Genomic DNA, 102422 nt, shown 5'->3' on the forward strand with positions numbered 1-102422 from the left:
TAGTGAAGAAGCCCATCCTGACGGATGGGCTTTTTTGCGTCTGCGGGAAATGAAAATGCGGTGAACATCCCGGGGTCGCTGCGCTCGCCCGGGCTACAACTACCCTTCTATTTCTAACCACGCCACAATAAACGCCACAATCTCCTGCAAATTATTTAGATCCAGCACCGGCACATCAACGTTCAGCGTAATATCGCTGGCCACTGCAATCGTATGTTCATCGATCGTCAACTCGCTCACTGGGTGCCCGGCATCCTGACGAAATAACAGGATCTTAGCGACAGCTTCATGCTTAAATCCTTCAACCAGCACCAGGTCCAGCTTTGAAGCGTCCATCCTACTGACCAGAAACGGCAGGTCTAACTCATCTTCATCCGGCGTTTCCGTCATCAGCGCCCAACGTTGCCGGCTGGCAACCAGCGTCTGTGCCGCTCCTGCTTTGCGAAGCTCGTAGCTATCCTTTCCTGGCTTATCTACATCCATATTGTGATGGGTATGTTTGATAAGCCCAGGGCGGATACCCTTTGCACAAAGTTCGGGGATGAGTTTTTTCAGTAGCGTCGTTTTTCCCGTACCGCTCCAGGCGGCAATCGCTAACAAAGGGATCATATTCTTTCCTGATTAAGCGTGAGATCTTCCGGGGTATTTATGTTGCGAAATGCTTCTTTCTTGTCGCTAAAATCGACGGAATGGCCGCCAACCTGACGCATAAATACCATCACGCGACGTTCGCCGCTGGCAAGATAATCCACAATTTGTGGAGCCAGACTGCGGTGAGCAAGGGCGACCGCAGGGTGGTCGCGATCGCCATCATGAACCCACACCACTGGGGCATTTTGGCGCTGTTCTACGAGGCGTTCGACAAGATTGTCGGGGATAAACGGCGTATCGCAGGGGCAAAATAGAAACCACTCGCCGGATGTCTGCTGCATAACCGATAACAGTCCGGCAAGCGGCCCAGGGAAGTCCGACAGCGTATCGGCAATCACCGGAAAGCCGCTCTGTCGGTAGATACCCAGATTACGATTCGCACTAATGACGACCTCGCTTACCTGTGGAAGGAGACCGTCCGCAACGTGCTGCCACAGCGGCTTGCCGTTAAGCAGCATTAATCCTTTATCCTGCCCACCCATTCTTGAGGCTTTGCCGCCTGCTAACACCACGCCGGTTATCTGGCTCTCTGCTTTCACCGCTATCGCCTCTTTTATTGTGGGGTTTACCCTGCTAACGTGTCTCTATCAAGCGTAAGGAGCACGACCATGAAATGTAAACGTCTGAATGAAGTTATTGAACTCCTCCAGCCAGCCTGGCAGAAAGAGCCGGAGCTAAATTTACTGCAATTTTTGCAGAAACTGGCGAAGGAGTCAGGCTATGACGGCGAATTGGCCGATTTAACGGATGATATTCTGATCTACCATCTGAAAATGCGCGACTCCGCCAAAGACGCGGTTATTCCTGGCATTCAGAAAGATTATGAAGAAGACTTCAAAACCGCGCTGCTGCGCGCTCGCGGCGTAATAAAAGAGTAAAAGGTTGTAAGCAGAGCCACTCAAGGCACCGCGAAATGATATCCTGAATCATTCGTATCGTTATCGGATGTCAGGATGAACGACAAGGCTTTCACTTTCCAGACTCTCCACCCGGATACCATCATCGATGCCTTATTCGATCAGGGTATCCGGGTTGATTCTGGACTCACCCCTCTTAACAGCTACGAGAATCGGGTCTATCAGTTTCAGGATGAAGATCGTCGCCGCATGGTGGTGAAATTCTATCGTCCGGAACGCTGGTCGGCGGCGCAGATTCTTGAAGAGCACCAGTTTGCACTGGAGCTGGTTGAGGATGAGGTTCCGGTTGCTGCACCTATCCTATTTAATGACCAGACTCTGCTCACGCATGAGGGGTTCTATTTTGCCGTCTTCCCGAGCATGGGTGGCCGACAGTTCGAATCAGATAACCTGGATCAAATGGAGTGGGTTGGGCGCTATCTTGGACGTATGCACCAGACTGGTCGCAAATCGCGCTTTGTCGCGCGTCCTTCTATCGGCGTAAAAGAGTATCTGATTGAGCCGCGTGCTCTTTTTGAGCATTCGGCGCTGATTCCTGCCGGTTTAAAAGACCGTTTTCTGAAAGCTACCGATGACCTGATTGATGCGGTCATGGGGCTATGGCATGGGCGTTTCGATGCTTTACGCTTACACGGCGACTGCCATGCGGGGAATATCCTCTGGCGCGATGGTCCGCTGTTTGTTGATCTTGACGATGCGCGCAATGGCCCTGCGGTTCAGGATCTCTGGATGTTGCTTAACGGCTCTCCTGCTGAGAGACGTATGCAGCTTGAAACTATCGTTGAGGCTTACGAAGAATTCAGCAGCTTTAATTCAGACGAATTGGCGCTGATTGAGCCTTTACGTGCAATGCGGTTGGTTTATTATCTTGCCTGGATTATCAGGCGTTGGGATGACCCTGCATTTCCGAAAAATTTTCCCTGGTTAACCGGGGAAGATTTCTGGCATCAGCAGATCGCGACTTTTATTGAGCAGGTGAAGGTTCTGCAGGAACCCCCTCTTCAGTTAACGCCAATGTATTAATTCGACACAGTCAGGAGAGAGTGAGTTATGAAAAAGGTTTGGCTTGCGCTGGCAGGTATGATTCTGGCATTCAGCGCATCCGCTGCTCAGATTACCGACGGCAAACAATACGTTACGATCGATAAGCCGGTTGCAGGTGAGCCGCAGGTGCTGGAGTTCTTCTCCTTCTACTGCCCGCATTGCTATCAGTTTGAGGAAGTTCTGCACGTTTCTGACAACGTGAAGAAAAAGCTGCCGGAAGGCACCAAAATGACCAAGTACCACGTTGAGTTCCTGGGCCCGTTGGGCAAAGACCTGACTCAGGCGTGGGCGGTAGCGATGGCGCTGGGCGTAGAAGATCAGATCACCGCACCGATGTTTGAAGCGGTACAGAAAACCCAGACCGTGCAGACCGTTGCGGATATCCGCAAAGTCTTCACCGACGCTGGCGTGAAGGGCGAAGATTATGATGCCGCCTGGAATAGCTTCGTGGTGAAATCTCTGGTCGCGCAGCAGGAAAAAGCGGCGGCCGATCTGCAGCTGCAGGGCGTTCCTGCGATGTTTGTTAACGGTAAATACCAGCTGAACCCGCAGGGCATGGACACCAGTAACATGGACGTCTTTGTCGCTCAGTATGCTGATACCGTAAAACAGCTTGTTGAGAAGAAATAAAAAAGAAAACGCCGGTCAATGACCGGCGTTTTTGTATTCTTCTTTCATGTCTGTAATCTGATGGTCTTTCTCTTCCCACAGCGCATTTAGCCAGAGCTGGAAACGTCGCTTAAAGCTCTTATCCCCCACGTAATCACCGTGCATCTCCGGATCAATCGGGCGTAGATTCACGCGAACCACAATACGCGTCAGCTTACCGCTGAGCATATCGTAGAACGGTGTCTTATCATTTTCCGGATAGCAGAGCGTCACGTCGAGCAGCTTATCAAACTGAGCACCTAACACATTCAGCGCCATGGCAATACCGGCAGCTTTTGGCGGCAGCAGGTTTTGATAAGGCGAACGGGTTTGCAGGCGCTTTTCAGGGGTAAAGCGCGAGCCTTCGACAAAGTTGACGATGGTGGTGGGATGCGCGCGAAATTTCTCGCACGAGCGGCGCGTCGTTTCCACATCTTTACCGCGACGTTCCGGGTGACGAATCAGATAACTGCGGGAATAGCGACGCATAAAGGGCATATCCAGAGCCCAGCATGCCAGCCCCATGAACGGTACCCAGGCCAGCTGCTGCTTCAGGAAATACTTATTCATCGGGATATGCTTGCGGAAAATCACACATAGCACCACGATGTCTGCCCAGCTGTGGTGGTTACAAATGAGCAGATACCAATTCTTCTTATTGAGCGTCTCAAGCCCTTCAATATCCCACTTGAGCCAGGGATTGAGATGCAGCAGCGTCGCTAGCCCTTCACACCAGCAGTACATCATAAAGTTGCAGAATATCGAGACGGAGCGCCAGATTACCGGCACCGGTAAAATCAGTTTAATCATGCCGGCGAGAATAATCGGTATGGAGCACAATATGGTCAATAATATGGTGAGTGCGATACTGATGGGCAGCGTTATCGCAGCGAGTAATCTCGACATAGTTCGTTTATTCAGATAGTTAGTTATTTAACGTGCCCATACAAAAAGGCACAAGGCGCTGATTTTACCAGAAAACGTGCTAAATGACGGTTCTTACCTGAATAGAAAAATTGCCGCTATGTCTATCCACACTGTGTGAATTACCACCAGATCGCTGCCATTAGCCACGATCCACATATAACACAATGAAAATATTGAATTATTTTGTAGTTAACTATCTATTACATATCATTTGTTATCAGTAAAATAAAACTATTCACAAACTTATCCACAATTTGTTTTGCGTGCGATCGCGAGGATCTGCAAATCTTTTCTCGTTATTTTGGCGAAAAACTCATGTTTTCATGCCGTCTGTGGCATCCTTTACCCATAATCTGATAAACAGGCACGGAAATTATGGTTCAGATCCCTGAAAACCCTCTCATCCTCGTTGATGGATCTTCTTATCTCTATCGGGCATATCACGCATTCCCACCGCTGACGAACCGTGCGGGAGAGCCGACGGGCGCGATGTACGGCGTGCTGAACATGCTGCGCAGCCTGATCCTACAGTATCAGCCAACCCACGCTGCCGTGGTGTTTGATGCGAAGGGAAAAACCTTCCGTGACGAATTGTTTGAAGACTACAAATCACATCGCCCGCCAATGCCGGACGATCTGCGTGCGCAGATTGAACCGCTGCACATCATGGTCAAAGCAATGGGCCTTCCGCTGTTGGCTGTCTCCGGTGTTGAAGCGGATGACGTGATCGGTACGCTGGCGCGTGAAGCGGAAAAAGCGGGCCGTCCGGTGCTTATCAGCACCGGGGATAAAGATATGGCGCAGCTTGTCACCCCGGGCATTACGCTTATCAATACCATGACCAATACCATTCTCGGCCCGGACGAAGTGGTGACCAAGTACGGCGTGCCGCCAGAGTTGATTATTGATTTCCTCGCGCTGATGGGCGACTCCTCGGATAACATTCCGGGCGTGCCGGGCGTGGGCGAAAAGACCGCGCAGGCGCTGCTGCAAGGGCTAGGTGGCCTTGATACGCTCTATGGTGAACCGGAAAAAATCGCCGGGCTGACTTTCCGTGGCGCAAAAACCATGGCGGCGAAGCTTGAGCAGAATAAAGATCTGGCGTACCTCTCCTATAAGCTGGCGACCATTAAAACAGACGTTGAGCTGGAGCTGGGCTGCGAGCAGCTAATTGTTGCGGAGCCTGCGGCCGATGAGCTGCTAACGCTATTCAAGAAATATGAATTTAAGCGCTGGATCACCGACGTTGAGTCCGGCACCTGGATGCAGGCTAAAGGGACGAAACCCGCCGCTAAGCCGGCCAGCAAAGCCGCTGACGTAGAAGTTGAGGCTGAAGTCGAAGAGACCGCAGCCACGCTGTCGTCCGAAAACTATGTCACTATACTTGATGAAGCTACGCTGGTCAGCTGGATTGAGAAGCTGAAGAAAGCGCCTCTGTTTGCTTTCGATACTGAAACCGACAGCCTTGATAACATCTCTGCCAATATGGTGGGCCTGTCGTTTGCGACTGAACCCGGCATTGCTGCCTATGTTCCAGTCGCTCATGACTATCTCGATGCCCCTGACCAAATTTCCCGTGAGCGTGCTTTAGAACTTCTCAAGCCGCTGCTGGAAGATGAAACGCTGCTGAAGGTGGGTCAGAACCTGAAATATGACCGCGGTATTCTTGCTAACTACGGTATCGAACTGCGCGGTATCGCCTATGACACCATGCTGGAGTCCTACACGCTCGATAGCGTTGCCGGCCGCCATGATATGGACAGCCTCTCCGATCGCTGGTTAAAACACAAAACCATCACGTTCGAAGAGATTGCAGGTAAAGGTAAAAATCAGCTGACCTTCAACCAGATTGCGCTGGAAGAAGCAGGTCGCTATGCGGCAGAAGATGCTGATGTAACGCTCCAGCTGCATCTGAAGATGTGGCCGAAGCTACAGAAGCACGAAGGGCCGCTGCGCATCTTCAACGAGATTGAAATGCCGCTGGTGCCGGTGCTGTCACGTGTTGAACGTAACGGCGTGAAGATTGATCCTGCCGTGCTGCACGCGCATTCGCAGGAGATTGCCAAGCGCCTGGTAGAGCTGGAGCAGAAAGCCTACGAGATTGCCGGGGAAGAATTTAACCTCTCCTCGCCGAAGCAGCTGCAGACCATCCTGTTTGAAAAACAGGGCATCAAGCCGCTGAAGAAAACGCCGGGTGGCGCGCCGTCTACGTCGGAAGAGGTGCTGGAAGAGCTGGCGCTCGACTACCCGCTGCCGAAGGTGATTCTGGAGTACCGTGGTCTGGCGAAGCTGAAATCGACCTACACCGATAAGCTGCCGTTGATGATCAACCCGAAAACCGGCCGCGTTCATACCTCCTATCACCAGGCGGTAACCGCAACCGGGCGACTCTCTTCGACCGATCCGAACTTGCAGAACATCCCGGTGCGTAACGAGGAAGGGCGTCGTATTCGTCAGGCGTTTATTGCGCCGGAAGATTACCTCATCGTCTCTGCCGACTACTCGCAAATTGAGCTGCGCATTATGGCGCACCTGTCCCGCGACGAAGGCCTGCTGAACGCGTTTGCCGAAGGCAAGGATATCCACCGCGCTACCGCGGCTGAGGTATTTGGCCTGCCCCTGGAGAGCGTGAGTAGTGAACAGCGTCGTAGCGCTAAGGCGATTAACTTTGGCCTGATTTACGGCATGAGCGCCTTTGGCCTGGCTCGCCAGCTTAATATCCCGCGCAAAGAAGCCCAGAAATATATGGACCTCTACTTCGAGCGTTACCCTGGCGTGCTGGACTATATGGAGCGCACCCGTCAGCAGGCTAAAGAGCAGGGCTATGTTGCTACGCTCGACGGTCGTCGCCTCTATCTGCCGGACATCAAATCCAGCAACGGCGCTCGCCGTGCGGGTGCTGAGCGTGCGGCGATTAACGCCCCGATGCAGGGAACCGCTGCCGACATCATCAAACGCGCGATGATTGCGGTAGATGAGTGGTTAGAAAGCGAGAAGCCACGCGTTCGCATGATCATGCAAGTACACGATGAACTGGTCTTTGAGGTGCATAAAGATGACCTCGAGGCAGTATCGAAGAAAGTGCATGAGTTAATGGAAAACAGCACGACGCTGGATGTGCCGTTGCTGGTGGAAGTGGGCAGTGGTGAAAACTGGGATCAAGCTCATTAAGTATCCGATGAATAACGCTCTTTTTTGTAAGTAAGCAACATAACTTATCTAGTTTTGTGATGAACATTAGAATTCGTTATGTAACAAATGAAAAAAAACTACAAAAAATGCTTTCTGAACGGGGTAAAAAAGAGTAGAGTTAATCTCGTAGGGTACAGAGGTAAGATGTTCTATCTTTCAGACCTTTTACTTCACGTAATCGGATTTGGCTGAATATTTTAGCCGCCCCAGTCAGTAATGACTGGGGCGTTTTTTATTGGGCGAAAGAAAAGTTTTCGGTGCGATAAAATTGAAAGGTATTGAGTTAAATCAGTGGGATAGAGCGAGCCCGGAACAGGGCGCTGCGCGCCGCTATCCGGGATAAATGCGGGGGGTTTATTCTTCTGCAGCTTCGACTTCTTCTTGCGGCGGAATATCGTTAAACCAGCTATCCAGCTTCTGACGCAGCTTATCGACACCCAGCTTTTTCAGTGAAGAAAAGGCTTCAACCTGCACGTCGCCGTTAAAGGCCAGCGCCGCTTCACGAACCTGGTTCAGCTGTGCCTTACGCGCGCCGCTCGCCAGCTTATCCGCTTTCGTCAGCAGCACCAGTACCGGGATTTCGCTGGCGACGGCCCACTCGATCATCTGCTGGTCGAGATCCTTCAGCGGATGGCGAATATCCATCAGCACCACTAATCCTTTCAAACACAGACGTTTCTCCAGGTATTCACCCAGCGCACGCTGCCATTTGATCTTCATCTCTTCCGGAACCTGCGCATAGCCATAACCCGGCAGGTCGACCAGGCGTTTGCCATCGGCGACTTCAAACAGGTTAATCAGCTGAGTACGGCCCGGCGTTTTTGAAGTACGCGCCAGACTTTTCTGGTTGGTGAGCGTATTCAGGGCGCTGGATTTCCCCGCGTTGGAGCGGCCAGCAAAGGCCACTTCGATTCCGGTATCGGAAGGTAAGTGGCGGATATCAGGCGCACTGGTCACAAAGTGCGTCTGTTGATAGTTCCAGTTAGTCAAAACGGTCTTCTCCGTTAAATCAGGCAATGTGGGCGATTATACCCGATCGGCAAAAAAAGACTGGTTTTCCTCTTCGCGTATTGACTGTAAGACGTTGCCCTTTCGTTTGTAAGACATTTGCCATTGTCTCTATGCGAAATTTAGGAAAAAACGGAGGTGATATAATATTCAAATCATTTTAAATCATATAGTTAATATTGGGCAATATTCTGATTTGTTCATTTTTCGCCGTTTCGTTGCTTGTTAGTTTAGCCCAACGCTGTAAAGTAGCACCCATCGGCAAGGGCGCCGGAAGGAATGTAGACTCAGGATGAGCGGTCAGGAGCGCCAGGAGGCGAAGACCGAAGGAATCAGCCAGGAAGGCGAGCGTCTGGAGACGTTAAACACGGATAGGGACCATAACAGGGACTGTTATTGAGCTAACGGATAAACAGGGCGCGTTGAAAGCCAACATGGAATGTAGAACCCGTAAAGGGTTGTGAGTCAGGAAAAAAGGCGACAGATTACTCTGTCGCCTTTTTTCTTTGTTTGCTTTCTGCTAGATTCCGGCTCAATTCTATACTGAATAAAACGGCTTAAAGACAGACATCATGAAAAAACCAACCTCTGCACCGCGCGGTAAAACCCCAGGTAAACAGCGCCGTAAAACGCGTGAAGAACTGAACCTGGAAGCTCGCGAGCGTAAAAACGATAAAAAACACCGTGGTAACGCGGCGGGTAGCCGTGCGACCGGCTCTGACGGTGCATCCGGCTCCAATAAGCAAAAGCAGCAAAAAGATCCTCGTATTGGCAGTAAAAAACCAATTGCGCTGGGCGTTACTGACGCACCGGTCGTGAAACAGCCCAAACCGAAGAGCGAGAAACCTATGCTTTCACCGCAGGCCGAGCTGGATATGCTGGAGAGAGATGAGCGCCTGGACGCGCTGCTGGAACGTCTGGAAAATGACGAAACCCTGACCGCTGAAGAGCAGAAATGGGTAGACGCTAAACTGGATCGCATCGATGAACTGATGCAGCAACTCGGCCTCTCTTACGATGATGACGAAGAAGAAGAGGAAGAAGAGGGCAAGGAAGACATGATGCGTCTGCTGAGAGGCGGAAACTAACGTTTGCACCCGATTGGCTTGCCAGTCCTGCTTATAACCCTTTTGGTTGTATGTTATCTGGTGTGGTTATTCGTTAAACTACGACGGTTGTCGCGGCGTCAAAAGTGGCTGCGCAACCGGCTGTTGCTTCGTAACGGAGCAGCACCGGCACGCCGTCGTCGTTCGCGACACCATCGGAAGGAGTAAGCATGTCTGAGCAGTTAATCGACTGGGATCTGGCCCTGATCCAGAAATATAACTATTCCGGGCCGCGCTATACCTCGTATCCCACCGCACTGGAATTTTCCGACGCCTTTGGTGAGCCTGAGTTTCAAAACGCCGTTGCGCGTTATCCTGAACGTCCGCTATCGCTGTACGTGCATATTCCGTTCTGCCACAAGCTCTGCTATTTCTGTGGCTGCAATAAAATTGTTACCCGCCAGCAGCATAAAGCTGACCAATATCTCGACGTGCTGGAACAGGAAATTCGCCAGCGCGCGCCGCTGTTTACCGGCCGTCACGTCAGCCAGCTTCACTGGGGCGGCGGTACGCCAACCTATCTGAATAAGGCGCAAATTAGCCGCCTGATGACGCTGCTACGCGCGCATTTTCACTTTGATGCCGACGCGGAAATTTCTATTGAAGTCGACCCGCGCGAAATTGAACTGGACGTTATCGACCACCTGCGCGCCGAGGGTTTTAACCGCCTGAGCATGGGCGTACAGGACTTCAACAAAGAAGTGCAGCGGCTGGTGAACCGTGAGCAGGACGAAGACTTTATCTTCGCGCTGCTCAACCACGCGCGCGAAATTGGCTTCACCTCGACCAATATCGACCTTATCTACGGCCTGCCGAAGCAAACGCCGGAGAGCTTTGCCTTTACCCTGCAGCGCGTTGCCGAGCTGAACCCTGACCGTCTGAGCGTGTTTAACTACGCGCACTTGCCGACATTGTTTGCTGCTCAGCGCAAGATTAAAGACGCGGACCTGCCGTCGGCGCAGCAGAAGCTGGATATCTTGCAGGAAACCATCGGCTCGCTGACTCAGGCAGGCTACCAGTTTATTGGTATGGATCACTTTGCTCGCCCGGATAACGAACTGGCCGTTGCCCAGCGCGAAGGCGTGCTGCATCGCAACTTCCAGGGCTACACCACCCAGGGCGATACCGACCTGCTGGGTATGGGCGTATCTGCGATCAGCATGATTGGCGACTGCTACGCGCAGAACCAAAAAGAGCTGAAGCTCTATTATCAGCAGGTTGCAGAGCAGGGTAATGCGCTGTGGCGCGGCATTGCCTTGACTCGTGATGACTGTATCCGTCGCGATGTTATCAAAGCGCTTATTTGCAACTTCAGCCTCGATTTCACGGCGATAGAGCAGCAGTGGGCGCTGAAGTTTAGCGACTATTTTGCCGAAGACCTGAAGCTGCTGGCACCATTGGCGCAGGATGGGCTGGTGGATGTGAGTGAGAAGGGGATTAAGGTGACGGCGAAGGGTCGTCTGCTCATTCGCAATATCTGCATGTGCTTTGATGCCTATCTGCGACAGAAGGCGCGGATGCAGCAGTTTTCGCGAGTGATTTAGCGATGATATTGCCCGGTGGCGCTACGCTTACCGGGCCAACAAGCCAGATAAGCGCAAGCGCCATCTGGCTTAGCTAAACAGCCCGACCAGCGCAGCACACAGTACGGCAGCAACGGCCGTCTGTGGTGAATGACCGGCGGCGCCGCTTGAAGCCAAATTAATCAATGATTCAAACATTATCGTCCCCTCGAATTTGCGGGCTGAATAATACTGAACTCATCGAAACAGTAAAGTATAAAATTGCAGCAACTTGCGCGAATCGAGCAATATTTACACTTCACGCTGGCCTTACTCCATTCCCAGTTCTTTCAGCTTACGCGTCAGAGTATTGCGACCCCAACCAAGCAGGCGAGCCGCCTCCTGTTTGTGCCCCTGCGTGTAGCGCAGCGCGGTGGTTAGCAGCGTACGCTCCATCTCCGGCTGGGCTTCAGAAAGCAGGTTTTGATGACCGGAACGCAGCGCTCTGTCCGCCCACTGTGCCAACAGTGTTGCCCAGCTATCCGGCAGTGACATTGCCGTGGTGCTGTCCGGCATACTGGCTTCAAACAGCTCGCTCGGCAGATCCTGAATCAGCACTTCTTGCCCGGCCGCCATCACGGTGAGCCAGCGGCAGGTGTTTTCCAGCTGACGCACGTTACCCGGCCAGGCCAGGCGCGTTAATGCCGCTTCGGTTTCGGGGTGCAGCAGCTTGGCTTCCACGCCCAGTTCTCGTGCGGCGACCTGTAAAAAGTGGTGCGCCAGGCGCGGAATATCTTCCCGACGCTCGCGCAGCGGCGGCAGATGGACACGAATCACGTTCAGACGGTGGAATAAGTCCTCGCGGAATTTACCTTCCTGAACGCGCTGTTCGAGGTTCTGGTGGGTTGCCGCGATGATACGCACATCCACTTTCACCGGGGCATAGCCACCGACACGGTAGAACTGACCGTCGGCCAGTACGCGCAGCAGACGGGTCTGAACGTCCATCGGCATATCGCCAATTTCATCAAGGAACAGCGTGCCGCCGTCGGCCTGTTCAAATCGACCCTGACGAACGGTATTCGCGCCGGTAAACGCCCCTTTCTCGTGGCCAAACAGCTCGGACTCAATCAGGTCTTTTGGAATTGCCGCCATGTTGAGCGCGATAAACGGTGCTTTAACGCGAGGGCTATGGCGATGCAGCGCATGGGCAACCAACTCCTTACCGGTACCGGACTCGCCGTTAATCAGCACGCTGATAGACGAGCGCGAGAGCCGACCGATAATGCGGAAGACGTCCTGCATAGCGGGTGCTTCACCGATGATATCGGTGGTTGGATCATTGACCTGTACGTTGCGCGGCTGCTGCTGCTCCTGGTAGTGGCTAATGGCCCGCTCTACCAGCGCGACCGCTTCATCGATATCAAACGGTTTTGGCAGGTAGTCAAATGCCCCCTGCTGGTAGGCGCTAACGGCGGCATCCAGATCGGAGTGCGCGGTCATTATGATGACCGGAAGCATCGGATGGCGCTGCTTAATTTGCGTTAACAGCGCCAGACCGTCCATTCCGGGCATGCGGATATCGGACATCAGCACGTCAGGCGTTTTGGTGGCCAGCGCATCCAGCACCTCTTTTCCGCCTTCAAACGTGGTGCAGGTTAACCCCGCGCCGGTGAGCGCGCGTTCAAGCACCCAACGGATGGAGCTATCGTCATCAACGACCCAGACTATCCCTCGTTGCATAAACACACCTTATTTCTTGATTGGCAGGAAAACCGAGAACTCGGTGTGGCCTGGCCAACTGGTAAATTCAATTTTGCCGGAGTGCTGATCGATAAGGCTGCGCGCTATCGACAGACCCAGCCCGGTGCCGCCTTCGCGGCCGCTGACCATCGGGTAAAACAGCGTATCCTGCAAATGCGATGGGATACCGGGGCCGTTATCTTCGACATCAATTCTGGCAGCTAACCGGTAGCGCACGCCGTGCAGCGTTAACTGAAATGCGGTGCGGGTGCGCAGGACAATTTCGCCCCCTTCCGGGCCAAGCGCCTGCAGCGCGTTGCGCACAATATTCAGCAAAACTTGTTCAATCTGGTCTGGATCGTGCGGAAGTTCTGGCAAACTTGGATCGTAATCGCGTACCAGCGTGACGTTCTCCGGCAGCTCCATCGACACCAGTTTGACGACGCGCTCCGCCACTTTATGAATACTCTCGGTGATATGCGTACCGGGATGCTGTGGGCCAAGCAGACGGTCGACCAGGTTACGCAGGCGGTCGGCCTGCTCAATGATGACGTTGGTGTACTCGGTCAGGGCCGGGTCAGGCAGCGCCTTACTGAGTAGCTGTGCAGCGCCGCGTAAGCCACCCAGCGGGTTTTTAATCTCGTGGGCGAGCCCTCGTACAAGGTCGCGCGCTGCGATTTGCTGAGCGTGCTGGAGCTGCTCCTGGCTGAGGCGGCGTTGATTATCCATCGGCGCCATTTCCAGCAGGATGAAACCGTCTGGCAGACGCTGTGCGGTCAGCGAAAGAATATGCGAGCGCCCGTCAATCACCAGCGTCACTTCGTTATCGGTAAACCCCTGGCCCGTTTGTAGGCTCTCCTGCATCAAGCCAATGTTCAGCGAGAAATAGCTCAGAAGCTCGGGTAAGGGCGTACCAAAGAGTTTGCGCGCGCTCTGCGCCAGCAGTTGCTGTGCGGCAGGGTTCGCATAGTGAACGGCCAGGTCATCATCGACCAGTAAAATGCTGTTGATTAACGAGTTAAGGATCTGCCCAGCATCGGGCAGTGCGCCTGTTGCCATTTAGCAGTCTCCTGAAAAGGCTTGCACTGTTTTAGTGCAGTATAGCTTTTTACGGATAAAAAGCGCGAGATATCAGGTTGTTGGTGGAGAAAAAAGCCCATCCTGAGATGGGCTGAAAGTTTCCACGGCAACTTAATTCCAGGGAGTGCGCCAGAACCAAGGGCAATGGCGCGCTACAGCTGGAAAGTACAACTCAAAATGCGATTAGACGCTGTAGTACAGCTCGAACTCAACCGGGTGCGGAGTCATACGTACGCGGTCGTTTTCTTCGGTGCGCAGCGTGATGTAAGCGTCGATAGCTTCATCAGTGAACACGCCACCTGCAGTCAGGAACTCACGGTCTGCATCGAGAGCCTGCAGCGCTTCTTCCAGAGAGCCAGCAACCTGTGGGATCTCTTTCGCTTCTTCTGGCGGCAGGTCGTACAGGTTTTTGTCCATGGCTTCGCCAGGGTGGATTTTGTTTTTGATGCCGTCCAGGCCAGCCATCAGCAGTGCTGCGAAGCACAGGTATGGGTTAGCCGCTGGGTCCGGGAAGCGCACTTCGATACGACGCGCTTTCGGAGAAGCAACAACCGGAATACGGATGGATGCAGAACGGTTACGAGCAGAGTAAGCCAGCATAACCGGTGCTTCGTAACCCGGGACCAGACGCTTGTAGGAGTTGGTGGTCGGGTTAGCCAGGGCGTTGATAGCTTTAGCGTGTTTGATAACACCGCCGATGTAGTGCAGCGCTTGCTCGGACAGGCCAGCATATTTGTCGCCGGAGAACAGGTTTACGCCGTTCTTGGACAGGGACATGTGGCAGTGCATGCCGGAACCGTTATCGCCAAACATTGGTTTTGGCATAAAGGTCGCGGTTTTACCGAAGCGGTGAGCGACGTTGTGCACAACATATTTGTAGATCTGAATTTCGTCCGCTTTCTTGGTCATGGTGTTGAAGCGGGTGGCGATTTCGTTCTGGCCAGCAGTCGCCACTTCGTGGTGATGCGCTTCAACAACCAGGCCCATCTCTTCCATGATCAGACACATGGTAGAACGGATGTCCTGAGAGGAATCAACCGGAGGAACCGGGAAGTAACCGCCTTTAACGCCTGGACGGTGACCTTTGTTACCACCTTCGTATTTGGTGGAGGAGTTCCATGCGCCTTCGATGTCATCGATAGCAACGTGAGAACCGGAGATAGATGCGCCGAAGCGGATGTCATCAAACAGGAAGAATTCTGGCTCTGGCCCAAACAGAACGGTGTCCGCGATGCCGGTAGCGCGCAGGTATTCTTCAGCACGTTTGGCGATGGAGCGCGGGTCACGGTCGTAGCCCTGCAGTGTACCTGGTTCCAGGATGTCGCAACGAATGATCAGGGTAGACTCTTCAAAGAACGGGTCGATGAGAGCGGTAGATGCATCTGGCATCAGAACCATGTCGGATTCGTTAATGCCTTTCCAGCCACCGATAGAGGAGCCGTCAAACATTTTGCCTTCTTCGAAGAATTCGGCATTTACCTGATGCGCAGGAATAGTGACGTGCTGTTCTTTACCTTTGGTATCGGTGAAGCGCAGATCGACAAACTTCACTTCGTGCTCATTCAGCATCGTCAAAACGTGTTCAGCGGACATACTTAACATCTCCCGGATTTATCATTGTCGTCGTGGTAACGAGGTCTTCAATCACTGCTTAAAGTGGCGTTGTTGCCCTGAAATATACAAAGCGAAATCTGTGCCAACTTTTAAATCACCCCCAAAAGGCGTTATCATGCGCACCATAGTGCAAAAGGGCTGCACCACGATAGCGTCTTTGCACCATTATAGTGCTTATCCTGAAGCGATGAGCACCATATTGGTGCAAATTGTGATTAGGTGCCCTTTTTATGCTCCGTGAAAGCGATCACAAAGGAACTCTGCAATACTTGTTTGCGGAGGATCTCTGTGATCCTGTTTTGTAGTGCGATTAATCCGTGTACAATAACGCGCTATTTCTAATGCCCGAGGCAAAGTTGTGATCGAAAATTTGCGTAACATCGCCATCATCGCGCACGTTGACCATGGTAAAACTACCCTGGTTGATAAGCTGCTGCAGCAATCCGGTACGTTTGATGCACGTGCTGAAACTCAAGAACGTGTGATGGACTCCAACGATTTGGAGAAAGAGCGTGGGATTACCATCCTCGCGAAAAACACCGCAATCAAATGGAATGATTACCGTATCAACATCGTTGATACCCCAGGGCACGCCGACTTCGGTGGTGAAGTTGAGCGCGTCATGTCCATGGTTGACTCTGTGCTGCTGGTAGTTGATGCAATGGATGGCCCGATGCCGCAGACGCGCTTCGTGACCAAAAAAGCATTTGCTCATGGTTTGAAGCCAATTGTTGTTATCAACAAAGTTGACCGTCCAGGCGCGCGTCCTGATTGGGTTGTTGACCAGGTCTTCGACCTGTTCGTTAACCTCGACGCGACCGACGAACAGCTGGACTTCCCTATCGTTTACGCTTCCGCGCTGAACGGTATCGCAGGTCTGGATCACGAAAATATGGCGGAAGACATGACCCCGCTGTATCAGACCATCGTTGATCGTGTACCGGCTCCAGACGTAGACCTGGATGGCCCGCTGCAGATGCAAATCTCCCAGCTGGACTACAACAACTACGTTGGTGTTATCGGTATCGGCCGTATCAAACGCGGTAAAGTGAAGCCAAACCAGCAGATCACTATCATCGATAGCGAAGGCAAAACCCGTAACGGTAAAGTTGGTAAAGTACTGACTCACCTGGGTCTGGAGCGTATCGATAGCGACCTGGCTGAAGCTGGCGACATCATCGCGATCACCGGTCTGGGCGAGCTGAACATCTCCGACACCATCTGCGACCCGCAGAACGTTGAAGCGCTGCCAGCACTGTCCGTTGATGAACCGACTGTAACCATGTTCTTCAACGTCAACACCTCTCCATTCTGTGGTAAAGAAGGTAAGTACGTTACCTCTCGCCAGATTCTGGACCGTCTGAAGAAAGAACTGGTACACAACGTGGCACTGCGCGTTGAAGAAACTCCGGATGCAGACGCATTCCGCGTTTCTGGCCGTGGTGAACTGCACCTGTCCGTTCTGATTGAAAACATGCGTCGTGAAGGTTTCGAAATGGCGGTTTCCCGTCCGAAAGTAATCTTCCGCGAAATCGATGGCCGTAAACAAGAGCCATTCGAAAACGTAACGCTGGACGTCGAAGAGCAGCACCAGGGTTCTGTCATGCAGGCACTGGGTGAGCGTAAAGGCGACCTGAAAAACATGAATCCAGACGGAAAAGGCCGCGTACGTCTCGACTACGTGATCCCAAGCCGTGGTCTGATCGGCTTCCGTTCAGAATTCATGACCATGACCTCCGGTACCGGTCTGCTGTACTCCACCTTCAGCCACTACGACGACGTTCGTCCGGGTGAAGTTGGCCAGCGTCAGAACGGCGTACTGATCTCCAACGGTCAGGGTAAAGCGGTTGCGTTCGCACTGTTCAGCCTGCAGGACCGCGGTAAGCTGTTCCTGGGCCACGGCGCAGAAGTTTACGAAGGCCAGATCATCGGTATTCACAGCCGTTCTAACGACCTGACTGTAAACTGCCTGACCGGTAAAAAACTGACCAACATGCGTGCTTCCGGTACTGATGAAGCAACCACGCTGGTCCCAGCTCAGAAAATGACTCTGGAACAAGCTCTGGAGTTCATCGATGACGACGAACTGGTAGAAGTTACTCCAACTTCTATCCGTATCCGTAAACGTCACCTGACTGAAAACGACCGTAAACGCGCGATGCGCGGTCCAAAAGAAGATTAATTTCTCTCTTTTGTCGTGACCTGAAACCCCGCCTATATGGCGGGGTTTTTCTTTTTGAAATAGAGAGCGTTTGTTCATGGTCAAAGTTCTCCTTTCCCGCTAGAGTGAAATTTCCACGGCGTGAACGGAGGCAAAAATGCTCTATATCTTTGATTTAGGTAATGTGATTGTCGACATTGATTTCAACCGTGTTCTGGGTACGTGGAGCGATCTCGCCCGCGTTCCGCTGGCTCGGCTAAAGCAGAGTTTCACTATGGGAGAGGTATTTCATCAGCATGAACGCGGTGAAATATCGGATGAAGAGTTTGCAAAAGCCATGTGCCACGATATGGAGCTACCGCTCAGCTACGAGCAGTTTGCCCACGGCTGGCAGGCGGTTTTTGTGTCGCTGCGCCCTGAAGTTATCGACATAATGAAAACGCTGCGCGAGCAGGGGCATCGTGTAGTCGTCCTGTCTAATACCAACGCACTGCACACCACTTTCTGGCCGGATGAATACCCGGAAATCTATGCTGCTGCCGACCACGTCTATCTCTCCCAGGAGATGGGAATGCGCAAACCGGAAGCACGGATTTACCAGCGCGTACTCGAGTCGGAAGGTTTTTCCGCTGCCGATGCGGTCTTTTTTGACGATAACGCCGATAATATAGAGGGCGCTAACCAGTTGGGGATCACCAGCGTGCTGGTGACCGGGAGAGAAACCCTACCCGACTATTTTATGAAGTCGTTATGCTAAAAACCGTTCATCAAAAACTGATTCATCATACCCGGCCGCTGGTGGCGTGGAGCAAATTCCTCTGGCGGCGCATCGAAGAAGACAATATGACGACGCTGGCGGGCAACCTGGCCTATGTGTCGCTGCTTTCCATTGTGCCGCTGGTGGCGGTAATTTTTGCCCTGTTCGCGGCATTTCCCATGTTTTCGGAAGTTAGCCTGCAGATTCGCCATTTTGTGTTTGCTAACTTCCTGCCCGCAACCGGCGACGTTATTCAGCGCTATATCGAGCAGTTTGTCGCCAACTCCAACAGGATGACCGCGTTTGGTGCCTGCGGCCTGATTATTACCGCGCTGCTGTTGATGTACTCCATCGATAGTGCCTTGAACACTATCTGGCGGAGCAAACGCACTCGCCCAAAGGTTTACTCGTTTGCCGTCTACTGGATGATCCTGACCCTGGGGCCGTTGCTGGCCGGGGTGAGCCTGGCAATCAGTTCCTATTTGCTGTCGTTGCGCTGGGCCAGTGAACTGAACGGCGTGATTGATAACCTGCTGCGGGTTTTCCCGCTGCTGCTCTCCTGGTTGTCGTTCTGGCTGCTCTATAGCGTGGTGCCGACCACGCAGGTGCCAAATCGTGATGCGATTATTGGGGCGCTGATAGCGGCGTTACTGCACGAACTGGGTAAGAAGGTGTTCTCGCTCTATATCACCGCGTTTCCATCCTATCAGCTGATTTACGGCGTGTTGGCGGTGATCCCCATTTTGTTTGTCTGGGTCTACTGGACCTGGTGTATCGTCTTGCTAGGTGCCGAAATAACTGTCACTCTCGGTGAATACCGAAAATTGAAAACAGAACAACAAGAAGCCGAAGAATCATGATTGCATTAATTCAGCGAGTCACCCGTGCTAGCGTCAGCGTGGCGGACGAAGTGACGGGAGAGATTGGCCTGGGGCTGTTGGTGCTGCTGGGAGTAGAGAAGGACGATGACGAGCAGAAGGCAAACCGTCTATGCGAGCGCGTGCTGGGCTACCGTATCTTCAGCGATGCTGACGGTAAGATGAACCTTAACGTGCAGCAGGCTGGCGGTAGCGTGCTGGTGGTGTCGCAGTTTACGCTGGCGGCCGATACCGAACGTGGTATGCGCCCGGGCTTTTCAAAAGGCGCCGCGCCGGATCGCGCCGAAGCGCTCTATGACTATTTTGTACAACGCTGCCGCCAACAGGATATGAACACGCAAACAGGGCGATTCGCAGCGGATATGCAGGTGTCGCTGGTCAATGACGGCCCCGTGACGTTCTGGTTACAAGTATGACCACGCTTCCCGTTAGGACGTGGGCGACAAAAGAGAGTGCCATTATGTACCATCTCCGAGTACCGCAGACTGAAGAAGAGTTAGAGCAGTATTACCAGTTCCGCTGGGAAATGCTGCGTAAACCCCTGCATCAGCCCAAAGGTTCCGAACGTGATGCCTGGGATGCCATGGCGCACCATCAGATGGTGGTTGATGAACAGGGAAAGCTGGTCGCCGTAGGGCGGCTGTATATCAACGCGGATAACGAAGCCTCCATCCGTTTTATGGCGGTACATCCTGAGGTTCAGGATAAAGGGCTGGGGACGCTTATCGCGATGACGCTGGAGTCCGTCGCGCGCCAGGAAGGGGTGAAACGCGTCACCTGTAGCGCACGCGAAGACGCTGTGCCGTTCTTTTCCAAACTAGGATTCAAGAACGAAGGGGAGATAACGACCCCGCAGACAACCCCCGTTCGCCACTTCCTGATGATTAAACCTGTTGCCTCGCTGGACGATATTCTGCACCGCGGCGACTGGTGCGCACAGTTGCAGCAGGCCTGGTACGATCATATTCCGCTCAGTGAGAAAATGGGCGTGCGCATCCAGCAGTACACCGGGCAGAAATTCATTACCACCATGCCGGAAACCGGCAACCAGAACCCGCACCATACGCTGTTTGCCGGTAGCCTCTTTTCGCTGGCGACGCTCACCGGCTGGGGCCTTATCTGGCTGATGCTGCGTGAACGCCACCTGGGCGGCACTATTATTCTGGCCGATGCCCATATCCGCTATCGAAAACCTATCACCGGTAAACCGACTGCCATCGCCGACCTCGGCTCGCTAAGCGGCGACCTGGACCGACTGGCCCGAGGGCGTAAAGCGCGCGTGCAGATGCAGGTTGAACTGTTCGGCGATGACACCCCTGGCGTGGTGTTTGAGGGAACCTATATCGTGCTGCCTGCAAAACCATTCGGTTCGTATGTCGAGGGCGGGAACGAAGAGGAGTAGGGTATCTCTCTTCGCCCAACATATTCAGTGGCCCGCCACCCGTCGGGCCACGTCCTGCATTGCCTCCCGCGCCGTTTGGCTTATGCCACCTAGCTGAAAAAAGCCGTGAATAACGCCGAGATGGCGTTGGCTGGTGCATGGCACACCTTGCCGGGTGAGCCGTTCAAACAGCGCTTCTCCTTCATCCCGCAGCGGATCGTACTCGGCGGTGATGATATGCACCGGCGGCAGGCCGTTAAAATCATCGCGCCAAAGCGGGCTGGCTTCCGGGTGCAGTGGGTCGTGTTCCTGAAGATACATTTCAAAGCCGGAGAGCAGCGTGTCGCGGGTAATGATGTAGTCCTGGCCATTGCTGACATAGCTTGCAAAGCTGGCTGTTGCGTCAAGCATAGGGTAAATCAGCACGAGTTTCGCGGGAGCCCACACGGCGGAAGCTTTCAGGCGCAGCGCGGTTACCAGCGCCAGATGCGCGCCCGCGCTGTCCCCCATCAGTGTTACCCGCTGGCGGTCAATACCCAACTGCTGCGCGTATTTGTGGATGAGATTTGCGCCTTGCTCGGCGTCATCGTGGGCGGTGGGGAAAGCGTGTTCTGGCGCCAGCCGATACTGCACCGCAATGACCCGACACCCGCTATGCCAGGCTAATTGTCGCAGCTGATTATCATGGGTGATAAACCCACCGCTGACAAAACAGCCGCCATGAAAGTAGATAATGCAGGGGAGTGAAGAGGCTGCATTTAGCGGCGAAATGACGCGAAATGTCATCTCTTCCAGCACAATATCTTCTGATTTGACGCGAATCTCTTTTTCGCCTGCCAGCGCTGTGCTGGCAATATAACCCTTTCTCCGGTCATCAATATTCTGCTTGCGTGAAGAGGGGCGACCCGCTGCAATAAACTCAGCAACTAACTGCGCAATGCCGTTTTCCAATGCCATGATGATGTCCTTTTCGCTGTATAAACATACAGCTTTATAGCCTGGTTTATCGCGAATGAAAACGGGGAAATTGGGTAGGGTGGTGATTGTGGATAGCGGCTCGCAAAAATGAACGATTTCTCCATTGCAGCCTATAACCTTATTTAAATCATGTGTATTTTGTTCGCTTATTGAGCACGAGTGATATACTGGAGGTATATATGAGCGTGATGGTTGAAAGGGATATGGGCAGAATACTTCTCGATTTGTCGGACGAGGTGATTAAGCGCCTCGACATCCTTAAACAGCAGCGAAATCTTCCCCGTGCGGAACTGTTGCGTGAAGCCGTTGAGCAATATCTGGAAAAGCAAAGCCAGGCTGAGCTTATGATCTCGGGTGCGCTTGGGATCTGGCAAGAGTGTGAAGAGGATGGCGTTGAGTATGAACGAAAACTGCGGGAAGAGTGGCTGCGATGAACAGGCCTGTGCTTTTTGATACCAACATCTTAATCGATCTCTTCAGTGGGAGGATGGAGGCGAAGCGGGCGATGGACTCTTATCCTCCGCAACATGCTATAAGCCTGATTACCTGGATGGAGGTCATGATAGGGGCAAAGCGCTTTCATCAAGAGCAGCGAACGCGAATTGCCTTGAGCGCATTTGAAATTATTGGTGTGACAGAAGAGATTGCGGAGCAGAGTGTGAATCTACGGCAGGAGTACGGCATGAAGCTGCCCGATGCCATTATTCTGGCTACTGCGCATGTTCATCGCCGGGAGCTGGTGACGCGCAATACCAAGGATTTTGCGGGGCTTCCGGGTGTGATTCTACCCTATGCGCTGTAAACCGGGCCGAAAATGCAGCCCGGTTTAGCGCGGGAATTTACTCCCCTTCCCCCGGGAACAAGAACGGGTTAATCGAGCTGCGGGCGAACCCTTCCTGCTCCATTCGTGCGTCCAATACCAGTGAGGCAAGGTCGTCGGCAACCGCTTCGACTTTCGGGTCTTTTTCCTGATACAGAATCTTCAGGTAAGTGCCGCAGTCACCGCAGCTTTCGGCTTTGATGGCAGCCTGCTCGTTGTCCAATGACCAGTAATGCAGGTCGCGGCTCTGTTCGCAGTTACTGCACTTCACGCGCACCACGTGCCACTCGGTTTCACACAGGTTGCAGTGCAGATAGCGCAGCCCCTGAGTGGTACCGATTTGTACCATGCTGGAGACCGGCATTGAGCCGCAAACCGGACAGAACTGGCGCTGTTCGCCGTATTCGGCGCGGGCTTTGCCCGGAATCAGACTGGCCATTTGCGCCCAGTAAAGCGACAGCGCAGCCCAGATAAACGGCGCTTTATCACTGCTTACGGAAGCAAAGTCAGAGGCAAACAGCGCGCTCGCCATCTGCTCCAGCTCTTGCTCGGAGGCTTTCTCCAGGTTCTCGATGACCGCCAGCGCTGGGCCACTCATCTCTGGCTTCAGCTCGGCAATCATTGATTGCAGCAGCGTGTGCCAGTGCTTGTCGCGGGGCAGAACGTGAATGTCCAGCGGCGGTTTGCCCTGGTCATTCGCTTCTTTGATGCGCGCGGTGAGATCCATTTTCAGCGGGTGGTCGTACAGCACCACTTCCTGTGCGTGGGCGATCAGCGCGGCAAAGCGCAGGTAATCACCCAGCGGATTATTTTCTGCCAGCTCGCGCAGACGTTCGGCGCGGCGGTTGTAGAGGTTCTTGAGTCTGGGGAACAACAACGGCGGAATGACTTCCGCCGTACGTTTCTCGCTCGAACCCAGCTCATCTTGCGGGATTATGCGAATACTCATTCAGATGACTTTTCCTGTTTCTGGCGGACTTCACGGTACCAGCGCGGGTGGTGTTTCTTCGCCCACGTTTTGGTAACCCATCCCTCCACCATCGCGGTAATGGTGCCTTTCACCCAAAGGGCGGCGTAGATATGCACCATGATAACCACAATTAACGCCACTGCGGCAAATGAATGCAGCATTAGCGCAAATCGGATCACCGGGATTGAGAAAGCAGGCGCAAAGTACGGACGCCAGATAACCACACCGCTCACCAACAGCAGCACCAGGAAGATAATCGCCGCCCAGAATACGCATTTCTGGCCGAAGTTATAACGCCCGGTGTCACCTACTTCCTCGTTGACGACGATCTTACGAATATTCTTCGCCCAAAAGATATCATCCCGATTGATTAGATTGTGGTGCCAGTAGCGGAAAAACATGATGATAAACGAGGCAAACATGATGACCCCGACAAACGGGTGCAGAATTCGCGCCAGCTGCGGAGTCCCCATGATTTGCATCAGCCAGTTGAAGGAAGGGAAGAAAAATCCCAGCCCGCTTATCGCCGCCAGCATGAAGCAGAAGGCGGTGACCCAGTGGTTGATGCGTTCCGGCGCCGTGTAGCGCACGATGGTGTCACGTTTTTTCATTTGCGCACCTCATCGTCTTTCTCATCCAGATTGTCTTCTTCCTCTTCCGCACGGTTCGGACCGACCCCGACGTAGTGGAAGATGCTCGCGGCGAACGTAGCGGCAAAGCCGATGGCGGCCAGCGGTTTCCAGACGCCTTTCCAGAACTTCACGGTAGCGCTGATTTCCGGGTTCTCCGGCAGACCGTGGTACAGATTCGGTTTATCGGCATGGTGCAGCACGTACATCACGTGCGTACCGCCAACGCCAGCCGGATCGTACAGGCCCGCATTGTCGTAACCACGGGTTTTCAGTTCGGCCACACGCTCGCCCGCCAGCACTTTCATATCCTCTTTGGAACCAAAGTGGATTGCGCCGGTTGGGCAGGTTTTCACGCATGCCGGTTCTTGCCCAACGTTCACGCGGTCAACGCACAGCGTACATTTGTAGACGCGGTTGTCTTCCGGGTTCAGTCGCGGCACGTTGAACGGGCAGCCAGCAATACAGTAGCCGCAGCCAATGCACTGCTCTGACTGGAAGTCGACGATGCCGTTGGCATACTGAATGATAGCCCCTTCTGACGGGCATGCCTTCAGGCAGCCCGGGTCGGCACAGTGCATACAGCCATCCTTACGGATGAGCCACTCTAATTTGTCGTTCTGCTCTACTTCCGAGAAACGCATTACCGTCCAGGATTTGGCGGTTAAATCCGCCGGGTTGTCATACACCCCGACGTTGCTGCCAATCTCGTCACGGATATCGTTCCACTCCGAACAGGCCACCTGACAGGCTTTGCAGCCGATACAAGTGGTCACGTCGATAAGCTTCGCCACCTCTTCCTGGTGATCCCGCGCACGAGGCGCGGGGGTGAAACCATTAGTGGCGGAACGACGGATGATGTCCTGCGATTGATAAGCCATAGGTCGTCTCCGTTACACCTTTTCCACGTTCACCAGGAAGGACTTAAATTCCGGCGTCTGCGAGTTCGCATCGCCGACGGACGGTGTCAGGGTATTCGCAATAAACCCTTTCTTCGCCACGCCTTCATAGCCCCAGTGGATTGGAATACCGATGGTATCGATATCCTTACCGTCAACTTTCAGCGTGCGGATACGCTTGGTCACCACCGCCTTGGCTTTGATATAGCCGCGGTTAGAGGAGACCTTCACGGTATCGCCGTGGCCGATGCCGAGCTTATCGGCCAGCTTCTCACCAATCTCCACAAACTGTTCCGGCTGTGCGATGGCGTTAAGCAGCGCATGCTTGGTCCAGTAGTGGAAGTGCTCGGTCAGACGGTAGGTGGTACCGACGTACGGGAACTTATCCGCTTTACCCAGCGCTTCCCTATCGCCTTTAAAGATACGGGCGGCAGGGTTTGAGATGACGTTCGGGTGCAGCGGGTTGGTGCCCAGCGGCGTTTCAAACGGCTCGTAGTGTTCCGGGAACGGACCTTCTGCCATCTTATCGAGGGCGAACAGGCGACCCATCCCTTCAGGCTGCATGATAAACGGCCCGACGTTGCTGCCCGGTGCCGCGGCGCTGTAGTCCGGAATATCCACGCCGCCCCATTTCGCGCCGTCCCACTTGAGGAGCTGGCGCTTCGGATCCCACGGGTTACCCTGCGGGTCTGCGGAGGCACGGTTATACAGGATGCGACGGTTCAGCGGCCATGCCCAGGCCCAGCCCAGCGTGTTGCCAAGGCCGGATGGATCGGCGTTATCGCGACGCGCCATCTGGTTGCCGTCCGGCGTCCAGCTACCGGCGAAGATCCAGCAGCCGCTGGCGGTGGTACCGTCATCGCGCAGTTGGGCGAACGAGCTCAGCTGTTGGCCTTTCTTCACGATAACCGCGCCGGTGGCCGGGTCGATAATATCGGCCAGCGCCTTACCGTTGTTCTCCATCGCCACTTCCTCAGACGCAGGCTCATCCGGCGTTGAGTAGTTCCAGCTCATGTTCAGTACCTGTTCAGGTACCGGGCCGCCCTCTTCGGCGTACATCTTACGCAGGCGTAAGAAGATGCCGGCCAGGATCTCACCGTCGGTGACGGCATCCCCCGGGGCGTCCGCGCCTTTCCAGTGCCACTGCAGCCAGCGGCCGGAGTTCACGATAGAACCGTTCTCTTCGGCGAAGCAGGTGGACGGCAGGCGGAACACTTCGGTCTGGATTTTCGATGGATCAACATCGTTCGACTCACCGTGGTTTTGCCAGAAGGTCGCCGTTTCGGTGTTGAGCGGGTCAATGGTGACGAGGAACTTCAGTTTAGAAAGCGCCGCGACCGTTTTGTTTTTGTTCGGGAATGAAGCCACCGGGTTAAAGCCCTGGCAAAGATAGCCGTTGACCTTACCCTCGTTCATCATCTCGAAGTACTGCAGGACGTCGTACCCTTTGTCCCACTTCGGCAGCCAGTCAAAGCCCCAGCTATTTTCCGCCGTCGCTTTATCGCCGTAGAAGGTCTTCATCATCGAGACGAAGAATTTCGGGTAGTTGCCCCAGTAGTTCACCTGGCCATCCAACAGCGGTTTAGGCGTGTTGGCGGTGAGGTAGGTTTGCAGGTCAGTCTGCTTCTCGTTTGGCAACGTCATGTAGCCCGGCAGGCTTGTCGACAGCAGGCCGAGGTCGGTCAGACCCTGGATGTTGGAGTGGCCGCGCAGGGCGTTCACGCCGCCGCCTGCCATACCCATGTTGCCGAGCAGCAGCTGAATCATCGCCATGGTACGGATGTTCTGCGAACCGATGGAGTGCTGCGTCCAGCCCAGTGCATACAGGAACGAGGCGGTTTTATCGTGCGCGCTGGTCTCTGCGATGTACTCGCAGACTTTCAGGAAGTCGGCTTTTGGCGTACCGCAGATTTTCTCGACCATTTCCGGCGTGTAGCGGGAAATATGCTGTTTCAGCAGATTCCAGACGCAACGCGGATGGGTGAGGGTGGTATCGCGTTTCGCGTGGCCGTTCTCATCCAGTTCGTAGTTCCAGGAGGTCTTATCGTATTTACGCGCTTCGGCGTCATAGCCGCTGAACAGGCCGTCGTTGAAGCTAAAGTCTTCACGCACGATAAGGCTGGCGTTGGTATAGGCTTCGGTGTACTCACGGTTGAATTTTTCGTTATTCAACAGGTACAGCATCACGCCCGACAGGAAGGTAATGTCGGTGCCGGAGCGAATTGGGGCGTAGAAATCCGCCACTGACGCGGTTCGCGTAAAGCGGGGGTCGATAACAATCAGCTTCGCGCCATTATGGATCTTGGCTTCCATCGCCCAGCGGAACCCCACCGGATGCGCTTCTGCCGCGTTCCCACCCATCACGACGATGAGGTTGGCGTTCTTCATGTCAACCCAGTGGTTGGTCATCGCACCGCGACCAAATGTTGGAGCAAGACTTGCTACCGTTGGTCCGTGTCAGACACGCGCTTGGTTGTCGACCGCGAGCATGCCGAGCGCGCGGGTGAATTTCTGTGTTAAGAAGCCGGTTTCGTTACTGGAAGCAGAGGCGCACAGCATACCGGTGGTCAACCAACGGTTAACGGTAGTGCCAGCTTCGTTTTTCTCGATAAAGTTGGCGTCGCGGTCGGCCTTCATCAGCTTAGCGATGCGGTCGAACGCTTCATCCCAGCTGATTTGCTGCCATTTATTGGAGCCAGGTGCGCGGTATTCAGGATATTTCAGACGGCTTTCAGAGTGGATAAAGTCCACCAGTCCTGCGCCTTTCGGGCACAGCGCGCCGCGGTTGACCGGGTGATCCGGATCCCCTTCGATGTGGAAAATTGAGGCTTTTGCGTTTTTTGCGCCGTCGCCGAGGCTATACATTAAAAGCCCACAACCGACAGAGCAGTAAGTGCAGGTGTTACGGGTCTCACGGGTGCGCAGCAATTTATACTGCCGTGTTTCCGCGAGTGCGATGCCTGGGGCAAAGCCCAGTGCGGCTGCCGTGGTTCCTGCCATACCGCCAGCGCAGATCTTAAAGAACTGCCTTCTGCTGACCTGCATGGTTCGCTCCTTGTTTCGACATTGTCATTGCTTGTAGTTGTTCTCCGTCGTAGTCAGACGAAGATTCTGAATACTAAGATGCCCTCAGTTCCTGGAGGGCTTTGGTTCAGAATACCACAATATCGGTAGGCTTGTTCCAATGCGGTTAATGATAGGTGAATGGATTTTGCGCGGATTAACATTGAATCGTGAGATTTATCACATTTAACCCTGTTTATCGCGCTAATTTGGCGGGTGATTAACGAAGATAACCACAAGGTAGTACCTATAGTTTAAACAGCCATTTTGTAGCAGAATGCCACTAAAAAATGCGCACTGTGCGTTATTGCACCACAAAGTTGATCCATAATAAGCCTCAATTCCCTCCTGTTGTGATGGAATAGACGCCCCTTATTGTTGATGTCGTTCAGAGTACTTGCCGTGTTTAATGTTAAAGATGAAGTCGAACCCTCGTTGCAGTTGATTGGTGCGGTCGAGCGTTCCGTCTTCAGAAGGCCAAAAATTATGCAACCGACACAGGATATTCTTGCTGAAGAAGTTCCCGTTGCGCTGGTCTACAACGGCATTTCCCACGTCGTGATGATGGCGACGCCGAAAGACCTCGAAGCATTTGCGATTGGCTTTTCTCTGTCTGAGGGCATCATCGAACACCCGCGTGAAATTTTCGGCATGGACGTGGTGCCGGCCTGTAACGGCGTGGAAGTCAGAATCGAACTCTCCAGCCGTCGCTTTATGGGGCTCAAAGAGCGCCGTCGTGCGCTCGCCGGGCGTACCGGGTGCGGCGTCTGCGGCGTTGAACAGCTCAACGATATCGGTAAGCCTATTCAGCCGCTACCTTTCAGCCAGACCTTCGACCTGGCCCACCTTGACCATGCGCTCAGACATTTAAACGACGTGCAACCGGTTGGTCGTGAAACGGGCTGCACTCATGCGGCGGCCTGGGTGATGCCGTCGGGCGAACTGGCGGGCGGGCATGAAGACGTGGGCCGCCACGTGGCGCTGGATAAACTGCTGGGCCACCGTGCGCAGGAAGGCATGCGCTGGCAGCGGGGCGCTGCGCTGGTTTCCAGCCGCGCCAGCTATGAAATGGTGCAGAAGTCAGCCATGTGTGGCGTTGAGATTTTGTTTGCGGTCTCTGCAGCCACCACGCTGGCGGTGGAAGTTGCCGAGCGCTGCAACCTGACGCTGGTGGGTTTTTGCAAGCCGGGCAGAGCGACGATTTATACCCACCCAGAGCGCTTATTGACGGAGTAATGACGCCAGGCAGCCAGTAAAATGCTGCCTGAAAACGCCATCTCCATGATGATAGCCATCGGCGAACCGACAATCACATTGTTTAGCACCCAGCATAAACTGCCTCCCAGCGTGTATCCTCGCAGTTTATTGGTCTTATCCTGAAAAGAGGCGAAGGTCATCAGCAGGCTGCCGGCCAACGGCAACAGGTTCGTCATTCCCTGCCAGAAACAGGCGCTACAGATTACCGACGCCGCCATAAATACCCACATTGCCCATAGACGCTGCGTCAGGATCGCTGCCGTAAAGCGGCAAGCCGCAATCGCCATCAACCCGGATGCCACAGGCTGCTCCAGCAGATAAAAATGGAGCGCCAGCAGGCTGGTTGAGCCGGCAAGAAGGGTGAGCGTCATGGTTCGGTGACGAAAGTGAAAGGCTGAAATATCCAGCCCAAAGCTGATGCCAGCAAGAATCTGGGAAACAAGAAATGTGTTCATAACGGACGCCATTGCACAAATGAATGGCGGAACAATAAGTGACGCCATCGGCGATGGCGTTAACCTTTGTTAAGGCGTTGGCGAATGCGCGAAAGGCTGACCGGCGTAATCCCGATATAGCTGGCGAGATCCCGTTGCGTAAGCTGTGACTCCCAGTCCGGGAACTGGTTCTGAATATACCGATAGCGTTGCTCAGGGGTATTGAGCAGCAGCATCTGCTCCTTTTTTTCTTTGTAGATAAGTTGCTGAATGAGAAGCTGCATTTTGCAGTTCTGATTTTCGGCGGCATCCAGAAAAGAGAGGGGAACTTCACTGACCTCTCCCGCCGCGAGCGCCTGCAGGCTGTAATCAGCAGGGGTAGCCGTTAACCAGTTGAGATATAAAAAGCAGCACTCCCCCGAAAAATAGAACTCTTTTACCCGCTCCACGCCCTGGTCTGAGTGATAAACCGCGCGAACAACACCATGATGCAAATAGTAAAAATAGCTTTGCATCTCCCCCTGATGGAGGAGCCAGTCGCCCGCCGACAGCGGTTTTCTTCGACTCTCCAGTAAACCTTTTAGATCCTGACTTAATAACATTTTCTATCTCAAAAAAATTGAAAGATAAATGCAAATCATTCCGCTATTAGTTGATGAGAATGTGGCCTACTATTTATCACATCAAGGCAACGCGCCTTATCCAAACAACCAAGTGAAAGGGTTTACATCATGAAAAGCATCAAAACTTTTGTCGCAGTTATCGCATTCGCCGCTTCTTTCGGTACCTTCGCTGCTCAGACCGTGACCGCAACGGCCTCCACAATGGACGGTGCAGAAGCGAAAATCGCCGCTCAGGCACAGGCTGCAGGCGCATCGTCTTATAAAATTACCGAAGCGTTTACCGGTAACCGTGTGCACATGACCGCTGAACTGAATAAATAAGCGAAAGTTACTGTAGAAAGAGCGCCCCAGGGGCGCTTTTTTTGTATCTACCAAATCTCTCCATACATCGCCCCCTTCTTAAGACAAAATTATGTGCCGACGTTCACATTTTTGCTCTCTCATAAAAGCGTCAACAATCCTGAAAACCATTTGTTTATTTATGGGTATTTGCCCATAAAATAACTTCCTGATAATTAAAGTTTTTAATTAATAAATGTCGTATCCGTCTCATTTGAAAAATGAGATTTAAATCACAAAAAACACCCATTTTTATTATGTGTCAATGTTAGGCATGACTTAAATTATCGCTATTATGTGATCTTCGTTGCAAATAGATGTCTTGAAGTCAGGGAAAAATGCTTTCACGGAAACAGGTGAGGGCAGAAGATGAAAATCGGTATTGTCATTAGCGGCGGAGATGTCTCCGGAATAAATAATTTTATTTTTCAGGTCGCGAGACTTGCCTGTGCACAGATCACGCTATTTAACGGCGGCATACCGGGTTTATTAGATAAAAATCACCGGGAGGTCTCCTGGTCAGATTTAGTGGACTTTTCAATTTCCTCTATTCCAATTATTACGTCCGGACGTACGGCACGAAATTTACAGCGAAGTGAATACGAAACCATTGCGCGAAAAATAAAGTCGTTACGGATTGATGTGCTGATTATGGCTGGCGGTGATGGCAGTCTGCAATTCCTGAATACGCTCAGCGAATTTGATATTAACTGCTTTGGTGTGGGTATGACGATTGACAATGATGTTTATGGCAGTGATTACACCATTGGTTTTTCTACCGCCTGCGAGCAAATTATCAAAGAGGTATCGCGCTTAAGAAATACCGGCAGGGCACTCCCAGGGCGCGTTTTTATGGCGGAGATTCTGGGCGGTTACTGCGGCGAGCTAACGCTGCAATCGGCGATAAAATCGAACGCCGATATTGCGCTGATTCCAGAAGCGCAGATCCCTCTGGACGCTCTGGCAGAGCGTGTTAAGCAAAAACTGGCTAACCAGAACAGCGTCGTTATTCTGTGCTCGGAAGGTTACACCCGCGAGTACTCTCCGGGCTTTCAGGGCGCAATAGATACCATGATAAAACAACTTGAACCGCGTATTGGCGTGCGGATTCGTAAAACCATTATTGGCTACGGTTTACGCAGTGGCGACCCGACCTGTGAGGAAATTTATCAGGGCACCATTATGGCGAATGAAGTGGTTCGCTGTATTCAATCTGGTATGAAAAATAAAGCCGTTATTATTAATTCAAGCAATAAACCTATTCCGATTGATTTAGTCAGTATGAAAAAACGTCTGGTTGATACCGACGGACATTATTATAAACTTGCCAAACAACTCAATATAATTTGAGGAGACCCTACATGCTGAAAATTCTCTGCGTATGTGGCTGCGGCCTCGGCTCAAGCTTTGCTATCGAAATGACCGCTAAGGCTGTTTTAAAAAAACTGGAAATTCCGGCACATATTGAACACACCACGGTCTCAGAGGCCGGGGCATTTAAATCTGACATGATTCTGACGCAAAAAACCTTTGCCGATATTCTGACAGCCGATGCCAGCGAAGAAGAGATAAAACGCGTGGTGATATTAAATAAGCTGACGGACAAAGATGAGATCGAGCAAAAAATTGTCGCGTTTTTAAATGAACGTAATTTACAGGTAGCCGACTATGAATAGTGTCGTTGAGTTTATCGTCAAAGATTTGCTCGGCCAGGCTTCAATCCTCATTGCCTTTATTGCGATGCTGGGGCTTATCCTACAGAAAAAATCACCGGGCAAAACCGCTGAGGGCACGTTTAAAACCCTGCTCGGCTTTTTAATCATGATGGCCGGTATCAACATCATTGTGGCCACGCTGACGTTCCTGAATGACATCTTCACTCAGGGCTTTGGCATGAAGGGCTACATTACCGATGTCGCGGCAATTGCCGGTTTAGCCAACCGTGAGCTGGGCTCCGAGGTGGCGCTGACCCTGCTGGTGATTTTTGCCGTCAATATCATCATCGCTCGCCTGACGCCGCTGAAATATATCTTCCTGACAGGCCAGGCATTGCTGTGGATGGCGACCATTGGCGCAGTTATCGGCTATAAAGCCGGGCTGACAGGGCTGCCGCTGATTTTGACCGGCGGGATCTTCGGCGGCGTCATGGCGGTACTGATGCCCGCGCTGGCGCAACCGGTAGTTCGGCGGATCACCGGCTCAGATGATGTCGCGCTGGGGCACTTCTGCACCATTGGTTACCTGGTGCAGGCGGCGGTCGCTAAAGTGGTCGGCAAAGGCTCTCGCTCTACAGAAGATCTTGAATTACCGGATAACTTCAAGTTTCTGCAGGATACCTATCTCGCCATGGCAGTGGTCATGGTGCCGATGTACCTCATCCCGGCATTGGCGGCAGGTCCGGCCTATATCGGCCAGTTCTCTAACGGCATTAACTACCTGATGTACGCCTTTATGCAGTCCATCCAGTTTGTGGCCGGGGTCTTCGTTCTCTATAGCGGCGTGCGCCTGCTGCTCAATGAACTGGTGCCAGCGTTTCGCGGGATTGCAATGCGGATTGTCCCCGATGCCAAGCCGGCGCTGGACTGCCCAGTGCTGTTCCCTTATGCGCCTAATGCCGTGATTGTCGGTTTCCTGGCAACCACTGTGGGTTCGATCATCGGCATGCTGGTCTTCCCGATGTTCGGTCTGGCGATGATTCTGCCCGGCCTGCTCACGAACTTCTTTGCGGGCGGCACGGCGGGGGTCTTCGGCAATGCGCTGGGCGGTCGTCGCGGGGCGATGATCGGCGGCGTGGTGCACGGGCTGTTTATCACCTTCCTGCCCGCCATCCTGGTACCGATGCTTGAAAGCTACGGCTTTACCGGTGTGACGTTCAGCGATTCGGATGTGATTAGTTCTGGGCTGGTATTAGGCCACGCCTTCCAGAATAACTGGTTATTTGTCGCGTTATTTATTGTCTTTGTCGCCGCACTGGCATGGTTTGTAAACGGTAAATCAGCTAAGCCGAAAGGGGAAAACGTTCATGAGTCTGCATAACTTCAACGATATTCTTAACATTGCCCAGCAGAGAAATTTTAAAGCCATCGGGTCGTTTAATTTGCACTGTATTGAAATGCTGCCCGCTTTTTTTAAAGCCGCGCAGCAGAGTAACAGCCCGCTAATGATCCAAATCTCCACCGGGACGGCGGAATATTTAGGCTATCGTTTATTAGTGGATGCGGTTAGCTCGCTGGCAGAGAGTGAAAATGTACCAACCTGCCTGCATCTGGATCACTGTTCGGATATCAGCGCCATTGAAACGGCAATGAACGCCGGGTTCTCGTCGGTAATGTATGACGGTTCTCATCTCAACCTGGAGGAGAATATCGGTAACACGCGTATCGTGGTTGAGATGGCGCGCCCGCGTAATATTACGGTGGAGGGGGAACTGGGCGCCATTGGTGGCACTGAAGACGGCAAAGCCGTCGCCGTAGAAGATATCTGTTTCACCACGGTAGAGGATGCCAGACGCTTCGTCGATGAAACCCAGGTCGATATGTTAGCGGTCTCCGTGGGGACAGTGCACGGGCTGTATACCGGCAAGGCAAAAATCCAGCACCAGCGGCTTAAGGAGATTAGTGCGGCAACCGGTGTTCCTTTGGTGTTGCACGGCGGCACCGGCGTGAGCGATGAGGATATGCGCCTGGCGGTGACTGAGGGAATTAACAAGGTCAACGTCGGCACAGAAATGAATGTGCAGTGGGTTGATCAATGCAAAATCACATTTGAAAAAGGTAAAGTGAATGACAGCGTGCGGAAGTTTTTAATTCCAGCAAATAATGCCGTCACTCAGGTATTAATGGAAAAGATCGCTTTATTTAAATAAACATCTCTTTATTACTCGATATTTCGTTACCCTGTAGCTCATCAGGGAGGGGATTCGCTATGTTTGAATCATTGAAAACGTTGTGGAAAAAGCAAAATAGTCCGTCGGAAGATTATGATGAACAGTCGCTTCTGCTGGCGGCAGAAATATCCCGATTAGAAGGTGAATTACAGGGTAACCCGAGTGATGGCGAGGTACAGAAAGCATTAATGTTGATTTATAACCGGGCGTTGTCGGTATATGCCAAAAGCAAAACGCACCGACAGGAAATTGACGCACTGTTTATCCGTATCGATGAATTACGCAATATTATTCGACGTAATATTTAGGGAGTGAGTATGACGATAAAAGAACTACTCATAGAAGCCGATGCCATTCAGGTTGGAGTCACTGAGTCGGACTGGCAGAAGGTGATCCGACTGGCGGCCACGCCGCTGATTGAAAATGGTTATATCTCGGCTGATTACGGGCAGGCCGTTATTGAGAATACCCTGAATCACGGCGCGTATTACGTGTTTGACGAAGGGGTTGCCATTCCGCATGCGCGTCCTGAGTGCAGCGTGAAGCGGAACTGTTTTAGCCTCGTGCTGTTGGAGAAACCGATCCGGTTTGCCGAAAGCGAGGCCGCGGATATTGTCATTATGTTCGGCGCGCAGGACAGTAATGCGCATATTGAAGAGGGGATCCGCGCCATTATATCGTTGCTGGATAACGATGAACGCATGGCCAAACTGCGGGCAGCAAACTCGAAAGAGGAGGTCGTGGCGCTGCTATGAAAAGAGATCTTACGCCGATCTGTAAAACCGTCATTCTGGTGAACGGCATACCCGCCTCTGGAAAGAGCACCATTGCCCGACAGCTTTCGCAGACCTTTGGCCTGCCATTGCTGACAATCGACGGCATCAAAGAGCCGTTTATGGCGCGCTTTACCGATATCGACCGCCCCTTCAACCGCCAGCTCGGCTGTGCTGCCTACGAGGCTATCTGGTCTATTGTGGAACAGTCTCCGACGGGCTGTGTCTGGGTGATTGATGCCTGGTTCGGCTTTCAGCCTAAAGAGATACTGCAGCGGCTAGTTCAGAACGCGGGGGTTGAACGGGTTGTCGAAATCTGGAATCAGATCCCCCCTGATGTCGCGGTGGCGCGCTATGCTCAGCGGTTAGCGCATCGCTTGCCGGGTCATCCCGGAGAAGAGTACCTGCCTGAGCTGGCGCTGCTGGCCGAGCGGGCCGAACCGATGCATCTGGGGGCCGTTTACTGTGTTGATCAGCAGGCACGGCCCGATATTGAAGAGGTCTGTGACTGGGTTGATGTGCAGTTGAAAAATTAATCAATTAATTTGAACAATGACAACAAATCCTTCCGCTTTTCGTTGAACGATGTGAGGGCTATTATTTATCACATCAAGGCAACACGCCTTATCCAAACAACCAAGTGAAAGGGTTTATATCATGAAAAGCATCAAAACTTTTGTCGCAGTTATCGCACTTGCCGCTTCTTTCGGTACCTTCGCTGCTCAGACCGTGACCGCAACGGCCTCCACAATGGACGGTGCAGAAGCGAAAATCGCCGCTCAGGCACAGGCTGCAGGCGCATCGTCTTATAAAATTACCGAAGCGTTTACCGGTAACCGCGTGCACATGACCGCTGAACTGAATAAATAAACGAAAGTTACTGTAGAAAGAGCGCCCCTGGGGCGCTTTTTTAGTTTATACCTGCCAGACGCAGCAGCGCGGTCGCCACCGCAGCGGCAATAATCACGACGATAAGCGGCGCTTTGCGCCAGGCCAGAAACACCGCTAAACCTACCCCTAGCACGCGCGCCGCACCGGAGAAATGCTCCCCCTCATAGAACGTGGTCGCCAGCGCGACGGAAAAGAGCAGCACCGTGGCGGCATCGGAAAGCAGTGCCTGAGAGCGCTCCGAAAAGGCCAGGCGGTTGCCGAGCTTTGCGCCGCCGAGACGCATCAGATAGGTTCCCAGCGAAAGAATAACGATCCCGGCGATAAACAGCGTCATGTTACCCATTATTTTTTCCTCGCCAGCAGGCCAAACAGAGAGAGCAGGACCGGCAGCCCGACAGGGGCAAAGGGTACGGCGGCGAGCGACAGCGCCGCACCGCTGCAGGCACGAATCAGCGTGGTACGGTTTTTAAAGGCGGGGATCACCAGTGCCAGCAGAATGGCCGGGAAAACGGCATCCAACCCGATGGTTTCCGGGGCTGGGAGTAATCGCCCTACCGCAGCGCCAAACAGCGCACCGAGCGGCCAGAAGATGGCGACGCCAGCCCCGCAGAGCCAGAAGGCAGCCTTACGCTGTTCTGGCGTAGGTTGCGATAGGCCGAAGACTACGCTCTCGTCATTCATGATATGGCAGCCAATAAAGCTGGCGGCACGCTTGCCCACCAGGTCACGCACCGTCACGCCGAAAGGAATATGGCGGGCATTGACTAACAGACCAGCCGCTGCCGCCGCTAACGGGTTACCGCCGCTGGCGACGATGCCGATAAACATAAACTCGGACGCGCCCGCGAGGACCGAAACCGAGAGCAGCAGCGGCACCCATAGCGGGAAGCCGTAAGCCATTGCCAGTGAACCATAAGAGACGCCGACCACGCCGACCGCCAGGCAGACGAGGAAAATCGCCTTAATCGTGCTGCCTTTCAGGCAGGAGAACATTTTTAATGACATCTAAATTTACCATATCGAACGATATATCCATTATAATGAACGAATCAGTGTGGTAGTTCAAGATGAACGTTTCGTTCGATATATAAAACGATGGAGTTGTGTATGACACAGCCAATCAGCGTGATTGCCAAAAGCCTGGTGCGTGAGCGAGCGAGGACCGGATTGTCTCTGGCCGAAATCGCGCGTCGCGCCGGTATTGCCAAATCGACGCTTTCCCAGCTTGAGGCCGGGAACGGTAATCCTAGCCTGGAAACCCTATGGGCGCTCTGCGTCGCGCTGGACATTCCTTTTGCTCGCCTGCTTGAGCCGCAACCCAATAAAACCCAGGTGATTCGTCGGGGGGAGGGAACGAAGGTCATTGCCGAGCAGGCCAACTATCAGGCTACGCTGCTTGCTACCTGCCCGCCGGGGGCGCGCCGCGATATCTATCTGCTGACCACGCAGCCGGGCGCAGACCGTATTTCGCATCCGCACCCACCGGGTTCTATCGAACATATTATTGTGACGCAGGGGCGAGCGCTGGTTGGCCTGACCGCCGCGCCGGAAGAGCTGAATGCCGGTGATTACATCTGTTATCCCGCCGACGAACCGCACCTTTTTAAAGCACTGGAGCCAGATACGCTGGCGATTCTGGTCGCCGAGCAGAACTGATCGTAGAGACGCGCAGTGATATATCAATTACTGCGCGTGTTTTTATATTTATATTCCATAACTAATATTATAATTTTATTGTTTATTCGCTGTAATAATCTCTAATTATATATATTACTCACCCTTCTCTTTTCTTTCTCCACCGTGTTATCTCGCTCACGATCTTAGAATCAGGGATGTTTACCAGCTAAAATATATTAGCTAGTGTCTTTGGTGCTTGTTATGAAATATGTCCGTACGTAACTGGCGATTTCTACCGACAAATGAATAATAAAAACACATTCATGGTCGTTATAAAAATACCGGAAATCGTATTTTGATTTTTCGGGAAATTCTTTATTTCAAGGAAAGCAAATAATGAAGAAATCGACGCTCTCGCTGGCAATAGGATTATTGCTGGTGGCCAATACCGGTTTTGCGAAAACAACGAGCATGACGTTAGAGCAAAGGCTGGCGCAGTTAGAATCACGTCTGGAAGCGGCAGAGAATCGCGCTGCAAAAGCAGAACAGCAGGTTGAAACGCTGCGCGTTCAGCAGGCTGATGAAATTAAAGAGATTAAGGCTGCGCAGGGCAATACGCCGGTGAATGGTCAGGCTTCGGCCGAAGAGACTCACATCAACGCCAATAAACCCAATCTCATTCTTTCTGGCTACGGCGATCTGAAAATTTACGGCGACGTAGAATTTAATATGGATGCGGAAAGTAAGCATGGCTTACTCGCCATGACCAACCCGAATTATGGTAGCGATCCAAGCAATGAAAAATGGGACGTCAACGGGCGTATTTTGCTGGGATTCGACGGTATGCGTAAGCTGAACAACGGCTATTTTGCCGGTTTCTCGGCGCAGCCGTTGGGCGATCTTTCCGGGACGGTGAATATTGATGATGCGGTGTTCTTCTTTGGTAAAGAGGATGACTGGAAAATTAAAGTGGGCCGTTTTGAAGCCTATGATATGTTCCCATTAAATCAGGATACGTTTGTTGAGCACTCCGGCAATACTGCTAACGACCTCTATGATGACGGCAGCGGTTATATCTATATGATGAAAGAAGGTCGCGGTCGTTCTGACTCCGGCGGCAACTTCCTGGTGAGCAAGCAGATAGACAACTGGTATTTTGAATTAAACACCCTGCTGGAAGATGGTACCGCGCTCTACAATGATGGCGATTACCATGGTCGTAGCCTGGAGCAGCAGAAGAACGTGGCCTATCTGCGCCCGGTCATCGCCTGGTCGCCCACGGATGAGTTTACGGTGTCGGCGGCGATGGAAAGCAACGTTGTTAACAATGCGTACGGCTATTACGACAAGAATGGTCGTTTGGTCGATCAGTCCGATCGCACCGGTTACGGTATGACCATGACGTGGAATGGACAGAAGGCCGATCCTGATAATGGCGTGGTGATTAATCTGAACACGGCCTACCTGGATGCGAACAATGAACAAGACTTTACCGCAGCGACAAACGTGCTGTGGAAAGGCTTCGAATTGGGCTACATCTACGCGCATAACAAGATTGATGATTATGCCGGCGTGGTGTGTGACGATGACTGCTGGATAAACGATGAAGGGACCTACGATATTCATACCATCCATGCGTCCTACCAGTTCGCTAACGTGCTGGATATGAAGAACTTTAATATCTATCTCGGGACTTATTACTCCATCCTGAACAGCGATGGCGACAATCACAACGGCGATGGTTCTGACGATCGCTACGGCGCACGCGTTCGCTTTAAATACTTCTTCTAAAAAAACGAAGGCCTCCGTAAACGGAGGCCTTCTTTCGGTAGCCCGGCCGGGCTACCGGGTGCTTATTCCAGGTAAAACACTTCCTTCAACTCGGCGCTAACCGGGCTGTTATCCGGGTTGGACGGCATCACGTCGGTCATGTGCTTCCACCAACGCTGGCAAACGTCGGTGTTCGCCACCGCGTTCCAGCGCTCTTCGGACTCAATCTCCACGGTGGCGAACAGCAGGTTACGTGCTTTATCGAGATAAATGGCGTAATGGTGTGCGCCGTGCGCTTTTAGCACCGCTTCCAGCTCCGGCCAGATTGGGCTGTGGCGGCGCTGGTACTCTTCGTGTGCGTTGGCGTTCACCTGCATCACAAAGGCTTTGCGGATCATAATGCCTCCAGGTACAGCTCACGCACTTCATCGCGGCTGGCGGTACGCGGGTTACAAGGTGCGCACGGGTCGGCCAGCGCTTTATCCAGCCAGCCTTCGATATCGGCTTTGGTCACGCCGAGCTTGCTGAACCCCTCTGGAATGCCCACGCGCGCACTCAGCTTGCGGATGGCGTTGATCGCCTCCATGCTCGCCGCTTCGTCGCTCATGCTGCGGGTGTCCACGCCCATCGCCTGCGCCACGCGGGCAAAGCGCGCCACGGCGTTCGGGCGGTTAAAGTTCTCGATAATCGGCAGCAGGATGGCGTTGCACACGCCGTGCGGCAGGTTGTGCGTGGCCCCCGGTTGGTGCGCCAGCGCGTGGACTAACCCCAGGCCGGCGCTGTTAAACGCCATGCCTGCCAGATACTGACCAAACGCCATCTGCTCGCGGGCTTCCAGGTTATGACCATCGTCCACGGCTTTCGGTAGCCACAGGGTGATAAGGCGAATTGCTTCGAGCGCGTTGGCATCGGTTAACGGGTGTGCGCCGACGGAAACATAGGCTTCTACCGCGTGGGTCAGTGCATCCATACCGGTGGCGGCGGTGACGGAGGCCGGAATATCGAGCATCACGCTGGCATCGTCCACGGCGATATCCGGGATGATGTTCGAGTCGATAATCACCTCTTTGACCTGGCGCGTGGTGTCGATAATGACCGCGTTGCTGGTCATCTCCGCTGCGGTACCGGCAGTGGTGTTGATGGCCACCAGATGCACGCCAGCGTTCAGCACTTTGCCCACGCCGGAGTATGCGGTGGATGGGGCCGGGTTAGCGGTCAGGATTTTAATCGCCTTTGCTGTATCAATCGGACTGCCGCCGCCGAAGGCAATAATGTAGTCACACTGATTAGCCTGGTAGGCCGCGTAGCCTTGTTGCACCAGTTCTTCCGTCGGGTTCGGGAAAACCTCGTCGAACAGGTGATAAGACATTTTATGCGCGTCCAACGCGGCGAACAGACTATCCAGCAGGCCCATTTTCACCAGTTGACCGTCGGTGACGATCAGCGCTTTGCCCCATTGTTTACCGGCAACCAGGTTGACCATATCCCCAATGGCGCCTGCACCGTGCAGGCTGATTTTTGGCAGTGCTAACATAAAGCTCATGGTGTTTCTCCTTAAATACCTAACTTATGAAATCCTGGGTTCCCCTCATCCAGTGGGGTGAGGGGAAAATTTAAATGCGTCGTCGCTGCATCACCCGGCGGGCGATAATCGGCAGTGAAATCACCACAATCAGCATTGCGCCGATGATGATGGACATCACGATGCCGGGGACGTTAAGCAGGCTGAGCCCGAAGGTGACCAGCCCCATCAGGAAGGCGGCGATAATCACGCCGACCATGCTGCCCGAGCCGCCAAGAATGTTGACGCCGCCGAGCACCGCCATGGTGACTACCGCCAGCTCCCAGCCCATCGCAATCGTTGGGCGAGTACTGCCGAGGCGCGAGGTCAGCAGTACCGCCGCCAGGCCAGACATCAACCCTACCAGTGCGAACAGCAGCAGGTTGTGACGCTTGACGTTAATCCCCGAATACCATGCGCCGGTGGGGTTATTGCCGATGGCGTAGGTGCGGCGACCAAAGTTGGTTTTGTGCAGCAGGAAGGCAAAGGCTGCTGCGAGCACGATAAACAGCGCGAACTCAAACGACAGCGCGCCCCATACGTAGCCCTGGCCGAACCAGGCGAAGCTCTCCGGGTATTTATTCAGCGCCTGGTCACCGAGCAGAATGTAGGTAATGCCGCGATACAGGCTCATCGTGCCGATGGTGATAACGATCGACGAGAGGTTAAAGCGGGTCACCAGCAGGCCGTTAAACAGCCCGCACAGCAGGCCGACTCCCAGCCCAACGCAGACCAGCAGCGGCGTATCGACTCCCGCCGCGGCGCAGAAGCCCATCAGCGTGGAACTCAGGGCAATGGTCGATGCCACCGACAGATCAATCTCCCTGGCGATAATCAGCATCGCCATCGGCAGCACGATGATCGCCTTCTCGGTGAAGTTGAAGGTGGCGTCCGACAGGTTCCAGATGTTGAGGAAGTAGGGTGAAGCCAGCGCGTTGCCGACAAACACCAGCAGCGTTACCGCCAGTAAAAAGCCTTCCCAGCACAGCAGTCGCTGGAAGAACGACGGCGCGGCGACTTCGGTTTTAATCTCGTCCGGCATCATTATTTTGCTCATGAGCGCACCGCCTGTTTCTGTCGGGCCAGCGCGGCATCGCGCAGGATCAGTCGTCCTTTACGTTTATTGCCGCGTTCGTTCAGCAGGACGGCAATCACAATGACCGCGCCGGAAATGGCCATCTGCCAGAACGGCGAAATGCCGATCACCGGCAGGGCGTTGTTGATGATGCCGAGGAACAGCGCGCCGCACAGGCAACCGACGACGCGTCCGGTGCCGCCCATGGTGCTGATACCACCGATGACGCAGGCTGCGACAACCTGCAGCTCAAAGCCGTTCGCCACGTCAACGTAGGCTACGGCGAAGCGAGAGATCCACAAGTAGCCGCAGAATCCGGCCAGCGCGCCGGAGAGGCAGAAGCTGACGAACTGCATTTTCCCGGCGTTGATCCCGGTGTAGTAGGCGGCGGTGGCGTTGCCCCCGGCGGTGTACAGCGCGCGCCCGGTACGGCTAAAGCGTAGGAAGTAGCCAACCAGCAGCAGCGCGGCGACGGCAAACCAGCTCAATACCGGCAGGCCCAGCAGCGAGGTGCGCGGCAGGCCGAGGAAGTCGGCGCTCATCTGGTGCGAGTTAACCCAGCCGCCGTCGGAGAGCAGAAAGATAATGCCGCGGTAGATGCTCATGGTGCCAAGCGTCACCACAATCGCCGGGATCCCGAGCTTCCAGACCAGCAGGCCGTTAATCATCCCCATCACCAGCCCCAGCGCGGTTGCCAGCAGCAGCAACGCCCAGACCGGCACGGCGGGGTAGTGGAAATTAAGCAGCGCCACGATCATCCCGGTGAGCGCCAGGTTGGCGGCCATCGACAGGTCGATGCCTTTGGTCAGCAGCACCATCATCTGCCCCAGCGCGAGGATGATTAAGATGGCGGTATCGTTGAACATCTCCACCAGGTTGCCCGGCGAAACGAACGACGGCACGCGGCTGCCGATGGCGACGATCATCAAAATGATCACTGCGGCGAGCAGCGCTTCGCGGTGTTTAAATAAGGATTGCCACATTTATGCTGCCTCCTTCCCCGCGCCGCTGGCGGCGCTGACGATGGTTTCTGCGGTGGCTTCACCGGCCTGATATTCCGCGACCATCAGCCCTTCATGCATCACGATGATACGGTCGGCCATGCCCATCACTTCCGGCAGCTCTGATGAGACCATAATCACCGCCAGCCCTTGAGCAACCAGCTCGGACATAAACTGATGCACCGCGGCTTTTGAGCCGATATCGATACCCTTGGTGGGTTCATCAAGAATGATCACGTCAGGATGGGTTGCCAGCCATTTGCCGATCACCACCTTCTGCTGGTTACCGCCGGAGAGCGTCTCTACCGGCTGCCGCCAGCTAAAGGCTTTCACCTGCAGGCGGCGCGCGTATTCATCGGCCAGTTGCCATTCGCGGGCGTCGTTGAGCACACCGCGCGGGTTGAGTTTGCTAAGCTGCGGCAGGCTGATGTTCTGGGCAATCGGCAGTTCAATAATCGCCCCCTGTTTCTGCCGCTCTTCCGGCACGCAGACGATCCCGGCGTTGATGGCATCGGCTGGCTGGCGAAAATGCACCGCCTTGCCGTTGAGGACAATCTCGCCGGAGGAGGGATGTGATACGCCGGAAAGCGCTTGCATCAGCTCGGTGCGCCCGGCGCCGACCAGACCATAGAAACCGAGAATTTCCCCTTTACGCAGGGTGAAATCGATATGGGCAAATTCGGTCGGGTGGCAAAGGTCTTTGACCTCCAGCACCACGCTGCCTTTTTCGCACGCCACTTTCGGGTAGGTTTGCGTGATCGCGCGGCCCACCATCATGGCGACCATCCGCTCTTCGGTTATCTCATTGATTGCGCCGGAGCCCACGTACACGCCGTCGCGCAAAATGGTGTAGTGATCGGCCAGCTCAAAAATTTCATCAAACTTGTGCGAGATAAACAGAATGGCTTTGCCTTCCTGCTTCAAGCGTTCAACGATTTGATAAAACTCCAGAATCTCGTGCTGGGAGAGGGCGGCGGTGGGTTCATCGAGGATAACCACCTGCGCCTCAAACGACAGCGCACGCGCAATGGCCACCATGTGGCGCTGGGCAATGCTGAGGGTTTTTAGGGTGGCGCGTGGGTCAATCTGCACATCGAGGCGGGTGAGTATTTCCCGCGCTTTCTGGTGCATTACAGGCCAGTCGAGCTTTTTCAGCCAGCCTTTATAGAGGTACTGACCGACAAAAATATTTTCGGTGACCGAGAGCTCGTCGAACAGTACGGTTTCCTGATGAATAGCAGTGATCCCCACCCGGTGCGCGGAGTCCGGTGTGGGCAGGGTAATCGGAATGGCTTTGTAGAGAATCTCGCCCTCTTCGGGCTGATAGATGCCGGTCATCACTTTGACCAGTGTGGATTTGCCCGCGCCGTTTTCACCGATTAATGCGGTGACCTTGCCGGGCCAAAGATCGAGCTGCACGTTTTCAAGTGCGCGCACGCCGGGGAACACTTTGGTGATCCCCTTAAGCTGCAGCAAAGGTGTAGCCATGATAAGTCTCCATCATTGGGGTTGTAGGCCGGATAAGCGATAGCGTCATCCGGCAAAACGGCGGGTGGCGCTATCGCTTACCCGCCCTACAAAACGCATCAGAAGATTTTTGAGAACTTATCAATATTGCTGGCATCGTAGACGAACGGCTCGGACATCGCGCCGTTGCCGTCAGCATCGAGCTTCACTTTGCCCAGCTTGCCCATGCTGGCTTCGGTTTTGGTTGCCGTGCCTTTTACCAGGTCATCAGCGAGATAGGTGGCAGCATAGCCCAGATCGATCGGGTTCCAGATGGCGAAGCTTTTGCTCGCGCCAGACTTAATCGCGCCGGCCATTTCAGACGGCAGCCCCAGCCCGGTGACGTAAACCTTGCCGATTTTTCCCTGATCCTTCACCGCCTGCGCCGCCGCTACGATACCGACAGAGGAGGGGGAGACAATCACTTTCAGATCCGGGTAAGACTTCAGCAGCCCAACCGCTTCGCGGTAGCTCTTATCCGACAGGTCGTCGCCGTAGGCCACGGTCACCAGGTTGATGGACGGATAGTTCGGCAGCACCTTTTTCATCTCGCCAATCCAGATGTTCTGGTTGGTAGAGGTGGGGGTGGCGCTCAGAATGGCGACGTCGCCTTTCTCTACGTTCAGCGCTTTCAGCGCATCGGCGGCGAGCTTCACGTTGGTTTCGCCAATCAGCTGGTTATTAGAAGGGTTCAGGTGAATCTGACGGCCACCGGCAGCAACGCCGGAATCCCATGACACGACCTTAATGCCGCGCTGCATGGCTTTTTTCAGCACCGGCACCACCGCATCGGGATCGTTGGCGGAAATAGCGATCGCATCGACGCCCTGGGCGATCAACCCGTTGAGCACTTCGATCTGCGCTTCAGCCGTGGTGGTGGTCGGGCCGGTATAAATGACTTTAACATCGCCTAACTCTTTGGCCGCCTCCTGTGCGCCAACGTTCGCGGCTTCGAAGAAGCCATTGCCTAATGACTTGGCCACAAGGGCAATTTTCACTTCAGCTAAAGCGGAACCGGACAACGCCAGGGCGGCAACGGTGAGGATGAAGCTTGCTTTTATTTTCATTGCTTGTACTCCACGGTTTTGAGTTAGTTGGTTTGCAGGTAACAGAGTTTCCCCTGCGGATCGTTGCCCGCAGGGGTTATGCGATGTTCTTACTTGTACAGATTTAATGCACTGGCCATCGGGGTGACGCCAAAGCGCTGGCCGAGAGCAATCAGTTCTTGCTGGGTGATGGTCTGCTTCATACCGCCCATCGAGTACACCTTCACCAGCACTTCTGCGGATTTTTCAGCGGTATCGATCAGACCAAAGGCTTCGTCGAGCGTTGGGCCGCTGCCGAAGACGCCGTGGAACGGCCACAGCACCAGAGAGTGCTGCTGCATTTCGACGGCGGTCGCCTGGCCGATTTCATCAGTACCCGGCACCATCCACGGCAGAATGCCGACGCCGTCCGGGAAGACCACCAGACACTCGGTGCTGCCTTCCCACAGTTTGCGGGTAATCAGCGCGGTGTCGTTTTCCAGTACGTAGGTCAGCGCGATCAGGTTAGTCGCGTGGCAGTGCATGATGACGCGGTCTTTACCACCGGTCAGTTTGATACGTTCGCAGTGTGACAGGAAATGCGCTGGCAGTTCGGAGGTTGGTACGGCTTCGTGAGTCAGCCCCCACAAAATATGGTAGCCCGCACCGTCGCTATCGACCTTCACCACGCCGAGGTTGGCGGCTGGGTCGAGCTGGACGTTGCGGAAGAATTTACCGGAGCCGGTGACGATAAACGGCGTGTTCGCCAGCATCGGCATCGGCTGGCTCAGGGCGATATAGCGCGGTTTGGCGTGGAAATCGGCGGTGAAAGGCGCGATATCCGCATCGTCCAGACGCAGCGTCAGGTTGCCGCCGTTGCGCTCGTCCCAGCCTTTTAACCAGGCGTCAGAGGTGGCTTTAATCATGCCCTGGACGAACCAGGAATCGGTAATGGTCTGCATAGTCTTTGTGTCCTGTTGTCTCGGTGAGGTGTTTCCCCTCACCCTAGCCCTCTCCCCTAAGGGGCGAGGGAACGGTTCGGTTTTCTCCCTCTCCCTTTCAGGGAGAGGGTCGGGGTGAGGGTCAATCACCCACGCTTGTTCAGAATCTCTTTCTCGTAGCTGCGCACGTTCTCCAGCCACTGGCTGCCCGCTGGTGTATCGTTGCGCTGGCAGTACATTTCCCATACCGCCTGCCACGGCAGGCACTTCTGCTCTTCCAGCAGCGCCAGACGCGCGGTGTAGTCACCGTCAACTTCCAGCTGACGCAGCTGTTCGGTTGGTTCCAGCAGCGCGCGCAGCAGGGCTTTCTTCATGTTGCGGGTACCGATAACCCATGCCGCGATGCGGTTGATAGAGGCGTCGAAGAAATCGAGGCCGATGTGCACGCGGTCAAACAGGTCGTGGCGGATAATTTCACTCGCGATGGCCTGGGTTTCGTCGTCCAGCAGCACAACATGGTCGCTGTCCCAACGTACCGGGCGGCTCACATGCAGCAGCAGGCGCGGCACGTACAGCATGGCGGCGGAGATTTTGTCGGAGATAACTTCCGTTGGGTGGAAGTGACCGGCATCCAGGCACAGTGCGGTCTGACGGCTGGTGGCGTAGCCCATATAGAACTCGTTGGAGCCCACGGTGTAGCTCTCAGCACCAATGCCGAACAGCTTGCTCTCAACGGCATCGATGTGATGCGCCGGGTCCAGTTTTTCGCTGATGACTTCATCCAGCGCGGCGGCCAGACGCTGGCGCGGCGCTAAACGGTCAACGGTCACGTCTTTCATGCCGTCCGGGATCCAGATGTTCATTACCGAAGGCGTTCCCAGCTGTTCGCCAAACCAGGCGGAAACGCGGCGGCTGGCCTTGCAGTGGTCAATCCAGAACTGGCGAATTTTCGGGTCGGCGTGAGACAGCGTAAAGCCGTCGGCGCTCAGCGGATGTGAGAAGCAGGACGGGTTAAAATCGAGACCCAGCTTGTGTTTTTTCGCCCACTCAACCCAGTTTTTGAAGTGCTCAGGTTTAATCTCGTCGCGCGCCACCGGGGTGTCAGACTCCAGATAGATAGCGTGCAGGTTCAGACGCTTTGGCCCAGGAATCAGGCTCAGCGCCTGCTCCAGGTCGGCGCGCAGCTCGGTGGCGTTACGCGCTTTGCCCGGATAGTTACCGGTCGCCTGAATACCACCCGTCAAGCTGCCTTCTGGATTTTCAAAACCCGCGACGTCATCGCCCTGCCAGCAGTGCATGGATACCGGTAAGCGGTCCAACTGGCGTAACGCCTCTTCGACATCAATACCCACAGCGGAATAGCGCTGTTTCGCGAGTTCCCAGGCTTGTTCTAGTTGAGTGGTCATGCGCAAAGCTCCTTTGTCTGTCGTTGTTGCTGAAACTGCGCAACGTAGCGGGCAATTTCATGGTCTGAATTCGGGGTAAACGTGGTGAGGCCGTAGTTACCGGTCACCACCTTGCGGAAATCGTCGACGTTGGTGAGTTCGTCCAGCGTCATTAATTGGATGCCAATGTTGCCGAGGGTTGAGGCCTCAATCGGGCCAGCGACTACCGTGATGCCGCAGGCATCGGCGCACAGCTGGTTCAGCATCTGGTTCTGGCAACCGCCGCCAACGATATGCAGCTGGCTGAACGGTTTGCCGCGCAGCTGTGCCAACTCATTGAGCACGTCGGCATACAGCAGCGCCAGGCTGTCGAAGATGCAGCGCGCCAGCTCGGCAGGGGTATGGGGAACGGGTTGCGCGGCTTCGCGGCAGGCAGCCTGAATCTCGGCGCTCATATTTTCCGGGTTGATGAAGCGATCATCGTTCGGGTTAATCAGGTAGCGGCAGGCTGGTAGCTTCTCCGCCCCGGCAATCAGATCGGGCAGGCTGCCGATGTTCTGCTCTTTCAGCACTCGCTGCAGCAGCCACAGGCCCATGATATTTTTCAGCACCCGGTAGCGCCCTTCCGCGCCGCCTTCGTTGGTGATGTTGGCGCGTTGCGCCTGTTCGCTGGTGTACGGCGTTTTGCTCTCAAAGCCCATCAGCGACCAGGTGCCAGAAGAGAGATAAGCGGCATCGCGGTCAGCCAGCGGTGAAGCAATGACGGCGCTAGCGGTGTCGTGGCTGGCAACGGCAACCACAGGAATATCATTGCCCTGCGGACAGACCCAGTGGCCTATCACATTGCCGGGATGCGTCGGCGTACCAAACCAGGACGACGGTGCGCCGGTCCAGTTCAGCAGATCCTCATCCCAGTTATCACTATCAATATTGACCAGCTGCGTGGTGGTGGCGTTGGTGTATTCCCAGTTCATCTTGCCGGTCAGGCGGAAGCTGAGGTAGTCCGGGATCAGCAGGGCGTGAGCGGCCTGGCTCACCAGCTCCGGCTGCTGTTCAACCAGCGCGCGCAGCTGATAGAGCGTATTGAACGGCAGAAACTGAATACCGCTGCGGCGGTAGATCTCACCTTTACCCAGCTGTTCCATCGCCATTGCCATCACGCCATCGGTGCGGCTATCGCGGTAGGCCACCGGCAGGCCGACACGCTGCCCGCGCTGGTCCAGCAGGACGTAGTCCACGCCCCAGGTATCGATGCCGATGCTGTCGATCAGAATGCCTTCGTCGCACACTTTGTTGAGGCCGATACGGATTTCGGCTTCCAGCGCGTCGATATCCCAGGTGTCAAAACCATCGCGCTTATGCAGGTTATTGGCGAAGCGGTGGATTTCGCGCAGTGAAAGCGAACGCTGCGCGCTATCAAAGCGTGCCAGCATTACGCGTCCGCTGGAGGCGCCTAAATCGACGGCCACACAATGGCGAAAAGTCATGGCAAGAGTCCTTCTATGAGTCATTGCTGCTCAGTCTAGAAAAAGCGCAATGCCACAACCTTCTCGTTACTGACAGGCGAAATTCGGCGCTGGCAAGAAAGCAAAGATGAACGTGAGAGAGTTCACAAATTCAGCCGATGAGGGGGTGTGATGCTGACCGCATTTCCCGATCTTTCCGGCTGTTTCTTGAAAAAACGACCGGCTTTGCGCGGTTTGCTGTCAAAACGTCAAGGTCAGATCCCTCATCCGATATTACTATCCTGATAACATTTCTCATTTGTCGGGGGTCGCGATGACCGTACTACACAGCGTGGATTTCTTCTCTTCAGGTAAGCTGCCCGTGGCGATTGAACCTCGACTTCCTCAGGCGGCATTTCCTGAACATCATCATGATTTTAATGAGATTGTTATCGTTGAACATGGCACGGGTATTCACGTGTTCAATGGTCAGCCGCATACCATTTGCGGCGGCACGGTTTGCTTCGTCCGTGACTTCGACCGGCACCTCTATGAGCACACGGAAAACCTCTGTCTGACCAACGTGCTGTACCGCGCGCCGGATGCTTTCCAGTTCTTGTCAGGTCTTAATAAGCTGCTGCCGCAGGAGCAGGATGGTCACTATCCTTCCCATTGGCGCGTAAACCAGAGCACCTTGCAGCAGGTGAGAACGATTGTCGGACAGATGGAAGAGGCGAATGACAGCACCGATATGATGTCGCTGGCGAATCGTGAAATTCTGTTTATGCAGCTGCTGGTGCTGCTGCGTAAAGGCAGCCAGGAACAAGGGGCGATGGACAACGATGCCCGTCTGAATCAACTAATGGCGTGGCTGGAAGATCACTTTGCCGAAGAGGTGTGCTGGGAAGGGGTCGCGGACCGATTCTCGCTCTCTCTGCGCACGCTGCACCGCCAGCTGAAGCACTGTACTGGACTGACGCCGCAGCGCTATCTCAACCGCCTGCGCCTGATTAAAGCGCGCCATCTGCTGCGCCACAGCGATGAGAGCGTTACCGATATCGCCTATCGCTGTGGTTTTGGCGACAGTAACCACTTTTCGACCCTTTTTCGCCGTGAATTCAACTGGTCGCCGCGCGATATTCGCCAGGGGCGGGACACCCTGCTTCAGTAACGCGAAGGGAATCACCGTTTTTTGCCTCGAAACGGCTAATAATAGAGAGTTGTTAGTCGTGAGGTGCCAGCGTGCCAGGCCAGTTAATTCTTCGAAAAGCGGATTTTTTTGCCAATCCGACGCAAGCCGTGGCGGTGGCGGACCGCTATCCGCAAAACGTTTTTGCGGAGCATACCCACGAATTTAACGAGCTGGTGCTGGTCTGGCGCGGTAACGGCTTACATATCCTCAACGACCGTCCTTACCGCATCACCCGCGGCGATCTGTTTTATATCCGCGCGGAAGACAAACACTCCTATGCCTCGGTTAACGATCTGGTTTTACAGAATATTATCTACTGCCCCGAGCGCTTAAAGCTCAATCTTGATTGGGTGGCCCATATTCCAGGGCTGCACGGCTCTCACTGGGCGCCGCACTGGCGCATAGGCAGCACCGGTATGACGCAGGCACGGCAGATAATGACTCAGCTGGAGCAGGAGAGTCGAAAAGACGATGCGTTAGCTAATGAGATGTCCGAACTGCTGTTTGCCCAGCTGGTGGTCTGCCTCAAGCGCTATCGTTATGCCACCGATAACCAGGCGGCGACGCAAAGCGAAGCGCTGCTCGACAAGCTGCTGACCGTGCTGGCGGGTAGCCTGAACCGTCCTTTCGTGCTTGATACTTTCTGCGAGCAGCAGGGCTGCAGCGAGCGCACCCTGCGCCAGCAGTTCCGCAGCCAGACCGGCATGACCGTTAACCACTACCTGCGGCAGCTGCGGATTTGCCACGCGCAATATCTGCTTCAGCACACCGAACTGCTGATTGGCGAAGTGGCGATGCGCTGCGGCTTTGAGGACAGTAACTACTTTTCGGTGGTCTTTAACCGCGAGATTGGGATGACGCCAGGGCAGTGGCGACAAAAAAGCCGAATTCCCGTCAATTAACCTGAATGCCGCGTGTTATCAGGAACATAACAAAATGTTATAACCTTATAAAAACTACGGCATTGATAATCATTTTCAATATCATTTAATTAACTATAATGAACCAACTGATTACGCGGCGTTTACAGGTTTGCCGCCCGACAATAATGGAGATGATTATGAGCTATACCCTGCCATCACTGCCTTATGCGTACGATGCCCTGGAACCGCACTTCGACAAACAGACGATGGAAATCCATCACAGCAAACACCACCAGGCCTACGTCAACAACGCTAACGCAGCGCTGGAAAGCCTGCCGGAATTCGCTGCGCTGTCTGCTGAAGAGCTGATCGCGAAACTGGACCAACTGCCGGCTGACAAGAAAACCGTTCTGCGTAACAACGCTGGCGGCCACGCTAACCACAGCTTCTTCTGGAAAGGCCTGAAAAAAGGCACCACCCTGCAGGGTGACCTGAAAGCGGCTATCGAGCGTGATTTCGGTTCCGTTGATAACTTCAAAGCTGAATTTGAAAAAGCAGCTGCAACTCGCTTCGGCTCTGGCTGGGCGTGGCTGGTGCTGAAAGGCGACAAACTGGCTGTGGTTTCTACCGCAAACCAGGACTCCCCGCTGATGGGTGAAGCCGTTTCCGGCGCTTCCGGTTTCCCAATCGTGGGCCTGGACGTTTGGGAACACGCTTACTACCTGAAATTCCAGAACCGCCGCCCGGACTACATCAAAGAGTTCTGGAACGTGGTGAACTGGGACGAAGCAGCAGCGCGTTTCGCCGCTAAAAAATAATTTGCATTGCCGGTCTGTAGAAGCGAGTCTGATGACTCGCTTTTTTTGTATCCGCCTTAGGAGCAGCAGATGCATTTTCCGGTTGATGTGTTTATTGGCAAAATCCGCGACTATGACGGCAGTCGCCCAAGCGCCATCGCGAAGGTCCAGATGGATGGCGAACTGGAACTCACCGAGCTGGGACTGTTGGGTGATGAACAGGCCGAGAAAAAAATCCACGGCGGCCCCGACCGTGCGCTGTGTCAGTTCCCCCGTGAACATTACGCTGACCTGATTCGTGACTTCCCCGAACAGGCTGCCCTGTTTTGCGCCCCTGCCTTTGGTGAAAACCTGTCGACGGAAGGCATGACCGAGCACAACGTCTTTATCGGTGATATTTACCGGTGGGGTGAGACGCTGATCCAGGTCACCCAGCCGCGTTCTCCGTGCTTTAAGCTCAATTTCCATTTTGCCATCAGTGATATGGCATCGTTGATGCAAAACAGCGGCAAGGTCGGTTGGCTGTACCGGGTGATTGCACCGGGTAAGGTTTCTACTGACGCTCCGCTGGAACTGGTATCGCGTCTGAGCGATGTTTCTGTGTATGACGCCGCCGCGATTGCCTGGCATATGCCGTTTGATGACGACCAGTATCACCGCCTGCTGAGCGCTGCAGGGCTGTCGGTGAGCTGGAGCAGAACCATGCAGAAGCGTCGACTGAGCGGCAAGATTGAAGATAGCAGCAGAAGATTGTGGGGCAAGTAGCTTGGGCGAAGTGTTTAGGCTGAACTGGGGCTTTATCACCGATCCCGGCGGCGCTTCACTTGGCCGGGTGACATTCGGTTCTTGTAGGCCTGATAAGCGTAGCCCCATCAGGCGGTCAAACGCACATTGCTAAAAAAATCGGCCTGCATAAGCAGGCCGATGGTTTTTAGGTTCGCTTATAAAGCGGTAGCCACAGCGTGAGCCGCAACCCGCCGAGCGGGCTATCGTCCGCCTTCACCCAGCCGCGATGCTGCTGCATGGCGCTTTCCACAATCGCCAGCCCCAGCCCCGTCCCGCCAGATTCACGGTCACGCGCCTCATCGGTGCGATAGAACGGACGGAAAATCTGCTCGCGGTCTTCCGGGCTTACGCCTGGGCCGTCGTCGTCCACGTGAACGGTGACGCCGTCTTTATCCACCGAGAAGCTCACGGCGATTTTGGTGTGCGAGTAACGCAGGGCGTTGCGCACGATATTCTCCAGCGCACTTTCCAGCGCGTTCGGGTTACCGTAAAGCGGCCACGGACCCGGCGGATAATCGACGCTGAACGACTTGCCCATCTGTTCTGCTTCAAACGCGGCGTTGTCCAGCACGTCGCCCCACAGCAGATTAGCCTTCAGGGTTTCGCTGACCAGCGCGCTTTTCTGCTGATTACGCGACATTACCAGCATGTCGTTGATCATGCTGTCCAGACGCTGCGCCTCGGTTTCAATGCGCTCCAGCTCTTTACTCTCGCCGCTGCGACGGCGCAGCAACGCCGTGCCAAGCTGCAGACGCGTTAACGGCGTACGCAGTTCGTGAGAGATGTCGGAGAGCAGTCGCTGTTGCGACGTCATCATGCGCTCAAGCGCCATCACCATCTGGTTAAAGCTGGCACCGGCGGCCAGGAACTCCTGTGGCCCGGCCTCAAGCTCAGGATGCTGGCGCAGGTTGCCCTGAGCGACTTCATCCGCGGCATTTTTCAGCTTACGCGCCGGTTTTGCCAGACTCCACGCCAGCCACAAGAGTAGCGGGGCGCTGACCAGCATGGTGACGATAAGCAGCAGTAAAGGCCGGTCGAACAGCAGGTTGATAAAGTCGGACTGTGAACTGCTTGCCGGACGGATCAGGTATAACTGGTAGTTATCTTCCCCGTCACGAATGGAGAACGGCCCAACCAACTCAACGCGACCGTACTTCTTCTTCTGCGGATGATCGGAGTTATCAGACTGGCCGATAAAGTTACGAATGATCTGCATTTCGTTGCGTTCCGCGCCGATCACGCGGCCTTCGCTAGTCACCAGCAATAAACGCTGGCCCGGCGGTGCCCACTTATCAATTGCGCGGAACAGCCGACGCCACCACATCAAATCGTTGGGTGGATCGTTGGCCAGTTCTTCTTCAACGTGTTGTTCAATCATCAGACCCTGACGCTGCTCACTATCGAGCAGCTCGGTCATTTGACGAGAGTCGAGCTTTGGCAGCATCAAAACCAGCATCAGCACCAGCGCTAGCGTTAGCCAGAAGATGGCGAAGATGCGAGCGGTTAAACTTCCTATCATGAAGCGGAGACCATCAGATAGCCGCGACCACGCAGGGTTTTAAACCATGGATGACCGTCTTTGCGTTCCGGCAGTTTCCGACGCAGGTTAGAGATGTGCATATCAATCGCACGGTCGAACGGCGTTAAGCGTTTACCCAGCACTTCCTGACTCAGGTGTTCACGAGAAACCACCTGGCCCAGGTGCTGTGCCAGCAGATAGAGCAGGGTAAATTCAGTACCGGTCAGCTCAAGCGTTTGACCATCGAAGCTGGCTTCCTGACGACCAGGGTTCAGGCTCAGCGCGTCAACTTCCACGGTAGGTGAACTGGTATCGCTACTTTGCTGCTGTTCGCTCCAGTGTGAACGGCGCAAAATAGCGCGAATACGCGCGACCAGTTCGCGATCGTTAAACGGTTTAGGCAGATAGTCATCCGCGCCTAGCTCAAGGCCCAGCACGCGATCCAACTCGCTTCCGCGAGCGGTTAACATAATGACGGGAGTCTGGTGTGTCTGTCGCAATTCTTTCAGCGTGTCGATACCGTTTTTCTTCGGCATCATCACGTCGAGTAAAAGTAGGTCGATGCTGTCGTCAATCAGCGATAACGCCTGTTCGCCATCATGGGCAACAAGGACGTTAAAGCCTTCCATATCAAGAAGTTCCTTGAGCAAGGAAGTCAGCTCGCGGTCATCATCAACTAATAAAATTTTATTCATATTTTCATCCCTCCGAGGCAGAAATTACGTCATCAGAGCCAGCGAATCCATGACTTTACGTTGTTTTACACCCCCTGACGCATGTTTGCAGCCTGAATCGTAAACTGTCTCTCGTTGAATCGCGACACAAAAGTTTTTGGGAGCATGTGATGCGCAATGTTATCGCTGCCGTCATGGCCTCAACGCTGGCATTCAGTGCATATAGCCAGGCCGATGAAGTCGTCACCAGCGTTAACTGGCACCCAGCGGAAAGCAATACGCTGCGGAACGGCCAGGGCCATATGTTCGACGGTATTAGTTTAACCGAACATCAACGCCAACAGATGCGCGATCTGATGCAAAGGGCACGACACGATCGTCCACCTGTTAATGTTAGCGAAATGGAGACAATGCATCGCCTTGTCACCGCAGATAAATTTGATGAAGCCGCCGTGCGAGCCCAGGCCGAAAAAATGGCCGAGGAGCAGGTAAACCGCCAGGTAGAAATGGCGCGGGTACGCAACCAGATGTACCGCCTGTTAACGCCGGAGCAGCAAGCGGCTTTAAATGAGAATCACCAGCAGCGTATGGAGCAGCTGCGTGACGTTGCACGGATGCAGCAAGGTTCAGTACCGAGTCAGAACCTGTTTAGTAGCAATACCCGTAGCAACCAGTAACAAACCCTGTTTTTCCTTGCCATAGACACCATCCCTGTCTTCCCCCTCATGATGAGGGGGTTTTTTTTGTCTTAAATTCGTCACCGCGCACCCCTCATACATTCCGCTATACTACGCAGATCGAAAGCAGGAGTGTTTATGAATCAATCTTATGGACGACTGGTAAGTCGTGCTGCAATCGCCGCGACGGTAATGGCTTCCGTGTTGTTGGTGATTAAAATTTTTGCGTGGTGGTATACCGGGTCAGTCAGTATTCTGGCGGCGCTGGTCGATTCACTGGTGGATATCGCCGCCTCGCTGACCAATCTGCTGGTGGTGCGCTATTCGCTGCAGCCGGCGGACGAGGAACACACCTTTGGGCACGGTAAGGCCGAATCGCTGGCGGCGCTGGCGCAGAGTATGTTTATTTCCGGTTCGGCGCTGTTCCTGTTCTTGACCGGGATTCAGCACCTGGCGCGACCAACGCCGATGAGCCAGCCGGGCATCGGTGTGGTGGTGACGGTGATTGCGCTTATCAGTACATTAGTTCTCGTGACGTTTCAGCGCTGGGTAGTCAGAAAAACCCAGAGCCAGGCCGTACGCGCGGATATGCTTCATTATCAGTCTGATGTTATGATGAACGGCGCGATTCTGGTCGCGCTTGGCCTCTCCTGGTACGGCTGGCATCGCGCCGATGCGCTGTTTGCATTAGGAATTGGCATCTATATTCTATATAGCGCGTTACGCATGGGGTACGAAGCGGTGCAATCGTTATTGGATCGCGCGCTGCCCGATGAAGAACGTCAGGAAATTTTCGACATCGTGACCACCTGGCCAGGTGTGAGCGGTGCTCACGATCTCCGAACGCGGCAGTCAGGGCCGACCCGCTTTATTCAGATTCATATTGAAATGGAAGACAACCTGCCGCTGGTTCAGGCGCATCACGTTGCCGATCAGGTGGAGCAGGCGATTTTGCATCGTTTTCCTGGGTCCGACGTGATTATTCATCAGGATCCATGCTCTGTTATGCTGCAGGCAAACAGAGACGTTTGAACTTTCGCAGTGGTTGTACGAAATGTGAGCTAAGTCGGCATTATTTGTATAAATAACCGCCGGTTAGCCTGACCTGAATCAATTCAGCAAGAAGCGCTTGATATACTATCTCTACATAGAGTCGTTCTCTCCCCCCTACATTGCGGGAGCGCTTCGGGCAGAAGAATTAATTTTTAGCATTCCTAAGTTCAGAGGTAGTCATGATTAAGAAAATCGGTGTGTTGACAAGTGGCGGTGATGCGCCGGGTATGAACGCCGCCATTCGCGGTGTCGTACGCGCAGCATTGACGGAAGGCATTGAAGTCATGGGCGTCTATGACGGTTATCTGGGCCTGTACGAAGATCGTATGGTACAGCTCGACCGTTACAGCGTGTCAGACATGATTAACCGTGGCGGCACCTTCCTGGGCTCCGCGCGTTTCCCGGAATTCCGTGATGAAAACATCCGTGCCGTGGCTATCGAAAACCTGAAAAAACGTGGTATCGATGCGCTGGTGGTTATCGGCGGTGACGGTTCCTACATGGGCGCCGTGCGCCTGACCGAAATGGGCTTCCCATGCATCGGCCTGCCAGGCACTATCGATAACGATATCAAAGGCACCGACTACACCATCGGTTTCTTCACCGCGCTGAGCACCGTGGTTGAAGCGATTGACCGTCTGCGTGACACCTCTTCTTCTCACCAGCGTATCTCCGTTGTTGAAGTGATGGGCCGTTACTGCGGCGACCTGACTCTGGCTGCGGCTATCGCGGGCGGCTGCGAATTTATCGTGGTGCCAGAAGTTGAATTCAAACGTGATGACCTGGTTGCTGAAATCAAAGCGGGTATCGCTAAAGGTAAGAAACACGCCATCGTGGCGATTACCGAGCATATGTGCGACGTTGACGAACTGGCTCACTTCATCGAAGCTGAAACCGGCCGTGAAACTCGTGCAACCGTTCTGGGCCACATCCAGCGCGGCGGCTCCCCGGTTCCTTACGACCGCATCCTGGCATCCCGCATGGGCGCTTACGCGATTGAACTGCTGCAGCAGGGCTTCGGTGGCCGCTGCGTCGGTATTCAGAACGAAAAACTGGTTCACCATGACATCATCGACGCTATCGAAAATATGAAGCGTCCGTTCAAAGGTGACTGGCTGGAATGCGCTAAACAGCTGTACTAAGCTGCATTTGCCCGGTAACGGGGAGATACGAGCGAAAAAAAAGCCTTCTCAATGAGAAGGCTTTTTTGTATGCGTCAGGCGCTTATTCGATATCCAGCGCATCTTCCGACAGGATGATGCCGGTATTATCGGCATAGAGATGGTCGCCGGAGAAGAAGGTTACGCCGCCGAAGTTGACGCGTACGTCGCTTTCGCCGATACCTTCGCCCGCGGCACCAACCGGGATCGCGGCAATCGCCTGAATGCCGATATCCAGCTCTTCTAAATCATCAACCTGACGCACTGCGCCATACACCACAATGCCTTCCCACTCGTTTTGAGTGGCCAGACGGGCAAGGTCAGCGTCGATCAGCGCGCGACGGACAGAACCACCGCCGTCGACCAGCAGAATGCGGCCACGGCCGTTCTGTTCGAGCAGATCGTACAGCAACCCGTTATCCTCGAAACATTTTACGGTGATGATTTGCCCACCGAACGACAGCCGCCCGCCAAAGTTAGAGAACAGGGGTTCTACTACGTTGACATCTTCCTGGTAGATGTCGCAAAGCTCGGAAGTATCGTATTTCATAGGATTAACGCTCAGTTGCTGCGAGTGATTTTAGTATATCGCGCTCTATGCATTGTTGGCAAAATCATCAATTGTTAATTGATATTTGTCAGTTAAGCCAGCGCCTTGCTGAGCACAATACCGATGACGAACAGCAGGTTAGTCAGTAACGCCCCTTTCACCGTCCGTTCCAGCATCGGCGGCATCGCCTGCGGCGAGCACTCGCGCATCACAAAGCGTGCCTGTTTCACCAGCAGCGGCGCGCTGAGAATAAACAGCCAACCCCACGGACTATGCAGCGAGAGCAGATTGAACAGCGCCAGGCAGACCAGCGTCCCCATCAGCAGACAGACGTGGTAGCGGCGGGCGTTAACCGGCCCTAAACGCACGGCCAGCGTGTTCTTGCCGTTTTCGCGGTCGCTGTCGATATCACGCAGGTTATTGATATTAAGCACCGCCGTCGCCAGCAGGCCGCAGGCGGTAGCGGGCAGAATAATCGCGCTGCTCAGGGTATGCGTCTGCAAGTACCAGCTGCCAATCACGCTCAGCCAGCCGAAGAAGATCAGCACCGAGATATCGCCAAGGCCAATATAACCGTACGGGCGCGTGCCGACGGTGTAGGTGATGGCGGCAATAATCGCTAGCAGCCCCAGCACCAGGAAGCCGATGAAGTCGCCGGTAGTCTGCGAAGCGGTAAACAGCAGAGCAAGACCCGAGATGCAGATAAGCCCGACGGTAATAATCAGCGCGCGCTTCATCTGTTCTTTGGTGATCACCCCTTTTTGCATCCCGCGCAGTGGCCCGATGCGGTCCGGCTTATCGCTGCCTTTCACCGCATCGCCATAGTCGTTGGCGAGGTTAGAGAGGATTTGCAGCAGGCTTGCGGTGATCAGCGCCAGTACGGCAACGCCCGCATTGAAGTGCCCCTGCCACCACGATAGCGCGGTACCGACGATAATCGCCGCGCAGGCCAGAGGTAACGTTTTCGGGCGCAGACTTTCCAGCCAGGCCTGAGAGCGGCTTACAGGTGTATTTGTCATAATAATTAGCCAATAAAAATGGGGCTTTTCAGCCCCATCAATTAAAGATGAAAATGCAGTGAACGCGATTATAGGATAAAACGGCTCAGATCTTCATCTGCGACTAATGCATCCAGATGTTTGCTCACGTATTCCGCATCAATTGTGATGCTTTGTCCGTTGAGGTCGCTGGCGTCATAGGAGATATCTTCCATCAGACGTTCCAGCACGGTGTGCAGACGACGAGCACCGATGTTCTCGGTGGTTTCGTTAACCTGCCATGCCGCTTCAGCGATACGCTTGATACCGGATTCGGTGAACTCGATGTTCACGCCTTCGGTAGCCATCAGCGCTTTGTACTGAACGGTAACGGAGGCATTTGGCTCCGTCAGGATACGTTCGAAGTCGCTGGTGGTCAGCGCCTGCAGCTCTACGCGAATCGGCAGACGGCCCTGAAGTTCAGGGATCAGGTCAGACGGCTTCGCTACCTGGAACGCGCCAGAGGCGATAAACAGGATGTGGTCAGTTTTGACCATACCGTGTTTGGTGGAGACGGTGCAGCCTTCAACCAGCGGCAGCAGGTCGCGCTGTACGCCTTCACGGGACACATCCGGGCCGGAGGATTCGCCGCGCTTACAGATTTTGTCGATTTCGTCGATGAACACGATACCGTGCTGCTCAACCGCATCGATCGCGTCCTGCTTCAGCTCTTCCGGGTTGACCAGCTTCGCCGCTTCTTCTTCAATCAACAGCTTCATCGCATCTTTGATTTTCAGCTTACGCGGTTTCTGTTTCTGGCCGCCCAGGTTCTGGAACATGGACTGCAGCTGGCTGGTCATCTCTTCCATACCAGGAGGCGCCATGATTTCAACGCCCATCGGCGCCGCCGCGAGATCGATCTCAATCTCTTTGTCATCCAGCTGGCCTTCACGCAGTTTTTTGCGGAATGCCTGACGTGCAGCAGACGGCTCAGACGGCTGTTCAGCCTGGCCCCAGTTGTTTTTTGCCGGTGGAATCAGCACGTCGAGAATGCGCTCTTCCGCCATCTCTTCTGCGCGGTAGCGGTTTTTCTCGATAGACTGAACGCGTACCATTTTGATAGCAGAATCAGTCAGATCGCGGATGATAGAGTCCACTTCTTTACCCACATAGCCCACTTCGGTGAACTTGGTGGCTTCCACTTTGATGAACGGTGCGTTGGCAAGCTTCGCCAGGCGACGGGCAATTTCGGTTTTACCGACGCCGGTTGGGCCGATCATCAGAATGTTTTTCGGCGTGACTTCGTGGCGCAGCTCTTCGTCGAGCTGCATACGACGCCAGCGGTTACGTAAGGCGATAGCCACGGAACGCTTAGCGGCGTCCTGACCGATGATGTGTTTGTTCAGCTCGCTGACAATTTCGCGTGGGGTCATTTCAGACATGGGAGATCCTTACGCCTTAGATGGTAATTCTTCGATGGTGTGGAAATGGTTGGTATAGATGCAGATGTCGCCTGCAATACTCAACGCTTTTTCAGCAATCTCACGTGCGCCAAGCTCGGTATTTTCCAGCAGGGCACGGGCAGCGGCTTGGGCGTACGGGCCGCCAGAGCCGATAGCAATCAGGTCGTTTTCTGGCTGCACCACGTCACCGTTCCCGGTGATGATAAGCGACGCGGTTTCGTCCGCGACCGCCAGCAGGGCTTCCAGCTTGCGCAGCATACGGTCGGTACGCCAGTCTTTTGCCAGCTCAACGGCGGCTTTGACCAGATGGCCCTGGTGCATTTCCAGCTTACGTTCAAACAGTTCGAACAGCGTGAAGGCGTCCGCAGTGCCACCCGCGAAGCCGGCGATCACTTTGTCGTTATACAGACGGCGAACTTTTTTCACGTTGCCTTTCATGACGGTATTGCCCAACGTGGCCTGACCATCACCGGCGATTACGACGTGGCCGTTACGGCGAACACTTACTATTGTTGTCACGAGCAGACCCCTTTGTTGCAAATACGAGATGTAGGGGCCCCGTATCGCGGTCACGCGTACGGGGCAGAATGTAAGTATAGATGGGGGAGTTTTTGGGGGTTTCAACCCCCGGATGCGAGCCTAATGCAGTTTCCGTGACCTGCCAGCTTCAGGCGGGCGATGGTGTTATCGACGTTCTCTTTGCCTTTGACCGGGCCGATGACCACGCGATTCCAGCCGTTGTTGGTGGTGATTCTGGAATCAAAGCCTTCAAACGCCAGCTGTGCACGAACGGTTTCCGCCTGCTCGGCACCTTTGAAGGACCCGCACTGTACCATCCAGCGGCGATCGTCTTTTTTCTCTGGCTTCGGCGGCGGCGTGACTTCACGCACTTCCGGGATACCGTTATTGCTCTGCGCTTTTGGCTGCGAGGCGGCGGTGTGCGCTGGCGTCTGCAACAGATCCTGATACGGTGCCTTGTTAGAGACCGTTGCCTTAGGCTGCTGCTGGGTCTGGGTTTGACGCGGTTGCTGAACCGGCGGCGCGGTGCGCGTTTGCGGCTGCTGCACAACCTGCTGCTGTGACCACTGCTGTTGCTGAGCCTGCTGTGCCAGACGCTGACGCTGCAAGGTTTGCTGGCGCTGTTCCGGCGTTTGTTCGTTCCACGGCACTTCCGTCAGCTGCGTAGGCTGCTGGCGCATATCCGCCTGCATCTGGGCCAACAGCTGGCGCTGCTCGTCGGTAAGCTGATTCGGGTTGATCACTTCCCCGCCCGCTGACGGTTCGGTTGGCGCACGCACGCCTGGCTGGCGACTTTCCAGCTCTTTGATATAGCGCCAGCGCTCTTCCGGTTTCGGCGGAAGGCCGTTTCCGGTTACCTGGCGGCCCTGGAGCGCTTCAGACTCTTCTTTTTTATGATGCGTGATGAAGTACAAACCGCCGATAAAGGCGACGACAACTGCAGCAGCAATCGCCACCATGGCAGGAGAGACGGCCGGAAAGTTACTTTGCTTTTTCCGTGTATTCCGTGAAGCGCTGTTCTTGCGCCGCGAAGGTGCCTGTTGGCTGCGGCGTACATAGTCTCGTTGTGCCACTATCGTTTCGCTGTCTTTTTCCGTTAGTTAGCCCGACATGTTACTTAAGCGACGGGGCTTTGACCAGACAAGCAAGTCCTAAAGCACCCGGCTTTACATCAAATTTTGCTTGTACTGCCGCGAATGATCAGTTCGCAATCCAGCAGACGCGAACCACTATCAACAAACTGCCCGCTCAGCTGGTTCAGCAGCAGCAGCATGGCCTCTCGACCAATATCAAAACGCGGCTGAGCAACTGTGGTGAGCGGCGGGTCGCAAAACTCTGCCAGCGAGATGTTATCGAATCCAATAATGGACAGATCGTCCGGGACTTTCAGCCCCTGACGTTTAGCGTAAGAGAGTGCGCCGAGCGCCATAATATCGCTGTGGCAGAAGATGGCGGTAGGTGGTTGCGGTAGCGCCAGTAATTGTTCCAGCGCGTTAGCACCGGCTTCGTAGGTGAAGTTGCCGCGGGCGATGTAGTGAGGGTCGACGGTGATACCGCAGCGGCGCAACGCCTGCACGTAGCCCTGCAGGCGATAATGGCACAGCGGCATCTCTTCCGGCCCGGCGATACAGGCGATGCGCTGGTGGCCGAGTTCGTGGAGATAGTTAACGGCATCGAACGAGGCGGTGAGGTTGTCGATATGTACCGTGGGCAACCCCAGCTCTGGCGCAAATTCGTTCGCCATCACCATTGGCGGCAGGTTGCGCTGCTCTTCAATGCTGGCATCGAACGGCAGACGTGAACCCAGCAGTAGCATGCCGTCAATTTGCTTGGTGATGATTAAATCGATGAAGGTTTTTTCCTGCTGGTTCTGATGCGCGCAGTCGCCAATCAGCACCAGATAGCCCTGCGCTGCGGCGGTGACTTCGATCCCGCGGATCACTTCGCTAAAGAAGGGATCGCAGATATCCGGGACGATAACCAGAATCGTGCGTGATTCATTACGCTTCATGTTACGCCCCTGCAGCTGCGGGAGGTAACCCACTTCCAGGGCGGCCTGCTCAACGCGGTTACGCGTCGCCTGCGAGACTTTCTCGGGGTTCATCAATGCACGAGATACGGTTGCCGTAGAGACATTCGCTTGTAGGGCAACATCCTTCATGGTTGCGGCAACAACCGGTTTTTTAGCCTTCACCTGATTTTCTCCTCGCTAACTGGCGCAGGCACGTCCTATGTGACCTGACATCTGACACACTTTTATCAGATAGTTAGGGGGATCCGTTACAGAATTTTCATCAAAAATGTGATGTTTGTTTGATTTCTAGATCCGGCTCGCAACTCTGCATTAACCTTCGATAGGGTCAACGTCGAGAACCCACTTCACCTTACGGGATTCCGGCAGCGTATTGATGAGCGCCAGACTGGCCGTAACGATGTGCTGCAGGCGAATGCGTGAGGGGTGTTGCAGCAGTATCTGCCAGCGGTAGCGGCCGCCGCGCTTCGGCGCTAACGCCGGAACCGGGCCAATCACCCACAGTTTATCGTCCGCCAGCGGGCTGGCCTGTATCAGATTACGCAGCTGCTGCAGGAAGACCGGCGCCTGCTGGTTGTTATGATCTTCGGCGCGAATCAGCACGTGGCTGGTGTACGGCGGTAGCTGCATGGTCTGGCGTTCGGCCAGTGCCTGCTCGGCAAAGGCGTTATAGCCTTTATAGAGCAGCGTTTGCAGCAGCGGGTGGTCAGGATGGTGCGTTTGCAGAACCACTTCGCCCTGCTTACCCGCACGCCCCGCGCGGCCAGAGACCTGGGTATAGAGCTGGGCAAAGCGTTCAGCCGAACGGAAATCGGCGGAGAAGAGCGCGCCGTCAACGTCCAGCAGGGCCACCAGCGTCACGTCCGGAAAGTGGTGGCCTTTTGCCAGCATCTGGGTGCCAATCAGGATACGTGCGCCGCCGCGATGCACTTCCGCCAGATGCTGCTCCAGCGCGCCTTTACGGCTGGTGGTATCGCGGTCGATACGTGATAGCGGTACACCAGGGAACATCGGTGCCAGCACTTGCTCCAGCTGTTCCGTTCCCAGACCTACCGGCACCATGTGCGTCGAGCCGCAGGAAGGGCACTGGCGCGGGATCGGACGCTGGCTGTCGCAATGGTGACAGCGCAGATGATGTTGCGCCTGGTGCAGGGTGTAGTAACTGTCGCAGCGCGGGCATTCGGCAATCCAGCCACAGTCGTGACACAGCAGCGTAGGGGCGAATCCTCGGCGGTTGAGGAATAAAATCACCTGATTGTCGGCCTGCAAATGCTGACGCATGCGATTGATCAGCGCCGGTGAGAGCCCGGCCTGTAGCTGCTGACCTTTTAAATCCAGCACGTGTTGTGTTGCCGGGCGTGCGTTGCCCGCGCGGCGGGTTAAACGCAGCAGGTGATATTTATGCTGGCGCACGTTGAGCAACGTCTCCAGCGCCGGCGTGGCTGAGCCGAGGATAATCGGAATCTGTTCGCTGTGGGCGCGCCATACTGCGAGGTCGCGGGCATGATAGCGCCAGCCTTCCTGCTGTTTATAGGAGCTGTCGTGCTCTTCGTCGATGACGATCACGCCGAGATTCTTAAACGGTGTAAATAGCGAGGAGCGGGTGCCGATGACAATCGCGGCTTCGCCGCTCTTTGCCTTGAGCCAGGCGGCCATACGTTCGCTGTCGTTCAGCGCCGAGTGCAGCACTTCGACCGGCGCATTAAAGCGCTCGCGGAAGCGGGCGATAGTTTGCGGCGTCAGGCCGATTTCCGGCACCATCACCAGTGCCTGTTTGCCCTGCGCCAGCACGTTTTCCAGTACGCTAAGATAGACTTCCGTCTTCCCGGAGCCGGTGATACCTTCCAGCAGCCAGGCGGAGAACGCATCGGAGGCGCTATGAATCGCGCCTACCGCCGTGGCCTGCTCGGTGTTGAGCCGCAGGCGCTCGCCCGGCACCGAGTAACTGGTGCGCCAATCGGTGGTTTCCGGCGCAATGCTGCCCAGTTCGCAAAGCCCTTTGGTACGCAGCGACTGCATCGCGCTTTCATTAAATTCCAGCTCTGCCACCTGGTGGCGCCAGATTTTCCCCTGACGCAGCGCGGCCAGCGCCTGCTGCTGCTTCGGCGATCGTTTCAGCGTATTGATATCAACGGCCTGACCTTGCTCGGTAGCAAACCAGAACCACTGCGGCGTCGCGCTGGCGGGTTTGCCCTGGCGCAGCATAATCGGCAGCGCGTGGAACAGCACGTCGCCAATAGGGTGATGGTAATAATCTGCCGCCCAAAGCAGCAGCCGCCAGACGGAGGTAGAAAAGACCGGCTCGCCGTCCAGCACCTCAATCACCGCTTTCAACTCATCGCGTGGGAGTTCGCTGCTTTCGTTGACTGAGACCACGATGCCTACGCGCTCTTGTTTGCCAAACGGCACGCGCACGCGACAACCCGCTTTAGCGCTGAAAGCGTCAGGCAGCAGGTAGTCAAACGTACGGGGCAATGGAACAGGCAGGGCAACGTGAGCAACGGGCATGTTTTCTTCCTGACTTGAAATCTGGCGAGACAGTATACACATTGTAGGAGTGCGGATCAGTTTGCATCTGCTGGTCAAATTCTGTATGATTCGCCGCCTTTGATACATCTTTGTATCACTGACCTATACTATTAACATCGCGTGGTGTCTGGCGTTAGGGCTGGAAGAGCGACGCGGCCTTAACCGAGGTTTTCCCCATGAAAAAAGATATTCACCCGAAATACGAAGAAATTACTGCAACTTGTTCTTGCGGTAACATCATGAAAATCCGCTCTACCGTAGGTCACGATCTGAACCTGGACGTGTGCGGTAAATGCCACCCGTTCTATACTGGCAAGCAGCGTGACGTTGCTACCGGTGGCCGTGTTGACCGCTTCAACAAGCGTTTCAGCATCCCAGGCAGCAAGTAAGTTGCCTAACGAAAAAAGCGCCTCAGGGCGCTTTTTTTGTCTCTGAATTCCGGCAATACCCATTTTTTTGTGATGCACATCACGAAATTATTGCACCACGCTGCGGATAAGCTTATTATTTGCCCATCAAACGACCACAAAATAACTATGGGTAAAGGTGTGACTATGCTGACCGCAATCAAAAACGTTTTTGTTTCTTACCTGATCTCTATGTCTGAACTGCATCCTGAAGTAACACGCTTCTAAGACGCTGAAAAATTCGAAAAAAAAGCAGAAATTACTTTCTGCTTTTTTTATGCCTGCCAATCAGTATTCCCACGTCTCCGGGTCAATCCCCAGCTCACGCATAATTTCTTTTGCCGCTTCCGGAATTTCATCGCTGCGCTCTTTACGCAGGTCTTCATCGTTAGGTAACGGTTGACCGGTAAATGCATGCAGGAACGCTTCACACAGCAGTTCGCTGTTAGTGGCGTGACGCAGGTTGTTCACCTGACGACGCGTGCGTTCATCGGTGAGGATCTTCAACACCTTCAGAGGAATGGAAACCGTAATTTTTTTTACTTGCTCACTCTTCTTACCGTGCTCAGCGTATGGGCTGATATATTCGCCGCTCCATTCAGCCATGAGATACCTTTAATCCTCTAGTCATAAGTTAACAGGCCGGGTCACGGCCGTGATCGCGCGTAGTTTACCGTAGAGAGCCCCGTTCTGACACGAGCTTCGCCTTCGCAGATGTGCGCTAATGCATATAATTTTAACGGCTATTTGCCAATAGCTCAATCTATACGCAAAGAAGTTTAGAAGTCTAGATGTATTGACGGCTATGGCAACAATGTTTACTCTGGGGTCTGACTTTTCACAGACCTTGCCAGGAACGAATCCTCATGACCCGTAAACAGGCCACCATCGCAGTGCGTAGCGGATTAAATGACGACGAGCAGTATGGTTGTGTTGTCCCGCCCATTCATCTTTCCAGTACCTATAACTTTACCGGCTTTAACGAGCCGCGTGCGCATGACTACTCTCGTCGCGGTAACCCGACGCGTGACGTGGTTCAGCGGGCGCTGGCCGAGCTGGAAGGGGGCGCAGGTGCGGTTCTGACCAATACGGGCATGTCGGCAATTCACCTGGTGACCACCGTATTCCTCAAGCCTGGCGACCTGCTGGTGGCGCCACACGACTGCTACGGCGGCAGCTATCGTCTGTTCGACAGCCTGGCAAAACGCGGCTGCTATCGCGTGCTGTTTGTCGATCAGGGTAATGATGAAGCGTTAAAAGCGGCGCTAGCAGAAAAACCGAAGCTGGTGCTGGTGGAAAGCCCAAGCAACCCGCTGCTGCGCGTGGTGGATATTGCGAAAATCTGCCAGCTGGCGCGCGAAGCTGGCGCGACGAGCGTGGTGGATAACACCTTCCTGAGCCCGGCGCTGCAAAACCCGCTGGCGCTGGGCGCGGATCTGGTCCTGCACTCCTGCACCAAATACCTGAACGGCCACTCTGATGTGGTGGCAGGCGTGGTGATTGCAAAAGATCCTGAAACGGTCACGGAACTGGCATGGTGGGCGAATAATATCGGCGTCACCGGCGGCGCGTTCGACAGCTATCTGCTGCTGCGCGGTCTGCGTACGCTGGTACCACGTATGGACGTGGCGCAGCGCAACGCCCAGGCGATCGTCGATTTCCTGAAAACCCAGCCGCTGGTGAAAAAGCTGTATCATCCTTCTCTGCCGGATAACCAGGGGCATGAAATTGCCGCTCGCCAGCAGAAAGGTTTTGGTGCGATGCTGAGCTTCGAACTGAACGGTGATGAACAGACGCTGCGTCGCTTCCTGAGCGGGCTGTCACTCTTCACGCTGGCGGAATCGTTGGGTGGGGTTGAAAGCCTGATTTCTCACGCGGCCACCATGACCCACGCGGGCATGGCCCCGGAAGCGCGCGCGGCCGCAGGTATTTCTGAGACGCTGCTGCGTATCTCAACCGGTATTGAAGATAGCCAGGACTTAATTGCCGATCTGGAAAATGGATTCCGGGTCGCAGCCGAGGGGTAAACATGAGTGTGATTGCGCAGGCAGGGGCGAATGAGCGTCAGCTGCATAAATTTGGTGGAAGTAGTCTGGCGGATGTGAAGTGTTACCTGCGCGTTGCCGGCATTATGACTGAGTACTCTCAGCCCGGCGATATGATGGTCGTTTCCGCCGCAGGGAGCACCACCAACCAGCTGATTAGCTGGCTGAAGCTCAGCCAGACCGATCGCCTTTCTGCGCATCAGGTTCAGCAAACGCTGCGCCGCTATCAGTCTGAACTGATTAGCGGCCTGCTGCCTGCCGAGATTGCCGACGGCATGATCGCTGATTTTATTCATGACCTGGAGCGTCTGGCCGAGCTTTTAGATAATGGCGTGAGCGATGCGGTGTATGCAGAAGTGGTTGGCCACGGTGAAGTGTGGTCGGCTCGTCTGATGGCGGAAGTCCTTAAGTTGCAAGGTCTGGACGCTGCCTGGCTGGATGCACGCGCGTTCTTACGCGCCGAGCGCTCCGCGCAGCCGCAGGTGGATGAAGGCCTCTCTTATCCGCTGCTGCAACAGCTTCTGGCACAGCATCCGGGTAAACGTCTGGTGGTGACCGGCTTTATCAGCCGCAACAACGCGGGTGAAACCGTGCTGCTGGGGCGTAACGGATCGGACTACTCCGCGACGCAAATCGGTGCGCTGGCGGGCGTTTCCCGCGTCACCATCTGGAGCGACGTGGCCGGGGTGTACAGCGCCGACCCGCGTAAAGTAAAAGATGCCTGCCTGCTGCCGCTGCTGCGTCTGGATGAAGCCAGCGAGCTGGCGCGTCTTGCTGCGCCGGTGCTGCACGCTCGTACGCTGCAGCCGGTTTCCGGCAGTGATATTGACCTGCAATTACGCTGTAGCTATTCGCCGGATCAGGGCTCAACGCGCATTGAGCGCGTGCTCGCTTCCGGCACCGGTGCGCGTATCGTCACCAGCCATGATGATGTCTGCCTGATTGAGTTCCGTGTTCCGGCAAGCCAGGATTTTAAGCTGGCGCATAAAGAGATCGATCAATTACTCAAGCGCGCACAGATTCGCCCACTGGCGGTAGGCGTGCACGCTGACCATAAGCTGCTGCAGTTCTGCTACACCTCGGAAGTGGCAGACAGCGCGCTGAAAATTCTTGATGAAGCGGGCCTGCCGGGCGAGCTTCGCCTGCGTCAGGGTCTGGCGCTGGTGGCGATGGTGGGCGCGGGCGTCACCCGTAACCCGCTGCACTGCCACCGTTTCTGGCAGCAGTTGAAAGGCCAGCCGGTGGAGTTTACCTGGCAGTCGGAAGAGGGTATCAGCCTGGTCGCCGTGCTGCGCGCGGGTCCAACCGAAAGCCTGATTCAGGGCCTGCACCAGTCGTTGTTCCGCGCAGAAAAACGTATTGGCTTGATGTTGTTCGGCAAGGGCAACATCGGTTCCCGCTGGCTGGAGCTGTTTGCCCGCGAACAGAGCACGCTCTCTGCCCGCACCGGCTTTGAGTTTGTGCTGGCCGGGGTGGTGGATAGCCGCCGCAGCCTGCTGAACTATGAAGGGCTCGATGCCAGCCGCGCGCTGGCCTTCTTCGACGATGAAGCCATCGAGCAGGATGAAGAGTCGCTGTTCCTGTGGATGCGTGCCCACCCGTACGACGATCTCGTGGTGCTGGACGTGACCGCCAGCCCGCAGTTGGCCGATCAGTACCTTGATTTTGCCAGCCATGGTTTCCACGTGATCAGCGCCAACAAACTGGCCGGAGCCAGCAGCAGTGATAAGTATCGCCAGATCCACGACGCGTTTGATAAAACCGGCCGCCACTGGCTGTATAACGCGACCGTTGGCGCGGGTCTGCCGGTGAACCACACCGTGCGTGATTTGATCGATAGCGGCGACAGCATTCTGGCGATTAGCGGTATCTTCTCCGGCACGCTCTCCTGGCTGTTCCTGCAGTTCGACGGCAGCGTGCCGTTCACCGAGCTGGTGGATCAAGCCTGGCAGCAGGGGCTAACCGAGCCCGATCCGCGCGTTGACCTTTCCGGTAAAGACGTGATGCGTAAGTTGGTGATTCTGGCGCGCGAAGCGGGCTACGACATCGAGCCGGATCAGGTACGCGTTGAGTCTCTGGTGCCTGCGCATTGCGAAGAGGGCTCAATCGACCACTTCTTTGAAAATGGCGATGAGCTAAACGAGCAGATGCTCCAGCGTCTGGAAGCGGCGCAGGAGATGGGGCTAGTGCTGCGTTACGTGGCGCGGTTTGATGCTAACGGTAAAGCCCGCGTCGGCGTGGAAGCCGTACGTCAGGAACACCCGCTGGCGTCGCTGCTACCGTGCGATAACGTCTTTGCGATTGAAAGCCGCTGGTACCGTGATAACCCGCTGGTGATTCGTGGGCCGGGCGCCGGTCGCGATGTGACCGCCGGGGCGATTCAGTCGGATATCAACCGCCTGGCGCAGCTGTTGTAATTAGCGCTTGCTGTTCGCCGTAAACACCTCTTTTGCGGCGAACAGGCCGTTTAACGCGGCTGGAAATCCCGCATAAACCGCCATCTGCATAATCACTTCAATAATCTCTTCCTGCGTTAAGCCAACGTGCAGCGCAGCGGCGATGTGTACCCTAAGCTGCGGTGCGGCATTACCCATGGCGGTGAGCGCGGCGACGGTGGCAATTTCCCGGCTGCGCAGATCCAGCCCCGGGCGGGCATAAATATCGCCAAACGGGAATTCAAGCAGATAGCGGGCGAAATCCGGGGCGATATCCTTCAGGCTATCGACAACGGCATTCCCTCCTTTTCCATCAACCAATTGCAGCATTTTCTGGCCGGTAATATAGCGTTCTGAATCCATGATGAATCCCTCGGTAGTTAGCGTATGACAAGAAGATAGAGCGCGTGGATTCGTTTGGATAATACCGTTTCCGTGATACCTTTTTGGTATGACTACATCGCCATTACACACTCTGGATTTCCGTCTGCTGCGCTACTTCGCCGTGGTGGCGGAAGAGAACAGCATGCGCCGCGCGGCTGACCGACTGTATATGTCACAGCCGCCGCTAAGCCGCCATATTCGCCAGCTTGAAGAACGGCTGGGGGTGACCCTTTTTGTTCGGCATAGCAAAGGACTGACGTTAACGGCTGAGGGGCTGCGTGTGCTGGATATTATTCGCCCGCTGCTGGCACAGCAGGATAAGACCTATGCCGCCTTGAGCCAGCTCGCTCAGGCTGAAGCACCATCGTTGCGGGTGGGGTTAACCACTGCATTTGAGCAGGGCGTTTTTGCATCGCTGGAAACCGTGCTGGCGGCGCAAGTCGAGACGCTGCGCGTGGTGCGCCACGGCTCACCGGAGCTGGTGCGTCAGGTGCGGCGAGGAAAACTGGACGCCGCGCTGATCGCACTACCGCTGGAGACTTCGGGGCTCAGCGTGACGTGGCTAAACCGGCAGGAGCCGCTGATTGCCGCGCTGCCCGCGCAATGGCCGGAGGCGGAACAAGATAGGTTGGCGCTAAGCGCGCTGAATGGCAAACCGTTATTCTGGTTTAAACGTGAACGTAATCCGGCGTTCTTCGACTTTACCCGCGATATTTTCCGCCGCGCGAGCTATGTTCCCGCCTGCCTGGAAGAACCTCTGGAACACGATGTGCTGCTGGCGCGTATTGCCCGCGGTGAAGGGTTGAGTCTGTTTCCCGCCTCATTTGCCGCCATTCAGCGTCAGGGGGTGGTGTTCCGGCCGATTAATGAAGCGGCGCTCTGCGTACAGTGTGGGTTGGTTATGTTGCCGGAAAACGCCGCGCGTCTTGCCTGGCTTCTGGACGTGGTTCAGGCCGACTCGCGCGTCACCAACTGACCGGAAAGCGTAATTGACTGATTCTCTAACGCAGGCTCTTTGAGCTTGCGGATCATCAGCGTTGCCGCCTGTCGTCCGCTCTCTTCGCTGGCGGAAGAGACATAGGTAAAGGCCGGTGAGGTGAGGTTGATATGCAGCATATCCTCAAAGCCAATCAGGGCGACCTGCTGCGTCAGGAAGACATCTTTACCTACCGTACGTCCCACCTTATGAATCCCATCAATACAGCCGATCAGGGCATCCGGTGAATGGCACAGCAGCGCGGTAATGGCGTTGTTATTTTCCAGCAGTTGGCGCGTGGCTACGCTTGCGGCATAGGTATCGTTACCGCAGGCAGGGCTGAACTCTTCGCGGTAGCCGATCCCAAGACGGGTGAGGGTGCTGCGAAAGCCTACCAGACGCTGCTGGCGGATGAGATCGTTTTCCAGGCCGCCGAGATAGGCAATATAGCGATGACCGCGCTCCAGCAGATAGCGCGTCGCCAGGCTGGCCGCCTGTTGGTTATCGCGTAATACCCGATTGCATTCGTCTTTAATTGGCGATTGTGAAACGACGACCAGCGGCAGCGGGCACTGGCGAATTTGCGCGGGCAGGGTGTCACTGCGGGCATCTGACGCCAGATAAATCACGCCGGCAACGCCCTGCTGTTTAAACGACAGCAGGCAGCGCTCAAGGTGTTCGTGTTCGTTCAGCGGCTGGCCGAGAAAGACCATGTAGCCCTGCGCTTCCAGCTCCTGCACGATGCTCGCCATCACTTTGATGGAAAAGCTATCGCTGAAGTCGCGTAGAATCAGACCAATCAGGTTGGAGGTATTCGAACGGAGGTTGGCGGCGGCGACGTTGTGGACGTAGCCCAGCTCATGAATGGCGGCCTGCACTTTTTCGATGGTGGCATCGGAGATTTTGCCTTTCTGGCGAAGCACCAGCGACACGGTGGAGACGGAAACGCCCGCCCGTTTTGCCACATCAATTATGCTGACCTTCTTCAAAAATCACTCCCTGAGCCGTCGAGCCAATCCACACAAAATAAGGAGGCCCCCATCAGAAACGGGAACCTCCAACCGCTTACAATCTTATGATTATTTGCCAATCATCGTCGACATGGTTTCTGCGATAAATTGCGCTCGTGCGCCAAATATCACCTGAATGCCGTGCTCGCCGACAAAAACTACCCCGCGGGCGCCGATATTGTTCAGCCCATCTTTATCCACCGGCCCTTTATCTGCCACTTCAAGACGCAGGCGGGTAATGCAGGAGCCCACGGACGCGATGTTATGCTCGCCGCCCAGCAGGTCGATAATCTCCGTCGCCAGGTCTTCATCGGTTTTGTCGTTAGCGCTGACCGTGGTTTCCGTACGGCCCGGCGTTTTGACATCGAAACGGCGGATGACGAAGCGGAAGGTGAAGTAGTAAATCAGCCCCATCGGAATACCGACGATAATCGCATTCAGGAAGTTGGTCTGGTAGCCGTTAAACGATGGCAGGATCCCGAAGGAGATGTAGTCGATAAGCCCAGCCGAGAACGACTTGGCGATATGCGCATGTAGCAGGTACATCACCATGTAGGAGAGACCGGCCATGATGGCGTTGAAGACGTAGAGAATTGGCGCCACAAAGATAAAGGTGAACTCAACCGGCTCGGTGATCCCGGTCAGGAAGCAGGTCAGCGCGGCGGAGAACAGGATACCGGCGGCGATTTTTTTATTCTTGGTATGTGCTTCGTGGTACATCGCCAGACAGGCGGCTGGCAGCGCGAACAGCATCAGCGGGAACTCGCCCTGCATGAATTTACCGGCGTTCTGGTAGGTATCGCTGCTGAAGGATTTCACCCCTTCTTCCAGCATTTTGAACCAGATAGTCTGGTCGCCGTGGATCACCTGACCGGCGTGGGTGGTGTAGTCGCCGAAGGAGTACCAGAAAGATGGATACCAGATGTGGTGCAGGCCGAGCGGAATCAGCGCGCGTTCAACCAGACCGAAAATAAAGGTTGAGGCCGCCTGGTTATCGCCGTTGATCACCACCGACAGCGCGTCGATACCCGCCTGAATATGCTGCCAGATGTACGGCAGGATCAAGCCGAGGGCGAACGACAGCAGCGCGGTGGCAATTGCCACGAAGCGTTTTCCGGAGAAGAAGCCGAGAAATTCAGGCAGCTGCATTTTGTGGAAGCGGTTAAAGCACCACGCTGCCAGGATGCCGCAAATCAGGCCGCCAAAGACGCCCATCTGCAGGGTAGGAATACCCACAACCATGGCGTATTTCCCGCCTTGCGCCGCCATTTCCGGCGTAATGCCAAGCACGGTGCTGATAGTGATGTTGGTAACAAACACGGAGACGGCGGCAGACAGTGCCGCGATGCCGGATTCGGAGGCCAGGCCGACGGCAGAGCCGATGGCAAACAGCATTGGCAGGTTGTCGAAGATAATCCCACCGGCGTTCATCATCAGCGGCAGATGGAATTTATCCCCGAACGCCAGCAGCAAACCCGCTGCGGGCAGAAGCGAGATCGGCAGCATCAACGCGCGGCCAATCATCGACAGTTTGGAAAGCGATTTAACAACACTTTGAATCAGACTCATACTGATTTCCCCCGATAGACGCCTCTTCGTGCGTGCTTTTAGTAACCCTGTTTATATTAGGTATAACGTTATAGTAGAACGTTCTACTTATCGTGAAACAAGTCATTAACGTCTGCAATGGAATTTTTGCTTCGTAGGCGGATGCGTGAGAAATATGAGATCTAGTTCTCAAATTTTATGCCATAGTGAAAGTGTGGTTAATGTGACCAAACGGGGCGCACGTGAGAGGGCGGCTAAACGATTTATGTGCGGGAAATAGCTTTCTGGCAGCACAGACTGCTCCGTTAGCGAGTGAGGTGAATATTTTTCATCTTGATTGCAGAGAACTCACTTTTTACGCGGATTTTTCTATTGACGCCTGCCCGCTTTTGCGGCATTTTTACATCCAGACGTCTAAACGGATAGATGTTCACAACACAACAATAATGACACGCGATTGATAGAGGTAAGGTATGAGCTTTTTTCACGCCAACCAGCGGGAAGCGCTGAATCAGAGTCTGGCCGAGGTTCAGGGGCAGATTAACGTTTCTTTCGAGTTTTTCCCGCCGCGCACCAGTGAAATGGAGCAAACCCTGTGGAATTCTATCGATCGCCTAAGCAGCCTGAAGCCGAAATTCGTCTCGGTTACCTACGGGGCGAACTCCGGTGAGCGCGACCGCACGCACAGCATTATTAAAGGCATTAAAGACCGCACTGGTCTGGAAGCCGTGCCGCACCTGACCTGTATTGATGCCACGCGCGACGAACTGCGCGCTATTGCTCAGGACTACTGGAACAACGGCATCCGTCATATCGTCGCCCTGCGTGGTGACCTGCCGCCGGGCAGCGGTAAGCCGGAAATGTATGCGTCTGACCTGGTCACGTTGCTGAAAGACGTGGCGGATTTTGATATCTCCGTAGCGGCTTACCCGGAAGTACATCCGGAAGCGAAAAGCGCTCAGGCGGACCTGCTTAACCTGAGACGTAAAGTGGAAGCCGGGGCAAACCGCGCCATCACTCAGTTCTTCTTCGACGTCGAAAGCTACCTGCGCTTCCGCGATCGCTGCGTGTCGGCGGGCATCGATGTAGAGATTATTCCGGGCATCCTGCCGGTTTCGAACTTCAAACAGGCGAAGAAATTTGCCGACATGACCAACGTGCGCATTCCTGCCTGGATGTCGACGATGTTCGACGGCCTGGACGATGACGCCGAAACCCGCAAGCTGGTGGGTGCCAACATAGCGATGGATATGGTCAAAATTCTGAGCCGTGAAGGGGTGAAAGATTTCCACTTCTACACGCTAAACCGTGCGGAAATGAGCTACGCCATTTGCCACACGCTGGGTGTGCGCCCGGCGTAATATTCTGCCGGATGGCGCTGCGCTTATCCGGCCTACACCTCTGGCGCCTGGTTTGCCCGATGGTGTATGACTCCTGCTAGATTTCCCTGCTTAGACATAAGAAACTCCTTATATTTTGAGGGGTTTCTTACCATTTCTCCCGATCGATCACAGTCAACTTACCCCAAATTGTGCAAGGATAGGCTCGACCTGCGCAGAAATTCCTCTCTGACAAGGGAAAAATAAGAGGAATTAACTATCAAATCCGTGGGTCATTTCAGCTATAACTTATCAGCAGGGGTGTATATCTTAACGATAAATACTGTAAGGGAGCATAGTGATGAGCACGCCAGACGATATCCAGAACGCAGGTAAATGTCCTTTCCACCACGGTGGTGGTCACGATTTAAGCGCCGGCGCTGGCACCAGTAGCAAGGACTGGTGGCCGAAGCAGCTTCGCGTAGATCTACTTAATCAGCATTCCAATCGATCCAACCCGCTGGGTGAAGATTTCGATTACCGCAAAGAATTCAGCAAATTAGATTACTCCGCACTGAAGGGTGATATTCGTGCGCTGTTAACGGATTCGCAATCCTGGTGGCCTGCAGACTGGGGCAGCTATGTAGGGTTATTTATCCGCATGGCGTGGCACGGTGCGGGTACCTACCGTTCTACCGACGGTCGCGGCGGCGCTGGGCGCGGCCAACAGCGTTTCGCACCGCTGAACTCCTGGCCGGATAACGTGAGCCTGGATAAGGCGCGTCGTCTGCTGTGGCCAATCAAACAGAAATATGGGCAGAAAATCTCCTGGGCCGACCTGTATATCCTTGCGGGTAACGTGGCGCTGGAAAACTCTGGTTTCCGTACCTTTGGTTTTGGTGCCGGGCGTGAAGACGTGTGGGAACCGGATCAGGACGTAAACTGGGGTGATGAAAAAGCCTGGCTGGCGCACCGTGATCCGGAAGAGCTGGCGAAACGTCCGCTTGCGGCCACCGAAATGGGCCTAATCTACGTGAACCCGGAAGGGCCAAATGCCAGCGGTGAACCGCTGTCTGCGGCAGCGGCGATTCGTGCCACCTTCGGTAACATGGGGATGGACGACGAAGAGACCGTGGCGCTGATTGCCGGTGGTCACACGCTGGGTAAAACCCACGGCGCAGCCTCGGCTACGCACGTCGGTCCGGATCCGGAAGCGGCGCCGATTGAATCTCAGGGCCTGGGCTGGGCAAACAGCTACGGCACCGGCGTAGGTAAAGATGCCATCACCTCCGGTCTGGAAGTGGTCTGGACACAGACGCCTACCCAGTGGAGCAACTACTTCTTCGAGAACCTGTTCAAATACGAATGGGTGCAGACCCGCAGCCCGGCTGGCGCTATCCAGTTTGAAGCGGTCGATGCGCCGGACATCATTCCGGACCCATTCGATCCGTCGAAAAAACGTAAGCCAACTATGCTGGTGACCGACCTGACGCTGCGCTTCGATCCGGACTTCGAGAAAATTTCTCGCCGCTTCCTGAACGACCCGCAGGCCTTTAACGAAGCCTTTGCCCGCGCGTGGTTCAAACTGACCCACCGTGATATGGGGCCAAAAGCGCGTTACATCGGGCCAGAAGTTCCACGTGAAGATCTGATTTGGCAGGATCCGCTGCCGCATGCGTTCTTCAACCCGACTGCCGAAGATATCGAAAGCCTGAAGGCTGAGATTGCGGCATCCGGCCTCTCCGTCGGTGAGCTGGTGTCGGTCGCCTGGGCTTCCGCTTCCACCTTCCGCGGCGGTGATAAGCGCGGTGGGGCGAACGGCGCACGTCTGGCGCTTGCGCCGCAGCGTGACTGGGAAGTGAACGCCACGGCGGCTCGCGTACTGCCGGTGCTTGAAGGCATCTATAAGTCAGCGCACAAAGCTTCTCTGGCCGACATTATCGTGCTGGCCGGTGTGGTGGGCGTTGAGCAGGCGGCGAAAGCGGCCGGCGTTGATATCAAGGTACCGTTTACCCCAGGCCGCGTTGATGCGCGTCAGGATCAGACGGACATCGAGATGTTCGAGCTGCTCAAACCGCTTGCCGATGGTTTCCGTAACTATCGTGCAGCACCGGGTGAAGCGACCACTGAATCTCTGCTGATCGACAAAGCGCAGCTGTTGACCCTGACCGCGCCGGAGCTGACCGTACTGGTTGGCGGTATGCGCGTACTGGGTGCAAACTTCGACGGCAGCAACCACGGCGTCTTCACCGACAACGTGGGCGCACTCAGCACTGACTTCTTCGTCAACCTGCTGGATATGCGCACCGAGTGGAAAGCGACTGACGAAACGTCCGAGCTGTTTGAAGGCCGTGACCGTGCAAGCGGTGAGGTGAAATACACCGCCACGCGCGCTGACCTGGTCTTTGGCTCTAACGCCGTACTGCGTGCGCTGGCGGAGGTTTATGCCTCCAGCGATGCGAAAGAGAAGTTTGTGAAAGACTTCGTGGCGGCATGGGTGAAAGTGATGAACCTGGACCGTTTCGACCTGCTGTAAGGTGGGTTTGAAGGTATAAAAAATCCCCGCGAAAGCGGGGATTTTTGTTTGTGGGTTTGGTGTGGGGAACTCCCCCTCACCCTAACCCTCTCCCAGGGGGAGAGGGGACCGTTTAGTGCGGTTTGTGGGTGTAGGACTTAAAGACTGCTTTGGCTGCCTTTCTCCCTCGCCCCTTTGGGGAGAGGGCCGGGGTGAGGGGAATTACTCCCATTCGTGCAGAAAACGCTGCCCATACTGGTCAGCCACCAACAGCGCCGCGTAAACGCGGTCAGGGTCTGCGCCGCCCGGCATATTGTGGATGGTCTCACCTTCCGCACAGGCCGCTTCCGCCACCAGGCGCATTTTCGCGGGAATATCCTCTTTGATACTCAGCTGTGCCAGGGTGATTGGCAGGCCAACGCTATGGCAAAGCGCCGCGACGGTTTCAATTTCCTCCACCGGCGCGTTTTCCAGCACCAACTGGGTGAGGGTACCAAACGCGACTTTCTCGCCGTGGTAGTAGTGGTGTGCATCCGGGATTGCCGTCATGCCGTTGTGAATGGCGTGTGCCGCCGCCAGGCCGCCGCTCTCAAAGCCGACGCCGCTCAGGTAGGTATTGGCTTCAATAACGCGATCCAGCGCTGGCGTCACCACGTGTTGCTCGGCGGCCAGCATGGCTTTTTCGCCTTCTTCAATCAGCGTGTTGTAGCAAAGCTCAGCGACCGCCAGCGCGGCCTGGGTGCATTTCCCACCCGCCATGGTGGTGGCGCCGCTGCTCGAGCAGGCGCGGGCTTCGAACCAGGTTGCTAGCGCATCGCCAATACCGGCAGCCAGCAGGCGCGCAGGGGCACCGGCAACGATTTTGGTATCGACGATAACCATGTTCGGGTTGTGCGGCAGCATCAGGTAACGGTCGAATTCGCCGTCATCGGTGTACAGCACGGAGAGCGCGCTGCACGGTGCATCGGTGGAGGCGATGGTGGGAACAATCGCCACCGGCAGATTCATAAAGTGGGCCAGCGCTTTGGCGGTATCCAGCGTTTTCCCACCGCCGATACCTAAAATGGCGCTACATTTGGCGCTGCTTGCGACGTCCTGCAGACGGTTAACTTCGTTCTGCGAGCACTCACCGCCGAACGGCGCGATTTCAACGGACAGGCCCGCGTCGGTCAGGCTCTTGCGCAGCGACTCTTCGGCAAACCCCAGCACGAATTTATCGCCGACGACCAGCCAGCTGTTGGCCATTGGCTTCAGGTAGTCACCAAGACGAGTGATGACGTCAGCACCTTGAATATACTTACCTGGTGATTGAATAATGCGATCCATACATTTCTCCTACAGGTTCAGATTCCCAAATGCGTTTTTCCAGTCTTGCTCAAACTTCTCAATAGCTGACTCTACTGCGGGTGTGCCGAGCATTTGTTGCGCTACATCTAAAGGAAGGGTGATGGCTTCACATCCTGCCAATAAACAGTCCAGCGCCTGACGCGGGGTTTTAAAGCTGGCGGCCAGCACTTTGCTCTCCGGGGCGTGCAGCTCCAGCAGCGATTGCAGCTCCTGCACCATGCGGATACCGTCACCGCCCTGGGCGTCGACGCGGTTGACGTAAGGCGCCACGTATTTTGCCCCCGCCAGTGCGGCCAGCAGCCCCTGAGAGGCGCTGTAGACGGCGGTACCAAGCGTTGGAATGCCCTCTTGTTTCAGAAGCTTAATCGCTGCCAGACCTTCGGCGGTGACCGGGACTTTCACGACTATCCCCGGCACGGCATCATTCAGTTTACGCGCTTCGGCCACCATGCCTTCGGCGGAGCGGCTCATGGTCTGGGCAAACAGCGTGCCGTTTTCGCCCACCGCTTTTTTCAGGCGCGGCAGCACGTCCCAGATGGATTCGCGGCTGGCGGCCACGATGCTTGGGTTAGTGGTCACGCCGACAATCGGAAAAATACGGGCCAGACGTTCCACTTCCTGCACGTTGGCGGTATCCAGATACAGTTCCATGCTATTTCCTCTTAAAGTTCCAGTTCGTGTTGCAGCAGGCTGGCGATAGCGTCTGCAGACGCGGCGTTAACCAGAGCGCTACGGAATTCTTCATGCATAATGCGGCGGGCCAGGCGTGAGAAGATGCGCATATGCTGGTCTCCGGCGGCATGTTTGTTCAGCGTTAGCATAATGATGAACTGCGCCTCGTCATCGCCCCAGGCTACCGGTGCGGGGAGGCGGGCGACGCTGATGGTCGACTGCTCAATATGTTCAGACTTGCTGTGCGGAATGGCGAAGCTGAAGCCCAGCCCGGTGGAGAAGACCGCTTCTCGCGCCCACAGGTCGGCTTCCAGCTTGCGCGGGTAGCGGCAGCGCCCGGCGAGCAGCAGGTTGTCGGTCATCCCTTTGATAACCTCTTCTTTGCTGTGCCAGTCGTTATCGAGCGAAATGCAGCGCGGGGTAATCAGCGGCGCATCCTGCTGGCTCATACGGAACTGGGCAAGCAGATGCTCCACTTCCAGCGAGGTGCGGCAGGCCATCGCCTGGTTGAGCAACTGGCGGCAGGCGCGGCTATCGAGCTGCGCCAGACGCGCTTTGGTCGCCGGAATCGAAGGCGCGCTCATGCTGATTTCATCCATTCCCAGCCCAACCAGTAGCGGCAGTACCGAGCCTTTAGCGCCCAGCTCGCCGCACAGGCCAATCCATTTCCCCTGACGGTGCACCGCCTGCACGGCGAAATCCAGGGCGCGCAGGAAGGCCGGATTCAAACTATTGTAGTGGCGAGTCACTTTGGCGTTATCGCGATCGACCGCCAGCAGATACTGGGTCAGGTCGTTGCTGCCGATGCTGAAGAAGTCTATCTCTTCGCAGCACTGGTCGATGATGAACATCACCGACGGCACTTCCAGCATGATGCCCAGCGGAATGCGCTCATCGAACGGCACGTGTTCGCTGCGTAGCTGCTGTTTGGCTTCTGCCACCTTCTCTTTGACCCACAAAATCTCTTCCATAGAGGAGATCATCGGAATCATGATTTTCAGGCTGCCGTGGGCGGAGGCGCGCAGGATGGCGCGCAGCTGGGTGGTGAACAGCGCGGAATACTCTTCATAAATACGCACCGCGCGGTAGCCTAGGAACGGGTTGTTTTCCGCCGGAATATTGAGGTAATCCACCGGCTTATCGCCACCGATATCCATGGTGCGGATAATAATGCTACGCCCTTCGGCGGATTCCAGTGCCTGACAGAAAATGTTGTACAGCTCGCTCTCGCTCGGCTCGCTGGCCCTGTCCATATAGAGCATTTCGGTACGGAACAGGCCGACGGCCTCCGCGCCGTTGCCGAAGGCGGCCTGTGCTTCAACGGAGTGGGCAATGTTGGCGGCAACCTCAAGGCGAATGCCGTCGGCGGTGCGCGCTTCTTTATGCAGCCACACGCTTTGCTGCTCGCGAATGGCGGCCTGCACGCGTGCTTCCTGCTGGTAATAGCGGGTGATGGCCTCTGTCGGGGCGACAATGACCGCACCCGCGTTGCCGTCGAGGTACACCGGCTGGTTCTGCCACGGTGCCAACGCATCAATCTCCACGCCCACAAGGGTCGGAATATTAAAGGAGCGGGCGAGGATCACCGTATGCGAGGTGGTACCGCCGCTTTGCAGCAGCAGGCCTTTGAGCAGGGTTTTGTCCAGTTCGAGGAACTGGCTTGGGGTCAATTCTTCCGCCACACAAATGGACGGCTGGGTAAGCTGGCCCGGTGCCGGGAAGCGTTCTTCACCATAAATATGCTGGAGGAGCTGGAAGCCGACGTCGCGTACGTCCAGCGCGCGCTCTTGTAAATAGCTGCTGCTGGAACGGGCAAACTCGGCGCAGAAGTGGTTGGCGCTTTCAACGATAGCCTGCGCGCAGCTCAGACCGTTATTCACGCCCGCCAGTAAATGCTGGCGCAGCGAGGTATCGGTGGCGAGCGAACGGTGTGCTTCGAGGATGGCGCTGGCGGTGCTGTCGTTGTCCAGCAGGCGCAGTTCCAGCGTTCTGACCAGCCGCGTCAGGCCGCTATCCAGCGCCGACTGTTCCTGTTCCGCATTTTTCGCAGGCGGAAGTTCGCCGAGATTATTGAGATCCAGCGCGGCCAGACGAGTGAGCACGCCGCCCGCGCTGCCATTACAGACCGGCAGCGCGCGGAATAGCGTTGGGTTGAGGCGAGTTAGGGATTCCGGCAGCGCTTCCTGCTCTACGTTGGCAACCTGCGCCAGCGGCGCGTCGCACAGCGGGAATTCCTCTTTCAGCCAGGTGGAGAGACGTTGATGCGCGCTCTGCTCATCCGCACCGTTCAGCAGCAGGCGGCAGCTATCGCCCGACAGCGTGTCGGTGCCGATAATTGCCAGCGCGCTTTTGGCGTTGCCCTTTCGGTCCGTACGCAGGTTATGCCATTCAATATCGCAGCTAAACGTGTTGCACAGCGTCTCAACGTGGCTGGCCGGGCGAGCATGCACGCCGTTTGGTAATTCGCAGACAAATTCAACAACCAACGCCATAACCTTATCTCCCAAATCATTCGATATGGGTAACAGAATAGGGGGCTTGTGAAGGGGCATGCTATCTGACATTTATGTCAAAAACTGGATAAATGTATGGTCTGCTGGAAAATGCGAGCAACCTCACAGGTTCCGCATCATGCGTATTAAGGCAGTTAATGCGCTAACTTTTGAGGTCGCTCGCATTTTTCTTTTGATAATACAAAAATCCAGTAAATGCACTTTTTATCCACTGTCTGTCCCGTCGCCAATTGCCTATTGTTTGCCACAACACCCTAATAGACATGGGCCGAAGAAGCCCAGGAGCGACTGATGAAAGAATTGGTGCAAATACTCAAAAACACCCGTCAGCATTTGATGACTGGCGTGTCGCACATGATCCCGTTTGTGGTTGCGGGCGGTATTTTACTGGCCGTCTCCGTCATGCTGTACGGCAAAGGAGCCGTACCTGATGCCGCAACCGACCCTAACCTGAAAAAACTTTTTGATATCGGCGTCGCGGGCCTGACGCTGATGGTGCCGTTCCTGGCGGCTTACATTGGCTACTCCATTGCCGAGCGTTCGGCGCTGGCGCCTTGCGCCATCGGCGCATGGGTCGGTAACAGTTTTGGCGCGGGCTTCTTCGGTGCGCTGATCGCCGGGATTATCGGCGGTATCGTGGTCTACTACCTGAAGAAGATCCCGGTGCACAAAGTGTTGCGCTCGGTGATGCCTATCTTCGTCATTCCTATTGTCGGTACCTTTATTACCGCAGGCATCATGATGTGGGGGCTGGGTGAGCCGGTGGGTCTGCTGACCTCCAGCCTGACGCAGTGGCTACAAGGTATGCAGGCCGGCAGCATCGTAGTACTGGCGGTGATTATGGGCCTGATGCTGGCGTTTGATATGGGCGGCCCGGTCAACAAAGTGGCCTACGCGTTCATGCTGATCTGCGTTTCTCAAGGGGTTTATACCGTCGTCGCCATTGCCGCCGTCGGCATCTGCGTTCCGCCGCTGGGCCTGGGGCTGGCAACGCTGATTAATCGTAAGAACTTCAATAACGAAGAGCGTGAAGCGGGCAAAGCCGCGCTGGTCATGGGCTGCGTCGGCGTTACCGAAGGGGCGATTCCGTTCGCCGCCGCCGATCCGCTGCGTGTGATCCCTTCCATCATGCTGGGCTCCGTCTGCGGCACGGTGACCGCCGCGCTGATGGGAGCACAGTGCTACGCCGGGTGGGGTGGTCTGATTGTCCTGCCGGTGGTTGAAGGCAAGCTAGGCTACCTGCTGGCGATTGTGGTCGGTGCAGTAGTCACGGCGGTGAGCGTCAACGTCCTGAAGAGCCTGGCGCGTAAGAACAAGAAAGCGGTTGTCGAAAAAGAAGACGACCTGGATTTGGATTTCGAAATTAACTAATTGAGAAGGTAGAAGATTATGACCAGTATTATTGCGGTAACGGCTTGTCCTTCCGGCGTCGCACACACCTACATGGCAGCGGAAGCGCTGGAGAGTGCGGCGAAGTCAAAAGGCTGGAACGTGAAGGTAGAAACGCAGGGGTCTATTGGTCAGGAAAATGAGCTGACGGCGAGCGATGTAGCGGCAGCGGATATGGTGATTCTGACCAAAGACATCGGCATCAAAGCGGAAGAGCGTTTTGCCGGGAAGACCATTGTGCGGGTTAATATTAGCGATGCGGTTAAGCGCGCCGACGCTATTATGAATAAGATCGAGGCACACTTAGCGCAGAGCGCCTAAGTTTTATCCCGATACAATAGAAACTTAGCCACTGGCGGGCGCGAAAGGATTTTTTGCGCCCGCCAGCGTTTGTTTTCTGCAAGGAGGAGACGATGACGGTAACGAGCGGAAGAGTGCTGGTAGCGGTAACGGCCTGCGTCAGTGGGGTAGCTCATACCTACATGGCGGCGGAACGTCTGGAAAAACTCTGTCAGCAGGAAAAGTGGACCATAAAGATTGAAACGCAGGGGGCGCTTGGCATTGAAAATGCGCTGACGGAAGATGACATCCGTCGGGCCGACGCGGTGCTGCTGATTACCGATATCGAGCTCAACGGCGCAGACCGTTTTACCCAAAGCCGTTGCGTGCAGTCTGGGATTAGCGCCTTTTTACGCGAGCCGCAGAAGGTCATGACCGCGGTGCGTAAGCTGCTCTCCGCGCCGCAGCATACGCATATTATTCTGTCGTAGTCAGCTGACTGTGGTACTGACGGCGGTACTCTGACGGCGAACGGTCAGTATTTTTACGGAATAGGCGGCAGAAGTAGTTACTGTCGACAAACCCACAGGCGTGGGCAATCTCTTTGACCTTCAGATCGTAGCCCTTCAACAGCCGTCTGGCGTGCTCCAGCCGGGTGTGGTTGAGGTATTCGTTAAATCCCATTACCCCGCTTTTCTGAAACAGATGCGACAGATAGTTGGGAGAAATGTAGAACGCCTGTGCCACCGATTCGCGGGTCAGCGGTTCGGCAAAGTGGCTATCGATATGCTCACGGATGGCGTCGAACAGCGCCTGGCTGCGTGAGGCAGTCTGGATCTGGCTGCTGAGCAGATCGGCACAGTGGCTGATCAGGCTGGTGGCAATCAGCCGGGCGGTTTGCTGCTCCTGCGGCTGCATCTGAATTTCACCCATGGTTTGCAACAGGAAAGAGCCGACGCGCGGGCCTCGGCGAGCGACGTGCTGCTTAGCCATGTTTTTCAACTGATGCCCATCCCATTGCTGCACGCTAAACCCCAGTTGTTGCTTGCCAAATAGAATGCTCAGCGTGGTGACCGGGGTCTGCCACTGCGGGAAATTCCAGCCGCCAGCGGGAACGTAGAGCGCATCGAGCGCCAGCATGGGTTCACCCAGCGCGGCATCGGTGAGCTGCCCTTCAAGCAGGATCTCCAGCCGCGGAAAATCGACCTGAAACGCCATCTCCGGCACTGGCGCGTGATTCCCGGCAAACCAGATTCTTTGCAGCGGCGTGGCGCCTGAGGCGATGTGGGAAAGCAGCGGGTTGATGTCGAAAAGCATGGGGCTCTCTGTCGTGGTGAACAACGAAGAAACCTTAACTGAGGGGATAAAAAAAGGCCACAAAGAATGTGGCCTTTTGGCGTGCAGGTCGTCCGGATGGCGGTGTTGCCTTATCCGGGCTACATGGGGGAGAGATTAACCGGTGTTACGCATACCCGCAGCAACGCCCGCGATGGTGACCATCAGCGCCTGCTCCACGTTATGGTTCGGTTCCAGACCTTCTTCTTCCGCTTTACGTGAACGGTGCAGCAGTTCGGCCTGTAGCACGTTCAGCGGGTCGGTGTAGACGTTACGTAGTTGGATAGATTCGGCAATCCACGGCAGGTCGGCCATCAGGTGCGCATCGTTGGCGATATCCAGCACCACTTTGATGTCGGCTTCCAGCTGCTCACGCAGCTCGGTGCCCAGACCCCACAACTCTTTTTTCACCAGACGCTGGTCGTAGTATTCCGCCAGCCACAGGTCAGCCTTCGAGTAGACCATCTCCAGCATACCCAGACGGGTGGAGAAGAACGGCCAGTCGCGGCACATGGCTTCCAGCTTGCTCTGTTTACCGTCTTCAACCACTTTTTGCAGCGCCGCGCCGGCGCCCAGCCAGGCTGGCAGCATCAAGCGGTTCTGCGTCCAGGCGAAGATCCATGGAATCGCACGCAGTGACTCGACGCCGCCGGTGGCGCGACGTTTTGCCGGGCGTGAACCCAATGGTAGTTTGCCCAGCTCCTGCTCCGGCGTGGCGGAGCGGAAATACGGTACGAAATCTTTGTTTTCACGTACGTAGCCGCGGTACATCTCGCAGGAGATATCCGACAGTTCGTCCATGATGCCGCGCCACTCTTCTTTTGGCTCCGGCGGTGGCAGCAGGTTCGCTTCCAGAATGGCGCTGGTGTACAGCGACAGGCTGCTGACGGTGATTTCCGGCAGACCGTATTTGAAGCGGATCATCTCGCCCTGTTCTGTCACGCGCAGGCCGCCTTTCAGGCTGCCCGGAGGCTGGGAGAGCAGAGCAGCGTGCGCCGGTGCGCCGCCGCGGCCGATAGAGCCACCGCGACCGTGGAACAGCGTCAGCTCGATGCCTGCTTTTTCACAGGTTTTGATCAGCGCGTCCTGCGCCTGATACTGCGCCCAGGATGCCGCCATTACGCCCGCATCTTTGGCGGAATCGGAATAGCCGATCATGACCATCTGCTTGCCCTGAATAAAGCCGCGATACCAATCGATGCTCAGCAGCTGCGTCATGACGTCGTCGGCGTTGTTCAGGTCGTCCAGGGTTTCGAACAGTGGAGCAACCGGTAGCGCGAAGGTAATGCCCGCTTCTTTCAGCAGCAGGTGAACGGCCAGCACGTCGGACGGCGTTTTCGCCATTGAGATAACGTAGGCGGCGACCGAGCCGATAGGCGCATCGACAATCGCTTTACAGGTATTGAGGACTTCACGGGTTTCGTTGCTTGGCTCCCAGCTACGCGGGAGAAGCGGACGTTTGGAGTTCAGTTCGCGGATCAGGAAGGCCTGCTTGTCGGCTTCAGACCAGCTTTCGTAGTCGCCGATGCCCAGATAGCGGGTCAGTTCGCCCAGCGCTTCGGTGTGACGGGTGCTTTCCTGACGCACGTCGATACGCACCAGCGGCACGCCAAAACACTTCACGCGGCGCAGGGTGTCGAGCAGTTCGCCGTTGGCGATAATGCCCATCCCGCAGGCCTGCAGTGATTTATAGCAGGCGTATAGCGGTTCCCACAGCTGTTCGTTCTGGCTGATCAGGCCCGCCGGCTTCGGCAGACGCTCGCCTTTCAGGCGCGCTTCCAGCCACGCCTGGGTAGCCAGCAGACGGGTACGCAGGTTTTTCATCAGGAAACGGTACGGTTCGGTGGCACCAGCTTCGCCAACCAGTTCGCGCAGCTCATCGGTACACTCAACCATCGACAGTTCAGAAATCAGAATCTGAATGTCTTTCAGGAACAGGTCGGTCGCTTTCCAGCGGCTGAGCAGCAGGACGTGGCGGGTGATTTCCGCGGTCACGTTCGGGTTGCCGTCGCGGTCACCGCCCATCCAGGAGGTGAAGCGTACCGGCACGAAATCAACCGGCAGCTGGTAGCCGAGGTTCTCTTCCAGCTGTTCGTTCAGTTCGCGCAGGTAGTTTGGTACGCCTTCCCACAGGCTATTTTCCACCACCGCAAAGCCCCATTTGGCTTCATCAACCGGGCTTGGGCGATGCTTACGAATCTCATCGGTGTGCCAGGACTGGGCAATCAGCTGGCGCAGACGGCGCATCACCTGGTTGCGTTCGTAGTCGGCGATATCGGTGTTATCGAGCTGCTTCAGGCAGTTGTTGATCTCACCCATTTTGTGAATCAGCGTACGACGTGTGATTTCCGTTGGGTGCGCGGTGAGCACCAGCTCAAGCGACAGGGATTCAACGGCTTTTTTAATTGTGGTTTCGTCGAGATTGGGTTGGTCTTTGAGTTTACGCAGGGTACGAGCAATCACTTCCGGGTTGCTTGCCGCTTCGCCTTTTGGCGAAATGCTGTGGTACTGCTCGGCGGTGTTGGCCAGGTTCAGGAACTGACTGAACGCGCGGGCGACCGGCAGCAGCTCATCGTTGGACAGGTTCTGCAACGTGGTGAGCAGCTCCTGGCGATTGGCTTCATTGCCCGCACGAGAAGATTTGGACAACTTACGGATCGTTTCTACACGGTCAAGAATGTTCTCACCAAGCGCATCCTTGATGGTATCGCCTAGCACTTTACCGAGCATACTGACATTACTACGCAACGCGGAATATTGTTCGTTCATTAACCCAGACACCCCATCTCATTTTATTTTGTTATATCCCAACCCCTGGAACGTAAGGGCGAGATAAAGACACCTCTTTTATAAAGCCACGTAAAAACCCGTACGTCAATTGCTGCGAAATCGCTTCAGCAAACGAATAAATCGCGACAATTTATGAAAGTTAATTCGCATCGTGCCAGATAAGAAATGCTTATGAAAATGTGAAGGAGATCGCGGGATCGCGAGGGTGGAAAGGTGCCGGATGGCGCTGCGCTTATCCGGCCTACTGACGGGATAGGCCCGGTAAGCATGGAGTTACCGGGCAAAATTCATTAGTGCCAGCAGAAGTGATGCACGACCTGGGAAATTAACTCGCGCGTCGGCTTAATAAAGCGCGTTTCCAGATATTCGTCCGGCTGGTGCGCCTGGTTTATTGAGCCTGGACCCAGGACGATAGTCGGGCACAGGGTCTGGATAAACGGCGCTTCGGTGCAGTAGTTCACCACTGCGGTCTTCGTGCCGAGCAGTTTTTCCAGCACCTGAACCAGCTGGTGATCCGGCGGGCATTCGTAGCCTGGAATCGGCGGGTGCAGCTCGCTAATGGTCAGGCGGCCCGGCCACTGGGCGCTGACTGGCTCAAGGGCTTCGTCAAGCAGGCCGTTCAGATCGTTCAACGTCATGCCCGGTAGCGGCCGGATGTCCATATGCAGCTCGCAGCAGGCGCAGATACGGTTGGAAGCATCGCCGCCGTGAAGGCTGCCGAGGTTGAGCGTTGGATACGGCACGGTGAACGCGTCGTAGTGATAGCGTTCTTTCAGCGAGTCGCGCAGCTGCATCACGCGGCCAATCGCGTCGTGCATGATCTCAATGGCGTTGACGCCGCGCGCCGGGTCGCTGGAGTGGCCGGACTGGCCCATCACGCGGATGGCGTTCGACATATGACCTTTATGTGCGCGTACTGGCTGCAGCGAAGTGGGTTCACCGATGATGGCGCAGTCCGGGCGCAGTTCGGTAGATTCGGAGAAGTAGCGAGCCCCCGCCATGCTGGTCTCTTCATCGGCGGTGGCCAGAATATAGAGCGGCTTTTTCAGCGTCGTCACGTCAACATCACGCAGCGCGTCCAGAATAAAGGCGAAGAAGCCTTTCATGTCGGCGGTGCCCAGACCGTAGAGCTTGTTGTCATGCTCGGTGAGGGTAAACGGGTCGCGGGTCCAGCGGCCGTCGTCGAATGGTACGGTATCAGTATGACCGGCCAGCAGCAGGCCACCTGCGCCGTGTCCGGTGCTGGCCAGCAGGTTGAATTTATTGCGCGTGCCGGGAACCGGCTGCACCTCAACGTTGAAGCCTAATGAGGCGAACCAGTCAGCAAGCAGAGTGATTAAAGACGCATTGCTCTGATCGAGCGCTTCTTCGGTTGCGCTGATGGAAGGAGTGCCGATCAACGCACGGTAAATCTCGATAAATGGGGGTAAATTGTTTTTCATTGTTGACACACCTCGGGTCATGATAGTATCAATATTCATGCAGTATTTGTGAATAAAAATACATTATCATTAGGCGTAAGAAAACCCACCAACGGTAGGGTGAATAGAAAACGCTTAATCAGGCAAACTGACATAAGAAGGTGAGCAGCCCCGATGTTGAATACGCTGATTGTGGGCGCGAGCGGTTACGCTGGCGCAGAGCTTGTGACCTATGTAAATCGCCATCCTCATATGAACATAACCGCTTTGACGGTCTCAGCGCAAAGCAATGATGCAGGAAAGTTAATCTCCGATTTGCATCCACAGCTGAAAGGGATTGTCGATCTGCCGCTGCAGCCGATGTCCGATATCCGCGAATTCAGCGCCGGTGTTGATGTGGTGTTCCTGGCGACCGCCCACGAAGTGAGTCACGATTTGGCCCCGCAGTTCCTCGCGGCAGGCTGCGTGGTATTCGACCTTTCCGGTGCGTTCCGCGTCAACGACGGCGCCTTTTATGAAAAATACTATGGCTTTACCCATCAGCACCCTGAGCTGCTGGCGCAAGCGGTGTACGGCCTGGCCGAGTGGAGCGCCGAGGCGCTGAAAGAGGCGAACCTGATTGCGGTGCCGGGCTGTTACCCGACGGCGGCGCAGCTTTCTCTGAAACCCCTGATTGATGCCGATCTCCTGGATCTCAATCAGTGGCCAGTGATCAACGCCACCAGTGGCGTGAGCGGTGCGGGACGTAAAGCGGCTATCTCTAATAGCTTCTGCGAAGTGAGCCTGCAGCCGTACGGTGTGTTCACCCATCGCCATCAGCCGGAAATCGCCAGTCACCTGGGCGCAGAGGTGATTTTCACCCCGCATCTGGGCAACTTCCCGCGCGGCATTCTGGAAACCATTACCTGTCGTCTGAAGCCGGGCGTGACCCACGCTCAGGTGGCAGAAACCTTACAACAGGCCTACGGCGACAAGCCGATGGTGCGTTTATACGAGAAGGGCGTTCCGGCACTGAAAAATGTGGTCGGCCTGCCGTTCTGCGATATCGGTTTTGCCGTGCAGGGCGAGCACCTGATCGTTGTAGCGACCGAAGACAACCTATTGAAAGGCGCTGCCGCACAGGCCGTGCAGTGCGCCAATATCCGTTTCGGCTTCGCTGAGACGCAGTCTCTTATTTAAGGTGTGACGACGATGAATCCATTAATTATCAAACTGGGCGGCGTGTTACTGGATAGCGAAGAGGCGCTGGAGCGTCTGTTTACCGCGCTGGTGAACTACCGTGAGTCGCATCAGCGCCCGCTGGTGATTGTCCACGGTGGTGGCTGCGTAGTGGATGAGCTGATGAAACAGCTCAACCTGCCGGTGAAAAAGAAAAATGGTCTGCGCGTCACGCCTGCCGATCAAATCGACATTATTACCGGCGCGCTGGCGGGTACCGCCAACAAAACGCTGCTGGCATGGGCGAAGAAGCATGATATTGCTTCCGTTGGCCTGTTCCTCGGCGACGGCGACAGTGTGCAGGTGAGCAAACTGGATGAAGAGCTGGGCCACGTGGGTCTGGCGCAGCCGGGTTCGCCTAAACTGATTAATCTGCTGCTGGAAGGCGGTTTCCTGCCGGTGGTGAGCTCTATCGGCGTGACCGCCGAAGGGCAACTGATGAACGTCAATGCTGATCAGGCAGCAACCGCGCTGGCGGCTACGCTTGGCGCAGACCTGATTCTGCTCTCCGACGTGAGCGGCATTCTTGACGGTAAAGGCCAGCGTATCGCGGAAATGACCGCGGCGAAGGCAGAACAGCTGATTGAGCAGGGCATTATTACCGACGGGATGATTGTGAAGGTCAACGCGGCGCTTGATGCGGCACGTACCCTGGGTCGCCCGGTGGATATCGCTTCATGGCGTCACGCGGAGCAATTGCCGGCGCTGTTTAACGGTACGCCAATTGGTACGCGTATTCTGGCTTAAGTGATTTTCCCCTCACCCTAACCCTCTACCCGGAGGGGCGAGGGGACCGGTCGGCGCTGGTTTTCTCCCTCTCCCTCAGGGAGAGGGTCGGGGTGAGGGTTGTTTTCAGGCCGGAAACTACCCGGCATAAATAAACGAATTTAAGGAAGCATGTTATGGCACTTTGGGGTGGGCGTTTTACTCAGGCAGCTGATCAGCGGTTCAAACAGTTCAACGACTCTTTACGCTTTGACTATCGCCTGGCGGAGCAGGATATCGTTGGCTCTGTTGCCTGGTCCAAAGCGCTGGTGACAGTGGGTGTGCTGACGGCGGAAGAGCAATCTCAACTGGAAGCCGCGCTGGGCGTGCTGCTGGAAGAAGTGCGGGCAAACCCGCAGCAGATTCTGGAAAGCGATGCCGAAGATATCCATAGCTGGGTAGAAGGTAAGCTTATCGACAAAGTCGGCCAACTGGGTAAAAAACTGCACACCGGCCGTAGCCGTAACGACCAGGTCGCGACCGACCTCAAGCTGTGGTGCAAAGATACCGTTGCTGAGCTGCTGACGGCTATCCGCCAGCTGCAAAGCGCGCTGGTCGACACCGCGCAGGCCAACCAGGATGCGGTGATGCCGGGATATACCCACCTGCAGCGTGCGCAGCCGGTGACCTTCGCGCACTGGTGCCTGGCCTACGTTGAGATGCTGGCGCGTGACGAAAGCCGCCTGCAGGATACTCTCAAGCGTCTGGACGTGAGCCCGCTGGGCTGCGGCGCGCTGGCGGGTACCGCCTATGAAATCGACCGTGAACAGCTGGCGGGCTGGTTGGGCTTTGCGTCTGCCACCCGTAACAGCCTGGACAGCGTTTCTGACCGTGACCACGTGCTGGAACTACTGTCTGATGCGTCCATCGGCATGGTGCACCTGTCGCGCTTTGCTGAAGATCTGATCTTCTTTAATACCGGTGAAGCGGGCTTTGTTGAGCTGTCTGACCGCGTGACCTCAGGTTCCTCCCTGATGCCGCAGAAGAAAAACCCGGATGCGCTCGAGCTTATCCGCGGTAAGTGTGGCCGCGTACAGGGTGCGCTGACCGGCATGATGATGACCTTGAAAGGTTTGCCGCTGGCCTACAACAAAGATATGCAGGAAGACAAAGAGGGCGTATTCGACGCGCTTGATACCTGGATGGACTGCTTGCATATGGCGGCGCTGGTGCTGGACGGTATTCAGGTGAAGCGTCCACGTTGCCAGGAAGCGGCACAGCAGGGTTATGCAAACGCCACCGAACTGGCGGATTATCTGGTGGCGAAAGGCGTTCCGTTCCGTGAAGCGCACCATATCGTGGGCGAAGCGGTGGTCGAGGCCATTGCTCAGGGCAAACCACTGGAGGATCTGGCGCTGGCTGACCTGCAAAAATTCAGCGCGGTGATTGGTGACGATGTTTACCCAATTCTGTCGCTGCAATCCTGCCTTGATAAGCGAGCGGCAAAAGGTGGCGTGTCACCGAAGCAGGTAGCGCAGGCGATTAGCGACGCGAAGGCGCGCTTGGGTTAATCCTCTGCGGGCTGATGCCCTCACCCCAACCCCTCTCCCACAGGGCGAGGGGAGAATGTAGCCCGGCCGAGCGCAGCGACGTCGGGTTTTTTACGGCCAAAAAAAAGCGGGCACGGGGCCCGCAAACGTTCATGTTGGCTTTATTTGTCGAGTTTGAGAGAAACTCCGAATCAGTGTGACGACTTCAAGGGTTAAACAAGGGTCACCTGTTTCTGTGCTGTATTATTGAACAGAACGCTTGATAGGGATAATCATTCATTGCTATTCTATCTATCGCCATGAACTATCGTGGCGATGGAGGATGAATAATGAATATTCGTGATCTTGAATACCTGGTGGCGTTAGCTGAACACCGGCACTTCCGCCGGGCGGCAGATTCCTGCCATGTCAGCCAGCCAACCCTGAGTGGGCAGATTCGTAAGCTGGAAGATGAACTGGGCGTCATGCTGCTGGAGCGCACCAGCCGCAAAGTGCTGTTCACCCAGGCGGGGCTGCTGCTGGTGGACCAGGCGCGTACCGTATTACGCGAGGTCAAAGTGCTGAAGGAGATGGCAAGCCAGCAGGGGGAGACGATGTCCGGCCCGTTGCATATCGGCCTGATCCCAACCGTTGGCCCGTACCTGCTGCCTCATATTATTCCCATGCTGCACCAGACCTTCCCGAAGCTCGAAATGTACCTGCATGAAGCGCAGACCCATCAACTGCTGGCGCAGCTCGATAGCGGTAAGCTGGACTGTGCGATTCTGGCGCTGGTGAAAGAGAGTGAAGCCTTTATTGAGGTGCCGCTGTTCGATGAGCCGATGATGCTGGCGATCTATGCCGATCACCCGTGGGCAGAGCGCGATCGCGTACCGATGTCGGATCTTGCCGGTGAGAAGCTGCTGATGCTGGAAGACGGGCACTGCCTGCGCGACCAGGCGATGGGTTTCTGCTTTGAGGCGGGTGCGGATGAAGATACGCATTTCCGCGCGACCAGCCTGGAAACGCTGCGCAATATGGTGGCGGCGGGAAGCGGTATTACGCTGCTGCCTGCACTCGCCGTGCCGCAGGAACGCCAACGCGATGGCGTCGTGTACCTGCCGTGCATTAAGCCGGAACCACGCCGCACCGTTGGCCTGGTCTATCGCCCGGGATCGCCTCTACGCGGCCGCTATGAGCAGCTGGCAGAGGCCGTCCGCGAAACGATGGACGGCCATTTTGACAGCGCGTTAAAACAGGCGGTTTAAGCCGTTTAGCGCCGCTACCCGATAGGCTTCCGCCATGGTTGGGTAGTTAAAGGTGGTGTTAACGAAGTACTCAATGGTGTTACCACCACCTTTCTGCTCCATAATTGCCTGGCCGATATGAATAATTTCGGCCGCGCGCTCACCAAAGCAGTGAATACCGAGGATCTCCTTGGTCTCCCGATGGAACAGGATCTTCAGGCTTCCCACGCTCATGCCGACGATTTGCGCTCGCGCCAGGTGTTTAAACTGCGCACGACCTACCTCATACGGCACTTTCATCGCGGTCAACTGCTGTTCGGTTTTGCCGACGGAGCTGATTTCCGGAATGGTATAGATACCGGTCGGGATGTCTTCAATCAGATGCGCGGTGGCTTCACCTTTCATCAGCGCCTGCGCGGCAATACGGCCCTGATCGTAGGCAGCAGAAGCCAGGCTCGGATAACCGATAACGTCACCGACGGCATAGACGTGCGGCAGCGCGGTCTGGTACATGCTGTTCACTTTCAGCTGACCGCGGCCATCGGCCTGTAGCCCGATGTTTTCCAGCGACAGCGAATCGGTGTTACCGGTACGGCCGTTGGCGAACAGCAGGCAGTCGGCTTTGAGCTTCTTGCCAGACTTCAAGTGCATGATCACGCCATCGTCCACGCCTTCAATCTTCTCGTACTCTTCGTTGTGGCGAATAACGACGCCGCTGTTCCAGAAGTGGTAAGAGAGCGAATCTGACATTTCTTGATCGAGGAAGGCCAGCAGACGGTCGCGGGTGTTGATGAGATCAACCTTAACCTCCATTCCACGGAAGATAGACGCATATTCGCAGCCGATAACCCCTGCGCCGTAGATAATCACGTGGCGCGGTTCGTGGTGCAGGCTGAGAATCGAGTCGCTGTCGTAAACGCGCGGGTGGGTAAAGTCGACGTCGGCCGGGCGATATGGGCGTGAGCCGCAGGCAATCACGAACTTATCGGCGGTGAACGTTTCGACGGAACCGTCCGGACACTCCAGCGCGATGGTGTGCTCATCGACGAAGCGGGCGTCACCCTGCAACATTTCACAGTGATTACGCTCATAAAAGCCCTGACGCATGTGAGTTTGCTGATTGATAACGCTATCGGCATGATTCAGGATGTCGGCAAATGAGGAGCGGAGAAGTCGGCTGTGATCGCTGTAGAGAGGGTTCTGGTTGAATTCGATAATACGGCTAACGGCGTGGCGAAGGGCTTTGGACGGGATGGTACCCCAGTGGGTACAGCCGCCGCCGACATTATGATAACGCTCAATAACGGCGACACGGGCTCCTTGCTTCACCAGACCCATAGCAGCACCTTCGCCGCCGGGGCCGGAACCAATTACTATTGCATCATAATCGTAGGAATGTGGCATGGTAAGGCTTACCTGTTCTTATACATAAAAGCAACAGAATCATAACATCATCGAAGTAATAACCCAATTATCGTTGGGCTTTTTTCATACGAAATAGCATAAATAGCATGTAAACAATCATTAACAAAGCTGCGTAAGTCGATTCGTTTTAATCTCTGGTATAGTGCCAGCACGGCTTGTGGAAGGATTCAGTCATCGTGATGGGTGTTAGAGCGCAACAAAAAGAAAAAACCCGGCGTTCGCTGGTGGAAGCGGCATTTAGTCAATTGAGTGCCGAACGTAGCTTTGCCAGCCTGAGCCTGCGCGAAGTGGCGCGCGAGGCGGGAATTGCGCCAACCTCCTTTTATCGTCATTTCCGCGATGTCGATGAGCTTGGGCTGACCATGGTTGATGAGAGCGGCCTGATGCTGCGTCAACTGATGCGCCAGGCGCGTCAGCGTATCGCCAAGGGTGGCAGCGTTATCCGCACCTCCGTCTCAACCTTTATGGAATTTATCGGCAATAACCCGAACGCCTTCCGCCTGCTGCTGCGTGAACGTTCTGGCACCTCGGCGGCATTTCGTGCCGCGGTCGCCCGCGAAATTCAGCATTTTATCGCGGAACTTGCCGACTATCTGGAAATCGAAAACCATATGCCTCGTGCGTTTACGGAAGCGCAGGCTGAGGCGATGGTGACTATAGTATTTAGCGCGGGTGCAGAGGCTCTGGATGTAAGCCCTGAGCAGCGCCGACAGCTGGAAGAACGGCTGGTGCTGCAGTTACGGATGATCTCCAAGGGCGCATACTACTGGTATCGCCGTGAACAAGAGAAGATGACACATCAGTCCGAATAAGGTGGTAGACGAGCAATGAAACAGTCAGGTCAAGATAAAGGTACGCTGCTGCTGGCGCTGTTGGCTGGCTTATCGATTAACGGGACGTTTGCGGCACTGTTCAGCTCCATCGTACCTTTCTCTATATTCCCTATTATTGCGCTGGTGCTGACGGTTTACTGCCTGCATCAACGTTACCAGAATCGTACGATGCCGGTCGGATTACCGGGCCTGGCGGCCGCCTGCTTTATTCTTGGCGTGCTGTTATACAGCACTGTGGTACGTGCGGAGTACCCGGATATCGGTTCTAACTTCTTCCCGGCGGTACTGTCGGTGGCGATGGTCTTCTGGATTGGCGTGAAGTTGCGTAGCCGCAAGCAGGAACAGCAATAAGTTGTAGGCCGGATTATCCGGCCTACTTTCAGTCTTACTTCTTCGTTAACAGCACACCGCATTCCATATGATGGGTATACGGGAACTGATCGAACAGCGCCAGGCGTGTCACATTGTGCGTCTGGCTTAACGTTTCCAGGTTCTGGCACAGCGTCTCTGGGTTACAGGAGATGTACAGAATGTTCGGATACGCCTGCACCATCTTCTCGGTTTCGCTGTCCAGCCCGCTGCGCGGTGGATCGACGAAAATCGTCTCGCATTGGTAGCTTTTCAGGTCAATGCCCTGCAGACGGTTAAATTCCCGCACGCCGTTCATCGCCTGAGTAAACTCTTCTGCCGCCATGCGGATGATCTGCACGTTGTCTATCTGGTTAGCGGCGATGTTGTACTGCGCGGCAGCCACGGATGGTTTGGCAATTTCAGTCGCCAGAACGCGGTTAAAGTTGCGCGCCAGCGCCAGTGAGAAGTTGCCGTTACCGCAGTACAGCTCCAGCAGGTCGCCGTGTGAATTCTGCGTAGCATCCAGCGCCCACTCCAGCATCTGAATGTTCATCGCGGCGTTCGGCTGGGTAAAGCTGTTTTCCACCTGACGGTAAATCATCTCTTTGCCTGCAACCAGCAGACGTTCATCAATGTAGTCCTGGTCGAGCTCAATTTTGGTTTTGGTCGCGCGGCCAATCAGGTGCACGTTCAGCCCTTGTGCGCGCAGCGCGTCACGCAGAGCTTCGGCCTGCTCACGCCATTCGTCATCGAGCTTTTTATGGTATAGCAGCGAGACGACAGCTTGATTGCTCAGGGTGGTGAGGTAGTCAATCTGGAACAGCTTGTGGCGCAGCGCGCGGTTATCACGAACGGCATCGAGCACGGCGGTCATCAGCGTGTTGATAAGCTGGCTTGCCGCAGGGAAGGCATCTACGCGGATGCGGCTCTTAGTCTGCTGGTCGAACATGATGTGATACAGGTCATCGCCATCATGCCAGATGCGGAATTCGGCGCGCATCCGGTAGTGGCTGACCGGCGAGCGAAACACCTCCGGCGCAGGTGCGCTAAACGGCGTCATCATCGTTTGCAGGCGAGTGACTTTCTCGGCGAGCTGAGCGTCGTACTGTTCGGTTGGGAGATGTTCGGGGGTCATGATGCATCCTGAATAATAAAAGTACGCGGGGATTGTAGGGCTTGTTCAGGGGATGTCCAGCGCCGATGACGGTGAAAATCATAAATAGCAGTCTGGACATCTATATGTAACTAAATGTAGCATCTTCGTACCGGTCCTGTGAGTTAAAAGGGAATCCAGTGTAAATCTGGGGCTGACGCGCAGCGGTAAGGAAGGTAAGAGATGAGCGCATTCAATGCAGACACTGCGGCGTGCCGTGGGAAGTTATCGCCTCTTTATTTAGCCTCCAAGCCCGAAGACCTGCCGGATGACGTCGCATGGGGTTTTATCGTCGCGAGCAACTGATAAAACCTGCGGCATCCCTTTTCTATTTGGATGCTTTTAAAAATGATCAAAAAAGCTTCGCTGATGACGGCGTTATCCGTCACGGCATTTTCCGGCTGGGCGCAGGACAGCAATTCCGACTCGATGGTGGTGACGGCCAACCGCTTCCAGCAACCTGTAAACTCCGTACTGGCCCCTACTGAGATTGTGACACGCGAAGATATCGATCGTTGGCAATCGAGAGATCTGACGGATGTGATGCGTCGCCTGCCCGGTGTGGATGTCGCGCAAAATGGGGGGATGGGACAATCCAGTTATATTTATATTCGTGGTGCAGAAGCACGCCATACTTTGGTTTTAATTGATGGTATTCCTTTGGCTAAATCGGGAATTACAGGTATTGCCGATTTTAGTCAAATCCCCCTCTCTTTGATTCAACGTATTGAAGTGATTCGTGGCCCTCGCTCGGCAGTCTATGGCGCGGATGCAATTGGCGGTGTTATCAATATCATTACCCAGAATACGCAACCCGGCGGTAAAGTTCAGGTTGGGGTGGGTTCTAATCATTACCAGCAATACGATGCGAGTCTGCATCAGGAACTTGGCGACGATACACTGGCGACGATTGCTGGCTCTTTCACTGATACAAAAGGCTACAACGTTCAACCCGATTCATCATATCCGGGAGATAGTGACCGTGATGGCTTCCGTAATAAGACATTCTGGGCTGGGGTGACCCACAAATTTACCGATGAATTATCCGCTTTTGTTCGTGGTTATGGTTATAGCAACAATACGGACTATGACGCGGGCTATAAAGATGGGGGTGATGAGCACCAGGTTTACAATCACACCTATGAAGCAGGGCTTGCATGGAATAATGATCTTTACTCCACACAACTTACTGGTAGTTATCAGAAATATAAAGACTATAACTATTCCAGTACGCAGGGCTTGTATCAAGCAGGGACCACACTTGATGATATGACGCAGAAAAACGTCCAGTGGGGCAACAGCTTCATAGTAGGGAAAGGAACGGTTAGTGCGGGTATTGACTGGCAACAGCAAAAACTGACATCACTAGATACGTATAACTCCAATGATTATAAGCGCGATAACACCGGTTATTACCTGACTGCGCAACAAAAGGTGGATACGTTAACTCTTGAAGGCGCACTGCGTGGAGATGATAACGAGCAATTTGGTTGGAATGGTACCTGGCAAACAGCAGTAGGCTGGGAGTTTGTACCTGATTACCAGGTAACAATTTCCTATGGCACAGGATTCCAGGCCCCTACGCTGGGGCAAATGTATGGTCAAAGCCGTTTATATATTGCTCCTAACCCTAATTTGGAAGCAGAGACATCTGGTCAATTTGAAGTCGGATTACAAGGGTTGACAGGGCCGGTTAACTGGCGGCTTGCGGCATACCAGAATAAAATCAAAAACCTGATTGACTATTACTCTCCTGATAACGGTATGACAGGGGTGTACTACAATACCCAGTCAGCAACGATTAAAGGTGTCGAGTTAACAGGAGACTTTGATACTGGGCCAGTGACGCACCGTATTAGCGTAGGCTATCTTGACCCGCGTCGGGATTCTGATAATGAAGTTTTGGCTCATCGTTCCCGTCAGCAATACAAATACCAACTGGATTGGACGATGCTCGGTTTTGATATGGATTTGTCCTATCAATATTATGGCAAGAGTTACAACAATAACTCGAATCAGTTTTCCAGCACACAGCGTCGTATGCCGTCATATAGCCTATTGGATATCTCTGCCTCATATCCAATCACCTCACACCTGACAGTTCGTGGTAAAATAGCCAACCTGTTCGATAAAGATTACGAGACAGTTTATGGCTACCAAACTGCAGGACGGGAATACACCTTGTCTGGCAGCTACACCTTCTGAACCACGTCCTACCGTACTGGTGTTTGACTCCGGTGTCGGTGGGCTGTCGGTCTATGATGAGATCCGGCATCTCTTGCCGGATCTCCATTACATCTATGCCTTCGATAACGTCGCGTTCCCCTATGGGGAGAAGAGCGAAGAGTTTATCGTTGAGCGCGTTGTTGAAATTGTCACTGCGGTACAGGCACGCTACCCGCTTTCCCTGGCGGTGATTGCCTGTAACACGGCCAGTACGGTCTCTCTGCCCGCGTTGCGCGACAAGTTTGCCTTCCCGGTTGTGGGCGTTGTGCCGGCTATCAAACCGGCAGCGCGTCTGTCGGCTAACCGTATTGTGGGTTTATTGGCAACGCGGGGTACGGTCAAACGTCCTTATACTCATGAGCTGATTGCGCGCTTTGCCAATGAATGCCGCATCGAGATGCTGGGTTCTGCCGAGCTGGTGGAGTTGGCTGAAGCGAAGCTGCACGGTGAACCGGTTCCTCTGGAAGAGCTGCGCCGTATTCTGCGACCATGGCTGCGTATGCAGGAACCGCCGGATACCGTCGTGCTCGGCTGTACTCACTTCCCTCTATTACAGGATGAGTTGCTGCAGGTGCTTCCCGAAGGTACCCGATTGGTCGATTCCGGTGCGGCCATTGCGCGTCGTACTGCCTGGCTGCTGGAGCATGAAGCGCCGGATGCGAAATCTAGCGATGCGAATCTGGCTTACTGCATGGCGTTGACGACAGAAACTGAGCAACTTTTACCCGTTTTACAGCGTTACGGCTTTGAAACGCTCGAAAAACTGCCTGTTTCAGCCTGATTTGAGCAAAAAAGAGACGGTTGAAAAGTTTTTTTAAAACAGGGCTTGTCAACGTCTCAGAACTCCCTATAATGCGCCTCCACTGACACGGAACAACGGCAAGCAAGCCGCCGGGTCAGCGAGGTTCTCCTGAGAATCTCGAGAGACGAAAGCGAAAATAAATGCTTGACTCTCAAGCGGGAAAGCGTAATATGCACATCCCGCGCCGCTGACAAAAAGCGAAGCGGCACTGCTCTTTAACAATTTATCAGACAATCTGTGTGGGCACTCGAAGATACGGA

At 55.0% G+C, this 102422-nt stretch carries 98 protein-coding genes and 1 riboswitch; of the genes, 50 read left to right on the forward strand and 48 right to left on the reverse strand.

Annotated features, from left to right (window positions below; genetic code table 11):
- Positions 1-99: 99 nt before the first annotated feature.
- Together mobB and mobA are read right to left on the reverse strand one after the other, a co-directional pair.
- Entirely contained in the window at positions 100-609 is a 510-nt protein-coding gene (gene mobB, locus V6940_RS20475; protein WP_333497118.1) for a molybdopterin-guanine dinucleotide biosynthesis protein MobB, read from the reverse strand.
- Positions 606-1133: a molybdenum cofactor guanylyltransferase MobA gene (gene mobA, locus V6940_RS20480; protein WP_442910836.1), complete on the reverse strand. Its 528-nt coding sequence runs from the start codon at positions 1131-1133 to the stop codon at positions 606-608. Before mobA ends, mobB begins: the two co-directional genes overlap by 4 nt.
- 126 nt (positions 1134-1259) lie before the next feature.
- Here mobA and V6940_RS20485 point away from each other — a divergent pair, with 126 nt between their 5' ends.
- The 3 genes from V6940_RS20485 to dsbA all read left to right on the forward strand — a co-directional run bounded on the left by V6940_RS20485 (position 1260) and on the right by dsbA (position 3242).
- Entirely contained in the window at positions 1260-1529 is a 270-nt protein-coding gene (locus tag V6940_RS20485) for a YihD family protein (protein ID WP_035892297.1), read from the forward strand.
- Between the two features lie 75 nt (positions 1530-1604).
- Entirely contained in the window at positions 1605-2591 is a 987-nt protein-coding gene (locus tag V6940_RS20490; RefSeq protein ID WP_333497120.1) for a serine/threonine protein kinase, read from the forward strand.
- Positions 2592-2618: 27 nt separating this feature from the next.
- Complete coding sequence (dsbA, locus tag V6940_RS20495; RefSeq protein ID WP_035892299.1) at positions 2619-3242, forward strand: thiol:disulfide interchange protein DsbA; 624 nt, start codon at positions 2619-2621, stop codon at positions 3240-3242.
- Positions 3243-3257: 15 nt separating this feature from the next.
- Here the strand turns inward: dsbA and V6940_RS20500 are convergent, their stop codons facing one another.
- On the reverse strand, positions 3258-4166 hold the full coding sequence (locus V6940_RS20500; protein ID WP_333497121.1) for an acyltransferase: 909 nt from the start codon (positions 4164-4166) through the stop codon (positions 3258-3260).
- Between the two features lie 396 nt (positions 4167-4562).
- Here V6940_RS20500 and polA point away from each other — a divergent pair, with 396 nt between their 5' ends.
- Positions 4563-7358: a DNA polymerase I gene (polA, locus tag V6940_RS20505; protein ID WP_333497122.1), complete on the forward strand. Its 2796-nt coding sequence runs from the start codon at positions 4563-4565 to the stop codon at positions 7356-7358.
- 165 nt (positions 7359-7523) lie between these two features.
- The gene (locus tag V6940_RS22805; RefSeq protein WP_071892919.1) at positions 7524-7571 is read left to right on the forward strand and encodes a spot 42 RNA, inhibition of DNA synthesis; all 48 of its coding nucleotides are present in this window, start codon (positions 7524-7526) and stop codon (positions 7569-7571) included.
- A 162-nt stretch (positions 7572-7733) separates the two neighbouring features.
- On the opposite strand, the gene yihA is transcribed toward V6940_RS22805, so the two are convergent.
- Positions 7734-8369: a ribosome biogenesis GTP-binding protein YihA/YsxC gene (yihA, locus tag V6940_RS20510; RefSeq protein WP_333497123.1), complete on the reverse strand. Its 636-nt coding sequence runs from the start codon at positions 8367-8369 to the stop codon at positions 7734-7736.
- A gap of 590 nt (positions 8370-8959) precedes the next feature.
- Between yihA and yihI the strand changes: the two genes are divergently transcribed.
- Positions 8960-9475 carry a Der GTPase-activating protein YihI gene (yihI, locus tag V6940_RS20515; RefSeq protein WP_185668856.1) on the forward strand — a complete coding sequence of 172 codons (516 nt, stop codon included), beginning with the start codon at positions 8960-8962 and terminating at the stop codon, positions 9473-9475.
- A gap of 188 nt (positions 9476-9663) precedes the next feature.
- A complete protein-coding gene (gene hemN / locus V6940_RS20520) occupies positions 9664-11037 on the forward strand; it encodes an oxygen-independent coproporphyrinogen III oxidase (RefSeq protein ID WP_333497124.1) in 1374 nt (457 codons plus the stop codon).
- 69 nt (positions 11038-11106) lie between these two features.
- Here hemN and V6940_RS20525 read toward each other — a convergent pair whose 3' ends face one another.
- The 4 genes from V6940_RS20525 to glnA all read right to left on the reverse strand — a co-directional run bounded on the left by V6940_RS20525 (position 11107) and on the right by glnA (position 15411).
- Positions 11107-11214, reverse strand: coding sequence for a YshB family small membrane protein (locus tag V6940_RS20525; protein WP_147281518.1), 108 nt, complete (start codon positions 11212-11214; stop codon positions 11107-11109).
- Positions 11215-11325: 111 nt separating this feature from the next.
- Positions 11326-12738: a nitrogen regulation protein NR(I) gene (gene glnG / locus V6940_RS20530; protein ID WP_333497125.1), complete on the reverse strand. Its 1413-nt coding sequence runs from the start codon at positions 12736-12738 to the stop codon at positions 11326-11328.
- 9 nt (positions 12739-12747) lie between these two features.
- On the reverse strand, positions 12748-13797 hold the full coding sequence (glnL, locus tag V6940_RS20535; protein ID WP_035892306.1) for a nitrogen regulation protein NR(II): 1050 nt from the start codon (positions 13795-13797) through the stop codon (positions 12748-12750).
- 204 nt (positions 13798-14001) lie between these two features.
- Positions 14002-15411, reverse strand: coding sequence for a glutamate--ammonia ligase (gene glnA, locus V6940_RS20540; RefSeq protein ID WP_035892307.1), 1410 nt, complete (start codon positions 15409-15411; stop codon positions 14002-14004).
- A 379-nt stretch (positions 15412-15790) separates the two neighbouring features.
- On the opposite strand from glnA, the gene typA reads away from it, so the two are divergent.
- The 5 genes from typA to fabY all read left to right on the forward strand — a co-directional run bounded on the left by typA (position 15791) and on the right by fabY (position 20630).
- The gene (gene typA / locus V6940_RS20545) at positions 15791-17614 is read left to right on the forward strand and encodes a ribosome-dependent GTPase TypA (RefSeq protein WP_035892308.1); all 1824 of its coding nucleotides are present in this window, start codon (positions 15791-15793) and stop codon (positions 17612-17614) included.
- 136 nt (positions 17615-17750) lie between these two features.
- Positions 17751-18350 carry a glucose-1-phosphatase gene (yihX, locus tag V6940_RS20550; RefSeq protein ID WP_333497126.1) on the forward strand — a complete coding sequence of 200 codons (600 nt, stop codon included), beginning with the start codon at positions 17751-17753 and terminating at the stop codon, positions 18348-18350.
- Positions 18344-19210 (forward strand): virulence factor BrkB family protein, encoded by an 867-nt coding sequence (locus tag V6940_RS20555; protein ID WP_185668852.1) that lies wholly within the window; start codon positions 18344-18346, stop codon positions 19208-19210. The genes yihX and V6940_RS20555 overlap by 7 nt, the downstream gene beginning before the upstream one ends.
- Complete coding sequence (gene dtd, locus V6940_RS20560) at positions 19207-19644, forward strand: D-aminoacyl-tRNA deacylase (protein ID WP_185668851.1); 438 nt, start codon at positions 19207-19209, stop codon at positions 19642-19644. Before V6940_RS20555 ends, dtd begins: the two co-directional genes overlap by 4 nt.
- A gap of 44 nt (positions 19645-19688) precedes the next feature.
- The gene (fabY, locus tag V6940_RS20565) at positions 19689-20630 is read left to right on the forward strand and encodes a fatty acid biosynthesis protein FabY (protein WP_333497127.1); all 942 of its coding nucleotides are present in this window, start codon (positions 19689-19691) and stop codon (positions 20628-20630) included.
- 24 nt (positions 20631-20654) lie between these two features.
- Here the strand turns inward: fabY and V6940_RS20570 are convergent, their stop codons facing one another.
- Entirely contained in the window at positions 20655-21566 is a 912-nt protein-coding gene (locus V6940_RS20570) for an alpha/beta hydrolase (protein WP_333497128.1), read from the reverse strand.
- A 206-nt stretch (positions 21567-21772) separates the two neighbouring features.
- Here V6940_RS20570 and V6940_RS20575 point away from each other — a divergent pair, with 206 nt between their 5' ends.
- The gene (locus V6940_RS20575) at positions 21773-22021 is read left to right on the forward strand and encodes a CopG family transcriptional regulator (protein WP_333497179.1); all 249 of its coding nucleotides are present in this window, start codon (positions 21773-21775) and stop codon (positions 22019-22021) included.
- Positions 22018-22389 carry a type II toxin-antitoxin system VapC family toxin gene (locus V6940_RS20580; protein ID WP_333497129.1) on the forward strand — a complete coding sequence of 124 codons (372 nt, stop codon included), beginning with the start codon at positions 22018-22020 and terminating at the stop codon, positions 22387-22389. Before V6940_RS20575 ends, V6940_RS20580 begins: the two co-directional genes overlap by 4 nt.
- A 37-nt stretch (positions 22390-22426) precedes the next feature.
- Here the strand turns inward: V6940_RS20580 and fdhE are convergent, their stop codons facing one another.
- The 4 genes from fdhE to fdnG are packed head-to-tail and all read right to left on the reverse strand — an operon-like array spanning position 22427 to position 27950.
- Complete coding sequence (gene fdhE, locus V6940_RS20585) at positions 22427-23356, reverse strand: formate dehydrogenase accessory protein FdhE (RefSeq protein ID WP_185668846.1); 930 nt, start codon at positions 23354-23356, stop codon at positions 22427-22429.
- Positions 23353-23988 carry a formate dehydrogenase cytochrome b556 subunit gene (gene fdoI / locus V6940_RS20590; protein WP_035892320.1) on the reverse strand — a complete coding sequence of 212 codons (636 nt, stop codon included), beginning with the start codon at positions 23986-23988 and terminating at the stop codon, positions 23353-23355. Before fdoI ends, fdhE begins: the two co-directional genes overlap by 4 nt.
- The gene (fdxH, locus tag V6940_RS20595) at positions 23985-24887 is read right to left on the reverse strand and encodes a formate dehydrogenase subunit beta (RefSeq protein WP_035892321.1); all 903 of its coding nucleotides are present in this window, start codon (positions 24885-24887) and stop codon (positions 23985-23987) included. Before fdxH ends, fdoI begins: the two co-directional genes overlap by 4 nt.
- Positions 24888-24899: 12 nt before the next feature.
- The gene (gene fdnG / locus V6940_RS20600; protein WP_220439051.1) at positions 24900-27950 is read right to left on the reverse strand and encodes a formate dehydrogenase-N subunit alpha; all 3051 of its coding nucleotides are present in this window, start codon (positions 27948-27950) and stop codon (positions 24900-24902) included.
- A 504-nt stretch (positions 27951-28454) separates the two neighbouring features.
- Between fdnG and fdhD the strand changes: the two genes are divergently transcribed.
- Positions 28455-29204 (forward strand): formate dehydrogenase accessory sulfurtransferase FdhD, encoded by a 750-nt coding sequence (gene fdhD, locus V6940_RS20605; RefSeq protein WP_220439053.1) that lies wholly within the window; start codon positions 28455-28457, stop codon positions 29202-29204.
- On the opposite strand, the gene V6940_RS20610 is transcribed toward fdhD, so the two are convergent.
- Positions 29171-29680 carry a YgjV family protein gene (locus tag V6940_RS20610; RefSeq protein ID WP_333497130.1) on the reverse strand — a complete coding sequence of 170 codons (510 nt, stop codon included), beginning with the start codon at positions 29678-29680 and terminating at the stop codon, positions 29171-29173. The two genes, fdhD and V6940_RS20610, sit on opposite strands and share 34 nt — an antisense overlap.
- Before the next feature lie 59 nt (positions 29681-29739).
- Positions 29740-30261 carry a Crp/Fnr family transcriptional regulator gene (locus V6940_RS20615; protein WP_333497131.1) on the reverse strand — a complete coding sequence of 174 codons (522 nt, stop codon included), beginning with the start codon at positions 30259-30261 and terminating at the stop codon, positions 29740-29742.
- 129 nt (positions 30262-30390) lie between these two features.
- On the opposite strand from V6940_RS20615, the gene V6940_RS20620 reads away from it, so the two are divergent.
- The 9 genes from V6940_RS20620 to V6940_RS20660 all read left to right on the forward strand — a co-directional run bounded on the left by V6940_RS20620 (position 30391) and on the right by V6940_RS20660 (position 36150).
- On the forward strand, positions 30391-30603 hold the full coding sequence (locus tag V6940_RS20620; RefSeq protein WP_333497132.1) for a YdgH/BhsA/McbA-like domain containing protein: 213 nt from the start codon (positions 30391-30393) through the stop codon (positions 30601-30603).
- Positions 30604-30990: 387 nt separating this feature from the next.
- Complete coding sequence (locus tag V6940_RS20625; RefSeq protein WP_333497133.1) at positions 30991-31971, forward strand: 6-phosphofructokinase; 981 nt, start codon at positions 30991-30993, stop codon at positions 31969-31971.
- A gap of 11 nt (positions 31972-31982) precedes the next feature.
- Positions 31983-32297: a PTS sugar transporter subunit IIB gene (locus V6940_RS20630; protein ID WP_185668838.1), complete on the forward strand. Its 315-nt coding sequence runs from the start codon at positions 31983-31985 to the stop codon at positions 32295-32297.
- The gene (locus tag V6940_RS20635; RefSeq protein WP_333497134.1) at positions 32290-33657 is read left to right on the forward strand and encodes a PTS sugar transporter subunit IIC; all 1368 of its coding nucleotides are present in this window, start codon (positions 32290-32292) and stop codon (positions 33655-33657) included. Before V6940_RS20630 ends, V6940_RS20635 begins: the two co-directional genes overlap by 8 nt.
- Positions 33644-34486 (forward strand): class II fructose-bisphosphate aldolase, encoded by an 843-nt coding sequence (locus V6940_RS20640; protein ID WP_333497135.1) that lies wholly within the window; start codon positions 33644-33646, stop codon positions 34484-34486. The genes V6940_RS20635 and V6940_RS20640 overlap by 14 nt, the downstream gene beginning before the upstream one ends.
- Positions 34487-34545: 59 nt before the next feature.
- A complete protein-coding gene (locus V6940_RS20645) occupies positions 34546-34815 on the forward strand; it encodes a hypothetical protein (protein WP_333497136.1) in 270 nt (89 codons plus the stop codon).
- A 9-nt stretch (positions 34816-34824) separates the two neighbouring features.
- Positions 34825-35262 carry a PTS sugar transporter subunit IIA gene (locus V6940_RS20650; RefSeq protein WP_333497137.1) on the forward strand — a complete coding sequence of 146 codons (438 nt, stop codon included), beginning with the start codon at positions 34825-34827 and terminating at the stop codon, positions 35260-35262.
- Complete coding sequence (locus tag V6940_RS20655) at positions 35259-35816, forward strand: AAA family ATPase (RefSeq protein ID WP_333497138.1); 558 nt, start codon at positions 35259-35261, stop codon at positions 35814-35816. Before V6940_RS20650 ends, V6940_RS20655 begins: the two co-directional genes overlap by 4 nt.
- 121 nt (positions 35817-35937) lie before the next feature.
- A complete protein-coding gene (locus V6940_RS20660) occupies positions 35938-36150 on the forward strand; it encodes a YdgH/BhsA/McbA-like domain containing protein (RefSeq protein WP_333497139.1) in 213 nt (70 codons plus the stop codon).
- 40 nt (positions 36151-36190) lie between these two features.
- Here V6940_RS20660 and V6940_RS20665 read toward each other — a convergent pair whose 3' ends face one another.
- A complete protein-coding gene (locus tag V6940_RS20665) occupies positions 36191-36514 on the reverse strand; it encodes an AzlD domain-containing protein (protein ID WP_333497140.1) in 324 nt (107 codons plus the stop codon).
- Positions 36514-37164 (reverse strand): AzlC family ABC transporter permease, encoded by a 651-nt coding sequence (locus V6940_RS20670; protein ID WP_185668863.1) that lies wholly within the window; start codon positions 37162-37164, stop codon positions 36514-36516. Before V6940_RS20670 ends, V6940_RS20665 begins: the two co-directional genes overlap by 1 nt.
- 114 nt (positions 37165-37278) lie before the next feature.
- Here V6940_RS20670 and V6940_RS20675 point away from each other — a divergent pair, with 114 nt between their 5' ends.
- On the forward strand, positions 37279-37827 hold the full coding sequence (locus V6940_RS20675) for a helix-turn-helix domain-containing protein (protein WP_185668830.1): 549 nt from the start codon (positions 37279-37281) through the stop codon (positions 37825-37827).
- Between the two features lie 357 nt (positions 37828-38184).
- Positions 38185-39579, forward strand: coding sequence for a carbohydrate porin (locus V6940_RS20680; protein ID WP_333497141.1), 1395 nt, complete (start codon positions 38185-38187; stop codon positions 39577-39579).
- Positions 39580-39641: 62 nt separating this feature from the next.
- On the opposite strand, the gene rhaM is transcribed toward V6940_RS20680, so the two are convergent.
- The 9 genes from rhaM to rhaB all read right to left on the reverse strand — a co-directional run bounded on the left by rhaM (position 39642) and on the right by rhaB (position 49539).
- Positions 39642-39956, reverse strand: a complete 315-nt coding sequence (gene rhaM / locus V6940_RS20685) for an L-rhamnose mutarotase (protein WP_333497142.1) — start codon at positions 39954-39956, stop codon at positions 39642-39644.
- The gene (fucO, locus tag V6940_RS20690) at positions 39953-41101 is read right to left on the reverse strand and encodes a lactaldehyde reductase (protein ID WP_333497143.1); all 1149 of its coding nucleotides are present in this window, start codon (positions 41099-41101) and stop codon (positions 39953-39955) included. The genes rhaM and fucO overlap by 4 nt, the downstream gene beginning before the upstream one ends.
- 70 nt (positions 41102-41171) lie before the next feature.
- Entirely contained in the window at positions 41172-42176 is a 1005-nt protein-coding gene (locus V6940_RS20695) for an ABC transporter permease (RefSeq protein WP_333497144.1), read from the reverse strand.
- The gene (locus V6940_RS20700; protein WP_333497145.1) at positions 42173-43177 is read right to left on the reverse strand and encodes an ABC transporter permease; all 1005 of its coding nucleotides are present in this window, start codon (positions 43175-43177) and stop codon (positions 42173-42175) included. The genes V6940_RS20695 and V6940_RS20700 overlap by 4 nt, the downstream gene beginning before the upstream one ends.
- On the reverse strand, positions 43178-44683 hold the full coding sequence (locus V6940_RS20705) for a sugar ABC transporter ATP-binding protein (protein WP_333497146.1): 1506 nt from the start codon (positions 44681-44683) through the stop codon (positions 43178-43180).
- Between the two features lie 98 nt (positions 44684-44781).
- Entirely contained in the window at positions 44782-45768 is a 987-nt protein-coding gene (gene rhaS, locus V6940_RS20710) for a rhamnose ABC transporter substrate-binding protein (protein WP_035892339.1), read from the reverse strand.
- A gap of 89 nt (positions 45769-45857) precedes the next feature.
- Positions 45858-46688: a rhamnulose-1-phosphate aldolase gene (gene rhaD, locus V6940_RS20715; RefSeq protein WP_333497147.1), complete on the reverse strand. Its 831-nt coding sequence runs from the start codon at positions 46686-46688 to the stop codon at positions 45858-45860.
- A gap of 125 nt (positions 46689-46813) precedes the next feature.
- Positions 46814-48073, reverse strand: a complete 1260-nt coding sequence (rhaA, locus tag V6940_RS20720) for an L-rhamnose isomerase (RefSeq protein ID WP_333497148.1) — start codon at positions 48071-48073, stop codon at positions 46814-46816.
- A complete protein-coding gene (rhaB, locus tag V6940_RS20725; protein WP_333497149.1) occupies positions 48070-49539 on the reverse strand; it encodes a rhamnulokinase in 1470 nt (489 codons plus the stop codon). Before rhaB ends, rhaA begins: the two co-directional genes overlap by 4 nt.
- Before the next feature lie 292 nt (positions 49540-49831).
- On the opposite strand from rhaB, the gene rhaS (V6940_RS20730) reads away from it, so the two are divergent.
- The 4 genes from rhaS (V6940_RS20730) to yiiM all read left to right on the forward strand — a co-directional run bounded on the left by rhaS (V6940_RS20730) (position 49832) and on the right by yiiM (position 53114).
- Complete coding sequence (gene rhaS / locus V6940_RS20730) at positions 49832-50668, forward strand: HTH-type transcriptional activator RhaS (RefSeq protein WP_333497150.1); 837 nt, start codon at positions 49832-49834, stop codon at positions 50666-50668.
- Positions 50669-50739: 71 nt separating this feature from the next.
- Positions 50740-51591, forward strand: coding sequence for an HTH-type transcriptional activator RhaR (gene rhaR, locus V6940_RS20735; RefSeq protein ID WP_333497151.1), 852 nt, complete (start codon positions 50740-50742; stop codon positions 51589-51591).
- Between the two features lie 158 nt (positions 51592-51749).
- Positions 51750-52370: a superoxide dismutase [Mn] gene (gene sodA / locus V6940_RS20740; protein ID WP_035892347.1), complete on the forward strand. Its 621-nt coding sequence runs from the start codon at positions 51750-51752 to the stop codon at positions 52368-52370.
- 69 nt (positions 52371-52439) lie between these two features.
- A complete protein-coding gene (yiiM, locus tag V6940_RS20745; RefSeq protein ID WP_333497152.1) occupies positions 52440-53114 on the forward strand; it encodes a 6-hydroxyaminopurine reductase in 675 nt (224 codons plus the stop codon).
- A gap of 166 nt (positions 53115-53280) precedes the next feature.
- Here yiiM and cpxA read toward each other — a convergent pair whose 3' ends face one another.
- Both cpxA and cpxR read right to left on the reverse strand, forming a co-directional pair.
- Positions 53281-54654, reverse strand: coding sequence for an envelope stress sensor histidine kinase CpxA (gene cpxA / locus V6940_RS20750; protein ID WP_333497153.1), 1374 nt, complete (start codon positions 54652-54654; stop codon positions 53281-53283).
- Complete coding sequence (cpxR, locus tag V6940_RS20755; RefSeq protein WP_185668816.1) at positions 54651-55349, reverse strand: envelope stress response regulator transcription factor CpxR; 699 nt, start codon at positions 55347-55349, stop codon at positions 54651-54653. The genes cpxA and cpxR overlap by 4 nt, the downstream gene beginning before the upstream one ends.
- A gap of 149 nt (positions 55350-55498) precedes the next feature.
- Between cpxR and cpxP the strand changes: the two genes are divergently transcribed.
- From cpxP to pfkA, 3 genes are all read left to right on the forward strand, one after another.
- Positions 55499-56005, forward strand: coding sequence for a cell-envelope stress modulator CpxP (gene cpxP, locus V6940_RS20760; protein ID WP_333497154.1), 507 nt, complete (start codon positions 55499-55501; stop codon positions 56003-56005).
- Positions 56006-56143: 138 nt separating this feature from the next.
- The gene (gene fieF / locus V6940_RS20765) at positions 56144-57037 is read left to right on the forward strand and encodes a CDF family cation-efflux transporter FieF (protein ID WP_035892352.1); all 894 of its coding nucleotides are present in this window, start codon (positions 56144-56146) and stop codon (positions 57035-57037) included.
- A gap of 200 nt (positions 57038-57237) precedes the next feature.
- A complete protein-coding gene (pfkA, locus tag V6940_RS20770; protein WP_185668813.1) occupies positions 57238-58200 on the forward strand; it encodes a 6-phosphofructokinase in 963 nt (320 codons plus the stop codon).
- Between the two features lie 82 nt (positions 58201-58282).
- Here pfkA and rraA read toward each other — a convergent pair whose 3' ends face one another.
- The 7 genes from rraA to priA all read right to left on the reverse strand — a co-directional run bounded on the left by rraA (position 58283) and on the right by priA (position 66267).
- Positions 58283-58768, reverse strand: coding sequence for a ribonuclease E activity regulator RraA (gene rraA, locus V6940_RS20775; protein ID WP_035892355.1), 486 nt, complete (start codon positions 58766-58768; stop codon positions 58283-58285).
- A gap of 92 nt (positions 58769-58860) precedes the next feature.
- Positions 58861-59787 (reverse strand): 1,4-dihydroxy-2-naphthoate polyprenyltransferase, encoded by a 927-nt coding sequence (gene menA / locus V6940_RS20780; RefSeq protein WP_333497155.1) that lies wholly within the window; start codon positions 59785-59787, stop codon positions 58861-58863.
- A 68-nt stretch (positions 59788-59855) separates the two neighbouring features.
- A complete protein-coding gene (gene hslU / locus V6940_RS20785) occupies positions 59856-61187 on the reverse strand; it encodes an HslU--HslV peptidase ATPase subunit (RefSeq protein ID WP_185668811.1) in 1332 nt (443 codons plus the stop codon).
- Between the two features lie 9 nt (positions 61188-61196).
- Complete coding sequence (gene hslV, locus V6940_RS20790; RefSeq protein WP_185668810.1) at positions 61197-61727, reverse strand: ATP-dependent protease subunit HslV; 531 nt, start codon at positions 61725-61727, stop codon at positions 61197-61199.
- 101 nt (positions 61728-61828) lie between these two features.
- Positions 61829-62800: a cell division protein FtsN gene (gene ftsN, locus V6940_RS20795; protein WP_333497156.1), complete on the reverse strand. Its 972-nt coding sequence runs from the start codon at positions 62798-62800 to the stop codon at positions 61829-61831.
- Positions 62801-62898: 98 nt separating this feature from the next.
- Positions 62899-63921: a DNA-binding transcriptional regulator CytR gene (gene cytR, locus V6940_RS20800; protein ID WP_333497157.1), complete on the reverse strand. Its 1023-nt coding sequence runs from the start codon at positions 63919-63921 to the stop codon at positions 62899-62901.
- 150 nt (positions 63922-64071) lie between these two features.
- Complete coding sequence (gene priA, locus V6940_RS20805) at positions 64072-66267, reverse strand: primosomal protein N' (RefSeq protein WP_333497158.1); 2196 nt, start codon at positions 66265-66267, stop codon at positions 64072-64074.
- A 197-nt stretch (positions 66268-66464) separates the two neighbouring features.
- On the opposite strand from priA, the gene rpmE reads away from it, so the two are divergent.
- On the forward strand, positions 66465-66677 hold the full coding sequence (gene rpmE / locus V6940_RS20810; RefSeq protein WP_185668806.1) for a 50S ribosomal protein L31: 213 nt from the start codon (positions 66465-66467) through the stop codon (positions 66675-66677).
- Positions 66678-66983: 306 nt separating this feature from the next.
- On the opposite strand, the gene metJ is transcribed toward rpmE, so the two are convergent.
- A complete protein-coding gene (gene metJ, locus V6940_RS20815) occupies positions 66984-67301 on the reverse strand; it encodes a met regulon transcriptional regulator MetJ (RefSeq protein ID WP_012907792.1) in 318 nt (105 codons plus the stop codon).
- A 260-nt stretch (positions 67302-67561) separates the two neighbouring features.
- Here metJ and metB point away from each other — a divergent pair, with 260 nt between their 5' ends.
- Positions 67562-68722, forward strand: coding sequence for a cystathionine gamma-synthase (metB, locus tag V6940_RS20820; RefSeq protein WP_185668805.1), 1161 nt, complete (start codon positions 67562-67564; stop codon positions 68720-68722).
- Positions 68723-68724: 2 nt separating this feature from the next.
- Complete coding sequence (locus V6940_RS20825) at positions 68725-71157, forward strand: bifunctional aspartate kinase/homoserine dehydrogenase II (protein WP_220439083.1); 2433 nt, start codon at positions 68725-68727, stop codon at positions 71155-71157.
- On the opposite strand, the gene V6940_RS20830 is transcribed toward V6940_RS20825, so the two are convergent.
- Positions 71158-71538, reverse strand: coding sequence for a carboxymuconolactone decarboxylase family protein (locus V6940_RS20830; RefSeq protein ID WP_333497159.1), 381 nt, complete (start codon positions 71536-71538; stop codon positions 71158-71160). It abuts the gene before it with no gap.
- A gap of 88 nt (positions 71539-71626) precedes the next feature.
- Here V6940_RS20830 and V6940_RS20835 point away from each other — a divergent pair, with 88 nt between their 5' ends.
- Positions 71627-72535, forward strand: a complete 909-nt coding sequence (locus V6940_RS20835) for a LysR family transcriptional regulator (protein ID WP_333497160.1) — start codon at positions 71627-71629, stop codon at positions 72533-72535.
- Here V6940_RS20835 and malI read toward each other — a convergent pair.
- Both malI and V6940_RS20845 read right to left on the reverse strand, forming a co-directional pair.
- Positions 72508-73524 (reverse strand): Mal regulon transcriptional regulator MalI, encoded by a 1017-nt coding sequence (malI, locus tag V6940_RS20840; RefSeq protein WP_333497161.1) that lies wholly within the window; start codon positions 73522-73524, stop codon positions 72508-72510. The two genes, V6940_RS20835 and malI, sit on opposite strands and share 28 nt — an antisense overlap.
- A gap of 90 nt (positions 73525-73614) precedes the next feature.
- Entirely contained in the window at positions 73615-75114 is a 1500-nt protein-coding gene (locus tag V6940_RS20845) for a PTS transporter subunit EIIC (RefSeq protein ID WP_333497162.1), read from the reverse strand.
- Between the two features lie 452 nt (positions 75115-75566).
- Here V6940_RS20845 and metF point away from each other — a divergent pair, with 452 nt between their 5' ends.
- Both metF and katG read left to right on the forward strand, forming a co-directional pair.
- A complete protein-coding gene (metF, locus tag V6940_RS20850) occupies positions 75567-76454 on the forward strand; it encodes a methylenetetrahydrofolate reductase (RefSeq protein ID WP_185668801.1) in 888 nt (295 codons plus the stop codon).
- A gap of 319 nt (positions 76455-76773) precedes the next feature.
- Positions 76774-78948 carry a catalase/peroxidase HPI gene (katG, locus tag V6940_RS20855; RefSeq protein WP_333497163.1) on the forward strand — a complete coding sequence of 725 codons (2175 nt, stop codon included), beginning with the start codon at positions 76774-76776 and terminating at the stop codon, positions 78946-78948.
- A 201-nt stretch (positions 78949-79149) separates the two neighbouring features.
- Here katG and gldA read toward each other — a convergent pair whose 3' ends face one another.
- The 3 genes from gldA to ptsP are packed head-to-tail and all read right to left on the reverse strand — an operon-like array spanning position 79150 to position 83438.
- Complete coding sequence (gene gldA, locus V6940_RS20860) at positions 79150-80253, reverse strand: bifunctional L-1,2-propanediol dehydrogenase/glycerol dehydrogenase (protein WP_333497164.1); 1104 nt, start codon at positions 80251-80253, stop codon at positions 79150-79152.
- Between the two features lie 9 nt (positions 80254-80262).
- Positions 80263-80925 carry a fructose-6-phosphate aldolase gene (gene fsa, locus V6940_RS20865; protein WP_333497165.1) on the reverse strand — a complete coding sequence of 221 codons (663 nt, stop codon included), beginning with the start codon at positions 80923-80925 and terminating at the stop codon, positions 80263-80265.
- An 11-nt stretch (positions 80926-80936) separates the two neighbouring features.
- Positions 80937-83438: a phosphoenolpyruvate--protein phosphotransferase gene (gene ptsP / locus V6940_RS20870; protein WP_333497166.1), complete on the reverse strand. Its 2502-nt coding sequence runs from the start codon at positions 83436-83438 to the stop codon at positions 80937-80939.
- Between the two features lie 312 nt (positions 83439-83750).
- Between ptsP and V6940_RS20875 the strand changes: the two genes are divergently transcribed.
- The 3 genes from V6940_RS20875 to V6940_RS20885 all read left to right on the forward strand — a co-directional run bounded on the left by V6940_RS20875 (position 83751) and on the right by V6940_RS20885 (position 85618).
- Positions 83751-84830, forward strand: a complete 1080-nt coding sequence (locus tag V6940_RS20875) for a PTS fructose transporter subunit EIIC (RefSeq protein ID WP_333497167.1) — start codon at positions 83751-83753, stop codon at positions 84828-84830.
- A gap of 18 nt (positions 84831-84848) precedes the next feature.
- On the forward strand, positions 84849-85169 hold the full coding sequence (locus tag V6940_RS20880) for a PTS fructose-like transporter subunit IIB (RefSeq protein WP_185668795.1): 321 nt from the start codon (positions 84849-84851) through the stop codon (positions 85167-85169).
- A gap of 92 nt (positions 85170-85261) precedes the next feature.
- Positions 85262-85618 (forward strand): PTS fructose-like transporter subunit IIB, encoded by a 357-nt coding sequence (locus V6940_RS20885; RefSeq protein ID WP_333497168.1) that lies wholly within the window; start codon positions 85262-85264, stop codon positions 85616-85618.
- Here V6940_RS20885 and V6940_RS20890 read toward each other — a convergent pair.
- The 3 genes from V6940_RS20890 to argE all read right to left on the reverse strand — a co-directional run bounded on the left by V6940_RS20890 (position 85605) and on the right by argE (position 90694).
- Positions 85605-86444 (reverse strand): helix-turn-helix transcriptional regulator, encoded by an 840-nt coding sequence (locus V6940_RS20890; protein ID WP_333497169.1) that lies wholly within the window; start codon positions 86442-86444, stop codon positions 85605-85607. The two genes, V6940_RS20885 and V6940_RS20890, sit on opposite strands and share 14 nt — an antisense overlap.
- Positions 86445-86579: 135 nt before the next feature.
- Entirely contained in the window at positions 86580-89231 is a 2652-nt protein-coding gene (gene ppc, locus V6940_RS20895; RefSeq protein WP_185668792.1) for a phosphoenolpyruvate carboxylase, read from the reverse strand.
- Between the two features lie 311 nt (positions 89232-89542).
- The gene (argE, locus tag V6940_RS20900; protein WP_333497170.1) at positions 89543-90694 is read right to left on the reverse strand and encodes an acetylornithine deacetylase; all 1152 of its coding nucleotides are present in this window, start codon (positions 90692-90694) and stop codon (positions 89543-89545) included.
- A 153-nt stretch (positions 90695-90847) separates the two neighbouring features.
- Between argE and argC the strand changes: the two genes are divergently transcribed.
- The 4 genes from argC to oxyR all read left to right on the forward strand — a co-directional run bounded on the left by argC (position 90848) and on the right by oxyR (position 95393).
- Positions 90848-91852: an N-acetyl-gamma-glutamyl-phosphate reductase gene (gene argC, locus V6940_RS20905; RefSeq protein WP_333497171.1), complete on the forward strand. Its 1005-nt coding sequence runs from the start codon at positions 90848-90850 to the stop codon at positions 91850-91852.
- A gap of 12 nt (positions 91853-91864) precedes the next feature.
- Positions 91865-92638: an acetylglutamate kinase gene (gene argB, locus V6940_RS20910; protein ID WP_185668789.1), complete on the forward strand. Its 774-nt coding sequence runs from the start codon at positions 91865-91867 to the stop codon at positions 92636-92638.
- Between the two features lie 155 nt (positions 92639-92793).
- Entirely contained in the window at positions 92794-94167 is a 1374-nt protein-coding gene (gene argH, locus V6940_RS20915; RefSeq protein WP_333497172.1) for an argininosuccinate lyase, read from the forward strand.
- Between the two features lie 308 nt (positions 94168-94475).
- Positions 94476-95393, forward strand: coding sequence for a DNA-binding transcriptional regulator OxyR (gene oxyR / locus V6940_RS20920; protein WP_333497173.1), 918 nt, complete (start codon positions 94476-94478; stop codon positions 95391-95393).
- Here the strand turns inward: oxyR and sthA are convergent.
- Positions 95376-96776 (reverse strand): Si-specific NAD(P)(+) transhydrogenase, encoded by a 1401-nt coding sequence (gene sthA, locus V6940_RS20925; protein ID WP_333497174.1) that lies wholly within the window; start codon positions 96774-96776, stop codon positions 95376-95378. The two genes, oxyR and sthA, sit on opposite strands and share 18 nt — an antisense overlap.
- Positions 96777-96973: 197 nt before the next feature.
- On the opposite strand from sthA, the gene fabR reads away from it, so the two are divergent.
- Positions 96974-97609 carry an HTH-type transcriptional repressor FabR gene (gene fabR, locus V6940_RS20930; RefSeq protein ID WP_185668785.1) on the forward strand — a complete coding sequence of 212 codons (636 nt, stop codon included), beginning with the start codon at positions 96974-96976 and terminating at the stop codon, positions 97607-97609.
- Between the two features lie 15 nt (positions 97610-97624).
- The gene (locus V6940_RS20935; RefSeq protein WP_185668784.1) at positions 97625-97981 is read left to right on the forward strand and encodes a YijD family membrane protein; all 357 of its coding nucleotides are present in this window, start codon (positions 97625-97627) and stop codon (positions 97979-97981) included.
- Positions 97982-98015: 34 nt separating this feature from the next.
- Here V6940_RS20935 and trmA read toward each other — a convergent pair whose 3' ends face one another.
- Positions 98016-99116 (reverse strand): tRNA (uridine(54)-C5)-methyltransferase TrmA, encoded by a 1101-nt coding sequence (gene trmA, locus V6940_RS20940; protein ID WP_333497175.1) that lies wholly within the window; start codon positions 99114-99116, stop codon positions 98016-98018.
- 114 nt (positions 99117-99230) lie between these two features.
- A riboswitch (cobalamin riboswitch) is annotated at positions 99231-99417 on the forward strand.
- A gap of 65 nt (positions 99418-99482) precedes the next feature.
- On the opposite strand from trmA, the gene btuB reads away from it, so the two are divergent.
- Positions 99483-101339: a TonB-dependent vitamin B12 receptor BtuB gene (gene btuB, locus V6940_RS20945; RefSeq protein ID WP_333497176.1), complete on the forward strand. Its 1857-nt coding sequence runs from the start codon at positions 99483-99485 to the stop codon at positions 101337-101339.
- Positions 101284-102141, forward strand: coding sequence for a glutamate racemase (murI, locus tag V6940_RS20950; RefSeq protein ID WP_333497177.1), 858 nt, complete (start codon positions 101284-101286; stop codon positions 102139-102141). The genes btuB and murI overlap by 56 nt, the downstream gene beginning before the upstream one ends.
- A 66-nt stretch (positions 102142-102207) precedes the next feature.
- Here the strand turns inward: murI and V6940_RS20955 are convergent.
- The coding region (locus V6940_RS20955; RefSeq protein ID WP_333497178.1) for a hypothetical protein at positions 102208-102422 on the reverse strand (215 nt) is incomplete at its 5' end.

The organism is Kluyvera sp. CHPC 1.251 (assembly GCF_036759945.1).
Classification (GTDB): Bacteria; Pseudomonadota; Gammaproteobacteria; order Enterobacterales; family Enterobacteriaceae; genus Kluyvera; species Kluyvera sichuanensis.

Excerpts from the sequence above, each read along its gene's own strand:
- mobB (WP_333497118.1), bottom strand. The coding sequence starts at position 609 with ATGATCCCTTTGTTAGCGATTGCCGCCTGGAGCGGTACGGGAAAAACG.
- mobA (WP_442910836.1), bottom strand. The coding sequence starts at position 1,133 with ATGGGTGGGCAGGATAAAGGATTAATGCTGCTTAACGGCAAGCCGCTG.
- V6940_RS20485 (WP_035892297.1), top strand. The coding sequence starts at position 1,260 with ATGAAATGTAAACGTCTGAATGAAGTTATTGAACTCCTCCAGCCAGCC.
- V6940_RS20490 (WP_333497120.1), top strand. The coding sequence starts at position 1,605 with ATGAACGACAAGGCTTTCACTTTCCAGACTCTCCACCCGGATACCATC.
- dsbA (WP_035892299.1), top strand. The coding sequence starts at position 2,619 with ATGAAAAAGGTTTGGCTTGCGCTGGCAGGTATGATTCTGGCATTCAGC.
- V6940_RS20500 (WP_333497121.1), bottom strand. The coding sequence starts at position 4,166 with ATGTCGAGATTACTCGCTGCGATAACGCTGCCCATCAGTATCGCACTC.
- polA (WP_333497122.1), top strand. The coding sequence starts at position 4,563 with ATGGTTCAGATCCCTGAAAACCCTCTCATCCTCGTTGATGGATCTTCT.
- yihI (WP_185668856.1), top strand. The coding sequence starts at position 8,960 with ATGAAAAAACCAACCTCTGCACCGCGCGGTAAAACCCCAGGTAAACAG.
- hemN (WP_333497124.1), top strand. The coding sequence starts at position 9,664 with ATGTCTGAGCAGTTAATCGACTGGGATCTGGCCCTGATCCAGAAATAT.
- V6940_RS20525 (WP_147281518.1), bottom strand. The coding sequence starts at position 11,214 with ATGTTTGAATCATTGATTAATTTGGCTTCAAGCGGCGCCGCCGGTCAT.
- glnG (WP_333497125.1), bottom strand. The coding sequence starts at position 12,738 with ATGCAACGAGGGATAGTCTGGGTCGTTGATGACGATAGCTCCATCCGT.
- glnL (WP_035892306.1), bottom strand. The coding sequence starts at position 13,797 with ATGGCAACAGGCGCACTGCCCGATGCTGGGCAGATCCTTAACTCGTTA.
- glnA (WP_035892307.1), bottom strand. The coding sequence starts at position 15,411 with ATGTCCGCTGAACACGTTTTGACGATGCTGAATGAGCACGAAGTGAAG.
- yihX (WP_333497126.1), top strand. The coding sequence starts at position 17,751 with ATGCTCTATATCTTTGATTTAGGTAATGTGATTGTCGACATTGATTTC.
- V6940_RS20555 (WP_185668852.1), top strand. The coding sequence starts at position 18,344 with ATGCTAAAAACCGTTCATCAAAAACTGATTCATCATACCCGGCCGCTG.
- dtd (WP_185668851.1), top strand. The coding sequence starts at position 19,207 with ATGATTGCATTAATTCAGCGAGTCACCCGTGCTAGCGTCAGCGTGGCG.
- fabY (WP_333497127.1), top strand. The coding sequence starts at position 19,689 with ATGTACCATCTCCGAGTACCGCAGACTGAAGAAGAGTTAGAGCAGTAT.
- V6940_RS20570 (WP_333497128.1), bottom strand. The coding sequence starts at position 21,566 with ATGGCATTGGAAAACGGCATTGCGCAGTTAGTTGCTGAGTTTATTGCA.
- V6940_RS20580 (WP_333497129.1), top strand. The coding sequence starts at position 22,018 with ATGAACAGGCCTGTGCTTTTTGATACCAACATCTTAATCGATCTCTTC.
- fdhE (WP_185668846.1), bottom strand. The coding sequence starts at position 23,356 with ATGAGTATTCGCATAATCCCGCAAGATGAGCTGGGTTCGAGCGAGAAA.
- fdoI (WP_035892320.1), bottom strand. The coding sequence starts at position 23,988 with ATGAAAAAACGTGACACCATCGTGCGCTACACGGCGCCGGAACGCATC.
- fdxH (WP_035892321.1), bottom strand. The coding sequence starts at position 24,887 with ATGGCTTATCAATCGCAGGACATCATCCGTCGTTCCGCCACTAATGGT.
- fdhD (WP_220439053.1), top strand. The coding sequence starts at position 28,455 with ATGCAACCGACACAGGATATTCTTGCTGAAGAAGTTCCCGTTGCGCTG.
- V6940_RS20610 (WP_333497130.1), bottom strand. The coding sequence starts at position 29,680 with ATGAACACATTTCTTGTTTCCCAGATTCTTGCTGGCATCAGCTTTGGG.
- V6940_RS20615 (WP_333497131.1), bottom strand. The coding sequence starts at position 30,261 with ATGTTATTAAGTCAGGATCTAAAAGGTTTACTGGAGAGTCGAAGAAAA.
- V6940_RS20620 (WP_333497132.1), top strand. The coding sequence starts at position 30,391 with ATGAAAAGCATCAAAACTTTTGTCGCAGTTATCGCATTCGCCGCTTCT.
- V6940_RS20625 (WP_333497133.1), top strand. The coding sequence starts at position 30,991 with ATGAAAATCGGTATTGTCATTAGCGGCGGAGATGTCTCCGGAATAAAT.
- V6940_RS20630 (WP_185668838.1), top strand. The coding sequence starts at position 31,983 with ATGCTGAAAATTCTCTGCGTATGTGGCTGCGGCCTCGGCTCAAGCTTT.
- V6940_RS20635 (WP_333497134.1), top strand. The coding sequence starts at position 32,290 with ATGAATAGTGTCGTTGAGTTTATCGTCAAAGATTTGCTCGGCCAGGCT.
- V6940_RS20640 (WP_333497135.1), top strand. The coding sequence starts at position 33,644 with ATGAGTCTGCATAACTTCAACGATATTCTTAACATTGCCCAGCAGAGA.
- V6940_RS20645 (WP_333497136.1), top strand. The coding sequence starts at position 34,546 with ATGTTTGAATCATTGAAAACGTTGTGGAAAAAGCAAAATAGTCCGTCG.
- V6940_RS20650 (WP_333497137.1), top strand. The coding sequence starts at position 34,825 with ATGACGATAAAAGAACTACTCATAGAAGCCGATGCCATTCAGGTTGGA.
- V6940_RS20655 (WP_333497138.1), top strand. The coding sequence starts at position 35,259 with ATGAAAAGAGATCTTACGCCGATCTGTAAAACCGTCATTCTGGTGAAC.
- V6940_RS20660 (WP_333497139.1), top strand. The coding sequence starts at position 35,938 with ATGAAAAGCATCAAAACTTTTGTCGCAGTTATCGCACTTGCCGCTTCT.
- V6940_RS20665 (WP_333497140.1), bottom strand. The coding sequence starts at position 36,514 with ATGGGTAACATGACGCTGTTTATCGCCGGGATCGTTATTCTTTCGCTG.
- V6940_RS20670 (WP_185668863.1), bottom strand. The coding sequence starts at position 37,164 with ATGTTCTCCTGCCTGAAAGGCAGCACGATTAAGGCGATTTTCCTCGTC.
- V6940_RS20675 (WP_185668830.1), top strand. The coding sequence starts at position 37,279 with ATGACACAGCCAATCAGCGTGATTGCCAAAAGCCTGGTGCGTGAGCGA.
- V6940_RS20680 (WP_333497141.1), top strand. The coding sequence starts at position 38,185 with ATGAAGAAATCGACGCTCTCGCTGGCAATAGGATTATTGCTGGTGGCC.
- rhaM (WP_333497142.1), bottom strand. The coding sequence starts at position 39,956 with ATGATCCGCAAAGCCTTTGTGATGCAGGTGAACGCCAACGCACACGAA.
- fucO (WP_333497143.1), bottom strand. The coding sequence starts at position 41,101 with ATGAGCTTTATGTTAGCACTGCCAAAAATCAGCCTGCACGGTGCAGGC.
- V6940_RS20695 (WP_333497144.1), bottom strand. The coding sequence starts at position 42,176 with ATGAGCAAAATAATGATGCCGGACGAGATTAAAACCGAAGTCGCCGCG.
- V6940_RS20700 (WP_333497145.1), bottom strand. The coding sequence starts at position 43,177 with ATGTGGCAATCCTTATTTAAACACCGCGAAGCGCTGCTCGCCGCAGTG.
- V6940_RS20705 (WP_333497146.1), bottom strand. The coding sequence starts at position 44,683 with ATGGCTACACCTTTGCTGCAGCTTAAGGGGATCACCAAAGTGTTCCCC.
- rhaS (WP_035892339.1), bottom strand. The coding sequence starts at position 45,768 with ATGAAAATAAAAGCAAGCTTCATCCTCACCGTTGCCGCCCTGGCGTTG.
- rhaD (WP_333497147.1), bottom strand. The coding sequence starts at position 46,688 with ATGCAGACCATTACCGATTCCTGGTTCGTCCAGGGCATGATTAAAGCC.
- rhaA (WP_333497148.1), bottom strand. The coding sequence starts at position 48,073 with ATGACCACTCAACTAGAACAAGCCTGGGAACTCGCGAAACAGCGCTAT.
- rhaB (WP_333497149.1), bottom strand. The coding sequence starts at position 49,539 with ATGACTTTTCGCCATTGTGTGGCCGTCGATTTAGGCGCCTCCAGCGGA.
- rhaS (WP_333497150.1), top strand. The coding sequence starts at position 49,832 with ATGACCGTACTACACAGCGTGGATTTCTTCTCTTCAGGTAAGCTGCCC.
- sodA (WP_035892347.1), top strand. The coding sequence starts at position 51,750 with ATGAGCTATACCCTGCCATCACTGCCTTATGCGTACGATGCCCTGGAA.
- yiiM (WP_333497152.1), top strand. The coding sequence starts at position 52,440 with ATGCATTTTCCGGTTGATGTGTTTATTGGCAAAATCCGCGACTATGAC.
- cpxA (WP_333497153.1), bottom strand. The coding sequence starts at position 54,654 with ATGATAGGAAGTTTAACCGCTCGCATCTTCGCCATCTTCTGGCTAACG.
- cpxR (WP_185668816.1), bottom strand. The coding sequence starts at position 55,349 with ATGAATAAAATTTTATTAGTTGATGATGACCGCGAGCTGACTTCCTTG.
- cpxP (WP_333497154.1), top strand. The coding sequence starts at position 55,499 with ATGCGCAATGTTATCGCTGCCGTCATGGCCTCAACGCTGGCATTCAGT.
- fieF (WP_035892352.1), top strand. The coding sequence starts at position 56,144 with ATGAATCAATCTTATGGACGACTGGTAAGTCGTGCTGCAATCGCCGCG.
- pfkA (WP_185668813.1), top strand. The coding sequence starts at position 57,238 with ATGATTAAGAAAATCGGTGTGTTGACAAGTGGCGGTGATGCGCCGGGT.
- rraA (WP_035892355.1), bottom strand. The coding sequence starts at position 58,768 with ATGAAATACGATACTTCCGAGCTTTGCGACATCTACCAGGAAGATGTC.
- menA (WP_333497155.1), bottom strand. The coding sequence starts at position 59,787 with ATGACAAATACACCTGTAAGCCGCTCTCAGGCCTGGCTGGAAAGTCTG.
- hslU (WP_185668811.1), bottom strand. The coding sequence starts at position 61,187 with ATGTCTGAAATGACCCCACGCGAAATTGTCAGCGAGCTGAACAAACAC.
- priA (WP_333497158.1), bottom strand. The coding sequence starts at position 66,267 with ATGCCCGTTGCTCACGTTGCCCTGCCTGTTCCATTGCCCCGTACGTTT.
- rpmE (WP_185668806.1), top strand. The coding sequence starts at position 66,465 with ATGAAAAAAGATATTCACCCGAAATACGAAGAAATTACTGCAACTTGT.
- metJ (WP_012907792.1), bottom strand. The coding sequence starts at position 67,301 with ATGGCTGAATGGAGCGGCGAATATATCAGCCCATACGCTGAGCACGGT.
- metB (WP_185668805.1), top strand. The coding sequence starts at position 67,562 with ATGACCCGTAAACAGGCCACCATCGCAGTGCGTAGCGGATTAAATGAC.
- V6940_RS20825 (WP_220439083.1), top strand. The coding sequence starts at position 68,725 with ATGAGTGTGATTGCGCAGGCAGGGGCGAATGAGCGTCAGCTGCATAAA.
- V6940_RS20830 (WP_333497159.1), bottom strand. The coding sequence starts at position 71,538 with ATGGATTCAGAACGCTATATTACCGGCCAGAAAATGCTGCAATTGGTT.
- V6940_RS20835 (WP_333497160.1), top strand. The coding sequence starts at position 71,627 with ATGACTACATCGCCATTACACACTCTGGATTTCCGTCTGCTGCGCTAC.
- V6940_RS20845 (WP_333497162.1), bottom strand. The coding sequence starts at position 75,114 with ATGAGTCTGATTCAAAGTGTTGTTAAATCGCTTTCCAAACTGTCGATG.
- metF (WP_185668801.1), top strand. The coding sequence starts at position 75,567 with ATGAGCTTTTTTCACGCCAACCAGCGGGAAGCGCTGAATCAGAGTCTG.
- katG (WP_333497163.1), top strand. The coding sequence starts at position 76,774 with ATGAGCACGCCAGACGATATCCAGAACGCAGGTAAATGTCCTTTCCAC.
- gldA (WP_333497164.1), bottom strand. The coding sequence starts at position 80,253 with ATGGATCGCATTATTCAATCACCAGGTAAGTATATTCAAGGTGCTGAC.
- fsa (WP_333497165.1), bottom strand. The coding sequence starts at position 80,925 with ATGGAACTGTATCTGGATACCGCCAACGTGCAGGAAGTGGAACGTCTG.
- ptsP (WP_333497166.1), bottom strand. The coding sequence starts at position 83,438 with ATGGCGTTGGTTGTTGAATTTGTCTGCGAATTACCAAACGGCGTGCAT.
- V6940_RS20875 (WP_333497167.1), top strand. The coding sequence starts at position 83,751 with ATGAAAGAATTGGTGCAAATACTCAAAAACACCCGTCAGCATTTGATG.
- V6940_RS20880 (WP_185668795.1), top strand. The coding sequence starts at position 84,849 with ATGACCAGTATTATTGCGGTAACGGCTTGTCCTTCCGGCGTCGCACAC.
- V6940_RS20885 (WP_333497168.1), top strand. The coding sequence starts at position 85,262 with ATGACGGTAACGAGCGGAAGAGTGCTGGTAGCGGTAACGGCCTGCGTC.
- V6940_RS20890 (WP_333497169.1), bottom strand. The coding sequence starts at position 86,444 with ATGCTTTTCGACATCAACCCGCTGCTTTCCCACATCGCCTCAGGCGCC.
- ppc (WP_185668792.1), bottom strand. The coding sequence starts at position 89,231 with ATGAACGAACAATATTCCGCGTTGCGTAGTAATGTCAGTATGCTCGGT.
- argE (WP_333497170.1), bottom strand. The coding sequence starts at position 90,694 with ATGAAAAACAATTTACCCCCATTTATCGAGATTTACCGTGCGTTGATC.
- argC (WP_333497171.1), top strand. The coding sequence starts at position 90,848 with ATGTTGAATACGCTGATTGTGGGCGCGAGCGGTTACGCTGGCGCAGAG.
- argB (WP_185668789.1), top strand. The coding sequence starts at position 91,865 with ATGAATCCATTAATTATCAAACTGGGCGGCGTGTTACTGGATAGCGAA.
- argH (WP_333497172.1), top strand. The coding sequence starts at position 92,794 with ATGGCACTTTGGGGTGGGCGTTTTACTCAGGCAGCTGATCAGCGGTTC.
- oxyR (WP_333497173.1), top strand. The coding sequence starts at position 94,476 with ATGAATATTCGTGATCTTGAATACCTGGTGGCGTTAGCTGAACACCGG.
- sthA (WP_333497174.1), bottom strand. The coding sequence starts at position 96,776 with ATGCCACATTCCTACGATTATGATGCAATAGTAATTGGTTCCGGCCCC.
- V6940_RS20935 (WP_185668784.1), top strand. The coding sequence starts at position 97,625 with ATGAAACAGTCAGGTCAAGATAAAGGTACGCTGCTGCTGGCGCTGTTG.
- trmA (WP_333497175.1), bottom strand. The coding sequence starts at position 99,116 with ATGACCCCCGAACATCTCCCAACCGAACAGTACGACGCTCAGCTCGCC.
- btuB (WP_333497176.1), top strand. The coding sequence starts at position 99,483 with ATGATCAAAAAAGCTTCGCTGATGACGGCGTTATCCGTCACGGCATTT.
- murI (WP_333497177.1), top strand. The coding sequence starts at position 101,284 with ATGGCTACCAAACTGCAGGACGGGAATACACCTTGTCTGGCAGCTACA.